Below are 90,923 nucleotides of genomic sequence, written 5' to 3'. Positions count from 1 at the left end.
TGTCCAAGAATGATATTGATATTCGGGTATTTATCAAAGAGACCGCTAAGCATTAAACGGATAGCATGGGTTGCCGTTTCATGGGCAAAACCCCATGCAGAACCAACAAGAGAGGAATATCCTTCATAAATCCGGCGTTGTGTTGGAAGTGATTCTCTTGGATGTAAGTATACGGGAACATTCAGTTCTGCCACTTTATCCCAAAATTCCCAGACAGGCTCTTCATCCAGATATTGGGCTGTATTTTCATCACCAATATTTGTATAGCCATTGATTAATACTCCTTTAAACCCTAATTCCTTTACTGCACGTTCCATCTCAGCAGCAGCATCCCTGGGAGACTGCAAGGCCACTGTGGCAAAGGCAGACAGGCGGTCCTGATTTTTTGAGGTAAATTTATCATAGATCTCATCATTGGTCTTCTTTGCAAAATCTACGGCTTTAGGAATATCCAGAATTGACTGAGCTCCGGGAGAAGTTAAGGACAGGATAGAAATATCAATTCCGTTCTCGTCCATTTCTGCTAGTCTCTGTGAAATATCCAAAAGTTTCTGATCAACATTTTCCATGTATTTCTTTCCGTTTCTAGCGGCTTCACCTGATGCGTCCCATAAACTATTATTGAGGCTGGTACTCAAATGTTCTTCTAATACGATCTTTTTTTTCATGACTGAATTTTGTTATTCATTAATGCTTTTATAATGGATATTTTACTAAATTGTTAAGGCTTAGGGAGCCAATGATCAGTTGCTGCAACAAACCGCCTTCAGCTATTTTCCCAAGATAGATACCGGAAAAGCCAAAGCTTTCTATAATTTCACTGACTTTCTTATTGGCCTCTTCATCATCTCCGGAATAGAACAGCACACGTTCTCCTTCATTTACTTTAGGATCCGCCCTCATCAGGGCAGCGGGTATTGTATTGAATGCTTTTACTATTTTTGCACCTTTTAAATAACCCTGCACAATTTCTGTGGAATTTTTCCCACCTGTGTCTATCAATTTGATATCAGGCATGGTTACTGCATTTGTAGCATCAATTACGGTTTTATTCTTCCAGTCGATATCTGCGGTGGCCTGTTCTACACTGGAGAAAGGAATACTTAAAAATACAATGTCAGCATTGGCTGCATCAGAAACTGATCCTGCGGAAGCACCCTTGCCTAATTGTAGTGCCAGGTCTTTTACTTTATTGATATCCTGAGCACTCAGTATTACTTCGTATCCTGCTTTCAAGGCATGTCCAGCAAATGACTGACCTATATGTCCGGCCCCTATTATTCCTAATTTCATATTACTATTTTTAGTTGGTTATATATATTATTTGTGTTTTTTTATATCATCCGCTATCTTTTCTGCAAGCATTATGACCGTTGGGTTGGGGGCTGCTGAAACGGCATCAGGAAATATAGAAGCATCCACTACTCTCAATCCTTGTGTTTTGTATACTTTTCCGGAAAAATCTACGACTGCACTTTTATCGTTTTCTTCTCCCATTGGAACTGTTGAAAAAGGATGATGGTAGGTATCCAGCGTGGCTTTTACGCTTTTAAGAATATCTTCGTCACTTACAGCATCTGCACCCGGGTTCAGCTCCTGTACAAAAATATTTTTCAAAGGCTGGGTATTTCCTATTTTACGGGCAAGCTTGATTCCTTCTAATAATCGTTTACGATCCTCTTCTTCGCCTAAAAAATTCAGATCGATAACAGGGGCATCTTTAGGGTTTTTACTTGAGAGCTTAAGACTTCCTGTTGACTTAGGATTGGTTAATGCTACTGCTAAAACAAATCCTAATTTTGTTGGGCTCTGTTCGTGCGGAAAGAGGTGCGTTGCCGTGATATGGATGTCCAGCTCTCCTTGTTTTGCATAGGATGATTTTGTCCAGAGTTTAACTCCAATCACAGGAACCTGTCTTCCTGTTTTTTGCGGGTCTAAAGCATATGCGTTGTAATAAAAAGGATGGTCATAAAGCTTTTTCCCTACCGGAAGTTCTGCAATAACCGGAATTTTATTTTTCTCTAGTTCTTCTTTCGGTCCGATACCTGAACGAAGCAGTATGGAAGCACTCCCATATGTTCCTGCGGAAAGTATGATCTCTTTAGCTTTGAAAACACGTCCGTCATCAGTAATGACAGCTTTTGCCTTTTGTCCTTCAAAGAGCACCCTGTCTGTAAGAGCATCTCCAACGACCGTAAGGTTTGGCCGGCTGCGCACCTCTTCATTCAGATAAGCCATTCCCGTATTGTATCTTACACCATTAAAAATATTCATTGGATATGGACCTACACCATGTTGTTTATCCGCATTGAAATCTGTGATTTCATCATAACCGTATGCTTTCGATGCTTCTAAGAATGCCAGCTGAGCGGGGCTTACCTCTGTTTTTGACATCTGATGGATAAGAAAAGGCCCATGGTCACCGTGCCATTTTTGATCTTTGATCTCTGATGTTTCCATTTTTTTGTAGTATGGCAGAACGTCATCCCAATTCCAGTGCTGTAAATGATATTTCTTTGTCCATCTTTCAAAATCTGCCGGTAAAGCCCGTACTGCAACTGATCCATTTATTGATGAGCTTCCGCCCAGCACTTTTCCTCTGGGCACATTCAGTGATTTACCAATGTAACCTGGAGTAGACTGGTATCCCCATTCATATCTTTTGTCTCCGTTGGCTCCCAAAACATCACTGCTTGCCAGTATATTCGGATAGCCTTTTTTATCAAATATGGGACCTGCTTCCAGTACGAGTACTTTTTTTGTAACATCTTCTGAAAGCCTGTTACCCAAAACCGCACCTGCAGATCCTGCACCTACGATGATATAGTCATATTCAGTTTCTGTAGGTATAATAATGTGTTTTGTTTCCATTTTTTTTATGTTCTGTGCGTTTGCATTGTGTGTAAAAAAAATTATAATCCCTGTTCCAAGGAGGTATAACTTTGATCTTATATTCATCAGATATGATTTAATTATTTTGTAATACAAATTAACGACGTAAAAGAATCGTGATAAAGGTTAAAAACAGAAATAAAAGTGGCAGAATGCGAACTGAAAATCAGACAATACATAATAGAAAAGCCTGTCATCCAATGAATGACAGGCTTTTCTACTGTTTTTTTCTATGTTTTGTTTGACCGGGCTAGCTAATGTCCATTTTAAACTTAGAGGGTGAGATCCCGGTATATTTTTTAAAGAATTTGGTGAAAGTGGAGGGTTCATCAAATCCCAGATCATAACCGATTTCCTTGACCGTCATGAGCTCATGAACGAGGAGTCGTTTGCTTTCTAAAATAATCTGCTCATTGATCAATTCTTTAGGTGATTTGCCCAATACGGTCATGGTAGCTTTCTGCAGTGTTCTTTCACTTACAAACAATTCCCCGGCATAATATTTTACCATAGTCTGATTACGGAAAAATTTAGTGACCAGTTTCTTAAATTCGGTTACGAGTTTATTGTCATGGGTCTGAAGACTGTTTTGAGTTTTCCCTTGATTTTCCTGCATAAACTTACGTTCTGAAAGCAGCAGCAGGCTGGACAGATCGTTATGAAGGATAGTGCGTTGAAAGGTATCGGATGTTTTCTGCAGCTCCGCGGTAATTTTCAGAATCAGAGTAAGTATAGCGTTCAATTCATCTTCTTTAAAATTGATGCTCGTAATGGGATACAGGTTGTTAAAAATATTGGCATTATCCAGAAAATAATTATCCTGGGAAGACTGGTAAAAAAAATCTCTTGAGAAGGCAACCAGCCAGCCATCATAATCTTCTTCTTTCCGAAAAGCATGCACCTGGCCCGGAACAGTAAACAATACATCTCCCTTTTCTATGGCTATTTCATTGAAATCCACCATATGGGAAGACTTACCTCCGGTTATCACATGTACAATATAGAAATCTGTACGGTGGGGAACCAGTACCGAATCCTTTCCTTTATCTATTCTTTCGGAAATAGATATTATATGGATGTTTTGTTTAGGATTTTTTATCGGTTTAAAAGGATAAGTAATAATATGCCCCATACCATTCTACAATTTATTTTAAATTCATTGGCTGCTGTCCTTTATTATTGGTTTTACGATTTTTTCAAGCGATTTTACTTGCTTGTTTTATGTTTCCATTTCCGGAATATAGAATTCGTAAATATTTTTATTAAAACGACAGCAGCATAATAGAGGTTTTACCCATTTATTTACAATAATAAATTTAAAAAAATATTGGCAATTTTCAACCATTTGTAAGAGCAATAAGGCAAGAATATGATGAACTATTAGCAAATTAACAGCAACCGATATTCACCTTCGTTTTTCACAGGAGCTATATGAACAAATGGCGACTCCTTTTTGCTCCGGATGATCTACAGCAATTCTCCAAAGGTGGCCTACTCCTAAATTTACTGATTCTGCATTGGGTCTAGGCTGATAGTGAAGATCATAGAAATATTCTTTGAGGAAATATTCAAATTCTTCTTCCGGACCATCATACAGTTTTTTTAACTGTTCCCGGATCTCAGGAATCAAAATTTTCTGTTCCACATGATCATTGGGGATGTTCAGATTTACACAAAAAACTTTATTGACCTAATCAAACCAGTAGTTTTATATAGAATTTTTTAAAATAAGATAAAAAACAGAGAAGATTATCGTAAAAAAACATCAAAAAACTCCTGCTTTTTGCAGGAGTTGAGAATAGAGTAGCAATAGTACTATTTATTCTTTATCAGTTTTAAAGTTCCACTTTTACCGATGCTGGATTTCCACTGAACAACATAGGTACCTCCTAAAGAATTTTTGAGATCAATAGGTAATTTGTTTAGCCCGGCTTCTATATCTGTAGTATAGGCTCTAACTACTTTACCATTGATATCAACAACATTGATTGAAATTGTTTCTTTATCCGCAGCCGTATAGTAAAGCTCAGAGAATCCCATGCTTGGATTAGGTACCAATACTGTATTATCACTTTGAAGATTCCCATTTTTAGAAACCGTAGGGCGGACACATGTATAGCATAAAAACTTGGTAACCCTGATGGTATACTGGTTTGGTGCATCGCAATAAATATCTACCCCATATCCATACCCTGAATAGGTTGGTTGATATGCAATCAGATTAGGATCTGAAATGGTTGTATGACTTCCCACTACGGTTGATAGCGGATAGTATCCACTAACTAATTGTGCGCCTCCCAAATCATTAAGCTTTGCTTTAACATACGTAACCTGTGATGAAGTAGTAAATGAAGGAAAGGCATAATCTTTGGAAGTTATATTATTAGGAGGAAACAAATTAGATTGCGGAGCAGAAACCCCGGTATTTATTTCAAGTGTAAGAGCAGCATTGGCATAAGCAATATGTCCCTGACCATAATCATCGTGTCTGGTAAAGGTAGCTTTGTAAGTCTCTACGGGACCAATAATTATTTGTGCCATGAATTGATTTTGGCAGACCAGCAAAAAAGATAGCAATAGGATAAATTTTTTCATTTTATTTAGATTTTAAGTTATTTTTTTATGGCAGATCTATTCTGATTTTTTTAATAATGTAAAATTGAAAGTTCTGAGCCGGATCGTAAAAGGATAATTAATAAGTGTGAAAGATTTCATGATATCTGCTTATATTTATTTAACAACTGTAGATTTAATATTCACATCCTTTTTCAATCCACAGCTATTTTTAGAATTAAATGTCTCAAAATCGAGACATTTGTTATATATTTGAGGTATTGAAAAAATAATGAATACTCAACAAAGAATTATTGATACAGCGATATCTGTTTTCAATGAGGATTTTTCGGCAACATTTGAAGAGATTGCAGAGCGCTGTAATCTTAACCGCAGGACATTGCACCGATACTTTAAAAACCGAAACGAATTATTAGAAGCCTGCAATACAAATATGATGAAGGCCTGGGAAGAAGCGGCCATAAATGCTTTCAACAGTTCTACCAATCCCTTGGTACAACTGGAAAACTTATTATACGCCGGTATTGACAGCGGAACGAAATATGCCTTTTTAATTAAGCTGAACGAAGTGGAGCCTGCTTATACAACTGAAATAAGTAAGGAGTATTTAAAGACAAGAAACGACATATTCAGTGCAATAATAACACTGCAAAAAGAACAATTAATAGATAACGAACTGCCATTGCCCTGGATAAAGATTCTGTTTACCAGTATTATCACAGCAACTATCACAGCATACAGATCAGGAGATATTGCACCTAATGAGATAAAAAAATTAGCCTGGAATTCATTCAGCAGAAGTATAGGCTTAGTAGTAAATAAACAAAAATGATACATTCTTTTTTAATGATAGGCCAATCTAATATGGCCGGGCGCGGTTATGCAAAAGAAGTCCCGCTTATTTTTGATGAACATATTAAAATGTTGAGAAACGGTTTATGGCAGGTCATGGCAGAACCTATTAATTTTGACCGTCCCAGTTCGGGTGTGGGGCTCGCTTCATCGTTTGCCGCTTTCTGGAGGCAAGATCATCAACAGGATGAAATCGGATTGATTCCATGTGCTGATGGAGGAACCAGCCTTGATGACTGGGCCGTAGGCAATGCTCTGTTTGAGAATGCAGTTTCACAAGCCAGACTTGCCCAGCGAACAAGTGAGATTAAAGGAATCTTATGGCATCAGGGCGAAAGTGACTGTTCTTCTGAAAAGGCAGACCAATATCAGGAAAAGTTCTCTATAATTATTGATGCTTTACGCCAGCAACTCAATATCCCTAAAGTCCCTCTCATCATTGGAGGATTGGGAGACTATTTACCCAACGGAATATTTGGTCAGTATTTTAAGCATTATTCTTTGGTCAACAGAGAACTTGAAGATTTTGCCCAATCTCATGAAAACTGTTATTTTGTTACCGCAAAAGGCCTTACAGCTAATCCTGATGGCATTCATTTTAATGCACATTCCCAAAGATTATTAGGAATCAGGTATTATTATGCTTACCGTGATCTAAAACATCTTCTGAACCCCAACGTTAATGAAAATGATATTTTGAATGAAATCTATAATCGTCCTTATACCAAAACGGAAAAGATCAAGCTGTTGGAACACGAATTTGCACTCGGGAATATTGAAGGTAAGGATTATTTAATGCAAATAACAGCCATAGGGAAAGAGTAAAAGAATATCTGCTTATTATTTCAGCAAGTAATTTATCAGCAAATCAACAACAACCGATATTCACCATCGTTTTCTATGGGAGCTCTATGAACACATGGCAACGCCTGCTGCTCAGGATGATCTACAGCAATTCTCCATAGATGGCCTACTCCTAAATTTACTGGTTCTGCATTGGGTTTAGGCTGATAATGAAGATCAAAGAAATATTCTTTCAGGAAGTCTTCAAATTCCTCTTCTGGGCCATCGTGTAATTTTTTGAGCTGTTCCCTAATTTCAGGAATTAAAACTTTCTGTTCTACCTGATCATTGGGTATGATATCACTTGCTGTTCCGTGATAGGTACATAGAAATGTATCTGTTCCGATAGGCGAACGGTCCACATGATACGAGTATACATCTGTAGAAATAAACCCGAGTTCTTCGTCCCGCTCATAATGTTTAAGTAAATTAAGAACCGGAGATGCTCCAAAATCTGTCAATAACTGCAAATCATTTAAAATAATTTCTCTCGCTATACTTCCCTCTTCTGACAGGTTCAATGCTAAAAGATCCTCTGAGGAGATTACTGTAATATTCTCTTCTAACTGAAGCATAGAGATAATTTCTTTAAAATCACCACCCAGATTTCTATGCCAGCAAATGGCATTCATAGTTCCTTGAAAATGGGTATTTACAAGTTCAGAAAAAGAAGAAACCAACCCAATTTGAGGATTGTCGGAAAATATATTGCTCATATTTTTGAATAAACAGTTTATCATCTTAATTCTCTGCAAAAATACGGAATAGGTTATTCAATTACATCAGTTGATCAACATAAAAAAACAGCGCCCTCTTTTGGAGAACACTGTTTTATATATAAGGTTATTAATTTTCAGTTTTGTTTTTTACTTCTTCAATATTTTTTCTGTTACTGTAGAAGATTTTGTTTTAAGTTTAATATAATACACTCCTGTCTGAAGAGAAGATAATACTATTTGCTCCTGCATCAAATTCAAAGTTCCCTGTTTTATCAGTTGTCCTGCAGCTCCAAAGATTTCATAGGAAACCAAAGGTTCTTTACTTCTTATTGTAAGTACATCCTGAACAGGATTCGGATATAATTGTATTCCTGCCTGAACAGCTGTTTCTTCTACTGACATCTGACTGCATGCTGATTTAGCATATTTTGTAAAAAATGACTGAGATTTTCCTCCTGCTACATTAACAGCCATTGTATTGACATTATCATTAGAATCTGTAAACAATTGGTCATGGAAAAAACCTCCCACAATATAATTACCATCTTTATCTGCAGCAACTGCCGTAAATTCATCTATCACATTAAAATTACTGCGGATTTCTCCTGCTCCCAGAACAGCTCCCGTATCTTTGTTGAGCCTAACCAACAATGGATCTGATCGGTCTCCATCAGGTCTTGTCATGGTATAGCTGCCCCAGATATCAGACCAGCTTCCTTTGGCAAAAGCGATTTCATTTCCATTAATAGCAAGGGTTCCTTTCGTAAAACGGTATCCAAACTGAAGACCGGACATTCCTTCAGGAGTTCTTGCCCACTGTACCGAGCCAAGAGCATTAAGCTTCATGACAAACGGAACGGCTTCCACATAAGGTCTTAAAGGAAAAGTATAACTCCCAAAAGTTGCAGGCACTGTTATCCCATTGAAATAACGTCCTGAAATATAAATATCCGAAGTAGCCGGATCTTTTATAATGGAATGAATTTCATCATCCGTACTTGTCGAGCCATTATTAAGTTCTTTTCTCCAGACCTCCTCTCCGGTAGTACCATCAATAGCCAAAACATAAGCAGCTTTGGTGAATGGTACATTATTATAGGAAAGGTCTAGCAAGGTACTAAACCCGGCATCCATTCTCTTCCCTGCAAGATAATAACGGTTCAAGCTTTCATCGTATACCAGATTTACTTTTCCTTCTCTTCCTACTGCGTATACTGCATCTCCTGTGATAGGAAGAAATACAGGTGCTGCAGGTGTCATATTACCATTATCATAATTGAACTTAACTGCATAATACTGATAGGCTGAGGTAAAGGTTGAAGGTACTGTAATCAAACCATTTAAATGAGTTCCTGCCCGGAATCCCATAACAGCATGAATGTTTTTGGAAGAATCCATGTACATCATCTGAACGTCACACATACGGGAAGAATAATTAACATCTCCCTGCAAAGGTTTGCTCCATGCCAATGTACCGTCAGAAGTATTATATTTCAACAGAAAGGCTGCTTTATGGGCTGGATCTATCGTTTGATCATAATGGGTATACAGAGGTAATGTATGGGTATCATCAAAATGCACCGGAACAGCAGTAGGATCTCCTATATAAGAATTATTATAAATGGTAGCTATCATATATAATCCTCCGTTATTATCCAGTTTAATATGCCATGCATTTTCTCCGTCTCCGGAACCTCCTATTGGTCTGGACCATCTTATATTCCCCTCACAATCGGCAGAGAACAGAAAAAGGTCGCTAAGCCCATAATTGTTTACAGAGGTACCATTCAGGTTTTGTCCCTGCTCACGCATGGTTGCAAGATAATAGGTATTGTTGTTGTTATCTACTACAATATCCCTTATGGATTCATCAAATACATAATGAAACCCAGGATCGGCCGAGCCTGTTATTCCTCCGGCCTGCTTACCCCATTGCCATTGGTAAGTCTGGCTAAAAGATAATGCCGGCAGTATCAGAAGCAGTCCCCACAGTTTGTTTTTTAATTGTATCATAAAAATTCATTTAATTATCACATACTATAAAAAAACAGTGTTCTCCGAAGAGAACACTGCTTTATAAGCTACTAATTTTTAATTAGTTTTCCTTGTAATGATGTGTCTCCTGTTTGTACAATGACAATGTAAACACCTTGCAGCCAGCTGCTAACTTCTACGTCTACCTCTCCGGAAGCCGCTTTCAGCTCTTTACGGAATTTGACATTGCCCATGGCATCAAAAACTGTAATCTGTTTTGCAAGTAATTTTTCACTGCCCGTATTATACGAGATTTTCACTTTTTCCTTCGCAGGATTTGGTATCATTTTCAGAGAAGAAACTGATGCAGCAATCACATTTCTTCCTGCACTTCTCATACCCATCCAGTCCGGATCTACTGCTTTGGTCGTAAACTTACAAGTTTCATTTGAGAATAAGATCTCATCTGTACCCTGGAAGCTTGAGTTTGGATAGAATGCCAATGGATTAGCATTCATATCATACACTCCTCCTGCCGGAATAGTGATGATAGACGGAACATAACTTCCATATCCATAAAGACTCGAAACAGTAAGGCTTATCGGCTGGCTTCCCATATTGTGAAGGACACCATTAACTGCATAATGATCTCCAACCCATTTCATTCCTTTAATGCTAGCTTCTAACTTACAATCAGTTTCAAATCCACATTCTTTACCAGGATAGTAGTTCATTGTTCCTGAAGTGAATACGCATCCTAATTGAGTGATCTGTAACTGGTATGTTCCCGGAGCACCGATATATAATGGATTAATGAAAGCATTATTTCCACTTTGAATACTGTTTCCGAACAACTGCCAGTCATGATGATCAAAGATTCCTTTTGGTCCTAAAATATAATTCTTTCTAAGACATTCATCATAACATCCTGTAGGGAATACCCACATCAGACTCTCAAGGCTTAATGGCACTTCTGTGTTACCTGCTACTTTACAGCCGCTTGGTGCTGTATAAATAACCTGATAAGCACCCCCTTCATTTACAGTAATAGACTGACCTGTCATTCCATTACTCCAGTTGTAATCTCCTGCAGATGGTCCTGATGCTGTTAACTTAATTTTATAAGGCTGGCAGCTTACCAAACTGTAGGTTACCGTAACCGGTGATGGTGGAGGGCTTACCGTAACGGTAAAGTTTTTAGAACTTGTACATCCTGATGCACCCGGAGTTCTTACTTCCAGTGTAAAAACATATGTCCCTGCAGATAATGATCCTGTATCGAAAACAATAGGATATGGACCAGGGCTCCATGGTGGTGATGCCAATCCTCCGTTTTTCTTCCATTGGTATTCTAATGTTGTATCCGTTACAAGGCCGTTAAGGATTGTAGAAGATCCTTCACAGATATTAGCTTTTCCAGATATATTAACATATGGAGGATTTTTAAGTGTAACAGGTATTGCTTTCGTACTCATGATGCTTGTTCTACATCCATCTGAAGATACCAGCACCGGCCAGTAGCTTCCTGATTGAGTTGGAGTGAAGACCGGAGCATCTGGTGCTCCAGCCACAGGCTGAGAACCATTCATCCAGATGTAATGACTTGGAGTTCCAAGAGTACTTGTAAACAAGATATTAGGAGCACTTCCTATACAGGCAACAAGAGCCGGAGGCGCCATATTACCATCAAGAGTAGCTTCTTTCACATTAATACCAATTGGAGCTGAAGTATATTCACATCCATTAGGAGTTTTAATTTTCAGCTGTATTGTTTTTGTTCCTGCCGTATTGTACGTTATAGTAGCATTCGGTCCTCCGGTTACATAAGATGTACCATCAAAGATCCAGGTATAAATATTTCCAGGAACATATGATATAGGAGAGAACGTAATCGCCTCACGTACACAGATCCATGCCGGAACCAGGAAGTTGGTACTAGGAACCGGAGCCAATATAACAGTCTGCGTAGTAGTACACGTTGGTTTTCCAGGTGCAGACATTGTCATTGTAAAGGTATAAGTACCTGGCGCCAGATTGTTATAAGTAGCCGTCTGCCCTGTTTGATTTGGCTGACCCGGGCTGGAGAATGTATAAGTAATAGATGCCGGGTTGATTTCAAAGATAGTTGATGTATTGAAAAGCGTTACATTGTAACCACCTCCATTACATACTGTACTTACATTGAATTTAGGCTCGTAATTCTTTCTTACTTCTACCCCTTTGCTATACCAGCATGTACCGTATCTTAAACGTACGAAAACAATATGTGCACCAGCAAGAGTCGTCTGATATATTGGTGTAGCTGTTCCCTGTCCGGAAGACAAAGTAAGCACACTATCAGATAACCATTGAATCTGATCAGGAGTTCCAAGGTAAGATAAACCGGTAACAGAAATCGTATTACAACCTGTCCACTGTGGAACAAAATTGATCTGAGGATCTGTTGTACAGCCTCCACTGCTCGGACATAACTGAGTTACATTAACATTCTGAGAATACACCACACAGTTATTAATATCTACTGCCTGTACTTTATAAGTTCCAAAAGCACCTGCACCTGATATTGTATATGAGTTCGTAGTAGCACCTGGTATGATTCCATTGTTTTTATACCATTGCCATGAAATAATATTTGTAAGTCCTGTAGAACTGTTAGCCGTAAGAGTATACGGTGTCATTGTTGTCGGATCACAAACAGTGATATTATATACCGGAGAAATTGTAATAATAGTCTCTGGGTAAATTGTAAAGTTGGCACTTGCTGTTGGCTTATAATTACATCCGTTAGTTCCTGCATACGTTACAGTAACGATCTGAGAAATATTGCTTCCTGAATTATTTGAGATATACCCACTATTTGGGAAGCTATAATTTCCAGACGGATTGAATGCTGTAGTATAAGTAGTTCCGTTAGCAAATGTGAAAGTCACATTGGTAGCCGAAGTAATCGTTCCCTGATTCACAGTGAAAGAAAGGTTTGAACCTAAACAAACTCCGCCAACACTTGTAAAGTTGACTACCGGAAGCGTTATTAAAGATACCGGTATGCTGATAATTTTCGTTACCCCACATTTTACAATTCTTAAATTCAGAGTTGTACTGCTTGTAGAAGAGATCTCGTTGAAGTTTACAGTAATATTAGCTGTACCCTGTCCTCCAATTACACTTCCGAAGTTGGAACTTCCAAATGTCCATTCCATAAATTCCGGAACAATCCCGTTCAGATTAGCACTGAAAGTCTGAGTACTACTCGGACAGAAAGGCCCTGGATTAGGATTAATCGTAATTGTATTAAGATCTAACGGCGTTACACTGAACGAAGTTGGAGCCGAAAGACATCCTGCGCTGCTGATTGATTTATTCTGTGCAGACACCGTATATGATGAAGCACCAGCGTTAAATATAACCGTCACAGATGATCCAGCATTACTTCCTTGAATCGTTCCGTTGGTAACACTCCAAACCGGTACCATTCCAGCATCAACAGGGTTGATGGTATACACATAAGGTCTTCCAGAACATACTTTCGTTTCTCCGGAGATAGTTCCTGTAGGTGCCTGCGGAATTGCTAATACCTTAATAATTCTCGCATTACTTTCACAACCTCCACCTTGTTTAGTAGCAGTAATAGTATAAGTACCTGCTGCTGTAAAATTATAGGTAAATGGCCCTGTAGTCACTCCTGATGTAAAAACAGATCCTCCTGTAGTTACTTTCCATATAACAGGTACATTAGGAGTAGCTGTAAACACTTGGCTTGTTCCTGCACAGATTTCATCTGTACCACCACTTACCGCTACCGGTGCTTCCACTACAATATCAATAGAAGCCTGACCTTCACATGGCAGCAAAGTATTGTGATAGTTTGCTACAAGATGATAAGTACCAGGCTGAGTTGCAGAGAAAATAGCTTCGTTTCTCTGTTGAGTATAGTTCAACTGACCTCCAGCAGGACCCGTTACATTCCATTGAACACTGGTTGTAGGCCATTGAGGAATTGAATAAGTATATTGCTTACCCGCACATACTACCGCCTGTCCTTTCACTTTTGCATGGGCTAAAACTACAGGAATTTTGATGGTAGTCCACTCAGGACAAGCACATTCAGACATATACATTACATAACCGAAACCATCAAGCGGATCTACCTGATCCCACTTCACTTCAATTTCACTTCCGTAATTATTGACAATAGATCCTCCAATGACTTTCCATTGTCCTTTACCACACCCGTCCTGTGCGCTGTATTTTTCAACACTGCCTTCACATACAACAGATGCACAGTTGATCTGTACAGGATCAGATTTCAGTACCTTTATCTCCTTTTTATAGATACTCTGGCAGCCGCACTTATTGGTTACAGTGAGCTTAACAGTAAAGGTACCAGGATTAGTGTACACATGAGAAGGTTCAAAAGCCGTGGAAGTAGAGGTAACTCCATCTCCAAACTCCCAGAAATAATTGACAATATCCGATCCTCCGTTTTGTTCAGAAAGGTTATCAAAATAGACCGTTGTATTTTTACATACGGTATAATCCAGGTTTAACAATTCAAATTTAGCAATCGGTCTGTTGATTTTTTCAATACAGATGGTCTGAGTTTCAACAGTACCGTCATTGTATGTAATAACAGCCTGTAAAGAGCCATTACCTGCAGATCCCCAGGTAACATACGCTGCGGTATTCCCCGGTCCTGAAGGGTTTAAAGTTCCTCCTGAAATAGTCCATTGCACATTAGAAACGTTCGGTCCCTGAACAAGATACTTGACAGGATCTATTGATTTCTCACAGACACGTAGACATTGGGAAGAATTGATGTAGGAAACAGCGACTCCGTTATCAGGAATCTGGTCTTCTTTTTCGCCACGGAATTCCTGGCATCCGACCTGTTCAGTCCATGTAATTCGAGCTTGTGCTTGTAGTACCCAGGGCACCAAAAGCCAACATAGTAGCAGCCATCTAAAGATGTGCTCCCTACCAAAATAGGTGTTGTTTTTCATAGTTATTAAAAAAGTGTTATTAATTTTTTGTCAAATTAATAAAAATAATAATACAAAAATCATTTAATAGTGAAAAAATAACATTATTTCACTATTGAATTCCAACGATATAGACGAATTCATGATTATATGTTATTTCACCTACATATTAGTTATCTGAAAAAATTTTACCCTCTCCCAATATTTGAGGTTTCATAAGGTTTTTAACCAAATAAAATCCTGAATATTCATCACATTTAAAACCAAATCAATAACCAAAAAACATAATCTATTTATTTTTTACTAAACAAATCAACTTTACATTAAAATTAATCACTTTAAAAATCATTAAAAAGGAATATTATTTTTAAATGAAATTACTCATAGATGGCATCATTTTTAATCTTCAAATTTTACTTCAATTATCCTTACTTTATACCATTAACATCAACAGGTATCGCGAAGGAGCATTGCCGACAAGATCAAAATACTTTATCTTTGTTTTTCAAGGCTTATCATAAACATTTTATTTGAAGATCTTCCCTATGAAAAACAACAGCTTTTTATTTTCTGCTAAAGGAATTTGCACCGCAGCTTTTCTTTCCTTAAACACAATTGTTTACGCCCAAAAAACCGCGGACATTTCAACAATTTCAGAAAAAACATTAAACACCATTCTGGAAAAAAACAGAGCTTATTATACCCAAGGCAAAGTGGCAGATTATATTCCTGAACTGGGAAAAATGGATGCTAAAGCAATTGCCTTTTCAGTAGTAGATAAAAACGGAAAAGTATTCAACACAGGTGATGTAAGTAAAAAATTCACCATGCAGAGTATCTCCAAAATCATATCATTAATGGTAGCTGTAAACGAAAAAAGTGAAGCCCATATTTTTGACAAGATGGGATATTTCGGTTCAGACAAACCTTTCAACCATTTTTCAAACCTTGAAACTACAGGCAAACCGCTCAATCCTATGATGAACGCAGGAGCTATCCTTACCACTTCTTTAATTTCAGGAGATGGTGAGAAGCCCTTCCTTAAGATTCTGGATATGGTAAGATATATTACCAAAAATCAGACAATTGAGTATAACAAATCTGTTTACGAATCTGAAAAAGCAACCGGACATCGTAACCGCGGTATGTTTTACATCATGAAAAACAGTGGACTGATTTCAGGAAATGAAGACCAGCTGGATAATTATTTCAAACAGTGTTCTATTGAACTTACCGCTGAAGATCTTGCAAAAATAGGTTACTTCTTTGCCAACCAATGTGTAAGATTTGACGGAGATACTACCTATAAGAATGCAGATATGGCAAAACTGGTAGAATCACAGATGCTGACTGCCGGAATGTATGAATTCAGTGGTGAGTATTCCAGAACTGTGGGTCTTCCAAGTAAATCCGGTGTTGGAGGTGGAATTACGGTAAGTGTTCCCGGAAAAATAGGAATTGGTGTATTCAGCCCATCACTGGATCAGCATGGGAATTCACTGGCAGGATATCATATGATTCTGGACCTGGCAAAACAATACGGATTAAGTATATTTTAAATTTTGACAGTCTGCTAATTTACAGACTGTTCATAGAACAATAAAAAACATATTACCCGATACAGCTTGTAAAAGCTTATTTATCAGAAAAATCTTAACGATCAACCTATTTAAAAACAGTAAGTATACCAGATACTTACTGTTTTTTTATGAATTTCGGAAAGATATTTTAATTATTTATTAAAATACCTATCTGTTTATTTATCAAAAAGATAGATAAAGTTCATAAATAATTCAAATTAAATCACAATATATTGATTAATTTTACATAAATTCGTATATCCGTTTTATCAGATTGATAAAGGCTATTCTTACATTTTCAGACCCTATTCATAGTATATTATCTTTTTGTAATATACCCAAAAACAAATCTCTCTTTTTTGAAATATTTTATTTTTTATTCCTATATTTGCTTAACATAATTGCAACTATAAATATTTATAATTACAGTTATTAAGATTGTACCGGCCTCATTTTTAATAATAAGAAAACAATAACTCTACTTTAATAGCATTTGAATAATTGATATTTTTTCATTAAAAAATCATTATCAAATTGCTTTTATGGTTAAAGATATAATATAATTTTATTATTTTTATTTCCTCATAACAGCAAACCGCAGTTTATGCCAATGGTATTAACGTTTTGCAATGAGAGATCATCAACTATTTCAAAACCGTAAATGCTATGAAAAACTTGACCAAAATCAGGCTAATGCCCCTTGAAAAGCCGGACATCAACCTTATATCAGACAATCTATTAATAAACAATAGATTCCTGAATAATTTCCATAAAACGACACAAATCGTTAACGATTTAACAAAAACCAATTTTATTATATCATAATAGAAAGCAACGCCTTATACCGAAAGGCTTCGCATTTTATTAAGAATCTCTTGCTATCATTCAATAATTATCACGCCATGAAAAACTTAACCATTATTGGACTGACGCCTTTTGAAAAGCTGGACGTTAACCTTATACCTAAACTACACCAGGCGGGTGCATTTCCCGTTCTAAGTTTAGGAAATGAGTTATCGACTGCCCAGGATGCGTTACATCAACTTGACCAGATAGACGTACCATCGTATGGTATTTATTTTTCTAACGACAATTTCACCGCTCTTCAAATTCCTGAAAAAGTAAGGTTTGCTATCCTTCCGTTCGGAATGTCGAAGCCTCTCAATCTGCCAGCTGTTTATCAGGTAAGCAGTTTGGAAGAAGCCAGACAAGCTGAACAATTGGGAGCAGAAGGAATCATTATCAAAGGAAATGAAGCAGGTGGATGGGTAGGCTATGAATCCACGTTTGTATTATTTCAGCGTGTGATCAAAGAAATTCAGAAGATTCCGGTGTGGGTACAGGGAGGAATAGGTCTCCATACTGCAGCGGCATCAAAAGCATTGGGAGCAACAGGAGTTGTACTGGACAGCCAGCTGGCTCTGTTCCCAGAAAGTTCAGTTCCTAAGGATCTGAAAGAAGTATGCTCAAAACTGAATGGTACAGAAACTAAGGTGATTGCTAACCATCGTGTATTGGTAAGACCCAATTCACCTGCATTACCTGAAAATGCAACCGCTGAAGATCTGAAAAAATACTTTACCGGTCTTGACCTTAGCACATGTTATATCCCTATGGGACAAGATATTTCGCTGGCAACAGACCTGTATGAGGATTTCAAAACCCTGAAAAAGCTGGTTTTCGGATTCAAAGAGGCTATGCATGGACATCTGAAACAGGCAAAAGCACTGAAGGTAATCAACAAAGATAATCCAATGGCTCAGGAGCTGGGTCTGCGATATCCTATTGCTCAAGGTCCAATGACCCGTGTAAGTGATGTCCCTTTATTTGCCAATGCAGTAGCAGATGCCGGAGCTTTACCTTTTGTTGCATTATCCTTATTGAAAGGAGAATCTGCAAAGTCTCTGGTAATGGATACTAAAAAACTGGCTGGTGAGAAAACGTGGGGTGTAGGTATCCTTGGATTTGCACCGCAAGAATTAAGAGAAGAACAGACCTCTTATATATTAGAAGCTAAACCTCCTGTCGTTTTAATTGCAGGCGGAAGACCCGCTCAGGCTAAAGTATTTGAAAAAGCTGGAATAAAATCATTCTTACACGTTCCTTCCCCTGCCCTTCTGGATATTTTCCTGAAAGAAGGTGCCAGAAATTTCATTTTTGAAGGACGTGAGTGTGGAGGCCACGTAGGTCCCCTTTCAAGTATGGTTCTTTGGGAAAAACAAATTGAACGTATCTTAAAAGAAGAACATCCTGAAAATATCAGTGTCTTTTTTGCAGGAGGAATTCATAACGCATTTTCAACTGCATTTGTTTCTATCATGGCTGCGCCATTAGCTGCAAGAGGGGTAAAAATTGGGGTATTGATGGGAACCGCTTATCTGTACACCCATGAAGCTGTACAAACAGGAGCTATTCAGGAAGAATTCCAGGCACAGGCGATGCAGGCAAAAGATACAGTCTTGCTGGAAACCGCTCCAGGACACGAAACCCGTTGTTTAAATACAGCATTTGCCCACCATTTCAATACAGAAAAAACAAAGCTTCTTGCTGCCGGAATGGACAAAAAACAGGTGTGGGAACAGCTTGAAAAATTAAACGTAGGCCGTTTAAGAATTGCGGCTAAAGGCATAGAGCGCCAAGGTGATAAACTTGTCAACATTCCTAAAGATGACCAACTAGACTTAGGAATGTACATGATAGGACAGATAGCAACAATGCATAGTCGAGTAATCTCACTGGCAGCTCTTCATCAAAGTATCGTTGACAATAATGAGCATGTTCAGAAGGCTGCATTGCCGGAAGAGCCTGTTTCTACAGAAAAGCCATTGGATATTGCTATCGTAGGAATGGAATGTATTTTCCCGGGTGCTAAAAACCTTGATGAATACTGGAGAAATATTATTCTGGGAAAAGACAGTGTGACCGAAGTACCGGATGAAAGATGGAATAAAGACCTTTATTATAAACCTGATTCCAACGAATCGGATGTTTCTCATTCTAAATGGGGAGGATTTATTCCTAAAATTGATTTCGATCCATTGGCATTTGGTATTCCGCCACAGTCTCTTGCTGCCATTGAACCTACACAGTTACTGACCTTATTGGTTGCTAAACGTGCGATGGAAGATGCAGGGTATGGTGAAAAACACATCAACAGAGAAAACATTTCTGTCATTATAGGTGCTGAAGGTGGTAATGACCTTGCCAACAGCTATAGTTTCAGAGGATATTATAAGCAGGTTTTCGGAGAACTTCATGAAGAAGTAAAAGAAGCCTTCCCACATACCACAGAAGACTCTTTCCCGGGTATTCTTGCCAATGTGATCGCAGGTAGGATTACGAACCGACTGGATCTTGGCGGCAGAAACTTTACCGTAGATGCAGCTTGTGCTTCTTCTTTGGCAGCTATTGATTTGGCTTGCCAGGAATTGGTATTAGGAAAGTCGGATATGGTTCTCGCAGGTGGAGCAGATTTACACAACGGAATCAATGATTATCTGATGTTCTCCAGTACGCACGCTCTTTCCAGAAAAGGAAGGTGTGCTACATTTGACGGTGATGCAGATGGTATCGCTCTTGGAGAAGGTATCGCTATCATTGTTTTAAAAAGATATGAAGACGCTGTACGTGATGGTGACCGCATTTATTCGGTGATCAAAGGAGTTGGCGGATCCAGTGATGGTAAAGCGCTGGGATTGACTGCTCCAAGACAAATAGGCCAGGTAAGAGCATTAGAACGTGCTTATTCCCAAGCTGGTATCAGTGCAGCTTCTGTAGGTTTAGTGGAAGCTCACGGTACAGGAACTGTAGTGGGTGACAAAACTGAATTAAGTGCATTAACGAATTTATTCAGCCGTTCAGGGGCATTGCCTGGGCAGACTCATTTAGGTTCTGTGAAAACACAGATCGGGCATACCAAGTGTGCGGCAGGATTAGCAGGATTAATCAAAGCTTCTCTTGCCGTATATCACGGTGTAAAGCCACCTACTCTTCACCTTCAGCAGCCTAATTCCTATTATAATGCCGAAACCAGCCCGTTTGCATTCCATGCAGAAAGTGGATTATGGGGTGAGAAAAATAGATATGCAGGGATCAGTGCTTTCGGATTCGGAGGAACAAACTTCCATACGGTAATTGCGAACCATCCTAAACAGGATAATTCAATTGCAATGCAGTCATGGCCTTCAGAACTGTTTGTTTTCCGTGGAGACACTTACGAAGAAGCGAAAGGCCAGTCAAGCCAGGTCAAAGCTTTATTAGAAATTAACGATGGTATTCCATTAAAAGATATCGCTTACAGTTTAAGCATCAGTTCAGAAAAGCCAATCCAGTTCAGTATTGTTGCAGACACCGCTGAAGACCTGATGATGAAGCTCGAACTCGTATTGCTAGGGATTGAGACAAAAGATACTTTCACTGTTAATAAAAAAGAAGGTAAAGTAGCGTTCACATTCCCGGGACAAGGCAGCCAGAGAATCAATATGGCTCGTGACTTATTTGTAGTTTTCCCGGCTATGCGTAAGATTATTGATGAGTATCCTGAACTTGAGAAAGTGGTTTTCCCATCAAAAACCTTCAATGAAGCCGATTTAAAACAACAGAAAGAAACCATTAAAGATACCCGTTTAGCACAACCTCTTTTAGGAATTGTAGACCTTGCATTGGCTAAATTCTTAGAATCATTAGGCATTATTCCGGACATGCTGGCAGGTCATAGCTATGGTGAAATACCAGCTTTATGTTTTGCAGGGGTATTTGGAGAGGATAAACTGGTTGACTTAAGTGTTCAGAGAGCTCAGTCTATTTTAGATTCAGTAGAAGGCGGAGATCCGGGTTCAATGCTGGCAGCAAGTGCTACAGCGGAACGTTTACAGCCGATCATTGCAAAAGTTGAAGGATGTTATCCTGTGAATTTCAACGCTCCTACCCAATGTGTTATTGCTGGAAGTACAGAAGCGATTAATAAATTACTGGAAGTCCTTAAACAAGAAGGTATTTCTGCTAAAAAGCTGGAAGTTGCATGTGCATTCCACAGCCCTTTACTGGCAAAATCCAAGGATTTATATGCTGAGGTATTAAAAGATGTTTCTTTCCAGGAAATGCAGATCCCGGTATGGTCTAATACCACAGCTGAAGTATATCCGGCGAACCCGGCAGAAATAAAACAAAGACTTACTGACCATCTGGTACAGCCTGTGAGATTTGTAGAACAACTTCAGGCGATGTACAATGACGGTGCAAGAATATTCATCGAAGTAGGACCAGGAAAAGTTCTTACCGGATTGACCAAATCCTGTATTGAAAAAGATCAGCTGACTCTATATGTTGAAGACAACAGCCGTAATAAATTCAGCCATCTGCTTTGTATGCTGGCACAATATTTAGGAACCGGCAGAAGCTTCAATATCGACAAACTTTTTGACGGCAGAAGCGTTAAGGTTATTGATCTTAACCAACCTGAGCTTTACAAGAAAAGCCCTGCCATCTGGCGTGTAAACGGGCAAACGGCCCACCCAACTACAGGTAACCTACCAGCTAATGGTGCATTACCTATTTTAAATCCAATTCCCATGAACAATTTTACCAATAATCACCAACCCCAAGTTACCGAAGCGCAATCTACCGCTGAACGTATGCTGCAGGAATATTTAAACAGCATGAAATTAATGATACAGGCACAGCGCGATGTGATGCTTTCCTTTATGGGACAGAATCCTCAGGCTTTCCCTTCTCCTGTATATAATACACCTGTACAGACTCCTGCTCATCAGCCGATCTCTACTATTCCGGTTCAGCCTGTTCAGCAGGAAAGACCAATAGCCGTTGCTGCTGTGAAGCAAGCTCCTTCAAGAGATATCAAATCCTTATTACTACAGGTGGTAAGTGATAAAACAGGATACCCTCAGGAAATGCTGGGTATGGAAATGGATCTGGAAGCTGATTTAAGTATTGATTCTATTAAAAGAGTAGAAATCATAGGAACACTTCGTAACGAACTGGGTACTCTGGGTAACGGAAATACCAGCGAAGATACTGTTATGGAACAGTTAGCAGGAATAAAAACCTTAAGCGGTCTTGTTTCATGGCTTACTGAATATACAGGAACAGAAACTTCTGCAGCCCCTGAAAAAAATGGATCAGCAGCTGAAACGTCCACTTCACAATCACCAACTCAACCTTCATTCTCTCTTGAAGATCTTCAAAATGCTATTCTGAATATTGTAAGTGACAAAACAGGATATCCGAAAGAAATGCTAGGTCTTGACTTAGATCTGGAAGCAGATTTGAGCATAGATTCTATTAAGCGTATGGAAATCATCGGTGATCTTAAAACTAAAATCGGTTTTGGTCAAAATCTTGAACAGGCTGATGATGTTATGGAAAAACTGGCTGCTATTAAAACCCTTCGCGGTTTGGCAAGCTGGATCAACGAAATGAATGGTGAAACGAGTGAAACCACTCATGAAGTTAAAGAAAACAATACTGTAGAGCCTGCTCAAAATGTTTTATCACGTCTTCGTTTTGATATTACTCCCACAGATGCTTCTTTAGTACAGAATACAGAAGTATTGCAAGGGAAACGTTTCGCCATTACTCAGGATGACAGCAAGCAAACTTCTGCCATCAAAGAAGCATTGGAAAAACATGGAGCCATCGTAGAATTGGTGGATACAGAAAAAGATCTTTCAAACGTTGACGGATTAATTATGCTGGACCTATTCTCAACAACTGATAAACCAAGCATTATCGATCATGTAGATCTGATCAAAAAACTGGATTTTGATAAAGTAAAATGGGTATACCTGATCTCAGATATTCCGGCACACCTTCAGGAAATTACTGATGTAAGTGTATTACGCCATCATCAGGGATATCCGGGACTTTTCAAAAGTCTGGCAAGAGAATTTGACAATACAACCTGCAGACTGATCAGTTTGAGCACTCCTCAGGAAGTAGATCAGATTGCTGAAATTACTTTAAAGGAAATCCTTACCAATGATAAGCCTGCTGAAATCATTTACAAAAATGACCAGAGACATAAAGTAGACATTATCCCTTCCCCATTGTCAACAAGTTTAAGTGAAGCTCATATCCAGCTAGATCAAAAATCTGTGGTATTGGTACTTGGCGGCGCACAGGGAATCACTGCAGAATTGTCAAAACATATGTCTCAGGCATATCCATGTACTTATATTCTGGTAGGAAGATCTGCAGACCCAAGAAATGAAACATCTACAAAAGAATTAGAAGGAATGAAAACCAAAGAGGAAATCAGAGGTTTCCTGATCAGATCCGGAAAATTCACTTCTCCTGCAGAAATAGAAAAAGAAACCACCAAGATCTTTAAAAACAATCAGATCCTTCGCACGATCCGTGATATGGAAGAACTTGGAAATACCATTATTTATCAATCATTAGATCTTTGTGACGAAGAAGGTTTGAGTAACCTTATCAGCAGTATTTATGAAAAATACGACCGTCTGGATGGAGTGATCCATGGGGCAGGTCTTTTAGAAGATAAATTATTCAAACAAAAGACGACAAGCTCTTTCGGACGTGTATTTGACACCAAAGTAAAACCACTTCGCGTATTGGCTGAACAACTTCGTACAGACTGCCAGTTTGTAGTACTGTTCTCAAGTATTGCTTCCGTATACGGTAACAAAGGCCAGACAGATTATGCTGCAGCCAACAGTGTACTGGATGATTATGCGAATGCTTTAAATAAAAGATTAAAAGGAAAAGTAATCTCTATCAACTGGGGTCCGTGGAAAGGAGCCGGAATGGTTTCTTCCACCCTGGAATCTGAATACGAACGCAGAGGAATTTCCATGATTCCATTGGATGAAGGGAAAGAGATCTTCCTTAACGAGATTAAATATGGAACTGAAAGCCAGGTGCTGATCATGTCAGGAAATAATTGGTAAATCTCTGTATAAACTAAGTATGAAAAAAACAGATGTTGCTGTAATTGGCTTATCCTGTGTCTTTCCCGGGGCACAGGATGCCAACACTTTTTGGCAGAATATTGTCAATAAAGTCGATTCTACCGAGCTGGCTCCGGCTGATCGGATAGATCCGGTTCATTTCAGTGATACCACAAGTCCCGTTGACCGTTTTTATTGTCAGCGTGGAGGATTTATCCCTGATTATACATTCGATCCTACAGCATTTGGTATTTTGCCACTGGCTGTTGAAGGAACAGAACCTGACCATTTGCTTACCCTTGATCTGGTACAGAAAGCACTGGAAGATGCAGGCGTATTTCAAAAGAATACTTCCCTTGAAAAAGCGGGAATCATCATCGGTAAAGGAAACTATACCGGTCCTGGAGCTACCCGCGCTATCGAAATTGTAAGAACCGGAGAACAGATTTCCTCGTTACTACAGGAGTTACTGCCTCAGGTTTCTTCTGCAGACATTGAAAAAGTAAAACACGCTTTTCAACAGCGTAAAGGACGTTTTGCAGCCGATACTGCGATGGGATTAATTCCCAACCTTGTTGCCTCTCTTGTCGCCAACCGATTCAATCTGGGAGGTGCTGCATTTACAGTGGATGCCGCTTGTGCATCCGCTTTAATTGCTGTAGACCATGCTGTACAGGAACTTCAGAGAGGTCGTTCCGATATTATGATTGCAGGAGGCGTACACACAGGACAAAATGCTGCTTTCTGGAGTATTTTTGCCCAATTGGGTGCAATGTCTCGTCAGCAGCAGATCAAGCCATTCAGTATGGATGCTGACGGATTACTGATTGGTGAAGGTTGTGGTTTCGTCGTGTTAAAACGATTGGAAGATGCCGTTCGCGATCAGGATAAAATCTATGCGGTTATTAAAGGCGTGGGTGTAAGCAGTGACGGTACGGGAACCAGCGTAATGAGCCCGTCCGTAAAAGGTCAGCTGAAAGCGTTGGAACAGGCATGGATCAATGCGGATTTAGATAAAAATAAAGTCGGCTACCTTGAAGCTCATGGCACAGGAACACCGCTTGGAGACAAAACAGAACTCCAGACCTTGGCGCGGTTCTTTGGTAAAGAAGAAGAAACTCCGGCAGCTGGTATCGGATCTGTGAAATCCAATATCGGACATGCAATGCCTGCTGCAGGAATCGCTGGATTGATCAAAACCTGTCTGGCTTTACACCATGATACTTTACCGCCAACATTATATTGTGAGAATCCAACTGCAGAGATGCAGAACACAAGGTTTGAACCTGTACAGGAAGCCAAAAACTGGTCAAAAACAGGACTCCCAAAAGTAGCTGCAGTAAATGCTTTCGGATTTGGAGGAATCAATGCACATGTTGTTTTGGAAGGCTATGATATGCCGAAAAAAGATCACGTACTGATATTGGCCAGACCCACCCATGAAGAACTGCTTTCAGCATTACAAAATAACGAAACAGCCATTGGTGAAGGAGATTTCAGAGTAGCTATCTTCGATCCAACGCCTGCAAGAATAGAAAAAGCCTTTAAAATTGTTTCCAAGAATATCATCTGGAAAAACAAACAGGATATATGGTATACTTCTACCCCATTATTAAAGGACGGCGGTAAGGTAGCCTTTGTATTTCCGGGCTTAGACGGCCTGGCCAAAGGTGAAGTAGATACCGTAAGCCGCTATTTCGGATTAACGGCACCTATAGAAACGGAAGGTGAAGGTCTTTTAACCGATGCTTTAAATATCTTCAACAACTGCAGTATCCTTGACAATTCATTGAAAAAACTGGGAATTATTCCAGATATGAATGCCGGGCACAGTTTAGGAGAATGGCTGGCAGGATATTCATCCGAGCTGGCAGAAGCTAATTCAGTTAAAGCTTTAATTGACGTACTGAATCCCGAAACTTTTGAATTAAAAGATTCCAAATTCATTGCTATAGGAGCTGGTATTGAAGCAATAAAACCTTTTATTGATGAAATTGCAAACCTGTATGTATCCAATGACAACTGTCCTAATCAGGTGATTCTTTGTGGAAGCAATGCTGCTTTGGATGAATTGGTTCCATTGTTGAAAGCCAATCAGGTCTTTCATCAGGTGCTGCCTTTCCAATCAGGATTCCACTCCCCTTTTATTGCAGACAAATTAGATGTGATTCTTGCAGGAATGGAAAAAGCACAGTTCCAGCAGACAAAAATCCCATTGTGGTCTGCTACCACATTAGAACCTTATCCTGCAGATCAGGCAGCGATCAGAAAACTGAGTGCTGAGCATTTGGTAGAACCTGTTCGTTTCCGTGAACTGACGGACAGATTATATGAAGAAGGCGCAAGAGTATTCATTCAGGTGGGTACCGGAGGGCTGATCGGATTTATTGATGATACCTTAAAAGGAAAAACATTCAGTACGATTGCTTCCAGCGTTCCTACCCGTTCTGCATTAGCTCAGTTACAACGTGTAGTCGCTTCACTATTCGTAGAAGGAAAAACAATTGCCCTTGACTTTTTGGAGATTCAGAATCATACGAAAAGAGCATCAGGAAAAGGCATTAAACTGGAATTAGGTTCTCCTATTATCCGTAATTTTAAAGAAGTGAAAGCGTTGGCTCAATCATTTGAGGCACCAAAACAATATACCGCAACGGCTTCAGCTATTGCTACAAAATCCGGACATCCGCTGGTACAAGCATTCCAGGACAATGTTGCCGATATGATCCGTATGCAGGAAGAGGTATTGACTTTATTCCAAAACCGTCCGGAAATTACGATTCAGCGTCATTCTCCTGCAGTACATGTTGCTCCAAAAACACCAAGAAGTACAACTTTCACCAAAGACTTGTATGTCACCCTGGAAAGTCATCCTTACCTGATTGATCACAGCTTATTGAGACAGCCAAAAGGTTGGGCTCATGTAGCAGATATGGAACCGGTAATTCCGATGACGATGATTTTTGAACAATTAGCAGAAATTGCAGAAGCGGAAATTCCGGGAACGCTGGTTCATAAAATCATGAACGTAAGTGTATTCCAATGGATGAATGTTGCCAAACCTTTCGATAAAACCGTAAAAGGAGAATGGCGTGGGGCCAACCATGCTTACCTGGATATTGAAAACTTTGCCAACGCAGAAGTGATCTTAAAATCCTCTCCTGTACCGACACCAATTTTCAATCTTTCCATCGGTGATCTTCTTCCTATCGAAAGAACGCCTGAAGAAATCTATGACATGCATATGTTCCATGGAGAAAAATACCAGGGGATTACTGAAATTTCAGCTGTTGGAGATAAAGGAATCATCGGAAAAATAAAAGGAAACGGCGGCAAGGGTTCATTACTCGACAATGCCGGGCAGTTATTTGGGCTTTGGCTTCAGCTTACTTTGGTAAAAGACCGTATTGCATTCCCGGTAAAAATCAGAGATATCGAATTCTTTGGTGATATGCATGATCAGGAAGGCATTTTTGAATGCACCTGTATGCTGACCGAACTTAATGATGAATTTGCTATCGCCGATATTATCCTGAAAAGAGACGGAAAAGTATGGTGTGCCATTACGGGCTGGCAGAACAGAAGACTTGAAATTGATGCCGCTCTATGGAATGTTTCCATGTCACCGCTGCACAATAGACTTTCGGAAGAGATTGCTCCTGAAGTATTCTTCTTCCACCAGGCCTATACCAGAGTGGCTTCATGGGATTTTATTCTGAAAAGATATTTCAACCAAACGGAAAAACAGCATCACCAGCAATTATTACCGAACAAAAAGAAAAACTGGATGGTAAGCCGTGTGGCTGTGAAAGATGCCGTGAGAAATCTTCTTCGTCAGGAAAAAAATCATGCCTGCTTCCCTATTACGTTTGAGATCCGTTCCGATGAAGTGGGGAAACCTTACCTCATCAGTGATTTTACAGAAGATATTCACATTTCATTGGCTCATAAAGGCAAAGAAGCCGTGGGTATCGCAAGATATGGAAAATCTGTAGGAATCGACATGGAACTGATGGAAGAACGCAGCGCCGGATTCTACGACATAGTATTTACCGACAACGAATTAGCCTTATTAAAAGACAGAGATCAGGCAGAATGGACCACCCGTTTCTGGGTAGCCAAGGAAGCTTACGGAAAGTTCCTGGGAACAGGACTGAAAGGAAATCCTAAAGCCTTCGAAGTCGAAATGATAAAAGACGATCACCTGTGGATCAACAATATTGAAATCAAAACTATTAAACATAAAAATTATATTATCGGATGGACACTGTAAACGCAACATTAAAAATGAACCACGAAGAACTTTTTACATTATTAAAAGGTTTTATTACTGAAGTGATAGGTGCTGAATTTGTAGAAGAGATGGACATTACTCCTGAAAGTTCATTCACCAAAGATCTTGAAATGGACAGCATTGAGATTGTCTCTTTCTCTGAAAAGATCAAAGCGCATTTTGGCGATCAGATCGACTTTACAGGTTGGTTATCTTCTATGGATCTTGACCAGCTTATTAATCTTGACCTTAGTATGATCATCAATTATATCTACGAATGCCAATAATCACTGTCAATAACAGACAAGTTCATATACAGGAACTCAACAAAGGAGCCGAACAAACCGTGGTACTCATCCACGGTATGTTCAGTAACCTGTCCATTTATTATTTTAATATTGCCCCTGTACTGGCCAAGCATTTCCATGTGGTGATGTACGATCTGAAAAGCCACGGTATGAGTGAACGCTTTCTGGATGGGTACGACCTTGACAATATGTCATCCGATCTGATAGGTTTAATAGATCACCTTCAACTGGAAAAAGTACACCTTGTAGGCTATAGCTTCGGAGGTCTTATTGCTTTAAAAACAGCTTTAGAATACCCGGACCGCGTGAATCAGCTTGTAGTAATGGAAGCTCCGGATCCTCAGGACGAAAAAGCCCGTAACATCATTGATGAATACAGCAAAGAATTTCTTGAGCATTACGTAGCCAATTTTACAGATACCACCAAAGTACAGATGGGGAAAAGGCAAATGGAAAAGAACCACCGTATGTATGAATTTTTGTTTAATCAGACCAGCATAAAAGCCGATATGATCAGGGAGAAACATTTCCTTGATGAAGCTCAATTCAGTGGTTTGACAGCTCCTGCTTTATTGCTTTATGGCGCTGATTCCAACTGCAGACCTACCGGTGAGTGGCTGCAGTCTCAAATCAGCCAGTCTGAACTTGAATTAATCCCGGGCGATCACAATATTCCTATTCAGGAACCGAATCTGATTGCAGAAACGATCGTTCAATTTTTATCTAATATCTTAACGAAAAACCATGGCTAAATTTGCATTTATAGTTCCACCATTGACAGGACATGTCAACCCTACCTTAAGCATCGGTGCTACTCTGTTGGAAAGAGGACATGAAGTAGCCTGGATCAGCCTTGACCCTACTTTAGAGGCTAAACTTCCCGAGGGAGGAAAATTATTACTGATCCAGTATGATCAGACCGACGAAGAAAAAAAAGAAAGCGAACAATATCTCGATATTATTTCAAAAAAAGTAGTGTACGGTATAGACAGCGTGAAATTCCTTTATGAAGAAGTTCTTATCCCGCTGAACAGACATTGCTATAACGGAGTTGTTTCTTTACTTAAAACATACCAGCCTGATTTGATTATCGGAGACCATCAGTTATTTGCCGCTCCCGTAGCAGCGAAAACACTGGGAATTCCTTACGCGACTTCTGTTACTGCTCCAGCGGCCATTAAAATCATGAATGAACTGCCTAAAGTACATGAATGGGAAGTGAATCAGATTGTAGCACTACAGAAAGAACTTGGTTTCCAGGAAGAACGTTCTCTGGCGACTTCAGACCTGTTGGCGCTTGTTCTGACCTCCAATTATTTCTTTGGTGAAATGGATGATCTCCCTTCTCAATATCAGTTCACAGGTCCGGTTCTTACAGAAAGACGTATCTCATGTGAGTTTGGCTGGGAGAAACTAAAAAGTAATGACAACAAAAAGATCCTGGTAAGCATTGGGACTACCTTCGATCATGATCATAAAAAAGCATTCTTCCAAAAGGTCATTGATGCCTTTAAAGATGAAAACTTAACCGTTGTAGTGGTTTCCGATCCGCAGCTTTTCGAGCAGTGGCCGGATAACTTTATGGTCTATCAGCAGGTTCCTCAACTTGATCTGTTACCTCATCTTGACGGTGTGGTATGCCATGGTGGTCACAATACCGTATCTGAAACACTATCACACGGTATTCCTTTAGTGGTGATCCCGATTGCCTATGACCAGTCACATGTTGCAGGACGTGTTGTGCGTACAGAAGCAGGAGAACGTCTTAATTTTAACAGATTTAAAGCCAATCACCTGAGAGAAGCAGTACAACAGATTTTAAATAATCCGAGCTACAAAGAAGCAGCTCAGAAAGTGGGACAATCTTTCGTAGAAGCAGGAGGCTCAGCTACAGCAGCTAACCTATTGGAACAAGCTATATCAAAGGCTTCAAAACCTGAAAAACCGTCTAAGTTTTTATTCGTTATTCCTCCATTTTTCGGACATGTGAGCCCTACTTTAAGTGTAGGAGCAAGCTTAATTGCCCGCGGACATGAAGTAAAATGGTTCGGAATTACGCCTTTAGACAGTAAACATATTCCGGAAGGAGGTTCTTACTTCTATCCTGAAGAAGATCTTGTTCCCTATCAGGAGGAAATTGCCCGTATTTTAAAAAGACAGGATGACGGCCCGGCTTGTTCCGGACCTGAAGTAATGAAACTGGCACTGGAAGAAACCTATGTTCCTTTCGCTAAAATGATGATGCCGGGATTAACCAGACTGACAGAAAGCTGGATGCCGGATGTTATCGTGAATGACTGTATCACTTTCGGAGGGGCTCTTTTCGCTCACAAACACAATATTCCTTGCGTAACAACAACTCCTGTTCCGCCGGATGTGATGGGAGATACGGAAAAAAGTGCTCCAAAAATCTGGGAATGGCAGCAAAACCTCATCAAAGATCTGCAAAAAGAAGTAGGAATTCATGAGGAAGGAATTTATATCCATTCTCACAAACTGAATATGGTGTTTACCTCACAGGCTTTCGCTGGTTTTGAAACCGTTCCGTCTCATATGAAATTTGTAGGTCCGGTAAAAGGACGTCCTAACGATGCTCCATTTGACTGGGATAAATTAAATGCTTCTACCACTCCAAAGATTTTCGTATCATTGGGAACGCTGCTCGTAGATATCAGAAAAGCTTTCTTTGAAAAAATTATCGCAGCATTTAAAGATCAACCCGTTACAGTGATTGCCGCTACTCCACCGGAAATCTTTGAAGAATGGCCGGACAATTTTATCGTGAACAGCTTTGTTCCTCAGTCTGCGGTGATGCAGCAAATGGACATGGTAATCTGTCACGGTGGTTTCAATACCGTAAACGATACTTTCCGTAACGGTTTACCGATGTTGATCACGCCTATTGCTTACGATCATTTCCATATTGCAAAACTGATTGAGCAGGCAGGCTGCGGAATCAGCATCCGATACAAGAGACTGCGTGTAGATGCCCTTCGTGAAACCGTTTTTGAATTGTTGGAAAATCCAAAATACAGAACCGCTGCTCAGGAAGTCAGAAATACATTTACCCTTGCCGGTGGTAATGATAAAGCAGTAGAATTATTAGAAAACTTTGTACAGGAACATTCAACATTAGCTTCCGTATAATTATGAAATCATAATGATTTGTAAACACAAAGGCAGATGAAGACCTGGTGCTTCATAAGACCTTAAAAAGATAGATATCAGCATATGAAAAGAAGATTGCTATTTGGTGAGCGCATGTTACTGGGAGATGGAACAGAACCTTTTAACGCGGTCATTCCGTTCAGACTGAGAGGAACTTTTACATTAAAAGAGATCCAGCAGGCATTAGCCAAAATTCAAAATAAACACCCCTGGCTGCGAGCATTAATCAGCCATGATGAAAAAAATATTCCGTGGTTCAATGTTCCGGAAAAACCTGTTTCCATTCCTGTAAGAATCATCACCAGACAAAGTGAAGATCAGTGGCAGGAAGAATCCAGGAAAGAATGGAACACCACTTTTAATTACGAAAAATTACCCCTGATCCGGTTTATCTGGATCAAAGGGGAAGAAGTTTCAGATATGCTGTTTGCGTTTCACCATTGTTTATGCGATGGTGGTTCTGCAATGGCCTTTTTAAAAGAATTTCTCATCGTCCTAGACAATCCGGCTGCCGATATAGGAATAGAAAATCCGATACTGGGAATACAGGATGTAGTTCCTGCCCATATTCTGAACAGCAGAAAACAGAAACTGAAAGCTAAATTTATCGGAAGACTGGCAGCTACAGCAATCAAATGGCTTCCGGTAAACAAAAAACCTGTTGAAAGACAGACTGACTATCTGATCCATGGAAAACTGGATGAAACGACAAGTCAGGAAGTCATTGCTTATTGCAAATCCCAGGAAGTGACCGTCAATACATTTTTGAGTGTAGCGCTATTGCATGCATTTAAAAAAGTGAGAGGTAAAAAATCTTTCAACAAAGTTTCCTGTCCGGTAGACATCAGACGTTTTGCCAAGCAGATTAAAGAAGACCACATCTTCGCTTTCGGGCTGATGATCGTGATTTCTTCCGATGAAAAGCTAAGCTTTACAGAGAATCTCCGTGCCATGCAGAAATCAGTAGAACAAAAAGCCTCAAAGCTGGATCCATATATCACCATGATGGTCATGGAATCCGGACATGATGCCCTGAAAAGCTTCACCAGACTGTTAAAGAACGGAAAGTCGTCCAACGACTGTATGTTTTCTAATCTGGGACCTCTTCAGATTCCACATGAATATAAAGAGTTTTCGGTAGAGACCATCTTCAGTCCATCGGTGATTGGTCCGTTAGGAAATACCACTACCCTTGTGGTTTCTACCTATCGTGGAAGAATGGATTTTTCCATCATGGGAAGCGAAGGCTATATACCGTATGCTGAAGTAACGGCCATCCGTGATGAGGTTCTGAGGACAATTTATTCACAAGTTAAACAGAAAGCAGTATCATGATCAAAAGACCTTTAATGATGGTGGAAAGGATCATGTATGTAGATCCTGAAACGCCTTTAAACTGTATTTATACCGCAAAGATCAAAGGGCAGGTTTCTGAGGAGACTTTTAAAACAGCTCTAATCAAAATCCAGCAGAAACACCCCATGCTGAGGGCTATCGTTGATCATAAGGTCGGGCGATACCCTTATTTTATGGGGCAGAGAGATATTGAGCCTATTCCTCTTCGTATTGTAGAACGAAATACAGACGATGACTGGTTTAAAGAATCCGAAAAAGGATGGTTTCAACTCTTTGACCAACCCAAAAAGCCTCTGGCAGAAGTGGTATGGGTGAAAGGACAGGAAACTTCCGAAATCCTCTGGATCATGCCTCACTGCATTTCAGACGGAACCACCGGAGTGACCTTAATGCGTGAACTTCTGAGTTTGCTGGACAATCCTTATTCGCCGTTAATTCCTTATGTTGCTTTTGAATCCGTGGATGATTTTCTCCCTTCGGATTTCAATGCAGGGATTAAAAAATATAAGGCAGGTCTTTATCTGCTCTTCGCCAGAATATTCTTTTCTATCCAGCGAAAAAGCAAAAAGAGAAACCTTGGAAAAAACTACGCCATCCACTGGAAAATGACTCCGGAGGATACGAAACTGATTACTGAAAAATGTAAGGCAAACGGAATCTCCGTCCATGCTTTACTGTGTTCTTCCGTGATGCAGGCCTTCCGTGATATTCAGGGAGATCGTGCCAAGGGTAAGGTGATCAGTCCTGTAGATGTACGCCATTTCATCCCCGAAATCAAGGAAGATCATTTGTTTGCTTTTGCCCCAACGGTGGAGCTTTCCATCAAAAAAGACAGCAAAGATGTTCTGGACAATGCCAAGCAGATCAAAAGAGACCTTATTGAGAAAATCAGTAAACTTGAAGCCCGTGAACTCCTGTGGATGGGAGAACGTATGCACCCTATTGTAAGCCGCATGATCAGGATGCTGAAATCCAGCGAAGGCGGACATGATGTGACCTTATCCAATATGGGAAAGGTGAATATCCCGAATGATTACACCAATTTCAATCTGGAAACCGTGTTCAGTCCTACCGTGGCTTTCCCATGGCTGAACTCAACCACCCTTGTGACCAGTACGTACAACCAGCAAATGGACTTCACCTTCATGTCCAATGAAAATTTTCTTCCCAAAGAAGAAGCCCATCTGATAAAAGATAAAGCGATTGAGCTATTGACCACCTCTCTATGAAATTTAAAATAAAGCCTCCGAAGCCAAAACCCATCAAGAAAACCACCCTGAAACGCTTTCTCATCAAGCGTACAATTTACTATGTCCTCCCGAATGTATTTTTTAATTTCATCATCGCCTATGCCAGCTTCAAAGAGTTAGGCTACACCCATTTTTTCTCAGGAACCCAAAACCTGGCCCGCCTTACCCTGCCGATGGCCATCTTCCTTCCGGTTGTCCTTACCATTGATATCATCAAAAGAGTAACGGATGCCGCCAGCCAGGAAGCCATAGAATTTACCGTAGATGAACAGTTGAATATTAAAAAGTTAATGACCAAACTAAGCATCATACATGGTTTGATTACAGGTTCATTAGTACTCTCCCTACTCTTTATAGGACAGTATAATTTCTCAAAGGATTATAAGCTGGATGCTACGGCGATGGCTGTAGTAGTGGGTATATTGGCTGGGATTTTGTCTGTGGTGTTTGTGTATCTGCCGGTGTGGAGATTGAGGAGGTGGATGTGTAGGAGGACACATACCGTAGTTGTGGACTTACAACAATAATTCGTTTTTCTAAATATCAATTCCTTCTAATAAATATCTAGCCTTGATAGTATCATTTGATATTATCAAGGCTTTGAAAGCTTCTTATGACTTTTAATGGAAATTCCTTATAATTTATTACATTTTCAATATATTCTTATTCAAAATTTCCAGAATAAATTGATATTTTAAACATAATTATACTTAAGTTTTTATTATTTTTAAAGTTGAATTAACTTCAATCTATTAATTAATGCCATGGTGGATAAAAGTACAATAGAAAAACTTCTTAAATTTCGGGATGAACGGGATTGGGAACAGTTTCATAATTCAAAAGATTTAGCGCTTGCATTATCAATTGAAGCATCAGAACTGTTGGAAGTCTTTTTATGGAAAAAAAACGAAGATTTTAATAAAGATAAGCTAGAAGAAGAGTTGGCTGATGTATTTATGTATGGGATTCTCCTTGCAAAAAAAAATAATATAGATATCAATAATATTATTCTAAAAAAGTTACAGAGAAATAACGAGAAATATCCTGTAGAAAAAGCAAAAGGAAAATCAAATAAATACGATGATTTGTAGGACATAATGAAGAATTTTACAATTACGGAGGAATACGATTTTGATCGTCTCACAGAAACAAAAATATATAACAATCACAAAGACTATTTATCTTGGCCTGTAGTATATTTCCTGAAAAATAAAAAAACTAAGCTTGCTTATGTGGGAGAGACTACTGATGTATTAACGAGAATAAATACTCACCTAAAATCAGAAGAAAAAAAACAATTATCGTCAGTAAATCTTATCTTAAGCGACTTATTCCACAAATCTGCTACTCTCGATTTAGAATCAAATCTCATCAAATATATTTCTGCTGACGGACAATACACTTTACAAAATGGTAACCTTGGTATCTCTAATCACCAATATCATGAAAAGAAAGTATATTGGGATCTATTCAAAGATATTTGGGATGAACTGAGACAACTAGGTATATCTCGCCATTCTTTGGGCTTTATCAATAATTCAGACCTTTTTAAATACTCTCCTTATAAATCTCTTTCCAAAGAACAGATCAGAGGGTTGAAAATGATTCTTAACTGTTTGCTGGACGAGAAAGCAAAAGTCAGTCTGATTCATGGGGGTGCCGGAACGGGTAAATCTATTTTAGCAATTTTTCTATTCAAATTATTAAAAACTGATTTAGAAGATTTTAATTATGCTGATTTTGATGAAGATGATGACGAACTTTTCCTTTTATTAAAAAGAGTAAAAGAGAGGTTTACAGATCTAAATATGGCACTGGTTATTCCAATGGCCTCATTCAGAAAAACGATTTCTAATGTTTTTAAGAATGTAAACGGTTTATCAGCAAAAATGGTAATTGGTCCTTCAGATTTAGCACAAAATAAATATGATCTTATTATAGTTGACGAAGGACATCGATTACGAAGACGAGTAAATCTAGGTTCATACTTTGGAACTTTCGATCGTAACTGTGAAAAGTTGGGTTTAGACAAATTTTCCACCACTGAATTGGATTGGGTTATCCTGCAAAGTACTAAATCCATTATCTTTTATGATCAATATCAATCTATAAAACCCTCAGATACTCTTAAGAAAAGCTTTAAAAAATTAGAATTGGAACCTTCAACACGTGTTGAAAAATTAAAAACTCAACTTCGGGTACGTGGTGGAAATAACTATATAAAATTAATTCATAAAATTTTTGATACACCTGCTACACCTTCCTTAGAAAATAATAAAACTGATGACTACGAGTTATATCTTTTTGATGATTTGTCACAAATGATTGACAGAATTAAAAAGAAAAATGAGTTGTATGGTTTGTCAAGAATGGTGGCAGGATATGCCTGGGAATGGGTTTCAAACAAAAATCCTGAAGCTTATGATATAATTATTGGTGAAAATCAATTAAAATGGAACAGTGTTTCTGTAGATTGGGTAAATTCGCCCAATTCTATTGATGAAGTTGGGTGCATTCATACCACACAAGGTTACGATTTGAATTATACAGGTGTTATTATAGGACCGGAATTAGATTATGATTTTGAATCTGGAAAACTTATTGTTGATAAACAAAGGTACAAAGATAAAAATGGTAAAAATTCTATACAAAATGAAGAAGAATTACTCGATTTTATTATCAATATCTATAAAACAATATTGTTAAGAGGAATTGAAGGTACATATATTTACGCTTGCAATGAAAATATGAGACTTTTTCTTCGCCAATATATTCCATCTTTTAATTCGTATGCACAAGATAAATCAGTACAAATTTCTAATATACCTACAGAATTTTCAATTCCTTTCTATGATCTAAATATTGCTGCAGGCTCTTTTTCTGAACTGCAAGAATTAGATAATATAAAATACCTTGAATTAGATAATATAAACAATAAAGACGACTATTTTGCATGCACTGTGATAGGTGAATCTATGAATAAGATTATACCTAACGGCAGTATTTGCCTATTTAAAAAATATAGCGGAGGTTCGCGCAACGGACTAATTACTCTAGTTGAAGGAAGAAATGTTACTGATCTGGAATTTGGTAGTAACTATACTATTAAAGAATACTCCAGCAAAAAATTAACTGATGAAGAAGGATGGCATCATGAAGAAGTAATATTACTGCCAAAATCAAATGACTCCAATTTTAAACCAATTATTCTCAGAGATGAGGAAACAGTTGATTTTAAAGTATTAGGTATTTTTGTAAAAGTATTAGAAATAATATTCACTGCCTGTTCCTCATCAAAATTCTGAAACGCTTCCACCGGAATTTTCAATACTTCAGAAATTCTTTTCAGTAAAGGATCTTCAATAATTTCTTTCTGTTCCAGCAGAGAAACTTTCTTCTGGTTCCAGTCGTCCCCAAGGTCAAAAGCCAATGCTTCCTGCTTGATGCCCAGCATTTCCCTGAAATTGATCTCCTCTCCTATTTCGTCATTTCCCTCTTTACACACTCTTTTTTTCTTCAAAAAGTCAGAAAAAACAAACCCTATTATCCCGTTTTCATTTTCTGATGAACACACCCTGAAAATCTTACAACACCCTATTTTTCTACGCTTTACACTTCCTATATTTGATAGTAATAACAACCAAAAACACAAGCGTATGGCACTAGACAATTTAATCAGTGTAAGTTTTACCGCTGAAGAACTTAGCAACCTTGATCAGGCATTACAAACTATTGAAACGGTTTTATCAGGAAAAACCATCAATCTTACTCCCGAAGAAAGACAACAGTATGGAAGTATTGCAGAACAGAACAAACTGTTTGTAAACAAGGTGAAGATTTACATGGAGCAATATCCTCAGTATGTTCCGAACTTTTTAGATAAAGCGGAATTCGATAAAGATTATCTGGGAAGAGAACAGGTAGAACAATGTCTGCAAATAATGAGCTCATTAACAGAACAGCTGTCTGATACTAAAGTTCTGCTGGATCATGATAACTATCACAACGCCATTACCTTCTATAGAAACATGAAATTCCTTTCAGGAGAAAATGTCCCGGGCACGAATGTTATTTATGAAGATATGAAACAGTTTTTTGTGACAACAGGGGCTTCAACCCCTCCGGCAACTCCCTCTGATGATGTAAAGAACTGATAACAATCGGTTAAGTAAGTATCAATAGGCGGTTCTGAAGTTCAAACACCTATTTCAATAAGTATCAATACCCCCTTCCCTAAGGGGGTATTATCATTTAAAAACTGCCTCCAGACAATGAGTAAAGTGGCACCGGTTTATTCTGAAATACCTACAGACACTTAACCAACTTGTTACCGTTATTTCAAGACCGGCTTTCGATATATTGACCACGTGTTTCAGGGGCTTATTGATGCCGCTATTGACACTTACGAGATATCAACAGCCACTTTTATAAATGTTTGGAGTGACATGTGATAATGGCTGGAAATATTTTTGAGTTTTTGGAGAATGCTATTAGAATAGATTTTGCAGAAATTTACGCTTTCCCGTAAGTAGAAACTGGAGATTTTTATTATTATTGTTCCTAAAGAAACCTCTTAGGTTTTTATGATTAAAAAGCTAATACCTTGAGCAGAATAAATGCACAAATAAGAAAGGTAAGTTCTATATTGGAGGACAATATGTCTATCCCGAACTACCAAAGACCTTACCGCTGGACAGAAGATAATACCCGTCTGTTATTAGAAGACATTACCCAAAGCTGGAAAGAAGGCAAAAGCTCTTACCGGATTGGAAGTGTTATTTTAAACAATACTGATTCGCATCTCCACATCGTTGACGGACAACAGCGTATTACCACTCTATTGCTTATTTTGAAATCTTTGGAGAGCAATGCAGGAACTGCGTTGAGGGATTCTCTACAGTACAGACATTCGGATTCACAGAATGCTATTATCCTGAATAAGCGCTTTATAGATCAGTGGCTGCAGGAGAATATAGGAAATGATAAAAGCAGTTTTGAGAAATATATTCTGAACGCCTGCGAATTTGTAGAAATAAGAGTGGCAGACCTGTCTGAAGCATTTCAGATGTTTGATTCCCAGAACGGACGTGGAAAAGAACTTGAAGCCTATAATCTTTTGAAAGCTTACCACATCCGGGCTATGGAAAGCAATACTTTTGAAGAAAAAGTATCCTGCGACATAACCTGGGAAGGAGCTGCCAGATATCAGACGGATGAAAAAAGTACATCCGTATCAAATTTACTCAGACAACTGATCAATGAGCAGTTGTACAGAACCAGAGTATGGAGCCGCAAAGAGGAAGCTTATGCTTTTGACAAAAAACATATCAGAGAATTTAAAGGCATTACTGTCAATGAAAACCATCCGATTGATTTTCCCTATCAAAACAGGGAACTGATGCAGTATATGATGCAGAATTATTTCAAATCGTTAGGTGTTTCCGTAAACGGTATAAAATCAAGGTTCAGAAATATCTCACCCGAAAACATCAGTCCGTTTTCTTTATTGAATCAAAATATTGTGAACGGTAAAGATTTTTTCACTTATACAGAGACGTATATTGAGATTTATAAAAGGCTCTTTAATCCTGAATTTGAAGACATGAAAGAGTTTAAAAAATTTGTACAGAAAAACTGTAAGTATGACGGTTCACATCGCGATGGCGATCAATATCTGTTTGAGCTTTACAAATCACTTATTATTTTAATGTTTGATAAATTCGGAGAAGAAGGAATAGAAAAATATCATCAAACACTATACCTGCTGGTGTACAGGCTAAGGCTGGAGAAAGAACAGGTAAGATATAACAGTGTTGCCAAATATCCTGCTGAAAGTGAATTTTTTAATATCATTGAAAATGCAAAATCATATTCGGATCTGCTACCACTGGAGAAAATGGCAAATAAAAATGTGATTTGCAAAAAAGATGTGAGAGCTGTTATCAAATATTTTTTAGAACAAAACATTCGCCTTGAATCCGCAGATGAGAGAAAAGTGAATCTTAAAAACTACAGCTTTGCATAATGGGAAATCAAAATTTAAATAAAAACTTAAAGGAAATATTCAATCACCAATATATTGTTCCTCTATATCAAAGAAACTATGCATGGGCTGAAGACGAGATTGCCCAGCTGCTTCAGGATCTGTACGAAAATTTCAAAAAGTTTGAAATCAATCAGAATTTAAATTATTTCATCGGAAGCCTTGTGGTTTTAAAAAGAAAAGATGACTTTTATGAGGTAATAGATGGACAGCAGAGACTAACCACCTTATCGATACTCCTTAAAATACTGGGATTGGTAGAAAGTTCCAAACTCTTCTATGAATCAAGGCCGGAAGTAGAAACTTTCTTTGATTCTTATTACAAAAATGTCAAAACCCAGGATATGGCATTTAACCATAAAGTATCGCACCTTATCAATGCTGTAGACCTGTTGAATAATACTTTTATAAATCCTGATGAAAAAACAGAAAAAAGACTTTCCGAAATTTCCAGACCTGATCTTTTTAAAAAATTTGTTTTTGAAAATGTAATTCTTGTTCTTGTAGAAATTCCTCAGGAAACCGATGTAGCTTCCTATTTTGAAATCATGAATAACCGTGGTGAACAGTTAAAAAAACATGAGATCTTAAAATCCTATCTCATGGATACCCTGAAAGATGAAGATGGCAATTACTTTCCCAAACAGCAGGATGAATTTTCTAGGATTTGGGATGCATGCTCCCAGATGGATACTCATATTCAAAAATTATTTTCTTCTGGAGACCGTCAAAAATATTTTGGTAAAAATTATGATGAGATTTACCCTGTAGATTTCTTGGAAGATGAGGGAGAAGTGCTGATAACATCGGGATTCTCTATTAATGATGCCTTGAAAAGACCTGCAGAAAAAACAGATTCATTTCATATTAATGATATTGATGATGCTGGTGAAGATCACTCAATCATAGATTTTCCCAACTTTTTGATGCATATTTTTAAAATAAAATATAATACGTACTCCTATGATGGTAACGAAACGGAAATTCCTCTGAATGAAAAAGATCTGCTCACGGTATATAGTGGGCTAAAGGCCAAAATAGAGGCCAAAGATTTTATCAGTGATCTGCTGTATTACAGAACAGTATTTGACCGGTTTATTATCAAGTCTTCAGAAGATGGTAGTCTAGAAGATAATTATAGATGGTCTCTTCAAAAACCATATAAGAACTCAGAAGGTACCCTGGTATATAGAAATGTATTTGAGTCTGATTATCAGAAACGCCTGATAAAATCAATTTCTTTATTACAAGTTACATTCAGAAACCGAAAATATAAAAACTGGCTTCAGGATATTTTATTTCTTTTTTCTGATAAAGAAAACTTCAGATTATCTTCAATAGAATACCAGGAAGTAATTGATCAGTTCATTATCAGTTATTTTGAAAAAAATATAAGCGAGTCAAGCTATGATCAAGGGGTGAAAGTTCCTCATTTTCTATTCAATTTTATTGACTATCTGTATTGGGTACAATCCCCTGTTCAATTTGATTTCAAGTTCACTTACCGTAATTCTGTAGAACATCACTTATCCCAATCTCTTAATAATCCGGTTCAGGATAATCTGGGAAATCTGTGTCTGGTAAGCAAAAGTTCCAACTCAAGAATGAATAATGAATCTCCAGTAGGTAAAGCAGATTCCAGTTCAGCAGGCAAGTATTATAAAAATGGAAAAATACCTCCAAAGCAGAAAAGAATGTATGATCTGACCAATCTAAATAAAAAGTGGGAAGATCATGAGATTGCAGAGCATAAATTAGAAGTTATTCAACTTTTGAATGCCAGAGTAGATATTCTCAGCCTGCAAGCTGATTAAAGAAACAAATAATAATAACAAAATAACAGTTTAGATTCCTACGGAATGACAAGGTGGGCGTGTATGATGTGTATGTGGATACTTATTTACTCCAGACCGCGATACAAACTACTCACTTACACTATCCACACAGTTTGTCATTCCGTAGGAATCCAGACACAGGAAGGTTTTTTGATAATAAATGAGGATAATATAAGAATTTAGATTCCTGCGGAATGACAAGGTGGGCGGATATCATGCGTATCTGGGTACTTATTTGCTCAAGACCATGGTACAAAACTATTCACTTAGATTATCCACACAGTTTCTCATTCCGTAGGAATCCAGACACAGAAAGGTTTTGGATAATAAATGATGATAGATAAAAGTTTAGATTCCTGCGGAATGACAAAGACTGTGTTTAATTACTTTGTTTAGGTTTAGTTGATGGTATATCTTAATCTTATACCTTTTCTTACAAATTTCAATTACGTTGATTAAATTCAATTGAAAAAAACAAGTGGATATATATTTTTTGTAACTTTTGTAAAACAAACACACAAATGATTGAGTTTTCAAAAGGAAGATATACCTACTATATCTATATTCTCACCAACAAAAATAGAAAAGTACTTTATACCGGCGTTACAGGAAACCTCCACAGGAGATTGCATCAACACAAAACAAAGCTAAACCCCGGTAGCTTCACAGCAAGATATAATCTTGAATTTCTAATTTATTACGAGAAATATGATTGGATTCATAACGCCATTGAAAAAGAAAAGGAAATTAAAAACTGGTCAAGAATTAAGAAACTTGAACTTGTAAGGAGAACAAATCCTAATTTAGAATTTTTGAATTACCTGTTTGAAAATTGGCTTTGATATGGAATGTTCGCATAAATGATGATAAAATAAAAGTTTAGATTCCTGTGGAATGACAAGGTGGGCGTGTATGATGTGTATATGGATACTTATTGTGTATGTGAAGTGCTTTGGTATATACGGTTTTTTCAATTAACTCCTACGCCCTTCATAATACTTTAACAAGCATTATACCCATTCCCCAGATAAATTTTCGTTCTTTTGCAAAAAGTTTTAATTTTTAAATAATCGCATGTCGAAGTTTGATGAAATACGGTATTTTCATGATCATGAAGTGAATGAAAGATTGCAGAGTGTAGCCCGTGATCCTATGATGAAAGCACTGATGAACTTTACTTTTCCCGGTGTGGATGAGCAGGTTTGGCTGGAACAGTTTAAAGAGATCCACTCTATAAGTGATTTTCAGCATCATTTTGTAGCACATACCGTTCGTCAGATTCTTGCGAAAAGTTCTGAAGGTTTAACGACCTCAGGCTTCGATAAACTGGATAAAAACACTCCATACCTTTACATTTCAAATCACAGAGATATTGTACTGGATACTTCACTGCTTAATCTGGCTCTTCTGGAAAGCGGCCACATTATGACTGCTTCAGCCATTGGGGATAATCTTGTGAAAAGAAACTTCTTGAATGTATTGGCTAAACTGAACCGTAACTTTTTAGTTCAAAGAGGACTCTCACTTCGCGATCAGCTTAAAAGTTCACAAACCATGTCTGAGTACATTGATCATCAATTGCATCACGAAAACCGCTCTGTATGGATCGCCCAGCGTGAAGGCCGTACCAAAGACGGTAATGATGCCACTCAACAGGGGGTTTTAAAAATGCTTGCCATGGCATCAGGAGATCAGTCACTGATAGAGTATTTTAAAACCTTAAAGATTGTACCTGTATCTATTTCTTACGAATATGATCCTACAGATTCTTTGAAAATGCCTCAACTTCTGGCACAGCACAGGGATGAGGAATACATCAAAGGTAAAAATGAAGATTTTACTACTATGCTCAGCGGTATATTAGGGCAAAAGAAACGAATTCATCTGCATGCCGGTGATGTTATTGATACAGAACTGGATGAAATTGCCGCTACGATTGAGAATAAAAACAAACAATTGCAGGCCGTTGCACAGGTGATTGACCATTCTATCATTAAAAATTATAAGCTTTGGCCGACAAAATATATTGCCTACGATCTGATTCATAATACAGATACGTATGCTTCACAATATACTGAACAAGAGAAACAGTTGTTTATCCGAAGACTTGAAATGCGTATAGATCCGTCAGATCCCGTTTCTAAGGAGTATTTCCTTGCAATGTATGCCAATCCTTTGGTGAATAAACTGAAGCTTGAAGAAGGTTTTGAAGGATAGTTTAGGGTAAAAAAGAGACTGTCTCATCAATTAAATCATTTGACTTATATTCTGACGAAGGAAGAATTTTATTAATGAGATTCTTCCTTCGTCAGAATGACACTTTTGACAAAGCCTCTTAAATCTAACAGATTTTATTTAGTCTGTGACATAGAATCTACCTCTATAATTGCATCAGCAAATGCTTTTGGAGCTTCCTGTGGTAAATTGTGTCCAATTCCGCCTGTCAGGGTATGATGGGCATATTTTCCCGTATATCTGGAAGCATAACTTTCTGGGGCAGGAAATGCAGCTCCGTTGGCATCACCTTCCAGAGTTACTGTTGGGATTCTAATGGAAGGAGATTTTGCCAGTTTAGCTTCAAGCGCATCGTATTGTTTTTCTCCTTTCGCCAATCCCAGACGCCAGCGGTAATTGTGGATCACAATATCAACATGGTCAGGATTATTGAATGCTCCGGCAGAGCGCTCGTAGGTCTGGTCATCAAAAGCCCATTTTGGTGAAGCCGTTTTCCAGATCAGTTTATTAAATGCTGTAGTATTGGCTTTATAGCCTTTATACCCTCTTTCAGTTGAAAAGTAATACTGATACCACCATAAAAGTTCCGCATTTGGAGGAAGAGGTTTTTCGCTGGCCTTTGGGCTTCCAATTAAATATCCGCTTACGGCAACCAGGCCTGTACAACGTTCAGGCCACAATGCTGCCATGATATCTGCAGTTCTTGCTCCCCAGTCAAAACCACCGATAATCGCTTTATCAATTTTCAGGGCATCCATAAAAGCAATGATATCCAATGCAACTGCGCTCTGCTGACCGTTGCGTTTTGTATTGGGTGAAACAAAAGTCGTTGTACCGTAACCTCTTAAATAAGGGACTAAAACACGGTACCCTTTTTCAGCAAGAATAGCTGAGGATTGTTCAAAACTGTGAATATCATAGGGCCATCCATGAAGAAGAATGACAGGTTTCCCATTTTCGGGTCCTAGTTCTGCATAACCCACATTCAGCAGTCCGGCTCTGATTTTCTTTGTATTCTGGAAAGCTGATCTTACAGCTGTATTTTCTGTATCTTTCCCGCCTGTGGTATAAGTCTGTGCTTTAAGAGACCATACTCCCATTCCTATAAAAATGACCAAAGATAAAATGGCCTGTACTTTTTTACTGAAGTTCAATGTAGTATTCATAATCGTGATGTTTTGTGATGGTAAAATTATGGTAAAACAGAGCCAGGAATAAGTGTAAATACTTTGAACAGGTCATATTGAACGGTGAATACTGATTATCGGGCGGTAAACCAGACAGCAGAATTCCTAAAGATGCCTGAAAGTATTATCCAAATGTGCAAAACACAATTCATCATCAAGCAGTTTTTCCAAAAGCATTATCTTCGTACCTGAAAAATTTGACAAAATGAAGAAAATAATATTTCTGGCTTCGGCGGTCCTTGTTCTCAATTCATGTGTGGTAAGAACGGCTACAAAAGTAGTATCGGGAGCTGTAAGCTTAAGTTATAAAGCAGTAAAAGGAACGGTAAACGGAATCAGCTGGGCAGTAAGCAAAGCGAAAGGGAAAATTGATGAAGACCGTCTGGACGGAACCTGGAAAGTGGTAGGCGTTTACCGCGGTTCTTTTGAGGATTTTTCAAAAGATCAGAATCCTGACGGCTCATTCACCTCAGAATGTACGGAAGGTTTTGATCAAATTGTTTTCAAGGCTAAAAAGTCTAAATTCAAACCGGTACACTGCAGTTCACAGGATGAAGACTGGGTAAAATATTCTATGGAGTTCGGAAAAAATCCTTCAACAAAAGAAAAGGAAAATTATATTGAATACAAATCCAACAATTATATTTCTGTCATAGATGCCAATAATAAGACTATGATTCTGGAAGGAAACCTGATGCCAAAATTAGCATTTTCCGGAGCTAAACTGTATCTTCTTGAAAAGGTAAAGTAGAAATACAGAAGGAGCAGGTTATTTCAAAAACTGGTCTGCAATAAAATAACCTCCTCCTATCACCAGTAATGGCAATGCAAAGGATATCAAGATTAAAGGCAAAGCAAAAATTCTGAAATACGTATATAATTCTACGGAAGAAGGGTCATTCGGATCGTAAATAACAGTCTCCGTCTCCCCTACTGACCAGGCTGAAGGATTGGTGCCTTCCGGCAGTTCATAGGTATATTCAATATTATTCCGGGTACGGAAGGTAAAGAGGGGACTGAATACTACTCCATCCGATTCAAATTCCCGCAATGAGGTAACGGTTGCCGTTGCCTTTTCTGCTTTTTGTAAGAATGAAAGAGTGCTTCTTAAACTTAAGAATGCAAAAATAAACAGCACTATTCCTGCACCGAGAATGATATAATATTGCCACATAACTTTCTTTTTATTTCTGCTCATATCTATTACAATCTGAAAACAAATAGCATGTTATTTCATTTGTTTTCAGATCAATACCCGAATATACAAAGATTTATTACAGCATAAATAGTTATTTAGTTTCTATCTCAATAATTTTTTGTCCCTGTTCTCCCAGGTAATGAAGTACCAGTTTTTCATACACTTTGTAGCCATCATCTACATTGGTAAATATCACAGTCCCCTTTCCTGAATCGGGTAATATAATGACAATATCCCTGCTCTCATTTATTTTAAAAGCAGGGATTTTCTGTTTATTTAGTGGCTATAGCTGCATGTGCAGGACAGGATATTCTTTACCTTCTCCATCCAGTTCGGATCTCTTCAGTATATTGAATCCCATATGTTTGTAAAAACCAACAGCCTGGGTATTTTGCTCATTCACATCCACTTTGGTTACCTGTAAATGAGATATTGCATATTCAATTAATTTTTTTCCTACTCCGGTCCCCCGATAGTTATTGTCAACAAACAACATTTCAAGGTTTCCTTCTGCAACGCCTGCAAATCCAACTAAAATACCTTCTTGCTCAAACCCCGATAGGGTGACATGCCGGAAGTAGACAGGAAGCTGTTTTTTATAGTATACAAAGTCTTCTTCTTTAAGAAAATCATGGGTATTCACCACTGCACTCTCCCAGATCTCAATCAAACGTGGATAATCTGTTACCGCAATTTCTCTGATCATAATTGTAAATTTAGAATCACAAAGGTCAGAACTTATTCATCTAAAACACTGAACCCAGGTTAAAAAATGCGTTTACGTATTCTGCTTAGCGCTTGTGGTGTGATCCCGAGATAAGAGGCTATATCTTTTAAGGGTATATAATTTAAAGTGATACCATATTCATCCATCATCTGGAGGTAGTATTGTTCGGGGGAATACTTAATCAGGTCGATATTTCTATTCAGTATTTTATTAAGTAATATAGCCGTCAGGTCATCAAAAACTGTCTTTAATCCGGGAATAGCAGAATATAATTCGGCCGCCTTCTTCTTGTCTATCCTATAGATAACGCTGTCTACAATGGTCTGCACATTAAAAGAAGATTTTTCCTGTAGTGTAAATGAGATATTCGACAGTGAAAAAGTGCCTTTCTTACAAAACCAAAAGGTTTGCTCATCTCCTTTGTGATTAATGATCCAGCAACGCAATAAGCCCCCAAAAACAAAATAGCTGTACTTTTCTGTTTCTCCTTCTTTGATGAGAAATGTATTTTTCCTGACTGAGATCTGTTCAAAGTATTGATCAAATAACGCAGATTCTTCCAAACTAAAGGTATTGGGATCTACGTCAAACTCTTCAAGTAATTTTTCTAAAAGCATATCATAGAAATTATTTATACATCCGTTGTTTCCAATCTTTCAAAGATACACAATGCTCATTGCCAGAATAGTTTTTTTACTGATATAATCATTTAGTTTCTATCTTAATAATTTTTTGTCCCTGCTCTCCTAAGTAATGAAGGACCAGTTTTTCATACACTTTATAGCCATCGTCTACATTGGTAAATATCACAATCCCCTTTCCTGAATTGGGAAGTACAATGGCAATACATCTTGTTCCATGATCTGCCCCACCGTGAGATAGTGCATATTCACCATTTCCAAAGTCATAGATTTCAAACCCTAACCCGAAATATTTACCTTCTTTTACTTTTACCTGTTTTTTGGTCATTTCCTGAAAGACATCCGGCCTCAGATTTTTCCCTTTCATAACGCTGATCATAAAGTTTCCGTAATCTTCGATCGTAGTATGCAGATCATCGGCAGCATTTGCCGTTTTAATTTTTTCTATTGGATATGGATTTCCTTTTTCATTATATCCCGTCACAAATCTTGATTCATCTGTGTTCTGATCCCAGATATAGTTGGTGTTACGCATTTTGAGAGGCTGAAAGATCAATTCTTGCGCAAGCTGATCCAGTGATTTTCCAAACTTCTTTTCCAGTGCTTTCCGAAGGTATTCAAAACCTTCTCCTGAATATTGGTATTTTGTACCGGGATCAAACTGAAAGTTCAGCTTTTTGTCTGTATTCATCCATCTCCAATTTGGGAAGCCTGTCTGGTGGGTGAGAATAATTCTGGTGGTCAGTTTCTGATTTCTGGGATCGTTGATGATATCGGGATCTGTCCAGTAGGTATCTAAAGGTTCGTCAAGCTTCCATTTTCCTAAGCTTATCAGTCTCAGTGCTACCATTGCAGTGACAGGTTTAGTAAGGGATGCCACATTGAAATAAGCATTGACGGGAGCTGTAACTCCTTTTTTTGTATCTCCGAAAACTTTTACCTGTTGCAGCTTTCCTCCTTCAATAATTCCTAATCCCAGGGTTGGAATATTATTTTCTTTCAGCCAGCTTTGCATCGACTGGTCGTTATCAAACATTGTGTCACTATCGGTAGTCTGCTTAGGATGGTGATCAAAACTCAATGAATTCTTAAGTTTCCATTCAACATTTTCCAGGATCCACAGATGGGTAAATTTTGCTTCCCCAACTAATTTTTCAGCCTGATCTCCTATCTTTTCATAAAACAAATGGTCTCCATTCTGAATGGCAGCATAGATCTTTCCCTCTTTATACATAGGATAAATCTCGGTACTTTTATCCACTAAGACTCTTTTTAACTGATAGGTTTCCGGAGACTTGCACAATCCGTTTTTAAAATCAATAATGAATTTCTTTTTGTCCTCAAAACCACCTTTATCATGATAAAATTCAAACCCATCGCTTAACATGCTTTCCATCTTTCCAATGTTACAGGTATTATAACCTGCTGAAAAAAACAGGCTGTCTTTTGATAGAATTGTTTTGTAAAGAGGATCTGTTTTGTCTGTCTGTGCATAAAACAGATTCATCAACAGAATAAAAAAAGGAAGGATAAACCGTGCCGATTTTGTCATTGTTATTTTTTTGACAAAGATTCAATTTCATTTTGTTTTTCAAATAAAAATGAACCCGACAAAAACCCGACAAAGCCACGACACAACTTACAACATACTGAATTTCAGCTTAAAATACAATTTCTTTTTACGATCAATCTCTGCTGTATTTCGGAGAATCATGAATACATTAGACAGCACAATAAGGATCATAAGGATAAGAGTAAACTGTTTTCCGAGCTTTAAAAAGATACCAAGCATAAAGACAATGGGTGCCATAGCAGTCCAAAACATCTGCAAAGAGACAATCTGTTTAATGAGGCTGTTCCTCTGCTTCATAATAAACATCAGCAGAAAGGGAGCCAGAATATTTAATGGCGGTACTACCACAAATAATAAGGAGGAAAGGTTGATCATTTTAATCAAAGAATAATTGACCGTTTCAGGTTCTTCTGCGGTTTCTGTTTTTACCTCATCATTTTCCTGGGAAATGATGGTTTCTTCCTGCAACAATAAAGACTCCTCTATTTCCAAAGTCTGCGCCAGCGCTCTTAAAGTATGTCCCTTAGGTTCTGTTCCGGATTCTATACGCTGAATGGTTCTTACAGAAATTTTTGATTTTTCTGACAGCTCTTCCTGAGTCAGATTTTTTTGTTCTCTTATTGCTTTTAGTCTGGACATGTTCTGAGGTAATTCGGAAAAAAAATGTTTTGGCTAATTTACTGTTTTCCATTATTAAAAACAGAAGACCTCTTTTTTTAAATTGAACAATGCTAAAATTATTACTCATATAAGAAATAAGTGTATTTTTATTTAAAAATAACCTTCTATTTTTCAACTGTTTATAAACTTCAACACCAGATCAGTTTATGGAAAATACAATACCTAAATCCGAAATCAGGAAGAATATTGCCACTTACCTGTGCCTTACCCTTCTTTTTTGTCTCCCCGTGTATTATATGTGTATTCGTACCGGCAAGCTGGGTGGCGGAATTATATCTTACGCTACCATTGTAATGTGGTGTCCGGCTATTGCGGCACTTCTTACCTGCCGTATCCGAAAAATTCCTGTTTCTTCTCTGGGCTGGAAATGGGGACTTACGAAATACCAGATTATGGCCTATTGTATTCCTATTGTTTACGCATTTGTTCCTTATCTCATCATTTGGATCAGTGGAGCTGGCGGATTTTATAATCATGAGTTTGTAGCTGAAGCTGGTAAAGGGATGGGCTGGAATCTTTCTGATGGCCAGACCATCATCCTGTATGTCATTCTGATGAGCAGCTTTGGTATGGTACGTTCTGTGGGCTCAGCATTGGGTGAGGAAATTGGTTGGCGCGGTCTTCTTACTCCGCAGTTGGCTAAGATCAATTCTTATACTGCTACCTCTCTTTGGATGGGTCTCATATGGGCTATTTATCATTATCCTCTTCTGCTGTTTTCCAATTACAACACGGGCGGGCCCAAGTGGCTGGCTCTTTTATGTTTTACAGTGATGATATTTGCATCCTGCTTCATTTTCACCTGGCTGCGATTAAAATCCGGGAGTTTATGGACTGGTGCTATTTTACATGCTAGCCACAACCTTTTTATACAGTCTATTTTTACACCGCTTACTGTAGATACGGGAAACACCAATTATTATATTGATGAGTTTGGTATTGCTCTGCCCATTGCAACTGCTGTTGTAGCTTATTTCTTTTGGAGAAAGAGAAAGGAATTGCCTGAAAGGGATACTGAAGATATTCTTCTTTCTGCATAACATTATAGTCAAAAAAACAGCCTTCTGAGTAGAAGACTGTTTTTTTGAAATATTAGTGAAGTCAGTATTTTAATTAATCAGCAGAGCCCGGGCTTACTGTTTAATTGGCAATTTCCAACAGTTTTTTGTAATCTTTTCTTTTCTGTGGAATGATAGGGTTATAAGTAATTTGTTTGTCAATCCAGCGCTCAGGCCGTAAGAATGTGAGAATAGTCTTCATATCATCATCATTAAATCCTTCCAAATATTTACTTTTCTCTTCTTTTGATATGGGAGTTGGAGTTGTTCCATCTTTCTTACGTGGAGCAAAATGCGGTCCTATATAATCTCTTTTTTCCTTTCCAGCGTTTTTCTCTATTGCTTCCTTTTCTTTTTCATCCCTTGTCTTAGCCTTTTCTTCTGCAGTTTTCTTATTGATTTCCCTTAATCTTTCCTGAAGAAATTTGCCTGATCGTGTTGGAGGTTGACTCAACAGTAAGCGTTCGTATCCGGTGGCATCTCCTCCTTTTTGGGTTTTGCCTCCATTTACCTTCTTCCAGGCAAGCATTCTGCGACCACTCTCACTTCCCTCTTCTTCCATATACCTTACCGTGTATCCTAACATCGCCATCACTTCCAAGTTACCGCTTCTGAAGCCCAGATGCTTTACATGGGTAAAGTTTTTCTCAAAGTACTCATACAGCTTAAACTGTCCAAAACGCGTATCACCTCCCCATGCTAATAAAGATGGTGTTTTGTCATCCCAAAACTCGGTAATATTGAATACTTTGGAAGGGTGAATATAATTTTTGACCTCATTGACAATATCATCAAACTTAGATCCTCTCTCTTTCACATAGCCTTTGTCTCCGGTAATAATAATTGCATCATACATCTCTGCTACTCTATAAACAATCTGCCTGATCCCTGTATAGCTGGTATCATGTTCTATATGAATATCTCCACCTTTCCCACTGAAACGTGACCATAAAATAAGCAAATTGTTTCCACTGGTAGGGATTCCTTTTTGTTCCAGCCATCTTTTTATAGCCTCATTTTCATCGTTACTGATATTTACCTTCCATCTTTCTTTTAGCTTACCCCTTAATTCCGGTGAGTATTTTCTGGCAATGTAATCTGTTCCATAGTTTACCCCTTTAATATATCCTCTTCGTTTATACTTGTGTGCTTCATTTTCTAATTTTCTATTACCGGCTCCCCTTAGCTGTCTTACTTTTACAATATGTATCCTGTCCTCACTTATTCCGGAATCTTCATAGAATTTTTTTATAGAATCTGCTTTATCCGTATGATCTGTAAGACTACCGTCGCCTTTCGAGATGACAACATGAAGTTCCTCATCATCAATTAAAGCCGCGGCAATCCCAAACATATCACCTGTAGCATAACCGGGTTGGGTAAGTACTTTAACTTTAGGCTTAGGGTCACGTTGTGGTTCTGGTCTTGGTGCTGGCCTGCGATTAGCATCATCGGTATTGGAAGCACCTGCTTTCTTTTTTGTCTTATTTCTTGGCATATCGTTTATTATTACGTTAGGGAACAAATTTCAAGGTAAAGCTCCCGGCTAAGTAGAGGGGATCCACCCATTTTTAGAAATTCAGGGTTTACCCGTATCGGCAGACAGTGTATTTGTGTATCATGCATTCATGATGATTAAATACACTTATAGATTCTGGTTTATTTTTCCGGATTCTATTATTTAGTAAATCCAATGTTTTATCTAAAAATTTCACTCGTAGGAGAATTCCCTTATTTTTTAAAATTCAGTTTTTTCCCTTAATGAAGATTTATTTCGTTTGATGAAATTTGTATCAGACAAAAGAGATCAACAGTCTCACAGTTAAGACTTAATCAAGAAATACTATTAAGGTTGAGTTGAAAGAAAATCTTTGAAAAAAGAGGCTTGAAAATAAAAATAATAATAACCCATTAAAACCAGAATATGGCAGAAACAGTAAACACCCAGACTACAGATGCAGTAACGCAGACCAATGTTACCGTACTTGGTGAGTCTCCCGCACAGGCTATGAGTATGCTTTACCAGATGGCCACCCATGCCAGTGGAATTTCCATTCAGAATTCTGTAACGAATCAGCAGAACTTGAACCAGCTCAACCCTGCGATTGTTGCAGATGCCATTAAAATTTTAAAAGGATAATATAAAACCTTACGATCATGAGTGAAAACAACAGTGAAACCCAACAATCCCAGGCAGCAAATGCTACCACTCCGGCGGAGAAAGCTGTAGTATTTGTGAACAATGAGGTACTGGCCCCGCCTAAGGCTTCCCCAATGACCGGAGTGACAAAAGTAATGATAGAACAGTCTACAGGAATGATGGTTCAGGATTTACAGTCTTTTTTGAAAGGATTTGAGCAGGTAGGTTTGATTGCATTAAGCAGATTGGCCAATAATCTACTGACGTATGGAACGACTTTCGGGCCGGCACCGGGCAGTAAGGAAACCTCCACTCAGATGGCAGAGCATCTGCAAGGCCAGGATGCAGGGAAAGGAAATGAAATGATGAAGGATTTATTCAAAATGGTAAGTGAATATGCTGAAGTGAAGGCTAAGATTTCCAATACTATTTATAATGTCAACACGCCTCCGGTTCCAGTGGCTCTTCCTTCTCCTCCCTCGTTTACGGAAGTTTCTCCTGAGAATGAAGATCCCGAAAAAAAAAACAGGTAGATCCGGTTCCGGAAGAAATCTCATCAGAAAAGGAAGGTATGAGAAAAAGCTTTATCACGGCTGATCATGGGGGAAAATTAGTATTAAAGTCAGTAAAACTGACACAGCCACTCGTAAAACCAGAGATTAAGGAAGCAGTAATTCCTTCAGTAGAACCTGAAGTTAACCGAAAGAAAAAAACAATAATAAGCCAACTCCTTGAAAAAATTAAAATAAATAAAATATGAATTATTCTTCAACAACCAAACCCGCCAAAATTTTAAATCTAGAAAATTTAAATGATTTAAATGAACGACTTTACCTGACCCGAAGCAGTGATATTTCTTATTTTGACACGAGAAGTGCTGATGTGAAAAAGACAGAACATAATGCAGAGCGAGTTATATTTAATCTTCAGACCTCAAACATTAATATTCAGCCTGCTATAAGACTGGTCAACTGCATCAACAGAGGAAATAAAAGATACAATCATTTCCAGTCTTTTGTAGTGGAACCTATAGATAGATCAACGGGAATTGCAGTCATCATGGTGAAACTGGATGATCCAAAAGCTTTTTATTGTAATGTGAGAATTTTACCTTTTACCACCTTAAACGAAATTGCAGTTTCAGATCTTGATTCAAAACTTCTTACGATTAATCTTGAAAAGGCAAAGTGGATTCTTAAAACTGATATCACGATTACGCCATCTGATACGGGAGAAGCCCAGTATTCGGTACATGATGTGGATGTAGCTGCTATTGCCGAACTGGTAAGCCAGGAAGAAATAATTGAATTAAAAAGAGAACTGGAATTCCAGGCTTCTAAACTGATTGCGCATTATTTCCAGGAAATCCTGAGTATTGTAGTGAATGAAAACCCTCCAAACAACGGCAGGCTTCCTGTAATTCCGGATGATTATATCCTTACCCTTCCTCCCAACCAGTTAAAAGAAATGTTGTCAGCTACTGCTATTTCAGCGTGTATTGCTCTGGAGATAACTGGTTATAATGTAGTAAAAGATATTAACCACGACTGGAGAGCTGCAGCAGCATTTATTAATTATCTGCTGTAAAGTAAACGCTCATTTTTCAACATTAAAACAGTACTTATGCGCAGAAGAATCCGCAAAAAGGCCCCCGCTCACAAACCTCCGATTCCTGTAACGGAACCTGAAATCATAGAAAAAGAAATCATGCCTTTTGTTTTAAGACATGAAGATGAAATCATTACTTATATCAGGGATAAGGCCATCAAAGAGACCATGAAATCATTGGCTCCTCTGCTGGAAAAACTGGAGGAAGCCGTGAAACAGCAAGAATCTCCTCAGGCACAGGCTGCCACACCAGCCCAGGCTGATGCTCCTATGATGAACTACGAAGAACAGTTAAAAAGACTTCAGGAGGCATCTACTGCGAAGGTAAAGGAGAAAGAACTTAAAATAATGGACAGAATGAATAAGCTGAATGCAAGATTTGGCAATATCCGTCCATAAAAACATCAAAACCAACAGATCGTATGAACGAAATTGATACCATAGTTATGGGAATGTCTACCGCTGTACCTAACGCTATTTCAACACAGGTAAGTGCACATTCTACGGGTGCAATGCAGATCAATTCTGCCTTGAATCAACAACGAAACAACATGACCGCCATCAGCAACTACGTCATGGGAGTAAAGAAAATGAGTCCAAAGAATATGAAAATAAAAGAATTGGAGACCATTAGGAAAGGTCGTTTTTAGTTCCGGTTTCCACACAACCACGGATGCGGTTTATGTTCTCTGTTAAGATGAAATCCGGTGCCCTCCATATATATACAATCAGGCCAACATTTATCTTGCACCGCCTTTCAGATGCTGTCTATGTACAGACGCAATTTTTCAGAATCCATCTTTAGCCCAAAGGAATCCAGCATTGCCAGCATACCTGCAGTAGAAATTTATTTTTAAGACAGATATTAAAAATAAAAACCGCATCCTTTTTATCAAAATATATGCTTTAAACTCACGCAGATTTTACAGATAGGGTTTCAATCATTGTATTCAGAGCCACCCTTCAGATCCAATCACTTATAACCTGTCAATACCAATGCTTTTGAAATGCATTCATCTGCAGGGTCTGTAGTGAGTTTAAAATAAAATATAAAACTAGTTTACCTCAATAATTATTAACCGAGATCACATCTCAACAAAAACAAAAACAATTATGCCAGTTAATGAACAAATCACAGACGCAGTAACGCAATCTAACGTGAAAGTCGTAGGAGAATCTCCTGCAATGGCTTTGGCCAACGTGTACCAATCTGCAGCCCATTCTACAGGAATCATGTTTGAAAATGCAGTAAATGCACAAAATCAGCAGAACATTTTAGGCCAGGCAGCTACCACTCAGGGTATTCTGCAGATCTATAGCCTGGATACGGTAGCAGATGCGGTATCTATTGCTAAGATTCTTAAGCCTTAATTTTTAAGCTTTTTTGATAAAAAGCAATTCTCAGCCGGAAAATCCGGTCGTTTTTTAACCTAAATAAACAATAATCATTATGCCAGTTAACGAACAAATCACAGATGCAGTAACGCAGTCTAACGTAAAGGTAGTTGCAGAATCTCCTGCAATGGCTTTGAGTAACGTGTATCAATCTGCAGCCCATTCTACAGGAATTATGTTTGAAAATGCGATGACTGCCCAAAATCAGCACAACATCGTAACGCAAGCAGCTACTACACAAGGGATCACTCAAATCTACAGTAAAGATACCATAGCTGATGCCATCTCAATTGCTAAAATCCTTAAACCTTAATTCATTTTTGCAGACCGCAAATAAAAACTTTTTTAAAAGCCGGAAGAACCGGTTATTCTAACCCAAATAAACAATAATCATTATGCCAGTAAACGAAAAAATCACAGACGCAGTAACTCAATCCAACGTAAAAGTAGTAGCAGAATCTCCTGCAATGGCGCTTGCCAACGTATATCAATCAGCTGCACATTCTACAGGAATCATGTTTGAAAATGCAGTAAATACACAAAACCAACAAAACATTGTCACTCAGGCAGCGACTACACAGGGAATCACTCAGATCTACAGTCTGGATACCATTGCTGATGCTGTTTCTATGGCTAAAATCCTTAATCCGTAATTCATTTTTGCGAACAGCTTAAATACCATTGTCCGAACAACCGGAAAATCCGGTTGTTTTTAACCCAATAAACAATAATCATTATGCCAGTAAACGAACAAATCACAGACGCAGTAACACAGTCTAACGTAAAGGTGGTTGCAGAATCTCCTGCAGTAGCTTTAAGCAACGTATATCAGACAGCAGCACATTCTACAGGAATCATGTTTGAAAATGCGGTGAGCGCACAAAACCAACAGAACATTGTTACTCAAGCAGCTACTACACAGGGTATCGCACAGATCTACAGTCTTGATACCATTGCTGATGCTGTTTCTATGGCGAAAATCCTTAATCCGTAATTCATTTTTAAGGAAAGCTTAAATAATTAATCCAAACAGCCGGAAAACCCGGATACTTTTAACCCAAATAAACAATAATCATTATGCCAGTAAACGAACAAATCACAGACGCAGTAACGCAATCGAACGTAAAAGTAGTAGCAGAATCTCCTGCAATGGCTTTAAGTAACGTATATCAATCCGCTGCACATTCTACAGGAATCATGTTTGAAAATGCAGTAAATGCACAAAACCAGCAAAACATTTTAGGTCAGGCAGCTACCACTCAGGGTATTCTGCAGATCTATAGCCTGGACACTGTAGCAGATGCGGTTTCTATTGCTAAAGTATTGAATCCTAAATTATAGTGTATTTTTAGATTTCTTGTGGTCAGGGAGTACATTCATGTGCTCCCTGATTCTTTTTTGGATAAAATTATTTGTCAAATAATACGATTTCGTTCGGATCTATCACCTGATTCTGTACTGCGTAAATCACAAGCCCGGCCATATTTTTCACTCCTGTTTTGATCATCAGGTTGGTTTTATGGGTTTCTACCGTTTTGGGAGAAATAAAAAGAGAATCTGCAATTTCCTTGGTACTGAGCTGCTGGCAAACCAGTCGGAGAACATCCACTTCTCTATCAGTAAGCTCATTCTTAGAAAAGGCATGAAACTCCGGAAGCTTGTTGGAAAGCTGGCTTCTCATGACATCAATCTGTTCATTGGAAAAGTAATGTCCTGTGTGGTGAACGGTTTTAATGACAGCCAATAATTCTTCCAATTCAATTTCTTTAGGCAAAAAAGCATGGGCTCCCATTTTCAGCATCTGCCCCATAAATGAACGGCGGTAAAAACTGGAAAGAACAATGATTTTTGTTTCAGTTTCCCTTTTAGCCAGTTCAGACATTACTTCAAGGCCATCACCGTTTGTCATTCTCAGATCCAGAATAAGAATATCTAAAGATCCGGAATCCTCAGTGAGAAATTGATAACCGCCTGTTGAGGTCAGCGTTACCTGGTAATCTCCATTATTATCAATATAGTTTTTCAAAAGCTGTACAAACAGCAGGTCATCATCTACAATTCCAATTTTAATTTTTGCGTATTCCATGTTTATTTTTATTGTATTGCCATACAGGCTATGAATTTTGTGCCTTTTTCGGGCTGTGTTTTAAGTTTATAAATGGCTTTAATTTTCTGTGCTCTTGACTGAATATTCCTCAATCCAATACCTCCCGAATGGGTTTCCATGATAAAACCACGTCCGTTATCTTCTATGGTTAGCATCAGATAGTTCAGAGATATTCTCAGCGATACATCTACTCTGGTGGCTTCAGCATGTTTCAAAATATTGGTGACCAGTTCCTGTATAATTCTGAAAAGGTTCAGTTTTACCGGGCTGCTGATTGGAGTTCTTATGGTAATATGGCGGAAAATGACTTCTATATTTTTATTAACCTGATCAAGATAATCTGCAATTAAATCTGCCAGTTCAACCTCATCAAGATCCGGTGGTGTAAGATTATGGGATAATTCCCTTATCAGCTGCATTGATTTTTTCAGATCACGATTAAGCTCTTCGGGATTTTTATCTGTAAGATTCAGACGGATAAGGTTCAACTGTGAGATAATATTATCATGAAGTTCTTCTGCCAGGCGTTCCCTGTCCTTTTCCTGTAAAAGCAGTGTATTCTCCCAATATTCCTTTTTTGTGTTCCGGACCAGCTGAGAAACTTTCTGTTTATTTTTCTTTATACTTTTCAAATAATTAATGACCAATAACGTAATGAATAACGTTGTTAAAAAAAATAGTCCAATACCGATCCATATCCATAGAACTATCTGATCCTGATTTTCCCAACGCCACATCCCAGATTAATAAAAGCAATATAAAATGACAATAGCAGAAGGCCTCTGAAAAGCCAGATAGGAGCTACCCAACTCAGATGGTTGCTGATTAAAAAATTAAAGGTCGTGGATATGATACATTCAATAGAAAAAAACAGGAAAACAATGATGTTCACGATAAACATATCCCTGTCTGCCCTACCTTCTCTGATGATCTTCATAAAATAAGAGGCGGCATAACTGCAAATAATAATACTGGTGATAATATTGGAATAAAAAGTAACCTGTGTATCGTCTTGCATATACAACAAATTAATAATCAATGCTAATATTGCATACCCATAGATCATCCATTTTAATTCACGGGAAAGCTGGATATAGTAATTGCTATAAATCACAGTAAGGATCATTAAACCAAAAAACTGGCTCAATGTATAGTTGTAAATATTGAGTGTATTTAATTTCATCATCCGGTCCGCTAAGTCCGTCAGCTCCAGCATGAACTCTCCTGAGAGAAGTATAATCACAGGAAGTTTTGTTTTTATCCCTTCTTTTACCAATAGAATCAGTCCCGTACACAAGACCAGGTTAATAATAATTTGTAAATACAGGGATAAACTGTTATACGAAAACACTAGTACTTTGCTTCAAAAGTTGATAGTCATTAAGAGTATCAATGGTAAAAGGAGGTCTTGGGGTAGAATAGTTTTCCGCGGTCTCACTCATATGATTAATCGCAAGACTTTTCACGGTAATAATTTCGATATGAAAAGGAAAATCCAGATCTTTTTTCTCCAGATCATCAGTAAGTCCGAAGAAACTGGTACAGGTCTGCCCTCCTGTAATCCCCATTTTATCATAATCTGAAAACGGAATAGAAATAAGCTGAAAAATATCTTCTGTTTTCTGAGCCTGTATCCATGAGGTTCCAAACATATTCCATCTGAAATTACGGTTAATGGCAGATTCAGCTGTAATTGGAGGTGGAGTCACTTCTTCGTGATTGCTGCTTTCCATCTTTTCTTCAGTGAAGTTTCGGGAAAACTCTTTAATAATGATGTTACTAAAATTGGCATCCTTATCACTTTTAGAATCAATCAGAAAAAATTTCAGCTGTTCTTCATGAATACCTACATATGCATGGATCGTCTTAAATTCTACTGTTCCAAGGTTCTGTTTCCATTGTTCAATTTCCTCACCTGAAACACTGAAATGAGTTCCCTGATTTAAAAAATTCAAAATTTCTGCCCCATTTATATCAATTCCGTTTTTATAGGAATCAATAAGATTTTTCCATTTTCTGATGGCTTCAAAGATGTTTTCAGTAGTCATGATAGTATTTATTTGTGAATGATAATTATTTTATGTGTTGAAATTTACAAAAAAAACAGACTGGTATTTATTTTAAATCACATTCAAGTGGAAAATAAAATTCAATTGAGTGAAAATTAATATTTCTTCAATTTTTTATAATATCGGATTAGGGACAGTCTGTATCTTTGTGCCGGGAATACTCCCATTTAAATAACTACTAGCAATGATTCCATTTCACGAACTTATATTTTTCATCCTGGCTGCACTCATCTTAGTGATCAGTCCCGGTCCTAATATGATTTATCTGATTTCAAAGTCTATAACACAAGGGAAAAAGTCCGGATTTATTTCCTTGGCCGGAGTGGTGTGTGGGTTTTTATTCCATATTATCATGGTATCTTTTGGTCTTACTGCAGTTTTGCTGGCCGTTCCGTTGGCTTATACCGTTCTTAAAGCCGCAGGAACTGTCTATCTTTTATATCTGGCTTATCAGGCAATAAAGCCCAGGAGCAGAAATATTTTTGATGTTGATAGAAATGTAGCTCATGACAGCCCTAAAAAGCTTTTCACCATTGGTTTTCTAACGAATGTATTAAATCCGAAAGTGGCTGTATTTTATCTGTCTTTCTTTCCTCAGTTCATCAAACCTGAGTATGGTTCCATATTTACTCAAAGCCTTGAACTTGGAGTTATTCAGGTTCTGATCAGCTTCAGCATTAACTTTATCATTGTATTAACGGCTGCAAGAGTTGCCCTGTTCTTTTCCAATAATCCGGTATGGATAAAGGTTCAAAAATGGTTTATGGCCAGCGTGTTAACCTATTTAGCAATAAAAATGGCACTTTCAAAAGCAAAATAAAATCCGGAACAGGTTTCTTTCTGTTCCGAATTCCGGTGTATATTCATATAAAATCTGATCTAAAGAAAACATTATCATTATGCACCGCGAATTTGAGATTAATATTCCGACTGTAAAACCGTGAAAATACGTAATTTTACGGTTGCGTATTTATCCTCATAACAACAGGTTTACAGATGAAGCAGACAATTCCTACTTATGATTTAAACGGCATTTCTCACCACAAATTCCATGTCAAAAGAATGGATGAGCGTACTCAGGATGCTGAGGATATTCTTTTGGACAAAGGAATACACCGGGACAGTCATTATATTTTCACCTGTATGGAAAGCGGCCATGTAAAAATGATGGTAGATTTTAAAATGATTGAATCAAAAGATTCCGGTATTTTCTGTGTATTGCCGGGACAGGTACATCAGGGACTTTTGATGAAAGACGTTTGCGGATGGTTTGTAGCTGTAAAAGCAGAGCTTGTTCCTGATACGGTACGTTCTTTTTTTGATGAATCTCTGAGTGAAATACAACCGCTGTCAATAGACAAAAACCTCATTAAAGAAATAAATACCACAGCCGGTATGCTCCATGCTTCTTATACGGACGAGATGCTTTCCTCTAAAGAAGGATTTCTGGTTGTACAGTCATTGCTTAATGCGTTCCTGGGAATGTTTGCTCTGATCTATTCCCGAAATAATCAATCTCCTGCTTCCAGTGAAAACCGGACTTTACAACTATCCAGAATATTCAGAAGCTTGGTTAGGAAGGACTTTAAAACCTCGAAAAGTCCATCCGAATATGCAGAGATTTTAAATATTACAAGAGGATATTTGACGGAGGCAGTCCGGGAAGCAACCGGGAAGCCTGCGCAGCACTGGATTCACCAGGAAATTTTAATTGAAGCTAAAAGATTGCTGGTCTTTACGAGCCTCAGTGTAAAAGAGATTGCTTATGAGCTTGGATATAGCGATCACACTTATTTTAGCCGCTTATTTTCCAAACTGGAAGACCAATCTCCATCAGAATTCCGGAACCTACATCATAACAAACATTAACCACGAATAGTCCAATTATTCCCACGAAACAGCTATCGGTATTTTCTGATTTTGCAACGTCCTTTGCAATAAAAATGATTTATGCCGAGTTTACCAAAATGGATCAATGACACAGTAGAAAATGTCTGGTCCTCAAAATTTAAAGACTGTACGGTTATCCATATAGAAAAAATCACAAATGATCTTCGTCTTATACGTTTTCAAACAGATTTACAGGATGTTTCTTACGAACCTGCCTATGCAATTGGGATAAGAATCAACGGCCGTGATTTCCGGAATTATTCTCCCTTCAACTTCAACCAGGAAGCGGGAACTTTTGATGTTCTATTTCACCTGCATAACTCTTCTGCTGTCGGAAGTAATTTTGTAACCCAACTTGCTGCCGGAGATTCCATAAAACTTTTAATGCCCAGAGGAAAACAATTCTTTGCTCCCAACGCGAAAATTCATTTTTCTGTGGGTGACGAAACTTCACTGGGAAGTTCTCTTTCAATCAAAGAAGCTGTGGAAGAAAATAATTCTTTATTTATATGTCTTCATGAACTGGAAGAGTGCTCTGCTCTTGAAAAACTGAATTTATACGGCTATCATTGTCCAAAAAACAATACCATGAGAATGATTGAAGCGTTGAATGATTTTCTGAGGGAAGAAAAAGAAGCTATCTATAATGATGATGCTGTTTTCTACCTTACCGGAAATGGAGAACGAATGTCTCTGATCAGAAAATTTCTTAAAGCCAGAGGAGTTTCACCCAAATGTATAAAATCACAAGCATATTGGATTGAAGGAAAAAAAGGATTGTGAGAAACGGAAAACAGTTGATGTTTTCACTGTAACAATGAAACTTTATCCGACAATAGAAAATTATTGCCGGATAAAATTATCATTACTACATCCTAAAATTTAAATTATTTCTGTTTTTTCCCTAATTCCTTCACTTTTCTTAACCATTGAACCCGCTGCTCATCTTTAGAATTTCGGATGATTCCGATATAAGTCAGTTTAACAGGTTTTACGCCACAATATTCCAATATGGATTTTTTAAGCTGATTCACGCTGGGCCTGCCAAAAAACAGACGGTAATACCAACCTGGCTGATCCAATGTGGTAATGATGTGAGCTGTTTTACCTTTTAAAAGTTTGTCCCACCACACAGAATTCTCACGGAATTTATAGGCCATTCCCGGTAAGAAAAGGCGGTCTATAAATCCTTTCATTAAGGCTGGAAATCCTCCCCACCAAACAGGATGCACCCAAACCAAATGATCTGCCCATTGGATAATATCCCATGCTTTCATCAGATCCGGTTCAAGCTCCATTCTTTTCTGGTAGCCAAACTGCAGATTAGGATTAAATTTCAACTCTCTTATGACAATTTCCTTTACTTCTGCGCCTGTTTCTACAGCTCCTTTCCTGTAAGCTTCTACCATTCCAAAGTTGAAAGAATCTTTATTGGGATGCCCGTTGATAATTGCTATTTTTTTCATTGTGTGACATTGATATTGATGGTTTCATAGGTATGAAGCTGCGCCATTAATGCTAAAGGTTCATGCAGCTGATGGCTGAAATAAACATTGTTTTCATGCGGATTTCTCAGCAGTTCTTCGGTATGCAGAACAGCAGATAAAGCAGTAAGTTCGGCCTGTCCTTTCATGCTTCGTAAGCTCAGCTTCTTATGACCTTTTTTATCTTTCACCACAATTTCAAACACAGACTGATCTCCGTTTCCGCTAGATCCAAAGATCATTTTTCTTTCTTTTAATGATAAAATATTAAAGATTCTCAGGTATTGAAAAGATCCCAGCAGCCAGGTAATGAATTTCGAGTTATAAGTCATTTTTACACTTACTCCGGGAATTCGTTCTACTTTATTAAGAATATAGAGATCCGGCACGTCAAAGTTATAAGCGTTTCTCTCTCCTATTCCAAAAGAGAATTTAAAAGATTCTGTGTTTAAAAAGTGTCTGATAGAAACAGGCTTATCATTCTTATAATGCACAAAAGGAACGGCTACATTTTCTGCCATAAAATGGGCTGAGCTCTCCCCCGCCAGATCTTTTACAGAATAATACACAAATACCTTTACTTCCTCAATATCATCTGAACTGGAAAGGGTATTGACCAATCCCGGTACGATTCCGCCCATCCATCCTGAACTGAAGACAATTCTGCTGTTCACATCTGCTTTTCCTGCAATATCATAAGCTTTTACCAAAGCCGGAGTAGGCTTGGTAATATCCAGATAATCTATATGATTGGCAATGGCAAAACGAAGTACATAATCTTCTTTATCATTCACAGAAAGAATAATGAGGTTTATTTTTTTTTCCAGAATAACCTTAAAAGTAGAAGGATCTGTGACATCAATTTTCAGGTTCTTATCCGTTTGTCCTCCTTTTCGTCCTCCAATATAAACAGTAAGATGAGGGTTTCTTGATTTCAGAATACGGGAAATAGTTTTTCCAACCAATCCATTTCCTCCAATGATTAAAATATTTTGCTCCATAACTTTTTTTGACAAAAGTATAGCGCTCGGATTGCAATGAACAGGACAAATGTCTAAAAAGAAACCTCCTTTCTGATACGGCTCAAATGCCGTTGTGTAATTCCCAGATAGGAAGATAAATACTGTAATGGAATTTTCTGAATATAATCAGGATGATTCTTTAATAATGTTTCATACCGCTGCGCTGCGCTGTCTCTCTGAAGCTGAAAAAAACGTGTTTCAAGTTCAAGATATTCCTGTTCTGCAATGATCTTTAAAAATTTCGTCCAGTTAATGCTATTCTTTACCAGCTCATCTACTGCTTCTTTTTTAAGAATAATCAGCTCTGCATTGGTAATAGCCTGCATACTTTCTTTACTGGGACATCCTGAAATAAATGATGAATAGGCAGCGATCATATGATTAGGAAACCTAAAGCAATAGGTCATGTCTTTTCCTTCATCTGAAGTATAAAAGGAACGGAAAATACCGGATTTCACCAATCCTACTTCTCTGCAAAGTTCTCCTTCCTGTATAAAATAATCATTTTTATTAACGAGTCTTACCTCGGAAAATTTCAGGAATTCTTCAATTTCATCCTCTGAAAACAGATTAAAGCTTCGAAAATAATCACGTATCATCATTCTTCAAATTAAGTGCATTCTAATGAAACACGAAAATAGATAAAAGATGAATGCAACATGCTTTATAAACGTAAAGTTTTCATTTTTTTTAAGATTTTATTTTAAGTGAGCAAAGATCACTTTCTCAAAAGTCAAATAATTTGGTTTTGTCATTCTGAACACAGACTGAAGGTCTGCGAACGTAGTTCTGAAATGTAGTAAAGAATCTCATACTTCTCGTTATTAATGAGATTCTTCCTTCGTCAGAATGACACTTTTGAGACTTGAGATAGCCTTTTTTTAAGTGAATGTATAGCCATACAAATTTCAATTAACAGCAAAAAAAAATCATCTCAGGACGAGATGATCACCGTTTTGAATTTACTTGAGTTATTTATGAAGATATGAATGATGTTTTGTTGTAACAAAGATAGGTCAACACTGCTTTTTATCCATCAGTAGAATCCCTAGATTTATATCCGTAAAAATACGGTTGTATAAAAAGAAAAGCCCTGCAGGAAATACCGTACAGGACTTTGGTTTATCTAACAATTCTTTTGTTTGATGTTTAAAAATCAAGATATAAAGCAATGATTTCATTTACTTTAAACCCTGACTTTTCTTTATTAAAGAGGACTTACCAATTGCAGGAACCATTCTTTAACTTCTCCTTCCAAATAAGGAGCAAGTTTTTCTTCACATGTTTTATGGTAACCATTCAACCATGCGATTTCACTTTCTGAAAGAATTTCTTTCGTTACTGTATCTTTGAAGAACGGGCAGAATGTCAATGTTTCAAATTCATAGAACGTTCCGTGAATTGTTTTTTCTGCTTCTTTTACTGCAATCAGGTTTTCGTGACGAATTCCGTAATGTCCTTCAAGGTAATATCCAGGTTCGTTTGAACATACCATTCCCGGAAGAAGTTCCTGAGGATTCAGATCCTTTCTGATGTTTTGCGGTCCTTCGTGTACATTCATGAAGCTTCCTACTCCATGTCCTGTTCCGTGGTTGAAATCTTTGCCTTCCATCCATAACGGAAGTCTTGCAATAGCATCAAGGTGTACTCCTTTCGTACCTTTCGGGAATTTTACCATTGATAAACGGATTAATCCCTGTAATACCAATGTTGAATTTCTTTTAAACTCTTCCGAAGGTGTTCCCAAGGCAAAAGTTCTTGTAATATCTGTAGTTCCTTCAAGGTACTGACCTCCTGAATCTACCAGGATGGTTTCCTCATTAGTAACTTCTTTACTTCCTTCTTTTTTGGCAGAATAGTGCATGATGGCACCATTATCTTTATATCCTACGATAGAACCAAAGCTTTCTCCTACAAAGTTTTCCCCTTCTGCACGGAATCCTCTCAGTTTTTGTCCGATAGAATATTCATTCATGGCTTCTTTTCCGGCATTGTGAGTTAACCAATAAAGGAATTTCACCATAGCCACTCCGTCTCTTACCATTACTTTTCTGAAACCTTCAAGCTCAGTTTCGTTTTTCTGTGCTTTCATCAGGTTACCAGGAACCGGAGCTTTAATAAACTGGTTGTCTGTTTTTAATGTTTCAAAAATCTGTTGGTTGCTGTTGGGAGAAACCAGTACTTTTTCATTTTTGAAGGTCTTCAGGTAATTGTAGAATTCTTCGTAAGGCATCATTTTAACAAAGGAATCATCCATTTGCTTTCTTGCTCCTACTTCCATTTTTTCCAATCCTGTGAAGAGTACAGCATCGTTTTTAGTAATCACAATATACCCTAAAAATACAGGGTTGCTTTCTACATCACTTCCTCTCAGATTGGCTGTCCATGCTACATCATCCAGACTTGATATGATATGTACGGTAGCTTCCTGATCTTCCATTTTCTGACGGATAGCAGCAATTTTATCAGAAACAGATTTACCTGCTCTTTCTACCGGATGCACAAAAATTGGGTTGGCAGACGGCGTTCCTCTTTCTTTCCAAACTTCTTTTAAAAGCGGAAAATCTACTAACGTAATATTTTTTGAATTAAATTTCTGAGAAAGCAGTTCCCAGTTGGCATTAGAAGCTGCTAAAGCATTTACAGCCACTTTACCACCTGAAGGGATTTCTGAAATGATCCAGTCAATATAATTAGGAGTTCCTTCCATACCATCTTTGAAAAGATCGATTCCTGAACCATCCAGCTCAATAGCGGCTTGTGTAAAGTATCTTCCGTCTGTCCAAAGTCCGGCTTTGTCTTTGGTAACTACCACAAAACCAGCGGAACCTAGGAAACCTGACAACCAAGCTCTCTCCTGCCATTCTTCAGGTAGATATTCGCTCATATGCGGGTCTGCAGAATATACTATAAATGCATCAACATTATTTTTCTGCATTTCTTCACGAAGTGCAGCAACTTTTTCCTTTGAAGTCATTCTTTTCTTTTTTAAACACCGAAAGTTACGAAAAATTTGAAGTCGGGAGCTGAAATCTAACGGCTATTTTACTTAATAATCTGTTATTTTATCAGGAATTCTTTTTGAGGAAATATGCAATTTGATTTTTTATGTTTTTATATTAAATCATGTTGATTATTTCCCCCTTAAAGTCACAAAAACACTTTTGATATTCTCATTAAAATGTTAAACATATTTGATAAAATAAATCATTTTCACTTAAAAAAAACTACCACATTATCAAAATAATAAATTTTTGGAAAGATTATTGCTGTATTCTACTCCATGAAACAGCAGAACTATAATAACCACAGGAAGTTTTATCCACCTCATCATTTTATTTATCTTCCTTTGCTCATCCTATTGGAGATTTTCGGAATTTATAAAATCTGGGATGACCCTGGAAATCAGTTGATCTGGATTTTATTTTCTATCGTGATTTTTCTGCTTTTTTATCTGGCATTTATGACACGGCAGCATTACGCATTGGGACTTCAAAACCGGATGGTGATTCTTGAATTTAAGCAGCGGTATTTTGAAATTTTCAATAAAAGATCAGATGAAACTGTTGAAAAACTAAGATTTGATCAGATTGCTGCATTGAGATTTACCTATGACGATGAGTTCAAGGAGCTTTTATACAGAGCTCTTCATGAAAACATCTCAGGAGATGAAATTAAAAGGTCTATCAAAAAATGGAGGGCTGACCGACTCAGAATCTAACACCTCAACATAATATATCTTATGAAAAAGTGGAGCTTTTACAGTATCACGATATTAAGTTTGTTGATACTAACAAGTTGTGAAGCAGTAGAAACAATTTTTAAGGCAGGAATGTGGTGGGGAATTCTCTTAGTCTGTGTAATAGTAGGGATTCTTTTACTGATTTTTTCGAGGGGTAAAAACTCTTAACCATGCTTTATGGAGAAGAATACAGATTTGGAGATGATTTCTCACCTTAAGCCTTCCAAAATTGTTAAAATAATGAAGGACCCGGAAGCTTCTGCAAAGGCGGTACATCTTGTATATACCACCGATGCAGAAACCGCCGGAATTACCCGTAAGAAAACAGGAAAAAAATATTCCTATTATAAAGACGGTGAAAAAATAAAGGATAAGGAAGAGATTACAAGAATCAACAGCCTGGTACTTCCTCCCGCCTGGGAAAATGTATGGATCTGCGCCCTTGATAACGGGCATCTTCAGGCAACAGGCTTTGACATTAAAAAAAGAAAACAATACCGCTACCATCCTCTTTGGAGCGCTTTAAGAAATCATACGAAATTTTACAGGATGCTTCAGTTCGGGTATGCATTACCAGACATCCGGCAGCAGGTAGAACAGGATCTTGCTCAGAGAAATTTTGAGAAGCGGAAAATTCTGGCCTTAATTGTAAGTCTTATGCAAAGAACCAATATCCGTATTGGTAATACCATTTATGAAAAGCTGTACGGTTCTTTTGGTTTAACTACCTTAAAAGGCAAGCATGTGAAGGTAAATGGACATAAAATCACATTTTCTTTTAAAGGAAAAAAAGGCATTATGCATAACGTTGACCTTAGAAGTAAAAGACTGGCAAGACTTATTCAGAAATGTAAGGATATTCCGGGAAAAGAACTTTTCCAGTATTTTGATGATGAAGGAAACCACCATTCTGTGGATTCTGGGATGGTGAATGACTATATAAAAGAGATCAGCGGGGAAGATTTTACCGCTAAGGATTTCAGGACATGGTCCGGAACAGTAAGTGCTTTGATTGCATTTAAAGAAATTGGGTATGCAGAAAACAATACTGAGTATAAAAAGAAAGTAAAAGAAGCCCTGGAGATGGTTGCAGAGAATTTAGGAAATACTTCGGCTGTCTGCAAAAAGTATTACGTTCATCCTCTGGTTATCAATCTTTACGAAAACAATACAATTAAAAAATACCTTGATGAGCTGGAAATCATAGAAGAAAATGACGGAAAAGCTGATCTGACGAAAGAGGAAAGGCTTGTTCTGAAAATTTTGGAAAACGAGAGAATGTAGGAATTTGTTGGTCAATAGTGGATTTGCTTCGCAGTGAATTTTTATACTATACTTCATGAATTCTATTGACTATTCACCTGCGCAGCAAAAACTAACCATTGATATTAAAATTATACTCTTTACATCAAACTGAAATTCTGTTGTTATTTAAAAACTGAATTCTGTACTCTTTCGGAGTAATCCCTGCAATTTTTTTGAAGAGCTGAGTAAAATGGGAAGCAGTATGAAAGTTCAGTTCGTAAGCAATCTCAGCAATATCTTTACTGGAGTGAAGCAATGCTTTACTGTAATTGATATCAATCTCATTGATCCATTGTTTTGGGGATTTCTGGGTAACGCCTTTTACACATTTATTCAGGTAGCTTTCAGTGACAGACAGTTTATCGGCATAAAATGCCACTCTTTTTTCTCCCACATGATATTTAAACAAGAGATCCCGAAACTGAAGGGACAATTCCATAGGGCGTGTTGCAGATTTGTGATGGGTATCAGAATCTGTACTCAGCATTTTGATTAAAATAAGATGGAGCATTGTAACCACTACATCATTGATATTGAGATTATTCAACCATAATTCCTGCTCCATAATGGGAAGAAGCTGGGTAATGGTTCCATAGGTCAGGCTGTCCAGATTCAGGAAGGGAGTCATGAAAAAGATACTGCTTTTGTGTTTGGGCAGTTCCTGTTCGGACAGGATATTATTTTCATAGGCAAGGAAGAACCCTTCAATATCATCGGATAATTCTACGGTTGCTGTGATTGTTCCTTGCTTGATAAAGATAACCCCACCTTTTTCAGCATAGTATTCTTTATTTTCAAGGTATTGTCTCATATGACCGTTGGTAACGAAAATAATGAAATTAAACGTTGTACGGTACGGAATCACCGGCATCAGAATGCCTTTAAGGTAATTTTCTATCCGATAGAGCTGTATATCAGCATTATTGGCTAATATCTTGTCCGTAATATTCGGAAGAAAAAGTTTTTTATATTGAAAATTGGATAGAACTTCCATATCCTTGTTATGATTATTTAAAGTTATACAAAATATTTGAAAGCAAAGGAGGCAAGTAAAAGAGTGAAAAAGCTAAAGCGTAAATGGTAAAAACCCCGAAACACGTATCCCGAAAACTTTCCAACTCTTATACTTCCTCACTCATTCATTTAGAATTTATAGTACACTCCTACTCTCACTCCAAAAGGACTTCCTGGTGTGTAGGTAAGATCTGTAATAGGTTCTGCCTCTCCTTTTAGCTGGGTTTCTGTGGCAAACTGGGCTTCATTCCATTGTACGTTGAAAAGGTTGTTGACCTGAATATTGGCACCCCACTTCTGACGGTTATAGGAAAGCATAAGATCGTTTACAAAGTAAGCTTTGGTTCTGATACTGTTATCCTCTACAGCTGGTCTTGCTCCAAGGTAACGATACTGGAGTCCTAAAGAAAAGCCATGCAGGAAATCCCAGTTTACAGATCCTGTACTGGTTACTACCGGAGCCAGCGGAACATAATCCTGTCCTTTTTCTTCTTCTGTAAATCTTGCATGAGAATAGTTGATATCAGCATTCAGATAAAAGTTTTCCAACGGTTGGAAACGAACGCCAAGATCGGCACCAAAACGTCTCGATTTCCCTGAAGGTTCTACCACTGCATCATCTCCTACATAAACAAATTCCTGCTGCAGATCCATATACCATAAGGCCGGAGTAATAATCAAGGATTTGAACGGATGTAATCTTACCCCGAAATCTGCTCCAATAGAATACGGAAGAGTATTTTCGTTTTTATTGGGAACGACTACTCTCAGGTCATTGGAATGGAAGCCCATCCCTGTTTTCAGAAACCACATTACGTTGTCGTTCTGAGCGTAAGAGAAGTTCAATTTTGGGCTTAGCCTTGTTGCTTCTTTTGACTGTCCGGACGGCAGTTGTTCTACATCCAGCAGATTGTGCATATTAAAGATAAAATGATCTACTCTCAACGCAGGATTGATGGTCCATTTTCCTGTTTTCCATACCAGTCCTGAGTAGGCGTGAAGATTGGTTTCTGTTCCTGTCGCATCTGATAATCTGTCAAGCAGCATATCTCTGTGATAGACATGATTAAGCTGTAGGGTATTGATGTCATCATTTCTTAATCCTATTCCTGAAGTCCAGTTTAAAGAGCTGTTTGCCAGGTTGAATGTTTTGGTATATTTTATTTCTGCACCGTAGATATTCCTTCCGTCGGTCTGTTGAATTTCATCTCCGTGGTCTTTATCTTTTAAATTAAAGGTAAAATCAGAATACAGATTGAAATTATATTTTGAATAGAAAGCCATGGCATCAATCTGCTCGGAAGGAGAAATGATGTGCTTAAAGTTCATCTGAAGGTTTGTTCTGGAAGTTTTACCGCCCTCTGTAGGATCAATACTTCCCCATCTGCCAATAATTCCTTCATCTACAGCGCGCTCCGGAATCTGTCCGGAAGCATTCCATGAAGAATTGAATGTTGAGAACTGGATATTGAAATAGTCTTTGTCCGTAAGCCATTGGTTGTATTTCCCGAAAATATTAACTCTGTTAAAATTTTGTTTTACATCAAAAGGCCCGTCTGTATAGTTGTATTCTGCCGCTATATAGGCATTTTTCCTTCCCAGATCATCATGCAGAATATTGAACATTCCCAATACTCTTTTTGAATTGAACGAACCTCCTTCCAGTTTAATCATACTGTTTTTCAACCCATTGTACGTCTGAAAATCTACATATCCTGCCGTATTAAAATCTCCACGATCCATATAATAAGCTCCTTTTCCGAAATCAATATTATTAACGGTTTCAGGAATTACAAAGTGTAAGTCAGAATATCCCTGTCCGTGGGCATGGGATACAATATTCACAGGCATTCCGTCAACATTAACGCTTACATCCGTACCATGATCGGCATCAAATCCTCTTAAAAAAAGCTGTTCAGCCTTTCCGCCTCCGGCATGTTGTGCGATAAATAATCCAGGTACTTTTCTTAATAAATCCTGTGCTGAATTTACCGGAAATTTATTCAGATCCACTTTGGTAATGGCTGATAAAAACGAGCTGTGATTGATGGCCACTTCAGAAATCTGAAACGGCTTATGCTGTAAGAAAATAACTTTATTTTTATCTTCATCGCTGGTTACCACCCATTTTATCTCATCATATCCCTGACGGCTGATTACAAGGGTATCAGGAAGTGACTTTACAGGGATGGCAAACATACCATCTGCCGCTGTATGAGTATGGCTGTTCCCGTGGTCATATTTTACCAAAGCATCTGCAATGGGAAATTTGTCATCTGCATCTTTAATCAGCAACTGTTTTTCTGTTTCCTGCGCCATCATTTTTCCACTGAATGCCATTGCCAGAAATACGGCTGCTATTTTTGTTATTTTCATTTTTTGTTTAGTTAAATTATAAATTAGATAAGTGATGAGAGAGAATAGACAAAGAGATGAGAGACTGGGAACATTCATACGTAAAGCTCCACAACCTTCAAATCCTTCAAACTCTCCAACCCAGAAGCTACGCTTTCGCTTTAAGGAATACTTTCTGAATTAAAAGCGTAATCCACGTTCCGGTTACGAATGGGAAAGTAAATACTCCACCTACAATATCCAGACAATGATTGTCTATTAAAAGATCATCAATGGCAATAGTGATAAGAACAGCAATAAGTACCCATAAACCATCTGTTTTTTTTACTCCTGAGAAAACGATTGCCGAAAGCACAGCATTAAAACCAAATAATCCCATGTGGATTTCTTTAATAGGTTCTCCGTTCAACTGAGATAATCCTGCACCGAGAATAGATGCCGCCAGCCCATATAAAGCGGCTATGGGAGAACTGATAAAAACGGCAAGAAAGAAGATCATTCCTGAAACAACTCCACCTTGAAATATTACTTCACCAAAACCATTGGTACAGGCAAGAAAGTCATCATAGTCTGTAGGCACCACTTCACTGCTCAACATCGCAGATGGTGGAATATGGGTAAAATGATGGAGGGCAAATACCAATATCCATGTGATGATAATGAAAGGAAAAGTAAAGACCGGAATTTTCTTCTGCATAAAGAAATGCTGAATAACAGCCGCCAATGCTCCGCCCAGCACTATTAAAATCCAGATCAACAATGTAGTCTCAAATAAAAAGGACAACGCTACTCCTACAAGTGCTGCACTGAAGCCGTAAAGTCCGGCATTGATCTCAGATTTGGCATAGTTAAGTTTCATTGCTGTGAAAGTTCCGGCTGCCGTTGAAAGTAATACCGCCACCCCGCACTGCCAGCTTCCCATAAAGATTCCTATAAGAAACAGAAGTCCTGTCCATCTGTTTTCCTGGAGCATAATCTGTCCGATTCCTTTCAAAACATGGTCTATAAAAGGTAGTTTTTTGAAAAATTCGTTCATAGTTTTTTTAATTGTATTAATAATTGTGGATATTAAGATAAGAGACGGATAGATGATAGACATGGGAGGCAGAATCAATTTTGCTTCGCAAGTGAATGGTGAATTGTCAATGAAAGGATAACAGCTTTAAACAATTCCACTCTCAAACTCTCTTACCTTCAAACTCTACCATTTACACCCCGAAACTCGTTTACCATCCAAGAAAGACCATTCCGATTCCGCAAACGGTTACTACAACTCCGCTTACCACTCCCATGTATCTTTCCAGTTTTTCGGTATTGAACAGTGTTGAATATCCATAGCGTCCCAGAAGAACCATTCCAAGCATTGTCAAAACGGTAGTTACAGTGAAAGAAGTTACCAGAACAGCAATTTCAGACATTGAGTGTTTTACTCCTGAATAGAATAATAAAGGAATCAAAGGTTCGCTGGGGCCCATTACGAAAATCATGAAAAGTACAAGCGGAGTCACTTTTATTCTTTTTTGAGGCATTATCATTTCACTATGATTATGTTCGTATACATAAACATCATCACCCATCACATCAAAATGCTTATGTGGTTTATTTCTGATTGCCTGAATGAGACCGTATACCAGATAAACACCTCCAAAAATAAGCAGCGCCCATCCTGAGAAATTCCCTCTGATATCCTGAAACCATGAGATTTTATTGAGCTGCCATCCAAGGAAAACCCCGATAAAACCTAAAATCAGAGAACTGAATACGTGTCCGAAACCGCAGACAACCGTTAATATTGCTGTTTTCATACCGCTCCATTTCTTGGATTTTGAAATCACGATAAATGGCAGGTAGTGATCCGGCCCTGAAGCGGTATGTATGAAACTTATTGAAACGGCACTCAAAAGAAGCGCCCAAACTGTACTATCCATTTTTTATTAATTCTGTTATTTCAGATTCTTTATTAAGTTTTGGCTAAAGCCAATGGAAGATTTCTTTTTATTAAGCGGGCTAAAGCCCACTTCTATTGAATATGCTTCTCGCAAATTTTGTAGATGAATCATTATGAGAATTCTTGTCAAGATTTTGAACCTTGATAAGGCTCTCCTTTTACTCCAACGACCATAGAATTTCCTGAATACGCAGGAAGAAGTTGTACATCAGTTCACCTCCATGTCCCAAAGCTCTTACTACAAAACCATTGTCATCCATTGCAGAAACCCCAACTTCCATTTGTTCATGATGCTGCGCGGCTGCTTCAACTATTTCTTCAATCAATCCGTTTTTGTCTACATTTTCTTTCGTACTGTAGAAGATCAGGGTTCCTTGGTGAGTGTACTGTTCCAGGTTTCCGATACTGCTGATCGGGATCATGTCAGGCTGAATGAGAACATTATCTTTCACTACCAGTTTATTGTTGTGGTAGATTTCCATCACATTCTGAAAACGTTTCAGTTTAAAAACTTCTCCATAATGTTTTCTTCCGCAGGTGATGATCTCACTAATGATAATCTGACTGTTGTCCCCGATATGAATATTCGCTTTACTCTTAAAATTGGAATCTTCATGGGGAACTATAGGATGAGGAACGTAAGCAAAAGACGTCTCATCTTCCATAGAAACGTTAAGCTCCTGAAGTGCCTTATCCTTCATGTTGAAAAGCCTCTGATAGGATTGTGACTGCAGCTGAAGGGCAGCCCCTTTTTCAAGGGCAACTTCCAAATGGTAGTGGTCTCCGTCCAGAATTCCCGGAGAGGAGCTCATCACCATCTGATAGAGCTTTTTGTCACTTTTTCGCTGCCCTACAGAAACTACTCTGAAAGGAAGTGAGACATAAAGGTCTTTCACATAGGATTCTCCTCCCTTAAATCCTGCGATAATATTTAAACGACTGTCCATTTATCTTACTAAGTTCGGTTCTTCAACTTCTTCTAAAAGAGCATATTTTTTAATCCAACCTATTACTTTGTCCAATCCTTCATCTGTTTTAAGGTTTGTGAATACGAAAGGATTTCCTTTTCTCATTCTTCTGGCATCATTTTCCATTACTTCAAGGCTGGCACCTACGTAAGGGGCAAGGTCAATTTTATTGATAATCAATAAGTCTGATCTTGTAATACCGGGACCTCCTTTTCTAGGAATTTTTTCTCCTTCTGCTACATCGATGATGAAAATAGTTACGTCTGCAAGGTCCGGGCTGAATGTCGCTGAAAGGTTATCACCTCCACTTTCAATAAGAACCAGTTCGATCTCAGGGAAACGTGCTGCCAATTCATCTACAGCTTCAAGGTTCATACTTGCATCTTCACGGATCGCTGTGTGTGGGCAGCCTCCTGTTTCTACTCCGATAATTCTGTCGTGGGGAAGAAGGCTGTTTTTAGCCATAAACTCAGCATCTTCTTTGGTATAAATATCATTCGTGATTACTCCAAGGTCATATTTCCCGAATAATTTTCTGCTTAAACGTTCCAATAATGCAGTTTTTCCTGAACCTACAGGTCCTGCAACTCCTACTTTTATATATTTTCTGTTTTCCATTTTTTCTAAAATTTTAATTGTTTTTTAGCGCTATAGGCGCTAAGTTTTTTTACCGTGAATATTTTACGATCGCAAAGGCGTTTCACTCAGCAGAGGGCAATTCACCTATTTGCTTTTTCATCTCTTATGACATATAAAGTCTTGAGTATAATCTTTCGTGCTGCATACATCTGATGTCAAAAGCGGTATTACAAAGTCCTACCATATCTCGGTCCAGTTCTATAGTTTCCCAGACTGTTTTTTCCATTACAGAATAAAGCGAAAACAGGATATCCTGGCCGTCCAGCTGCCCAAGAGGAACAAGCTTTACCGCATTGGTAATCATTCCCGCAACTGAGGTATAATAAAATCCTAAAAGAGCTTCGTATAAAGGAATTTTCATCAGGTAAGCATACACTCCAAACACAATACAGTAATGGGAGTTGGCTTCTTTATTCTGCACTGCTTTTTCAAACGCTTCCATAAAAGGGAAATGCTCTCTTCTTTTAAAGATTTTGATTAGCCTGATCCCTAATTTCTGACTGGCCTGTCGGATTTCTTTCGGACATTTTATAGCGTTGCATTCATTATCAAGAAGTAACAATTCCTGCAAATCTCCTTTTTCAGCTGCTTCATAAGCCAGTTTTACAAAAGCCCCATCATTGAATTTAAAGTTGTACTGAAGCATATTCTGTACAAATTCTTTTGCGGTAGCTAAATTATGCACGATCCTTTCCTGCACATAGGTTTCAAGTCCGTTGGAATGGGTATAACCACCGATGGGAAGTGTAGGATCTGCAAGATGAAGCAGTCCTGACAAGAAGTTTATGTTGCTGTTATTCATCTTTCGGGGCGGCCATTTTTAAGATTTTTGTAAAGATTGTTGATCCCAGACTTCCGTGTCCGTGAGGTTCTACGTTAGATTTAAGAAGGTTGAGCAGCTTCACGGATTGTTTCTCCGGTTTGAACCCGCTTGCTTCCAGCCATCTGAACATTGGCATTTCAAAAGGGAGCAATACTTTATCATTCTGAATGAAAAGCGGAATATGTTTGTTTCCGATCTCATAACACACGGTTCCCATCTCCAATAATGATGTGGGTGACATCACGATAGCTTCTGTTTCCAGAACATTTACCGCAATTATTTTTTCTGCATCCTCAAAAAGAATATCTCCTTCACGCAAACGCTGCCCTTCTCTGAGAAATTTGATAGCCACATCAATTCCCTGTCTGGTTTTTTTACGCTGGATTCTTTTGGTAGTTTCAAACCATTCCAGATCAAGATAATCTATGGTTTTCCCTGTAGGATTTTCTGAGAGATTGCCTATGATTTGATTAATTATCATTTTTGGATTTTTTTCTAAAGTCTAAGTTTTTGGAGATTCCTACCCCGAATGTTGAACCACTGATTCCTGCTACATAGTTTTTTGTCCAGCCTTCTTCTTTTGTTTTAGTCTGAAGCATTGAAAGTTCTGCAAATTTGAATTTCAGAGCCCAGCCTCCTCCAAGTAATATCCCAATCAAAGGATAGGCACGAAGACGGAATCCGTTAAAATTCTGCATTGCATCAGCAGCCGTTGACAATTGTTGTCCCCAAACATAATGGGCATCTACCTGACCGATCAATACAAAGTATTTTCCAAGCATCAATGATGGGCTATACCAAATACCAGCCTCGTTTTGTTTATAGACTACATTGTGATCAACTGTATTCTGTGAGTACGCATAATTGACTCCGATAAGATCATTATTATTGATGAAGTATCCCACTCCAAGAGGTGCGCTGGAAACGGTACTGCTGCTAGTGGATGGTGTTGTAATTTTAGAATAGTCTAATGAACCATACACCATAAACTGCCCTTTAGGTCCTTCTTCATCACTTTTAAGCCTGTGTCCGCCCAGAAACTGAGCACTTAAATTCCCCGAAAGCATAGATATTCCGGCTACGGCAAGTGAAACAACTGTTTTATTTAAATATTTCATTTTAAACTTAGTTCTATAATTGTTTTAAAATTCTAAAGACAACTGTGAATAAAGAGAGAATGTTTCTGAAAATGTCATTCTGACGAAGGAAGAATCTCCTTAAATTCCACGAGATTCTTCACTACGTTCGTAGACCTTCAGTCTGTGTTCAGAATGACAACAGCCAAATAATTTTGGTTTCAAATACTCTACTTTAAGTTTATCTTAGAACAAGAAGTACAACTGTGTTAAAGGCAGTTTTTCCGCTGGCTCGCAAGTGATGTATTCACCGTCTACCGTTACTTTATAGTTTTCAGGATTCACTTCAATTAAAGGCGTTTTATCGTTATGAATAAGGTCTTTTTTGGAAATATTTCTGCAGTTTTTTACCGGAAGAATCATTTTCTCCAATTTATAAGAAGCGATAGTTCCGTTGTCGATAGAAACCTGGGAAACGAAGTTGGCGCAAATACCAAACTTGGCTTTTCCGTGAGCGCCGAACATATTTCTGTAAATAATTGGCTGAGGTGTTGGAATAGATGCATTCGGATCTCCCATTTTAGCCGCAATTACAAATCCTCCTTTTACAATCATTTCCGGTTTTACTCCAAATAATGCAGGTTTCCAGATCACTAAATCTGCCAATTTTCCTTCTTCAAGAGATCCTACATATTCTGAAATACCGTGTGCAATTGCCGGATTGATGGTATATTTAGCCACATATCTTTTTGCACGATAGTTGTCGTTTCCACTATCCTGATCTTCAGCTAAATCACCTCTCTGCTCCTTCATTTTGCTTGCCGTCTGCCATGTTCTTGTGATGACTTCTCCCGGTCTTCCCATCGCCTGAGAATCTGAACTCATAATACTGAAAACTCCCATATCATGAAGGATATCTTCTGCCGCAATAGTTTCAGGACGGATACGAGAATCTGCGAACGCCACATCTTCAGGAATATTTTTACTTAAGTGGTGACAAACCATCAGCATATCTAAATGCTCATCGATTGTATTGACCGTGTAAGGACGTGTAGGATTTGTAGAAGCTGGCAATACATTTGGATACATAGCCGCTTTGATGATGTCCGGTGCGTGGCCTCCACCAGCTCCTTCTGTGTGGAAGGTGTGGATTACTCTTCCGTTGATCGCTCTCATTGTATCTTCTAAAAATCCTCCTTCATTCAGAGTATCGGTGTGGATAGCAACCTGAACGTCATATTTATCAGCTACTTTCAATGCTGCATCAATAGTTGCAGGAGTTGCTCCCCAGTCTTCATGGATTTTTACTCCCAAAGCTCCGGCTTCCACCTGTTCTTCAATAGGTTCTTCTGCTGAACAGTTTCCTTTTCCGAAGAAGCCAAGGTTCATAGGGTATTCTTCTGCTGCTTCAAGCATTTTCTGCATGTTGAATTTTCCCGGAGTTACTGTTGTAGCGTTGGTTCCATCGTTTGGACCTGTTCCCCCGCCAATCATAGTAGTAATTCCACTGTATAAAGAGGTTTCGATCTGCTGAGGGCAGATATAGTGGATGTGGGTATCAATCCCTCCGGCTGTTACGATATATCCTTTTCCACCGTGAACTTCAGTTGAAGCCCCAATGATCATATTAGGACTTACCCCATCCATCGTATCAGGATTTCCTGCTTTTCCGATTCCTACGATTTTCCCGTCTTTGATTCCGATATCTCCTTTTACAATTCCCCAGTGGTCAATGATAACTGCTCCTGTGATACAAAGATCGAGAACACCTTCATCTCTTTTAGCGGTAACATTCTGCCCCATCCCGTCACGAACGGTTTTTCCCCCTCCGAAAACGGCTTCGTCTCCGTAATGGGTGAAATCTTTTTCAATTTCAATAATAATTTCAGTGTCTCCCAGTCTGATTTTGTCTCCGGCTGTAGGACCTAATATATTGGCGTACTGTTTTCTGTCTACGTGTAAGCTCATCTTAGTGATTTTTAAAGTTTAACTCTTCAACTTTTGCAAGGCTTGTTTTTTTCTGTTCTTCAGAATCTATCTGTCCGTCCACAAGGTTATTGAAGCCCATTGCTTTTTTGGATCCTCCTATTTCTACGAGTTCCACTTCTTTTTCTTCTCCCGGTTCGAAACGTACTGCAGTACTTGCTACAATATTCAGTCTCTTTCCGAAAGCTTTTTCACGGTCAAAGCTCATGGCTTTATTGACTTCAAAAAAGTGGAAGTGTGAACCTACCTGAATAGGGCGGTCTCCTGTATTTGTTACTTTTATTTTCACAGTTTCTCTGCCTTCATTGCAGATAATTGTGCCTTCTTTTACAAAAATTTCTCCTGGTATCATAATCTGTCGTATTAGCGGATTGGGTTGTGTACGGTTACCAACTTAGTCCCATCTGGGAAAGTGGCTTCAATCTGAACATCATGGATCATTTCTGAAACGCCGGGCATCACATCTTCTTTGGTGAGAAGGTTTGCTCCTTCGTGCATCAGTTCAGCTACTTTTTTTCCATCTCTTGCTCCTTCAAGTAAAAAGTGGCTGATCAGTGCTATTGATTCAGGATAGTTTAATTTAAGGCCTCTTGCCTTTCTTTTTAGAGCGAGTTCGCCTGCCAGAAATAGCATAAGCTTCTCCGTTTCTCTCGGTGTTAAGTGCATAGTATTTTTATTTTAAAATTGGACAAACAATATCCCGTTCACCTCTCTGTAAAGGCAAATAGAAATGTTCAAAAGTGTAAAATGAAAATGATTCTTACGGATCTGTATTGACATGAATACAAACCATGACGGATCATAAAAAATTTTGAAAAGGGATTAGCAGCCCGCAATCTGCAGGCAATGATACAGAATGTATCTTGGTGCTGTAATATAAGTACGGTTTTGAACGGCCGCAACCCGTGTATTGTGAGAATACCCTGCAAAAAAATAGTGTAACCACTGCTGCGCAAGTATTGAGTAATCAAATTTTACTTTCTCCCAGTCATTAGAATCCTGTGCATCCTGCACATCTGAAAAACTATATATTTCAGGCTGGGTCTGCTGGTCAGATTTCTGCTGAAGGAGATGAATTTTTGAAAGAATATCAGAATAGGGTTGAGTTTTCCCTTTCTGTGCAAAAAGACCTGCACACAACGCTGAGAAAAATATCAGAAAAGAGAAAAATATGACTCTTTTTTTCATACCCTGTTAATAATGATGTAAAATTATAACAATCTTAAAACCCCGGCTATCAAAAAAATTATTTAAAATGTTCAAAATCGCAACAAATACAATTTTATATAAATTTAACATTTCAGTATAAATCCCTTATTCATAAGACTTAAGCATTGTGTATGAACTATGACAAATATTTTATTGTCCCAATTCCTATAATTATGATTATCTGCCTCATCTTTTCCTTCTATTTAAAAGATCGAATAAATACATCTCTCATTCTCAATACAACATGTTAAAAAACCTTTATTCATTAACGATTACTTAATAATAAGCTTTATTTCATAAAAACAGACGGTATTTTTTTCTTTCCTTATAATTATCGTAAATTTGTATACACATCTTATTTAATTTAATAAAATAATAAAACGTAATATGTCAAAAGCAATTTCGCAAGTACCATTAGCGGTAAATGAGTCGGTAAATTCTTATGAACCGGGATCTCCAGAAGTTAAGAGCCTTATCGACACTTATAAAAAAATGTGGGCAGAAAAGGTAGAAGTTCCAATGATCATCAACGGAAAGGAAGTGAAAACTGATACAAAAGTACAACTTCAGTCTCCACAGGATCATGCTCATGACTTCGGTTTCTACTACCAAGGTGGTATGCAGCATGTGGATGACGCTATCAACGCGGCATTGGCAGCTAAAAACGATTGGAATGAACTAGGCTGGGAACAGCGTGCAGCAATTTTCTTAAAGGCAGCTGATCTTTTGGCTGGTCCTTACAGAGACGTAATCAATGCTGCTACAATGATCGGACAGTCTAAGAATGTACACCAGGCTGAAATTGATGCAGCTTGTGAGTTCATCGACTTCTTAAGATTCAACGTAGAATTCATGACAGAAATGTATTCGGAACAGCCAGTTTCTGACAACGGAATCTGGAACCGTGTTGAGTACAGACCATTAGAAGGATTCTGTTTTGCAGTGACTCCGTTCAACTTTACAGCAATTTCCGGAAACCTTCCTACTTGTATGGCAATGTTAGGAAACGTAGTGGTTTGGAAGCCGTCTGACAAGCAGGTATATTCTGCAAAAGTAATCATGGATGTATTGATTGAAGCGGGTCTTCCTGCAGGGGTTATCAACATGATCTTTACAGATGGAAAAGAAACGGCTGAAAAAGTATTGGCACACCGTGATTTTGCTGGTCTTCACTTCACAGGGTCTACAAAAGTATTCCAGGGAATGTGGAAAATGATTGGTGACAATATCCATAACTACAGAACTTATCCAAGAATTGTTGGAGAGACAGGTGGTAAAGATTTTGTGATTGCTCACCCATCGGCTAACATAGAAGCTGTAGCTACTGCATTGGTAAGAGGTGCTTTCGAATACCAGGGACAGAAATGTTCTGCTGCTTCAAGAGCTTATGTACCTCAATCTCTTTGGGCTGATGTGAAAAAAGTAATGGAAGCTCAGATGAGCACAATCAAAGTAGGTTCTCCGGAAGATACTTCTAACTTCGTAAACGCAGTAATCGACAAAAATTCTTTCGAGAAGTGTAAAGGATATATCGACAGAGCTAATGCTTCAGGTGAAGCTACTGTAGCAATCGGAGGAAAAGTGGATGATTCTAAAGGATGGTTTGTACACCCAACAGTAATTGAAACTACAAATCCTCAATACGAAAGTATGGTAGAAGAGATTTTCGGCCCAATCTTATCTGTATTTGTTTATGAAGATCAGGACTGGAAAGAGACCCTAAAACTGGTTGATTCTTCTTCTCCTTATTCATTGACAGGTTCTGTATTCTCTCAAGACCGTTACGCAATTGCTGAAGCTTACAAAGCGTTGGAAAATGCATCAGGAAACTTCTATATCAATGACAAACCAACAGGTGCCGTAGTAGGACAACAGCCTTTCGGTGGTGGTAGAGCTTCAGGAACTAATGATAAAGCAGGTTCTAAAATGAATCTTCTAAGATGGACGTCTGTAAGAAGCGTAAAAGAAACTTTCGTTTCTCCAAAAAACTACAAATATCCATACCTAGGATAATGAATAAATAATGAATAATAGGCAATGAGTAATTATTGTCTGTTCTTTAAATACAGCCTCGGAATTTCGGTTTCGGGGCTTTTTTGTGGTGAGAGGCAGGCTTGGGATACGAGTTTTCGGGATGCGAGTTGCGAGAGTTCAAAGTTTAAAGTTACTGGTATCTGGAAATACACTTTTATTCCTCCGATACTCAATACTCAATGTCCTAATACTCTCTAACTCCTAACTCCTCCAACTCCTAATCCCTACAACCTATTACCTATTATCTGCCACCTACCTAACATCTTTTAACAAACTTTACCTATATTTTACGAGTTTCCCTACCCTCTTAGGAATAATTGTTGATTTTTAATACGTATACACCCCAAAATAAGATAGTATGAAAAAGTTATTGCTAACAGCCGTTGGAATAGGAATATTTGCAGTGAGCTGTGGAACCAAAGAATCGACAATGTCATCGAGCAACCGTGATTCAGCAAAAGTAGATAATGCACAAAAAAGTGCATCGCCTACAACCACTGATACCATGACTACAAAAATGACCAATCCTGACAGTATCAAGATTAAAAAGGATTCTGCGGTAATGTCTCCCGTCAAATAGTATTGATATACGTTCAATTTAAAATGGAAAATCTGCAGATGAAAGTTCTGCAGATTTTTTTATTGAATAACCGGAAATGTTGGAATAATAATAATAATAATAATAATAATAATAATAATAATGAAGTTTTGACTTGAAAGGACTGTTATTTTAGGTTTTGGCTAAAGCCAATGGCTATAAGATTTATGGTTAGCTGGGTTAAAACCCAGCCCTATTGAATTTTAATGACAACATCTTTTATCTTTTATCTTTTATCTTTTATCTTTTATACAAAACCCGACAGTACAAAGGTTAAATAAAATCACAAATCCACAGACTTCTGTGGATTTGCACTTAAAAAAACTTGACTGAAAAAAAACCGGGCAATCAACCCCGATTATGAGATATGGTTTATATTCTGAACAGAATATTTCCTTTGAAGATAAAAATGGGAATCGTGGATGTCTCAATAATGAAATATACACTTGTTCTATATATTAATTTTCATGGCTTAGTTTTCAGCTGGGGATGATGATCTTACGATGTATCTTAATTTCAGAAAAAGAGATATTTCTCCAAAAATTGAAAGAGATAAGCTGTAGTATAATGGTGTTCATGTCCCTCGAACTGGCGCAAAGATAGGATAGCAAAGGGTTTCTGTAAAATAATAGGTTGTTCATTTTCGCGAAAATGGCAAGATAGAATTTAAAAACCTATCTCTTTTTAATCATTTTACGGAAAATGAACATTTTTATCCGATTGATTTTCAGCATCAAGATATTTGATATAGGCTGATGGAGAATAGTCTGTGACCGCTTTGAAAACTGCAGCAAATTTACTGTGTGAAGAGAAGCCGCATTCATCAGCAAGAATGCTTATTTTATACTGTCGGTACTTTTCATCGTTGATCAGTTTATCCACGATGTATTTGATTCTTAAACGATTGACATATGATTTAAAGTCAGCACTCTTATGCTGATTGATTACATAAGACAGATATTTTGTATTGGTATTCAATTCACCTGCAAGGAAAGACAGAGACATTCCTTTATTGTTATAGAGATTACCTTTCTCAAAATCTTCAAGGAGTTCAAGCAGCTTTGATTCTGTTTCGGAAGTCATGAGAGAATCATTTCGTCTTCGGTCTGTTTCAGAATCTTTTTCATCAATTTCCTCCACAGATATATTGCAAAACTCAGAATCATCGGATTGTTTTAAAGGATGATTACTTCTGCTGCTGATCATTTTCAACTGAGTTCTTATGATATTTCTGAACTTTGAACGCTGTTTCTTCTGCTTTGTTCTGAAGAAAACAAGTAAACCAATCAACAAAGTAAATAAGACAATAATAGTCGCATTTTTCACCAGATTCATCTGTCCACTCTTTTTACTGGTCTTCCCTTTTGTAATCTCTGCTCCTTTCATTGTGAAGCTTTGATTACGGGCTTCAATGCTGTCATAGGCACGCACATATTTTACAGCATATAAAGAGGCTTTAAAATTATCTCCGGTACCTTCATAATAATCATTTATATTAGAGTATACAGCTTTTTTCAGCTTAAGACTTCGGGAGGTGTCTGCAATTTTTTCAGCTTTTTTAAGATACAGTTCAGCATCTTTCCAGTTTTTCTGCTTCAGACGGATTCCGCCCAGACCATTATAAACCAATCCCAGTGTACAGCTTCCCACTTTGAGCAAACCTTCAGCTTTTCTATAATAATTTTCTGAAACAGGATAGTCATTAAGTTTGAAATAAACATCACCCAATAACTGATAGGAAGCTGCTGCCGTCCTGTTTTCGTTACGACTGTCTATTCTTTCAAAATATTTCAGGGATGATTCTATAAATCGGATCGCATTTGAATAATTACCAAGCTCCATTTCATAGAAAGCCATTTCCTGGTTTAAGAGTCCTGCCGCCTCATTACTTTTTTGGAAATCGGTAATCCTGCCGGAAGCTTCCAGTCCTTTTATAATGTATTTTTTAGACCTTTCGTATAACCCTACCTGTCTATATTGCCTGGCAAGTAATCTGGTAACAACAGCCATCTGTTCCGGGTCATTAATCTGATTGATCACCGAGTGGGCGTTTTCACTATAACAGATTGCTTTTTTAAGTTCACCGGCATGATGATAAAGTTCTGAAGAGAGAATAAGACATTGTATTTTCTCAGAAGGCTTCTGTGCCAGCATATAAAGAGAGTCTGCAGTTTTGATCGCTTTTGGCAAATCCTTATGTGCAGTGACAGAAGAAGTTCTTTCACAGATAAGATCAAAGCTGTTTTTTTTCTGAGCGAATATAGGGACTGCTGTTGTCAGCAAAAACAAAAATTTCAGGAGATTCTTAGACATACAGAAACAAATTATTATTTTTTATTTTATAATAATTCATCATTATTTTCACTGGGTGTCTTTTTGTTTTTTACAAAACTAGTGATATTTTATTTTTTATTAAAACATTATATTGAAATTTAATCATTTAACTCAAAATAATGATTTACATTAATTTTAATAATTAGACCAAAACAATAAATGATTATCCTTCATATGAACCGATGTCTGTTTTAAAACTAAGGTTCCTTTATAATTATTTTCAATATGGACGGCTCATGTGTCATCATATTTATTACATTTGCAGGGAAATAAAAAGTTTTTATGAAAAAAATAGCAGTACTTTCCTCAATATTCATAGGAGTTCTTGCATGGGCACAGGGAATCAAATTTGAAGACAGCAATTTTGCCTCTATCCTTGCCAAAGCAAAAAAAGAAAAAAAACTGGTCTTTATAGACGCCTACGCTTCATGGTGCGGACCTTGTAAACTAATGGTAAAAAATATTTTCCCACTTCAATCTGTGGGTGACTACTATAATTCTCACTTTATCAATGCTAAAATTGATATGGAAAAGGGTGAAGGAATTGAGCTGGCCAAAAAATATAACGTAAAAGCATTCCCTACCTATCTGTTTATTGACGGAAATGGTGAAGCGGTACACAGAACGTTAGGATATGTTGAAGAAAAAGACTTTATCCAGTTTGCCAAAGATGCTGAAGATCCGAACAAAAGACTGACTTCTCTGAAGCAACAGTTTGAGAAAGGAGAAAAAGATCCTGAGTTTTTAAAGAATCTTGCAGGGCTTACGATGTATAATGATGCTGAGTTTGCTGGTAAAGTACTTAACCGTTATTTCCAGCAGAAACCTAATTTAGATCAGGAAGATGTTCAAATGCTTCTTTCAGGGGTTCAAACTACAGATAGTCCGCTGTACAAGATTTTCCAGGATAAAAAAGCAGATATTGTTAAATTCTTCCCGGAAGATAAGTATGAAAAGTTTAACAAAAATATCAAACTGAATACCGTTTCCAAAAAAGCATATAATGCTGAGACCAAAAAATGGGACGATAACTATTTCATGTCTGAAACTCAGAAATTTCTTAGCAAAGAGGAAGCAGACAAGATCTTAAAAAGAATGAAAGCTAACAGAGCTTTGAAGAATAAAGATATTCCTGAGTATGAAAAACTTATTCTTGACCTTTACAAAGACTATTCTGCAGCAGGTTCTGAAGAGTTGAATTCTCTTGCATGGAACTTCTTTGAAAATGTAAGCAACAAGACTTCTCTGGAAAAAGCAATTGGCTGGGCACAGGAATCTGTAAAGAAAGACCAGAATTTTGCAAACACTGATACTTTAGCTAATCTTTACAATAAGATTGGTGATAAGAAAAATGCAAAAACCTGGGCTGAAAAGTCTATTGAACTGGCAAAAAGTACAGGACAGGATTCTACTGACACCGAAAAATTATTGAAAAGCCTTTAATTAGGTATACATAAAATAAAAACCGCTGAACTGAAGTTCAGCGGTTTTTTTTATGTTGTTTGGTGAGTGGGTCTTGCAAACCACCCGTCAAAAATTCTTTGAATTTTCACCACCCCTCCGAAAGAGGGGAATTTTCACGTCTTCAGTTGTGATATAAGTGAAAATAATGCTTCCCTTCTGTTTTAATAAGATGCAATAAGCAATTATTGTCTTCTCTTAGTATTCAAACAAAACGCTTCCCCAAGTAAATCCGCTTCCAAAAGCCGAAAGAAGTATCAGATCTCCTCTTTTGATTTTCCCTTGTTCAATTGCTTCACTTAAAGCAATAGGAATAGAAGCTGCGGTTGTATTTCCGTATTTCTGAATATTATTGAAGACTTTTTCGTTCGGCAATCCGAATTTCCCCTGTACAAACTGAGCAATTCTAAGGTTTGCCTGGTGCGGAATGAACATATCAAGATCTTCAACTGTTTTTCCTGCTTTATTCAATGCTTCCATCATCGTTTCAGGAAATCTTGTTACTGCATGTTTGAACACGAAGTTACCGTTCATGATAGGATATACTTCTTTGTTGGTTACATTTTCAGGCTCTTTTCTCATTCTGTCACTCCATCCGAATTTTGAACCCGGAAACTGAGTACAAAGTTCGTCTGCATATTTCCCTTCAGAGTGCATATTTACTGCTAAAATATCTCCTGAATTTTCATCTTCCGAAGCTGAAAGTACAACTGCCCCTGCTCCATCTCCAAAAATAACAGAAACCCCTCTTCCCTCATCAGAAAAATCTAATCCGAAAGAATGAACTTCTGCTCCTACAACAAGAATATTTTTATAAGTACCAGATTTGATAAATGCATTTGCAACACTCATAGAATATACAAATCCCGAACACTGATTTCTTACGTCCAATGCTCCAATAGTATCGCATCCCAGCATATCCTGAAGCAATACCCCGCTTCCAGGAAAATAGTAATCCGGTGAAAGGGTGGCAAAAACAATAAAATCAATATCTTTTGAGGTAAGACCTGCATTTTGAATGGCTTTTTCTGAGGCTTTAAACCCTAAATAAGCTGTAGTTTCCTGAGCATCATTCCTGTTTTTTCTATGTCTTCGTTCCTTGATACCCGTTCTTTCCGTAATCCATTCATCATTGGTAGTCATTAGTTTGGCTAAATCATCATTTGTAACAACGTTATCTGGAACATAAAATCCCACACCTTTTATTGTACTTTTAATCATATAGTTTTTTAATTTTGGCAAAGATAAAACTTATTTAACACATAGTTTTTCAAAATATTAGTATTTTTACTTTATGCCAATTGATACGATATACAGAACCTCCCAGTGCGAATGGGTAGACGTAGAGGCTCCTACTGCAGAAGACCTGAAATTCCTTCATGAAAGATATGAAATCAACAATCTGCTACTGGAAGATACCATGGATGCCAATCACCTTCCCAAATATGAAGAAGATGGAAATGTAAAATTCTTTCTCCTTCGTGAAAGTACAGAACTGGAAAGGAAAAATCTGAATACCATCAGTGATATCAGTACAAAGATCGGGATTTTCCTGGTAGAGAATACCATTATCACTATCCACAGGATGAAAACCAGAAGTATCACTGAAACTAAGAAGAAAGTTTCCCTGATTCAGGAAGACCTCAATCCTCAGCAGATAACACTGATGATTGCTATATTGATCATGAAAAGTTTTGATGATGAATCTTTAAGTCTGTTCGAGACTATGGACAATATAGAGAATGAGATTTTCCTTAAAAACACCAATCATACAAGCCAGATCCGCCGTCTTTATAAATTGAAACGAAAATCAGGACTAAATTCACGGGTATTGGTAATTTC

At 37.9% G+C, this 90,923-nt stretch carries 78 protein-coding genes and 2 pseudogenes (1 of these 80 running past the window's edge); 40 read left to right on the top strand and 40 right to left on the bottom strand.

The annotated features are described in order from the left end of the window. From GFU89_RS10920 to GFU89_RS10895, 6 genes and pseudogenes are all read right to left on the bottom strand, one after another. Window positions 1-668: amidohydrolase family protein (locus tag GFU89_RS10920; RefSeq protein WP_318847151.1), on the bottom strand; the 668-nt coding region annotated here is incomplete at its 3' end. A 28-nt stretch (window positions 669-696) separates the two neighbouring features. Further along, window positions 697-1,293, bottom strand: a complete 597-nt coding sequence (locus GFU89_RS10915; RefSeq protein ID WP_318847150.1) for an NADPH-dependent F420 reductase — start codon at window positions 1,291-1,293, stop codon at window positions 697-699. A 27-nt stretch (window positions 1,294-1,320) separates the two neighbouring features. Then, window positions 1,321-2,871 carry a GMC family oxidoreductase gene (locus GFU89_RS10910; protein ID WP_318847149.1) on the bottom strand — a complete coding sequence of 517 codons (1,551 nt, stop codon included), beginning with the start codon at window positions 2,869-2,871 and terminating at the stop codon, window positions 1,321-1,323. 271 nt (window positions 2,872-3,142) lie between these two features. Further along, window positions 3,143-4,024: a helix-turn-helix transcriptional regulator gene (locus GFU89_RS10905; RefSeq protein WP_318847148.1), complete on the bottom strand. Its 882-nt coding sequence runs from the start codon at window positions 4,022-4,024 to the stop codon at window positions 3,143-3,145. A gap of 248 nt (window positions 4,025-4,272) precedes the next feature. Next, window positions 4,273-4,552: pseudogene (locus GFU89_RS10900) on the bottom strand (DUF1826 domain-containing protein); the annotation flags it as partial. Between the two features lie 155 nt (window positions 4,553-4,707). Continuing rightward, complete coding sequence (locus tag GFU89_RS10895) at window positions 4,708-5,433, bottom strand: T9SS type A sorting domain-containing protein (protein WP_318847147.1); 726 nt, start codon at window positions 5,431-5,433, stop codon at window positions 4,708-4,710. Window positions 5,434-5,737: 304 nt separating this feature from the next. Here GFU89_RS10895 and GFU89_RS10890 point away from each other — a divergent pair, with 304 nt between their 5' ends. Both GFU89_RS10890 and GFU89_RS10885 read left to right on the top strand, forming a co-directional pair. Then, window positions 5,738-6,298: a TetR/AcrR family transcriptional regulator gene (locus GFU89_RS10890; RefSeq protein ID WP_318847146.1), complete on the top strand. Its 561-nt coding sequence runs from the start codon at window positions 5,738-5,740 to the stop codon at window positions 6,296-6,298. Then, a complete protein-coding gene (locus GFU89_RS10885; protein ID WP_318847145.1) occupies window positions 6,295-7,143 on the top strand; it encodes a sialate O-acetylesterase in 849 nt (282 codons plus the stop codon). The genes GFU89_RS10890 and GFU89_RS10885 overlap by 4 nt, the downstream gene beginning before the upstream one ends. A 35-nt stretch (window positions 7,144-7,178) precedes the next feature. Here GFU89_RS10885 and GFU89_RS10880 read toward each other — a convergent pair whose 3' ends face one another. The 3 genes from GFU89_RS10880 to GFU89_RS10870 form a co-directional block, all read right to left on the bottom strand. Beyond that, window positions 7,179-7,877 carry a DUF1826 domain-containing protein gene (locus GFU89_RS10880; RefSeq protein WP_318847144.1) on the bottom strand — a complete coding sequence of 233 codons (699 nt, stop codon included), beginning with the start codon at window positions 7,875-7,877 and terminating at the stop codon, window positions 7,179-7,181. 150 nt (window positions 7,878-8,027) lie between these two features. Then, on the bottom strand, window positions 8,028-9,893 hold the full coding sequence (locus GFU89_RS10875) for a T9SS type A sorting domain-containing protein (RefSeq protein WP_318847143.1): 1,866 nt from the start codon (window positions 9,891-9,893) through the stop codon (window positions 8,028-8,030). A 71-nt stretch (window positions 9,894-9,964) separates the two neighbouring features. Then, a complete protein-coding gene (locus tag GFU89_RS10870; protein ID WP_318847142.1) occupies window positions 9,965-14,854 on the bottom strand; it encodes a PKD domain-containing protein in 4,890 nt (1,629 codons plus the stop codon). A 524-nt stretch (window positions 14,855-15,378) separates the two neighbouring features. On the opposite strand from GFU89_RS10870, the gene glsA reads away from it, so the two are divergent. The 11 genes from glsA (at window position 15,379) to GFU89_RS10815 (ending at window position 38,001) form a co-directional block, all read left to right on the top strand. After that, window positions 15,379-16,392, top strand: a complete 1,014-nt coding sequence (glsA, locus tag GFU89_RS10865) for a glutaminase A (RefSeq protein WP_318847141.1) — start codon at window positions 15,379-15,381, stop codon at window positions 16,390-16,392. Window positions 16,393-17,315: 923 nt separating this feature from the next. Then, entirely contained in the window at window positions 17,316-24,341 is a 7,026-nt protein-coding gene (locus tag GFU89_RS10860) for an SDR family NAD(P)-dependent oxidoreductase (RefSeq protein ID WP_318847140.1), read from the top strand. A gap of 19 nt (window positions 24,342-24,360) precedes the next feature. Continuing rightward, window positions 24,361-28,614, top strand: a complete 4,254-nt coding sequence (locus tag GFU89_RS10855; RefSeq protein WP_318847139.1) for a beta-ketoacyl synthase N-terminal-like domain-containing protein — start codon at window positions 24,361-24,363, stop codon at window positions 28,612-28,614. Further along, a complete protein-coding gene (locus tag GFU89_RS10850) occupies window positions 28,602-28,901 on the top strand; it encodes an acyl carrier protein (RefSeq protein WP_002977699.1) in 300 nt (99 codons plus the stop codon). The genes GFU89_RS10855 and GFU89_RS10850 overlap by 13 nt, the downstream gene beginning before the upstream one ends. Beyond that, entirely contained in the window at window positions 28,892-29,674 is a 783-nt protein-coding gene (locus tag GFU89_RS10845) for an alpha/beta hydrolase (RefSeq protein ID WP_318847138.1), read from the top strand. The genes GFU89_RS10850 and GFU89_RS10845 overlap by 10 nt, the downstream gene beginning before the upstream one ends. Further along, window positions 29,667-32,069 carry a glycosyltransferase gene (locus GFU89_RS10840; protein ID WP_318847137.1) on the top strand — a complete coding sequence of 801 codons (2,403 nt, stop codon included), beginning with the start codon at window positions 29,667-29,669 and terminating at the stop codon, window positions 32,067-32,069. The genes GFU89_RS10845 and GFU89_RS10840 overlap by 8 nt, the downstream gene beginning before the upstream one ends. Before the next feature lie 84 nt (window positions 32,070-32,153). Further along, complete coding sequence (locus GFU89_RS10835; protein WP_318847136.1) at window positions 32,154-33,425, top strand: condensation domain-containing protein; 1,272 nt, start codon at window positions 32,154-32,156, stop codon at window positions 33,423-33,425. Next, the gene (locus GFU89_RS10830; protein ID WP_318847135.1) at window positions 33,422-34,675 is read left to right on the top strand and encodes a phthiocerol/phthiodiolone dimycocerosyl transferase family protein; all 1,254 of its coding nucleotides are present in this window, start codon (window positions 33,422-33,424) and stop codon (window positions 34,673-34,675) included. The genes GFU89_RS10835 and GFU89_RS10830 overlap by 4 nt, the downstream gene beginning before the upstream one ends. Window positions 34,676-34,869: 194 nt before the next feature. Then, window positions 34,870-35,223: a hypothetical protein gene (locus GFU89_RS10825; protein ID WP_318847134.1), complete on the top strand. Its 354-nt coding sequence runs from the start codon at window positions 34,870-34,872 to the stop codon at window positions 35,221-35,223. 237 nt (window positions 35,224-35,460) lie between these two features. Further along, the gene (locus GFU89_RS10820; RefSeq protein WP_318847133.1) at window positions 35,461-35,787 is read left to right on the top strand and encodes a nucleotide pyrophosphohydrolase; all 327 of its coding nucleotides are present in this window, start codon (window positions 35,461-35,463) and stop codon (window positions 35,785-35,787) included. 6 nt (window positions 35,788-35,793) lie between these two features. Beyond that, window positions 35,794-38,001, top strand: a complete 2,208-nt coding sequence (locus GFU89_RS10815) for a DNA/RNA helicase domain-containing protein (protein WP_318847132.1) — start codon at window positions 35,794-35,796, stop codon at window positions 37,999-38,001. Here GFU89_RS10815 and GFU89_RS10810 read toward each other — a convergent pair. Further along, window positions 37,953-38,150, bottom strand: a pseudogene (locus GFU89_RS10810) (XRE family transcriptional regulator); the annotation flags it as partial. The gene GFU89_RS10815 and the pseudogene GFU89_RS10810 overlap by 49 nt on opposite strands. A 202-nt stretch (window positions 38,151-38,352) precedes the next feature. On the opposite strand from GFU89_RS10810, the gene GFU89_RS10805 reads away from it, so the two are divergent. From GFU89_RS10805 to GFU89_RS10785, 5 genes are all read left to right on the top strand, one after another. Further along, a complete protein-coding gene (locus GFU89_RS10805; RefSeq protein WP_318847131.1) occupies window positions 38,353-38,850 on the top strand; it encodes a hypothetical protein in 498 nt (165 codons plus the stop codon). Between the two features lie 449 nt (window positions 38,851-39,299). Continuing rightward, window positions 39,300-40,721: a DUF262 domain-containing protein gene (locus GFU89_RS10800; protein WP_318847130.1), complete on the top strand. Its 1,422-nt coding sequence runs from the start codon at window positions 39,300-39,302 to the stop codon at window positions 40,719-40,721. Then, window positions 40,721-42,553, top strand: a complete 1,833-nt coding sequence (locus GFU89_RS10795) for a DUF262 domain-containing protein (RefSeq protein WP_318847129.1) — start codon at window positions 40,721-40,723, stop codon at window positions 42,551-42,553. The genes GFU89_RS10800 and GFU89_RS10795 overlap by 1 nt, the downstream gene beginning before the upstream one ends. A 542-nt stretch (window positions 42,554-43,095) precedes the next feature. Next, complete coding sequence (locus GFU89_RS10790; protein WP_318847128.1) at window positions 43,096-43,416, top strand: GIY-YIG nuclease family protein; 321 nt, start codon at window positions 43,096-43,098, stop codon at window positions 43,414-43,416. 232 nt (window positions 43,417-43,648) lie between these two features. Then, a complete protein-coding gene (locus tag GFU89_RS10785) occupies window positions 43,649-44,791 on the top strand; it encodes a 1-acyl-sn-glycerol-3-phosphate acyltransferase (protein WP_318847127.1) in 1,143 nt (380 codons plus the stop codon). Window positions 44,792-44,925: 134 nt separating this feature from the next. Here the strand turns inward: GFU89_RS10785 and GFU89_RS10780 are convergent, their stop codons facing one another. Next, window positions 44,926-45,975, bottom strand: a complete 1,050-nt coding sequence (locus GFU89_RS10780) for an alpha/beta hydrolase (RefSeq protein WP_318847126.1) — start codon at window positions 45,973-45,975, stop codon at window positions 44,926-44,928. A gap of 226 nt (window positions 45,976-46,201) precedes the next feature. Between GFU89_RS10780 and GFU89_RS10775 the strand changes: the two genes are divergently transcribed. Then, window positions 46,202-46,747 (top strand): hypothetical protein, encoded by a 546-nt coding sequence (locus GFU89_RS10775; protein WP_318847125.1) that lies wholly within the window; start codon window positions 46,202-46,204, stop codon window positions 46,745-46,747. An 18-nt stretch (window positions 46,748-46,765) separates the two neighbouring features. Here the strand turns inward: GFU89_RS10775 and GFU89_RS10770 are convergent, their stop codons facing one another. The 5 genes from GFU89_RS10770 to GFU89_RS10750 all read right to left on the bottom strand — a co-directional run bounded on the left by GFU89_RS10770 (window position 46,766) and on the right by GFU89_RS10750 (window position 50,774). Continuing rightward, a complete protein-coding gene (locus tag GFU89_RS10770) occupies window positions 46,766-47,194 on the bottom strand; it encodes a DUF3592 domain-containing protein (protein WP_318847124.1) in 429 nt (142 codons plus the stop codon). Between the two features lie 283 nt (window positions 47,195-47,477). Further along, window positions 47,478-47,900, bottom strand: coding sequence for a GNAT family N-acetyltransferase (locus GFU89_RS10765; protein ID WP_318847123.1), 423 nt, complete (start codon window positions 47,898-47,900; stop codon window positions 47,478-47,480). 59 nt (window positions 47,901-47,959) lie between these two features. Beyond that, window positions 47,960-48,538, bottom strand: a complete 579-nt coding sequence (locus GFU89_RS10760) for a Crp/Fnr family transcriptional regulator (protein ID WP_318847122.1) — start codon at window positions 48,536-48,538, stop codon at window positions 47,960-47,962. 88 nt (window positions 48,539-48,626) lie between these two features. Then, window positions 48,627-50,114: a serine hydrolase gene (locus GFU89_RS10755; protein ID WP_318847121.1), complete on the bottom strand. Its 1,488-nt coding sequence runs from the start codon at window positions 50,112-50,114 to the stop codon at window positions 48,627-48,629. Between the two features lie 87 nt (window positions 50,115-50,201). After that, window positions 50,202-50,774, bottom strand: coding sequence for a helix-turn-helix domain-containing protein (locus GFU89_RS10750; RefSeq protein WP_318847120.1), 573 nt, complete (start codon window positions 50,772-50,774; stop codon window positions 50,202-50,204). A 188-nt stretch (window positions 50,775-50,962) separates the two neighbouring features. Between GFU89_RS10750 and GFU89_RS10745 the strand changes: the two genes are divergently transcribed. Next, complete coding sequence (locus GFU89_RS10745) at window positions 50,963-51,856, top strand: type II CAAX endopeptidase family protein (RefSeq protein ID WP_318847119.1); 894 nt, start codon at window positions 50,963-50,965, stop codon at window positions 51,854-51,856. A gap of 100 nt (window positions 51,857-51,956) precedes the next feature. On the opposite strand, the gene GFU89_RS10740 is transcribed toward GFU89_RS10745, so the two are convergent. After that, window positions 51,957-53,372, bottom strand: coding sequence for a hypothetical protein (locus GFU89_RS10740; protein WP_318847118.1), 1,416 nt, complete (start codon window positions 53,370-53,372; stop codon window positions 51,957-51,959). Between the two features lie 426 nt (window positions 53,373-53,798). Between GFU89_RS10740 and GFU89_RS10735 the strand changes: the two genes are divergently transcribed. The 11 genes from GFU89_RS10735 to GFU89_RS10685 all read left to right on the top strand — a co-directional run bounded on the left by GFU89_RS10735 (window position 53,799) and on the right by GFU89_RS10685 (window position 58,358). Next, the gene (locus GFU89_RS10735) at window positions 53,799-54,014 is read left to right on the top strand and encodes a RebB family R body protein (protein WP_034697211.1); all 216 of its coding nucleotides are present in this window, start codon (window positions 53,799-53,801) and stop codon (window positions 54,012-54,014) included. A gap of 17 nt (window positions 54,015-54,031) precedes the next feature. Further along, window positions 54,032-54,547 carry a hypothetical protein gene (locus GFU89_RS10730; protein ID WP_318847117.1) on the top strand — a complete coding sequence of 172 codons (516 nt, stop codon included), beginning with the start codon at window positions 54,032-54,034 and terminating at the stop codon, window positions 54,545-54,547. A 38-nt stretch (window positions 54,548-54,585) separates the two neighbouring features. Then, window positions 54,586-54,774: a hypothetical protein gene (locus tag GFU89_RS10725; RefSeq protein ID WP_223599393.1), complete on the top strand. Its 189-nt coding sequence runs from the start codon at window positions 54,586-54,588 to the stop codon at window positions 54,772-54,774. Continuing rightward, window positions 54,771-55,601, top strand: a complete 831-nt coding sequence (locus GFU89_RS10720; RefSeq protein ID WP_318847116.1) for a hypothetical protein — start codon at window positions 54,771-54,773, stop codon at window positions 55,599-55,601. The genes GFU89_RS10725 and GFU89_RS10720 overlap by 4 nt, the downstream gene beginning before the upstream one ends. 36 nt (window positions 55,602-55,637) lie before the next feature. Then, window positions 55,638-56,021 carry a hypothetical protein gene (locus GFU89_RS10715; protein WP_318847115.1) on the top strand — a complete coding sequence of 128 codons (384 nt, stop codon included), beginning with the start codon at window positions 55,638-55,640 and terminating at the stop codon, window positions 56,019-56,021. A 23-nt stretch (window positions 56,022-56,044) separates the two neighbouring features. Beyond that, window positions 56,045-56,272: a hypothetical protein gene (locus GFU89_RS10710; protein WP_318847114.1), complete on the top strand. Its 228-nt coding sequence runs from the start codon at window positions 56,045-56,047 to the stop codon at window positions 56,270-56,272. A gap of 463 nt (window positions 56,273-56,735) precedes the next feature. Then, entirely contained in the window at window positions 56,736-56,993 is a 258-nt protein-coding gene (locus tag GFU89_RS10705; RefSeq protein ID WP_047378383.1) for a RebB family R body protein, read from the top strand. 79 nt (window positions 56,994-57,072) lie between these two features. Next, the gene (locus tag GFU89_RS10700) at window positions 57,073-57,330 is read left to right on the top strand and encodes a RebB family R body protein (protein WP_077418520.1); all 258 of its coding nucleotides are present in this window, start codon (window positions 57,073-57,075) and stop codon (window positions 57,328-57,330) included. Window positions 57,331-57,412: 82 nt separating this feature from the next. Further along, window positions 57,413-57,670: a RebB family R body protein gene (locus GFU89_RS10695; protein WP_047387826.1), complete on the top strand. Its 258-nt coding sequence runs from the start codon at window positions 57,413-57,415 to the stop codon at window positions 57,668-57,670. A gap of 83 nt (window positions 57,671-57,753) precedes the next feature. Then, entirely contained in the window at window positions 57,754-58,011 is a 258-nt protein-coding gene (locus tag GFU89_RS10690; RefSeq protein WP_047421299.1) for a RebB family R body protein, read from the top strand. 83 nt (window positions 58,012-58,094) lie between these two features. Continuing rightward, complete coding sequence (locus GFU89_RS10685) at window positions 58,095-58,358, top strand: RebB family R body protein (RefSeq protein WP_047378387.1); 264 nt, start codon at window positions 58,095-58,097, stop codon at window positions 58,356-58,358. A 67-nt stretch (window positions 58,359-58,425) separates the two neighbouring features. On the opposite strand, the gene GFU89_RS10680 is transcribed toward GFU89_RS10685, so the two are convergent. From GFU89_RS10680 to GFU89_RS10665, 4 genes are all read right to left on the bottom strand, one after another. Further along, window positions 58,426-59,103 (bottom strand): response regulator transcription factor, encoded by a 678-nt coding sequence (locus tag GFU89_RS10680; RefSeq protein WP_318847113.1) that lies wholly within the window; start codon window positions 59,101-59,103, stop codon window positions 58,426-58,428. Window positions 59,104-59,111: 8 nt separating this feature from the next. Continuing rightward, entirely contained in the window at window positions 59,112-59,756 is a 645-nt protein-coding gene (locus tag GFU89_RS10675) for a sensor histidine kinase (RefSeq protein WP_309874356.1), read from the bottom strand. Between the two features lie 74 nt (window positions 59,757-59,830). Then, window positions 59,831-60,367 (bottom strand): hypothetical protein, encoded by a 537-nt coding sequence (locus GFU89_RS10670; protein ID WP_318847112.1) that lies wholly within the window; start codon window positions 60,365-60,367, stop codon window positions 59,831-59,833. Window positions 60,368-60,461: 94 nt separating this feature from the next. Then, window positions 60,462-61,172: a hypothetical protein gene (locus GFU89_RS10665; protein ID WP_318847111.1), complete on the bottom strand. Its 711-nt coding sequence runs from the start codon at window positions 61,170-61,172 to the stop codon at window positions 60,462-60,464. Between the two features lie 205 nt (window positions 61,173-61,377). Here GFU89_RS10665 and GFU89_RS10660 point away from each other — a divergent pair, with 205 nt between their 5' ends. The 3 genes from GFU89_RS10660 (at window position 61,378) to GFU89_RS10650 (ending at window position 63,866) form a co-directional block, all read left to right on the top strand. After that, a complete protein-coding gene (locus GFU89_RS10660; RefSeq protein ID WP_318847110.1) occupies window positions 61,378-62,013 on the top strand; it encodes a LysE family translocator in 636 nt (211 codons plus the stop codon). A gap of 176 nt (window positions 62,014-62,189) precedes the next feature. Further along, the gene (locus GFU89_RS10655; protein WP_318847109.1) at window positions 62,190-63,062 is read left to right on the top strand and encodes a helix-turn-helix domain-containing protein; all 873 of its coding nucleotides are present in this window, start codon (window positions 62,190-62,192) and stop codon (window positions 63,060-63,062) included. A gap of 81 nt (window positions 63,063-63,143) precedes the next feature. Beyond that, window positions 63,144-63,866 carry a siderophore-interacting protein gene (locus tag GFU89_RS10650; protein WP_318847108.1) on the top strand — a complete coding sequence of 241 codons (723 nt, stop codon included), beginning with the start codon at window positions 63,144-63,146 and terminating at the stop codon, window positions 63,864-63,866. A gap of 104 nt (window positions 63,867-63,970) precedes the next feature. Here the strand turns inward: GFU89_RS10650 and GFU89_RS10645 are convergent, their stop codons facing one another. The 4 genes from GFU89_RS10645 to GFU89_RS10630 form a co-directional block, all read right to left on the bottom strand. Further along, window positions 63,971-64,549 (bottom strand): NAD(P)H-dependent oxidoreductase, encoded by a 579-nt coding sequence (locus tag GFU89_RS10645; RefSeq protein WP_318847107.1) that lies wholly within the window; start codon window positions 64,547-64,549, stop codon window positions 63,971-63,973. Then, a complete protein-coding gene (locus GFU89_RS10640) occupies window positions 64,546-65,568 on the bottom strand; it encodes a saccharopine dehydrogenase (protein ID WP_318847106.1) in 1,023 nt (340 codons plus the stop codon). The genes GFU89_RS10645 and GFU89_RS10640 overlap by 4 nt, the downstream gene beginning before the upstream one ends. 53 nt (window positions 65,569-65,621) lie before the next feature. Then, entirely contained in the window at window positions 65,622-66,188 is a 567-nt protein-coding gene (locus GFU89_RS10635) for a Crp/Fnr family transcriptional regulator (protein ID WP_413228589.1), read from the bottom strand. Between the two features lie 608 nt (window positions 66,189-66,796). Then, window positions 66,797-68,566 (bottom strand): aminopeptidase P family protein, encoded by a 1,770-nt coding sequence (locus GFU89_RS10630; RefSeq protein ID WP_318847104.1) that lies wholly within the window; start codon window positions 68,564-68,566, stop codon window positions 66,797-66,799. Between the two features lie 306 nt (window positions 68,567-68,872). Here GFU89_RS10630 and GFU89_RS10625 point away from each other — a divergent pair, with 306 nt between their 5' ends. Continuing rightward, entirely contained in the window at window positions 68,873-69,310 is a 438-nt protein-coding gene (locus tag GFU89_RS10625) for a DUF6526 family protein (RefSeq protein ID WP_318847103.1), read from the top strand. A gap of 198 nt (window positions 69,311-69,508) precedes the next feature. After that, window positions 69,509-70,615 (top strand): DNA topoisomerase IB, encoded by a 1,107-nt coding sequence (locus GFU89_RS10620; RefSeq protein ID WP_318847102.1) that lies wholly within the window; start codon window positions 69,509-69,511, stop codon window positions 70,613-70,615. A gap of 124 nt (window positions 70,616-70,739) precedes the next feature. Here the strand turns inward: GFU89_RS10620 and GFU89_RS10615 are convergent, their stop codons facing one another. The 13 genes from GFU89_RS10615 to GFU89_RS10555 all read right to left on the bottom strand — a co-directional run bounded on the left by GFU89_RS10615 (window position 70,740) and on the right by GFU89_RS10555 (window position 82,633). After that, window positions 70,740-71,630 carry a helix-turn-helix domain-containing protein gene (locus GFU89_RS10615; protein WP_318847101.1) on the bottom strand — a complete coding sequence of 297 codons (891 nt, stop codon included), beginning with the start codon at window positions 71,628-71,630 and terminating at the stop codon, window positions 70,740-70,742. 149 nt (window positions 71,631-71,779) lie between these two features. Further along, window positions 71,780-74,026 carry a TonB-dependent receptor gene (locus tag GFU89_RS10610; RefSeq protein ID WP_318847100.1) on the bottom strand — a complete coding sequence of 749 codons (2,247 nt, stop codon included), beginning with the start codon at window positions 74,024-74,026 and terminating at the stop codon, window positions 71,780-71,782. Between the two features lie 127 nt (window positions 74,027-74,153). After that, complete coding sequence (locus GFU89_RS10605; protein WP_318847099.1) at window positions 74,154-75,041, bottom strand: urea transporter; 888 nt, start codon at window positions 75,039-75,041, stop codon at window positions 74,154-74,156. 190 nt (window positions 75,042-75,231) lie between these two features. Continuing rightward, entirely contained in the window at window positions 75,232-75,933 is a 702-nt protein-coding gene (locus GFU89_RS10600; RefSeq protein WP_318847098.1) for a hypothetical protein, read from the bottom strand. 178 nt (window positions 75,934-76,111) lie between these two features. Further along, window positions 76,112-76,900, bottom strand: coding sequence for an urease accessory protein UreD (locus tag GFU89_RS10595; RefSeq protein ID WP_318847097.1), 789 nt, complete (start codon window positions 76,898-76,900; stop codon window positions 76,112-76,114). Then, complete coding sequence (ureG, locus tag GFU89_RS10590) at window positions 76,901-77,539, bottom strand: urease accessory protein UreG (RefSeq protein WP_105680942.1); 639 nt, start codon at window positions 77,537-77,539, stop codon at window positions 76,901-76,903. It lies immediately after the preceding gene. Between the two features lie 124 nt (window positions 77,540-77,663). After that, on the bottom strand, window positions 77,664-78,362 hold the full coding sequence (locus GFU89_RS10585; protein ID WP_318847096.1) for an urease accessory protein UreF: 699 nt from the start codon (window positions 78,360-78,362) through the stop codon (window positions 77,664-77,666). After that, window positions 78,355-78,864 (bottom strand): urease accessory protein UreE, encoded by a 510-nt coding sequence (gene ureE / locus GFU89_RS10580; RefSeq protein ID WP_309433771.1) that lies wholly within the window; start codon window positions 78,862-78,864, stop codon window positions 78,355-78,357. Before ureE ends, GFU89_RS10585 begins: the two co-directional genes overlap by 8 nt. Then, entirely contained in the window at window positions 78,854-79,501 is a 648-nt protein-coding gene (locus GFU89_RS10575; protein ID WP_318847095.1) for a hypothetical protein, read from the bottom strand. Before GFU89_RS10575 ends, ureE begins: the two co-directional genes overlap by 11 nt. 204 nt (window positions 79,502-79,705) lie before the next feature. Further along, window positions 79,706-81,427 carry an urease subunit alpha gene (gene ureC / locus GFU89_RS10570; RefSeq protein ID WP_318847094.1) on the bottom strand — a complete coding sequence of 574 codons (1,722 nt, stop codon included), beginning with the start codon at window positions 81,425-81,427 and terminating at the stop codon, window positions 79,706-79,708. Between the two features lies 1 nt (window position 81,428). Further along, window positions 81,429-81,797, bottom strand: coding sequence for an urease subunit beta (ureB, locus tag GFU89_RS10565; protein ID WP_318847093.1), 369 nt, complete (start codon window positions 81,795-81,797; stop codon window positions 81,429-81,431). A gap of 11 nt (window positions 81,798-81,808) precedes the next feature. Then, window positions 81,809-82,111, bottom strand: a complete 303-nt coding sequence (gene ureA / locus GFU89_RS10560) for an urease subunit gamma (protein ID WP_318847092.1) — start codon at window positions 82,109-82,111, stop codon at window positions 81,809-81,811. A gap of 156 nt (window positions 82,112-82,267) precedes the next feature. Next, window positions 82,268-82,633 (bottom strand): hypothetical protein, encoded by a 366-nt coding sequence (locus GFU89_RS10555; protein WP_318847091.1) that lies wholly within the window; start codon window positions 82,631-82,633, stop codon window positions 82,268-82,270. 408 nt (window positions 82,634-83,041) lie between these two features. On the opposite strand from GFU89_RS10555, the gene pruA reads away from it, so the two are divergent. Continuing rightward, window positions 83,042-84,667, top strand: coding sequence for an L-glutamate gamma-semialdehyde dehydrogenase (pruA, locus tag GFU89_RS10550; protein ID WP_318847090.1), 1,626 nt, complete (start codon window positions 83,042-83,044; stop codon window positions 84,665-84,667). Window positions 84,668-85,046: 379 nt separating this feature from the next. Next, the gene (locus GFU89_RS10545) at window positions 85,047-85,268 is read left to right on the top strand and encodes a cytochrome C551 (RefSeq protein WP_318847089.1); all 222 of its coding nucleotides are present in this window, start codon (window positions 85,047-85,049) and stop codon (window positions 85,266-85,268) included. 711 nt (window positions 85,269-85,979) lie between these two features. On the opposite strand, the gene GFU89_RS10540 is transcribed toward GFU89_RS10545, so the two are convergent. Continuing rightward, window positions 85,980-87,599: a tetratricopeptide repeat protein gene (locus GFU89_RS10540; protein WP_318847088.1), complete on the bottom strand. Its 1,620-nt coding sequence runs from the start codon at window positions 87,597-87,599 to the stop codon at window positions 85,980-85,982. A 303-nt stretch (window positions 87,600-87,902) separates the two neighbouring features. Here GFU89_RS10540 and GFU89_RS10535 point away from each other — a divergent pair, with 303 nt between their 5' ends. After that, window positions 87,903-89,063 carry a thioredoxin family protein gene (locus GFU89_RS10535; protein ID WP_318847087.1) on the top strand — a complete coding sequence of 387 codons (1,161 nt, stop codon included), beginning with the start codon at window positions 87,903-87,905 and terminating at the stop codon, window positions 89,061-89,063. Between the two features lie 216 nt (window positions 89,064-89,279). Here the strand turns inward: GFU89_RS10535 and GFU89_RS10530 are convergent, their stop codons facing one another. Then, window positions 89,280-90,302, bottom strand: coding sequence for a beta-ketoacyl-ACP synthase III (locus tag GFU89_RS10530; protein WP_318847086.1), 1,023 nt, complete (start codon window positions 90,300-90,302; stop codon window positions 89,280-89,282). 73 nt (window positions 90,303-90,375) lie between these two features. Here GFU89_RS10530 and GFU89_RS10525 point away from each other — a divergent pair, with 73 nt between their 5' ends. Continuing rightward, on the top strand, window positions 90,376-90,923 hold the 5' portion of the coding sequence (locus tag GFU89_RS10525; RefSeq protein WP_318847085.1) for a CorA family divalent cation transporter. The gene runs 352 nt beyond the window's last position; the window shows 548 of its 900 coding nt (coding positions 1-548); it begins with the start codon at window positions 90,376-90,378; its stop codon lies off the right edge, out of view.

It is taken from the genome of Chryseobacterium sp. JV558 (genome assembly GCF_033712365.1).
GTDB lineage: Bacteria > Bacteroidota > Bacteroidia > Flavobacteriales > Weeksellaceae > Chryseobacterium.
This window is presented reverse-complemented; position numbering and strand designations above follow the sequence as displayed.

Coding starts and splice junctions, on each gene's coding strand:
- GFU89_RS10915 (WP_318847150.1), bottom strand. CDS start 1,293: ATGAAATTAGGAATAATAGGGGCCGGACATATAGGTCAGTCATTTGCT.
- GFU89_RS10910 (WP_318847149.1), bottom strand. CDS start 2,871: ATGGAAACAAAACACATTATTATACCTACAGAAACTGAATATGACTAT.
- GFU89_RS10905 (WP_318847148.1), bottom strand. CDS start 4,024: ATGGGGCATATTATTACTTATCCTTTTAAACCGATAAAAAATCCTAAA.
- GFU89_RS10895 (WP_318847147.1), bottom strand. CDS start 5,433: ATGGCACAAATAATTATTGGTCCCGTAGAGACTTACAAAGCTACCTTT.
- GFU89_RS10890 (WP_318847146.1), top strand. CDS start 5,738: ATGAATACTCAACAAAGAATTATTGATACAGCGATATCTGTTTTCAAT.
- GFU89_RS10885 (WP_318847145.1), top strand. CDS start 6,295: ATGATACATTCTTTTTTAATGATAGGCCAATCTAATATGGCCGGGCGC.
- GFU89_RS10880 (WP_318847144.1), bottom strand. CDS start 7,877: ATGAGCAATATATTTTCCGACAATCCTCAAATTGGGTTGGTTTCTTCT.
- GFU89_RS10875 (WP_318847143.1), bottom strand. CDS start 9,893: ATGATACAATTAAAAAACAAACTGTGGGGACTGCTTCTGATACTGCCG.
- GFU89_RS10870 (WP_318847142.1), bottom strand. CDS start 14,854: ATGAAAAACAACACCTATTTTGGTAGGGAGCACATCTTTAGATGGCTG.
- glsA (WP_318847141.1), top strand. CDS start 15,379: ATGAAAAACAACAGCTTTTTATTTTCTGCTAAAGGAATTTGCACCGCA.
- GFU89_RS10860 (WP_318847140.1), top strand. CDS start 17,316: ATGAAAAACTTAACCATTATTGGACTGACGCCTTTTGAAAAGCTGGAC.
- GFU89_RS10855 (WP_318847139.1), top strand. CDS start 24,361: ATGAAAAAAACAGATGTTGCTGTAATTGGCTTATCCTGTGTCTTTCCC.
- GFU89_RS10850 (WP_002977699.1), top strand. CDS start 28,602: ATGGACACTGTAAACGCAACATTAAAAATGAACCACGAAGAACTTTTT.
- GFU89_RS10845 (WP_318847138.1), top strand. CDS start 28,892: ATGCCAATAATCACTGTCAATAACAGACAAGTTCATATACAGGAACTC.
- GFU89_RS10840 (WP_318847137.1), top strand. CDS start 29,667: ATGGCTAAATTTGCATTTATAGTTCCACCATTGACAGGACATGTCAAC.
- GFU89_RS10835 (WP_318847136.1), top strand. CDS start 32,154: ATGAAAAGAAGATTGCTATTTGGTGAGCGCATGTTACTGGGAGATGGA.
- GFU89_RS10830 (WP_318847135.1), top strand. CDS start 33,422: ATGATCAAAAGACCTTTAATGATGGTGGAAAGGATCATGTATGTAGAT.
- GFU89_RS10825 (WP_318847134.1), top strand. CDS start 34,870: ATGGCCATCTTCCTTCCGGTTGTCCTTACCATTGATATCATCAAAAGA.
- GFU89_RS10820 (WP_318847133.1), top strand. CDS start 35,461: ATGGTGGATAAAAGTACAATAGAAAAACTTCTTAAATTTCGGGATGAA.
- GFU89_RS10815 (WP_318847132.1), top strand. CDS start 35,794: ATGAAGAATTTTACAATTACGGAGGAATACGATTTTGATCGTCTCACA.
- GFU89_RS10805 (WP_318847131.1), top strand. CDS start 38,353: ATGGCACTAGACAATTTAATCAGTGTAAGTTTTACCGCTGAAGAACTT.
- GFU89_RS10795 (WP_318847129.1), top strand. CDS start 40,721: ATGGGAAATCAAAATTTAAATAAAAACTTAAAGGAAATATTCAATCAC.
- GFU89_RS10790 (WP_318847128.1), top strand. CDS start 43,096: ATGATTGAGTTTTCAAAAGGAAGATATACCTACTATATCTATATTCTC.
- GFU89_RS10785 (WP_318847127.1), top strand. CDS start 43,649: ATGTCGAAGTTTGATGAAATACGGTATTTTCATGATCATGAAGTGAAT.
- GFU89_RS10780 (WP_318847126.1), bottom strand. CDS start 45,975: ATGAATACTACATTGAACTTCAGTAAAAAAGTACAGGCCATTTTATCT.
- GFU89_RS10775 (WP_318847125.1), top strand. CDS start 46,202: ATGAAGAAAATAATATTTCTGGCTTCGGCGGTCCTTGTTCTCAATTCA.
- GFU89_RS10770 (WP_318847124.1), bottom strand. CDS start 47,194: ATGAGCAGAAATAAAAAGAAAGTTATGTGGCAATATTATATCATTCTC.
- GFU89_RS10765 (WP_318847123.1), bottom strand. CDS start 47,900: ATGATCAGAGAAATTGCGGTAACAGATTATCCACGTTTGATTGAGATC.
- GFU89_RS10760 (WP_318847122.1), bottom strand. CDS start 48,538: ATGCTTTTAGAAAAATTACTTGAAGAGTTTGACGTAGATCCCAATACC.
- GFU89_RS10755 (WP_318847121.1), bottom strand. CDS start 50,114: ATGACAAAATCGGCACGGTTTATCCTTCCTTTTTTTATTCTGTTGATG.
- GFU89_RS10750 (WP_318847120.1), bottom strand. CDS start 50,774: ATGTCCAGACTAAAAGCAATAAGAGAACAAAAAAATCTGACTCAGGAA.
- GFU89_RS10745 (WP_318847119.1), top strand. CDS start 50,963: ATGGAAAATACAATACCTAAATCCGAAATCAGGAAGAATATTGCCACT.
- GFU89_RS10740 (WP_318847118.1), bottom strand. CDS start 53,372: ATGCCAAGAAATAAGACAAAAAAGAAAGCAGGTGCTTCCAATACCGAT.
- GFU89_RS10735 (WP_034697211.1), top strand. CDS start 53,799: ATGGCAGAAACAGTAAACACCCAGACTACAGATGCAGTAACGCAGACC.
- GFU89_RS10730 (WP_318847117.1), top strand. CDS start 54,032: ATGAGTGAAAACAACAGTGAAACCCAACAATCCCAGGCAGCAAATGCT.
- GFU89_RS10725 (WP_223599393.1), top strand. CDS start 54,586: ATGAGAAAAAGCTTTATCACGGCTGATCATGGGGGAAAATTAGTATTA.
- GFU89_RS10720 (WP_318847116.1), top strand. CDS start 54,771: ATGAATTATTCTTCAACAACCAAACCCGCCAAAATTTTAAATCTAGAA.
- GFU89_RS10715 (WP_318847115.1), top strand. CDS start 55,638: ATGCGCAGAAGAATCCGCAAAAAGGCCCCCGCTCACAAACCTCCGATT.
- GFU89_RS10710 (WP_318847114.1), top strand. CDS start 56,045: ATGAACGAAATTGATACCATAGTTATGGGAATGTCTACCGCTGTACCT.
- GFU89_RS10705 (WP_047378383.1), top strand. CDS start 56,736: ATGCCAGTTAATGAACAAATCACAGACGCAGTAACGCAATCTAACGTG.
- GFU89_RS10700 (WP_077418520.1), top strand. CDS start 57,073: ATGCCAGTTAACGAACAAATCACAGATGCAGTAACGCAGTCTAACGTA.
- GFU89_RS10695 (WP_047387826.1), top strand. CDS start 57,413: ATGCCAGTAAACGAAAAAATCACAGACGCAGTAACTCAATCCAACGTA.
- GFU89_RS10690 (WP_047421299.1), top strand. CDS start 57,754: ATGCCAGTAAACGAACAAATCACAGACGCAGTAACACAGTCTAACGTA.
- GFU89_RS10685 (WP_047378387.1), top strand. CDS start 58,095: ATGCCAGTAAACGAACAAATCACAGACGCAGTAACGCAATCGAACGTA.
- GFU89_RS10680 (WP_318847113.1), bottom strand. CDS start 59,103: ATGGAATACGCAAAAATTAAAATTGGAATTGTAGATGATGACCTGCTG.
- GFU89_RS10665 (WP_318847111.1), bottom strand. CDS start 61,172: ATGACTACTGAAAACATCTTTGAAGCCATCAGAAAATGGAAAAATCTT.
- GFU89_RS10660 (WP_318847110.1), top strand. CDS start 61,378: ATGATTCCATTTCACGAACTTATATTTTTCATCCTGGCTGCACTCATC.
- GFU89_RS10655 (WP_318847109.1), top strand. CDS start 62,190: ATGAAGCAGACAATTCCTACTTATGATTTAAACGGCATTTCTCACCAC.
- GFU89_RS10650 (WP_318847108.1), top strand. CDS start 63,144: ATGCCGAGTTTACCAAAATGGATCAATGACACAGTAGAAAATGTCTGG.
- GFU89_RS10645 (WP_318847107.1), bottom strand. CDS start 64,549: ATGAAAAAAATAGCAATTATCAACGGGCATCCCAATAAAGATTCTTTC.
- GFU89_RS10640 (WP_318847106.1), bottom strand. CDS start 65,568: ATGGAGCAAAATATTTTAATCATTGGAGGAAATGGATTGGTTGGAAAA.
- GFU89_RS10635 (WP_413228589.1), bottom strand. CDS start 66,188: ATGATACGTGATTATTTTCGAAGCTTTAATCTGTTTTCAGAGGATGAA.
- GFU89_RS10630 (WP_318847104.1), bottom strand. CDS start 68,566: ATGACTTCAAAGGAAAAAGTTGCTGCACTTCGTGAAGAAATGCAGAAA.
- GFU89_RS10625 (WP_318847103.1), top strand. CDS start 68,873: ATGAAACAGCAGAACTATAATAACCACAGGAAGTTTTATCCACCTCAT.
- GFU89_RS10620 (WP_318847102.1), top strand. CDS start 69,509: ATGGAGAAGAATACAGATTTGGAGATGATTTCTCACCTTAAGCCTTCC.
- GFU89_RS10615 (WP_318847101.1), bottom strand. CDS start 71,630: ATGGAAGTTCTATCCAATTTTCAATATAAAAAACTTTTTCTTCCGAAT.
- GFU89_RS10610 (WP_318847100.1), bottom strand. CDS start 74,026: ATGAAAATAACAAAAATAGCAGCCGTATTTCTGGCAATGGCATTCAGT.
- GFU89_RS10605 (WP_318847099.1), bottom strand. CDS start 75,041: ATGAACGAATTTTTCAAAAAACTACCTTTTATAGACCATGTTTTGAAA.
- GFU89_RS10600 (WP_318847098.1), bottom strand. CDS start 75,933: ATGGATAGTACAGTTTGGGCGCTTCTTTTGAGTGCCGTTTCAATAAGT.
- GFU89_RS10595 (WP_318847097.1), bottom strand. CDS start 76,900: ATGGACAGTCGTTTAAATATTATCGCAGGATTTAAGGGAGGAGAATCC.
- ureG (WP_105680942.1), bottom strand. CDS start 77,539: ATGGAAAACAGAAAATATATAAAAGTAGGAGTTGCAGGACCTGTAGGT.
- GFU89_RS10585 (WP_318847096.1), bottom strand. CDS start 78,362: ATGAATAACAGCAACATAAACTTCTTGTCAGGACTGCTTCATCTTGCA.
- ureE (WP_309433771.1), bottom strand. CDS start 78,864: ATGATAATTAATCAAATCATAGGCAATCTCTCAGAAAATCCTACAGGG.
- GFU89_RS10575 (WP_318847095.1), bottom strand. CDS start 79,501: ATGAAATATTTAAATAAAACAGTTGTTTCACTTGCCGTAGCCGGAATA.
- ureC (WP_318847094.1), bottom strand. CDS start 81,427: ATGAGCTTACACGTAGACAGAAAACAGTACGCCAATATATTAGGTCCT.
- ureB (WP_318847093.1), bottom strand. CDS start 81,797: ATGATACCAGGAGAAATTTTTGTAAAAGAAGGCACAATTATCTGCAAT.
- ureA (WP_318847092.1), bottom strand. CDS start 82,111: ATGCACTTAACACCGAGAGAAACGGAGAAGCTTATGCTATTTCTGGCA.
- GFU89_RS10555 (WP_318847091.1), bottom strand. CDS start 82,633: ATGAAAAAAAGAGTCATATTTTTCTCTTTTCTGATATTTTTCTCAGCG.
- pruA (WP_318847090.1), top strand. CDS start 83,042: ATGTCAAAAGCAATTTCGCAAGTACCATTAGCGGTAAATGAGTCGGTA.
- GFU89_RS10545 (WP_318847089.1), top strand. CDS start 85,047: ATGAAAAAGTTATTGCTAACAGCCGTTGGAATAGGAATATTTGCAGTG.
- GFU89_RS10540 (WP_318847088.1), bottom strand. CDS start 87,599: ATGTCTAAGAATCTCCTGAAATTTTTGTTTTTGCTGACAACAGCAGTC.
- GFU89_RS10535 (WP_318847087.1), top strand. CDS start 87,903: ATGAAAAAAATAGCAGTACTTTCCTCAATATTCATAGGAGTTCTTGCA.
- GFU89_RS10530 (WP_318847086.1), bottom strand. CDS start 90,302: ATGATTAAAAGTACAATAAAAGGTGTGGGATTTTATGTTCCAGATAAC.